The sequence below is a fragment of the Rhodococcus sp. MS16 genome, from assembly GCF_013277795.1.
Lineage (GTDB): Bacteria > Actinomycetota > Actinomycetes > Mycobacteriales > Mycobacteriaceae > Rhodococcus_F > Rhodococcus_F globerula.
In genome coordinates this window covers 57,672-173,014 of the sequence record NZ_VBTM01000005.1, presented here as the reverse complement: position 1 = coordinate 173,014, position 115,343 = coordinate 57,672, and the positions used below count along the sequence as shown (strand labels likewise).

The window sequence follows — 115,343 nt, the reverse complement described above, 5'->3', positions numbered from 1 at the left end:
CTTGCGGGAGATCGCCCGCGTCACCAAGCCAGGTGGACGCCTTGTCGTCAGTGAGTTCTCGACGCCCGTCTTCGGGCCCTTCCGCACCGTCTACATGGAGTACCTCATGAAGGCACTCCCACAGGTCGCCCGCGCCGTCAGCAGCAACCCCGACGCATACGTCTACCTCGCCGAATCCATTCGCGCCTGGCCGACGCAGGAAGAACTGGCACGCAAGATCGAGGCAGCCGGGTGGAAGAACGTCAAGTGGCGCAACCTCACCGGCGGCGTCGTGGCGCTACATCACGCGACGCGCTGACCCTGCTGTAATCAGCCGAACAGCGGACGGGAGTCGATCCTTCGGGATGCGGCTCCCGACGCTCGCCAGGCCCGCGCCGTCAGATCAGCGTCGGCGTCGGTGACGAGGTTGCCCATCACCCTGACCGCGACAGTCATCATTGCCTTCGACCGCATCGCGATCGGGCCGGACGCGGGGAGGAACCGCGGAACCGTGAGCAGCCCGGCAAGACGCCGCGCGACGGAGAACGCCTGCCCGTAATGCTCGCGTAGGACGCTCGGCCACAGTTCGGTCAGATCGCCGTCGCCGAGGTGTTCGACGATCAACCGTCCACCCTCGAGGCCGTAGTCGATGCCCTCGCCGTTGAGTGGATTCACACACGCCGCGGCATCGCCGATGATCGCCCAGTTACGGCCGGCGATGTTGGATACCGCGCCGCCCATCGGTAGCAAAGCTGAAGCAACGGAATGGATTTCACTGTTCCACTGCCATTCGCCGCGGCGCTGATCGGTGTACAGATCCAGGAGCGGGCGCAATGCTCCGGGGGCCGGCCGCTTGGCTGTCGCAAGGGTGCCGACGCCGATGTTCACCTCGCCGGTGCCCAGCGGGAAAATCCAGCCGTATCCCGCCTGTAGGGTGCCGTCGCCGTCACGCAGTTCCAGGTGCGACGTAATCCAGGGATCGGCGCTGCGGGGAGTTCCGACATAAGCGCGCGCGGCCACTCCGTACGCGGTGTCCCGATGCCACTGCCGCCCCAGCTTCTTGCCGAGCGTCGAACGAACACCGTCGGCGACGATGAGGGTCTGGCACCGCAGAGTGCTGGTTCCGGAGGGGCCGGACAGCACAACTGCACTGACCCGATCACCGTCACGTTCGACGTCGACGGCTTTGGTGCCTTCCAGCATCACCGCACCGGACTCGATCGCGCATCGTCGGATCCGATCGTCCAGCTCGGTGCGGGGGACAGCGCTGCCGATAGAGGGGAACGCTGTGGACGGCCACTCCATTTCCAGCTCTTGGCCGAAGCCTGAGAGCCGGAGCCCCTTGTTCGTCGTGTGTGATCTAACCCACTCTCCGAGGCCTAGTCGATCAAGCTCGGCGACGGCCCGCGGAGTGAGTCCATCACCACATGTCTTGTCTCGGGGGAACACGGCCGCATCGATCAGGACGACGTCGCGGCCACTGCGCGCGGCCCATGCAGCGGCCGAAGAACCCGCAGGACCTGCACCGATGACCACAATGTCAGTTTCGGTCGGCTGGGAATTCACGGCGGGGGACTGCTCTTCGGCGGACACACTCACATCTTCCCAGGCTCGTGATCGAGACCGTGGCGAGGCCGTGCCAAGTGCGAACCGCTAGGTTCACTACCGTGGGAACCGAGCCGTCACTGACGACAGGAATGGGTACTGACATCGTGAGCACCGAAAAAACTGCTGCCGACCCAACGGCAGTGAGCACCGTCGTAGCGGGCATAGACCTGGGCGACGAGAAGCTTGCTGATGTTGTCCGTAGTGGACTCGCCGATGTCGAAGAGTTGTTGGTCAGCGAGCTGTCCGACGGGGAGGACTTCCTCACCGAAGCCGCCCTGCACCTCGCGCGCGCAGGTGGCAAGCGGTTCCGGCCGCTGTTCACGATCCTGACGGCCCAACTCGGACCCAATCCGACCGATCCGTCCATCGTCACCGCTGCCACGGTCACCGAACTCGTGCACCTCGCGACGCTCTATCACGACGACGTCATGGACGAGGCGGAGATGCGCCGCGGCGCACCCAGTGCAAATGCTCGCTGGGGCAACAGTATTGCCATCCTCGCCGGTGACTACCTGTTCGCTCACGCGTCAAGACTGGTGTCGACGCTCGGGCCCGAAGCCGTTCGCATCATCGCGGAAACGTTTGCCGAGTTGGTCACCGGACAGATGCGCGAGACGATCGGTGCCAGGCAGGAACAGGATCCGATCGAGCATTACCTCAAGGTCGTGTGGGAGAAAACCGGTTCGCTGATCGCCGCTTCCGGTCGATTCGGTGGAACTTTCTCGGGATCCGACGCCACCCAGATCGAACGACTCGAGCGACTCGGCGACGCCGTCGGCACCGCATTTCAAATCGTCGACGACATCATCGACATCTCCTCCGTTTCGGAACAGTCGGGTAAAACCCCTGGCACCGACCTGCGCGAGGGAGTCCACACGCTTCCTGTGCTGTACGCCTTCGAGGAAGAGGGCGCCGATGCGGATCGCCTTCGCGAGCTGCTTGCCGGCCCGGTCACCGAGGATGCTGACGTCGAGGAGGCCCTCGCCTTGCTCGAACGTTCACCGGGAATGACCAAAGCCAAAGCAAAGCTGGGCGAATATGTCGACGCAGCCCTGGCTCAGCTGGCAGAGTTGCCGCAAGGTCCGGCCAACGACGCCCTCGTTCGCTTGATCGACTACACGGTTCGACGGGTTGGCTGACGTTTAACCGCGTACACCGTTCGCGTTGCCGCGGGAACCTGAACACCCTTGCTCTTCGTTGTGCTAACGGGTCGGCTGCAAAAGCCGCGAAGTTACACGCGAGCAGTCGAGCTCGTTACGGGTAAGGGGTTGAGCGCTGTGCACGGCTACGCAAACGGAGCCAAGACTTTCGGGCTGCTGCTGGGCATGTCTGCCCTGATCGTGTTCATCGGATCGTTGTTCGGCAACCCGACCATCTTGTGGTTATCCGTACTTTTTGCCGTCGGAATGAACGCCTACGTCTATTTCAACAGCGACAAGCTGGCGTTGCGGTCGATGCATGCCCAGCCCATCACCGAGGTCGAAGCGCCCGTGATCTATCGCATCGTGCGCGAACTGGCGACTACAGCGCATCAGCCGATGCCCAGGCTCTACATCAGCCCGACCAACGCACCGAATGCCTTCGCAACCGGCCGTAATCCGCGCCACGCTGCGGTATGTGTGACCAGCGGAATCATGGGTTTGTTGAACGAGCGAGAACTGCGAGCAGTACTCGGGCACGAACTCTCACACGTCTACAACCGGGACATCCTGATCTCTTCGGTCGCCGGGGCCATGGCTGCCGTCATTTCCGGCCTGGCGAACTTCGCGATGTACGCCAGCATGTTCGGCGGACGAGGCAACGGTCAGGGAAGCAACCCGATTGCATTGCTGCTGGTCTCGCTTCTGGGACCGATCGCCGCCACCGTGGTCAAACTGGCGGTCTCGCGCTCACGGGAGTATCAGGCCGATCAATCGGGAGCCGAGCTCACCGGTGACCCACTGGCGCTGGCGTCGGCGCTACGAAAGCTGGAGGCAGGTGTAGCGGCGGCTCCCTTGCCCCCTGAGCCTCGATTGGCGGCTCAGTCGCATCTGATGATCGCAAACCCGTTCCGGGCGGGGGAGAAGATGAGCAAGCTCTTTTCGACACATCCGCCGATGGCGGAGCGGATCGAGCGTTTGGAGAAGATGGCGGGGATGTAGGGGCCTTCGGCCCCGGTGCGCCTTTCTGGTCGTCGGAACTACCAAAAAGGCGCACAGGGGCGCAGCCCCTACTACCGGTAGTTCACGAACTGCAGGGCGATCCCGAAGTCCTCACCCTTGAGCAGGGAGATGACGCCCTGAAGGTCGTCGCGCTTCTTGCTGCTGACGCGCAGCTCCTCACCCTGGATCTGTGCTTTGACGCCCTTGGGGCCCTCGTCACGGATCTTCTTGGTGATCTTCTTTGCGTTCTCACTGGAGATGCCCTGGACCAACGTTCCGGACAGTTTGTAGATCTTTCCGGACTGTGCCGGCTCTCCCGCATCGAATGCCTTCAGGGAGATGTCCCGGCGAATCAACTTTTCCTTGAACACCTCGAGGGCCGCCAGCAAGCGCTCCTCGGTGTCGGCGTTCAACGTGATCGTTTCTTCACCCGACCACTCGATCGACGCACCGGTGTTCCGGAAGTCGAAGCGTGTGGTCAGCTCCTTGGCAGCTTGATGCAGGGCGTTGTCCACCTCTTGACGGTCTACTTTGCTCACCACGTCGAAGGACGAATCAGCCACTTCTACACTCCCGCTTTCCGGTAGTCACAACATCGAGGTCTGCCCACCTTCCGTGCCGGTGGACACCTCGACGTTATCGGGTCGGCACCGCCGCTCACCACCCGGTTTGCAAAATGGGGGTGGGTTCGTTGTATTCTTCTTTCCGCACCAAGGAAGCCGTTCTTGGCCGCTGCGCGCCGCGATATACTTGCGAGTGCATCGGATCAAGACCTGGTGCAGCACGGCAGATTGCCCGAGCGGCCAATGGGAGCGGACTGTAAATCCGTCGGCTTATGCCTACGTAGGTTCGAATCCTACATCTGCCACACCAAGTCAGCCCCGATCCTGAATCAGGATCGGGGCTGACTTTTTTTGTGTTCGGCCCCGGCTGCTCCAGCTCAGGCTGTTCCGGCTCCGATCGCGTCGAGTGGTCGGAGGCGCAGCAGTAGGTAGATACAGAGTTGTAGATACAGAGGAGCAGTGCGCTGTCGGCCGAGACGCGGGGTCGTCGTTCTCAGTGTCGTCGTTCTCAGCGTCGTCGTTCTCGGGCACGAACGGCCGTAATTAGGCACGAGTGGCCGTCATTGGGCGGATATCCGTTGCGTCAAAGGCCTCGCCATGGGCTCGGATCGGTGCAACAATGGGCTGCGGCACTGATTTTGCCCCGATGACCTGGCGATTTGGTGCTGGAGCGCGTTCGTGTGTAATCTTTCGGAGGCTTCAAGAGAGCGGCAACGCACTCCGGAAGCCACGCCCCCTTAGCTCAGTCGGTAGAGCGTTTCCATGGTAAGGAAAAGGTCAACGGTTCGATTCCGTTAGGGGGCTCGCTGGATTGTGGTGCCGCGCTTTTTGCGCGACACTCGACACCGAGGCGGTGTAGCTCAGTTGGTAGAGCAAACGACTCATAATCGTTGCGTCGCCGGTTCAAGTCCGGTCACCGCTACACAATATGCATGATCCACCCTGATTGTTCGTAATCAGATACACCCGAAAGAAGGCATCCCGTGGCCTCCTCGACCGACGTTCGGCCCAAGATCACCTTGGCCTGCGAGGTATGCAAGCACCGTAACTACATCACCAAGAAGAATCGGCGCAACGACCCCGATCGCCTGGAGCTCAAGAAGTTCTGCCCCAACTGCGGAACCCACCAGTCGCATCGCGAGTCGAAGTAGCAAGTCCTTAACGGGACGACGATTTTCGCGGAAGACCCTCTTGGGGCCTGCGTCTTCGGGTCCTAGCTAGAAGAGAGTTTCTCCGCGTGACTGATTTGCAAGAGAACAAGGCAGCGGCCGAGGTCCCTACGGACCCGGCCGCTCATGCCGTCCAGATGGTCGGTCACCACTATCGTGTCGAAGACTTCTACGAGGTCGGGCGCGAGAAGGTGCGCGAGTTCGCTCGCTCCGTCCAGGATTCACATCCTGCGCATTACGACGAAACCGCTGCAAAGGGCCTCGGATACGACGGCCTGATTGCACCGGTGACGTTTGTTGCGATCGTCGGCGGCATTGCCCAACGTCGACTCTTCGAAGAAGTTGTCACCGGCTACGACTTGAGTCAGATTCTCCATACTGATCAACGGATCGTGCTTCACGAACCGATTCAGGTGGGGGATCGACTGTTCTGCGACGTCTATCTGGATTCGTTCAGGCAGGCTGCAGGTAGTGACATCATCGTGACCAAGAACATCATCATCAACCAGCACGGTCGAGAGACCGTCACGATGTGGACAACCCTGGTTGCCCGCACCGGTGGTGAGGTGGACGAGAACATCGCCCACGCAGTCAAGGATGTGATGATGCATGTCGCTCCGTAAATTTTCCGACGTGAATGTCGGCGATCTTCTTCCTGAGAAGACCGTCACCGTCACGCGTGGAAACCTCGTCAATTACACGGGCGTATCGGGAGATCCAAACCCGATTCACTTCAGTGACGAGGTTGCTCGACTTGCCGGCCTGCCCGATGTGGTGGCGCACGGCATGCTCTCCATGGGCATGGGTGCCGGATACGTCACCGAATGGCTAGGGGACCCGGGTGCGGTAACCGAATACAATGTACGGTTTACTAGTCCGGTAATCGTGGCAGCCGACAAGGCCGCCGAGATCGAGTTCACCGCCAAGGTGAAGTCGATCGACGAAGACAGCAAGACTGCAGTACTGGCAATTGTGGCAAAATCCGAAGGTAGAAAAATCTTCGGCCGCGCCACGGCCACAGTCCGTCTGGCCTGATAGCCGGGTAGATTGTGTTTGTTCCGGGGCTTTGAAGTACACTGAGATTTCTGGGATTCCTCAGCGCTGCGCGCTGCCCTGAACGTCGCAAGATGTTCACATCGGGTAGCGCGTATGTTGTGTGATCGCAGAGCGGTTAACCGAACCAGCAGGGCATGAAAGTGCCGGGCTGCGGACGTCAACCAAAGGGGCGTAGCTCAACTGGCAGAGCAGCGGTCTCCAAAACCGCAGGTTGCAGGTTCAAGTCCTGTCGCCCCTGCCCCCGGATGCCAGCGACTGAGAGGAACGACGTGAGCGAGGATCGCGACAAGCGCGACGCCGACGCTTCGGACGCGGAGACTTCACCGTCTTCCGCTTCGAAGGCTGTCGACGACACTGCAGCTGACGCGGCCACGCGTTCCGATCTTTCGCTGGACAAGGGAGACGCCGTAGAGACGGCTTCCGCATCAAGTGGGGTTTCCAACAAGCCGACCGGCAAGCGCGCTGCACGCGGCGCCTCGGTTGCAGCGTCCACCGTGAAGACTCCGGCTCGGACGGCGTCGCCGAAGGCGACTGCAAAGAACCCCGGTAAGAACCCCAAGGCGAAGAAGGACAACCTCTTCAAACGCCTTCGCAAGTTCTTCCGCGAGGTCATCGCAGAACTCCGCAAGGTCATCTGGCCGAACCGTAAGCAGATGGTCACCTATACCAGCGTCGTGCTGGCGTTCGTGGTCTTCATGGTCGCTTTCATCAGCGGCGTCGATATCGCTGTGATCAAGGGCGTTACCTGGCTGTTCGGCTGATTGTCGAATCGTCGGGCGTCCTTGCCTGCGAGCGCGAGAAAGACCCGCACGGGTCCGAGTAACGAGAGGAAGCGAGTGCCCCAGTGAGCACCCCCGAGAACGACACGAATGAGGCCTTGGCCGAAGAGCGTGTTTCTGCCGAGGCGGCAGCCGAAGTAGACGTCGAGGCTGGCGAAGGCACCGATACCGACGCTGCCGAAGACGCTGCAGACGGCACCGAAGCCGCGCAGACCGAGGCAACCGAGGACATCATCTCCGAGGACGCCGAGAACTCCGACGACGCTGCTCCGGCAGCCGACATCGAAGTAGAAGATCCGGTTGCGGAACTGAAGGCTGCTCTGCGCCGCGCACCAGGCGACTGGTACGTCATCCACTCGTACGCCGGTTACGAGAACAAGGTCAAGACCAACCTCGAGACCCGCGTTCAGAACCTCGACGTCGGCGACTACATCTTCCAGGTGGAAGTACCCACCGAAGAGGTCACCGAGATCAAGAACGGCCAGCGCAAGCAGGTCAACCGCAAGGTTCTCCCCGGCTACATCCTGGTCCGCATGGAACTCAACGACGAATCGTGGGGCGCAGTGCGCAACACGCCTGGCGTCACCGGATTTGTCGGTGCCACCTCGCGTCCGTCGCCGCTGTCTCTCAACGACGTCGTCAAGTTCCTGCTTCCTCAGCAAGAGCAGAAGAAGCAGCAGGCTGCAGCAGCTGCCGTCGCAGCAGGCGAGGCGCCGGTCGAGTCCTTCGGTAAGCCCCTCATCGAGGTGGACTTCGAGATCGGCGAATCCGTCACGGTCATGGACGGCCCGTTCGCGACATTGCCTGCCAGCATCAGCGAGGTCAACGGAGAGCAGCAGAAGCTCAAGGTCCTCGTATCGATCTTCGGACGTGAAACTCCGGTTGAGTTGAACTTCAACCAGGTCGCGAAGATCTAACCCCCACACTTGCACTGTTAGACGCAAGACACACACCCAAGCTAGAAACTAGGAACTAGAGATGCCCCCAAAGAAGAAGAAGCTCGCCGGGCTCATCAAGCTGCAGATCCAGGCAGGTCAGGCTAACCCTGCACCTCCCGTGGGTCCCGCGCTCGGTCAGCATGGCGTGAACATCATGGAGTTCTGCAAGGCCTACAACGCGGCGACTGAGTCCCAGCGCGGCAACGTTGTGCCGGTCGAGATCTCGGTCTACGAAGACCGGACCTTCGATTTCAAGCTGAAGACCCCTCCCGCTGCTCGACTGCTCCTCAAGGCAGCCGGCGTAGCCAAGGGCTCCGGCGAACCGCACAAGACCAAGGTTGCCTCGGTAACCATGGATCAGGTGCGCGAAATCGCGAAGACCAAGGCTGAAGACCTCAATGCCAATGACATCGAGCAGGCCGCGAAGATCATCGCCGGCACCGCTCGTTCCATGGGCATCACGGTCCAGGGCTAATTCAGCAGCTCCCCAGCATCACGTGGGAGGGCCGGCCAGGCCCTGACCACAACTGAACCATTCACCACTGCATCAAGTAACTCTCTGCAGTGATAAGTAAGGACAGAAGAAATGGCAAAGCGCAGCAAGGCGTACCTCGCCGCCGCTGAGAAGATCGACGCAGACAAGCTCTACAGCCCGCTTCAGGCTGCAAAGCTCGCCAAGGAGACGTCGTCCACCAAGATGGATGCAACCGTTGAGGTTGCAGTTCGTCTGGGCGTCGACCCCCGTAAGGCTGACCAGATGGTCCGCGGAACGGTCAACCTGCCCCACGGCACCGGTAAGACCGCTCGCGTCATCGTGTTCGCCGTTGGCGAGAAAGCAGCAGAAGCTGAGGCTGCAGGCGCTGACGTAGTCGGTGCAGAAGACCTGATCGAGCGCATCCAGGGTGGATGGGTCGATTTCGACGCCGCAATCGCGACTCCTGATCAGATGGCCAAGGTCGGCCGCATCGCCCGTGTCCTCGGACCCCGTGGCCTGATGCCGAACCCCAAGACGGGCACCGTTACCGCGGATGTCACGAAGGCTGTCAACGACATCAAGGGCGGAAAGATCAACTTCCGCGTCGACAAGCAGGCCAACCTGCACTTCGTCATCGGCAAGGCATCGTTCGACGATGAGAAGCTGGTGGAGAACTACGGCGCAGCGCTGGACGAGATCCTGCGTGCGAAGCCCTCGTCGGCCAAGGGCCGCTACGTGAAGAAGATCACGGTTTCGACCACCACCGGTCCGGGCATCCCGGTGGATCCGAACCGTACCCGCAACCTCCTCGAGGATGCTGCAGACGCGTAAGCAGTCCGCTGAACTGAAGGAAGGCCGATAGGGATTACCTCCCTATCGGCCTTCTTTTTTGCATTCAGAGAGAGGGCCCAGGGCCGATTTGGTGATGTGTTGCCCGGTGAGGTAGTCTTCAACGCGGAGTTCAGTGCTGGATATGAACTTCACCCCAAAATCATGTTCTACCCAAGACCGTTGGTTATTGCGCTTAGCGATGAGTGCAGTTGAAAGTCCGGAAATGTCCGGCGACCCACGCAGGAGGACGAGGTAAGGGGGAACGCATTCTGTGGTGGTTCTTTTCGCTTCCGTTTGTCTCCTCTGTACGCCCCGTGCGCCCTGCGCCGGGGCGTTTTGCATGTCTAGGACTTGTGGCTTGTCAGGTTCTCCTGGTGAGCCACGGCGGTTCCGAAGTGGGATAACGACTGTCACGAGAGGAGGCGAAGTATGGCAAAGCCTGAGAAGGTTTCCGCAGTTGCGGAAATCACCGAGCAGTTCAAGGGTTCGACCGCTGCTGTGATCACGGAATACCGTGGTCTTTCAGTGGGCAACATCACGACACTGCGACGCGCTCTCGGAGAAGGTGCCACCTACTCCGTCGCCAAGAACACCCTGGTTAAGCGTGCCGCCGCTGAGGCTGGCATCGAGGGCCTTGATGACCTGTTCGTCGGACCGACCGCCATTGCATTCATCAAGGGCGAACCGGTCGACGCTGCGAAGGCACTGAAGAACTTCGCAAAGGAAAACAAGGCGCTCATCATCAAGGGCGGCTACATGGACGGCGCTGCGCTGTCCGTGGACGAGGTCAACAAGATCGCGGATCTCGAATCCCGCGAAATCCTGTTGGCAAAGCTTGCCGGCGCGATGAAGGGCAACTTGGCAAAGGCCGCAGGCCTGTTCAATGCTCCCGCTTCGCAGATGGCCCGTTTGGCCGCTGCACTGCAGGAGAAGAAGGCCGCAGAAGGCGGAGCTGCAGAAGCTCCGGCTGCTGCCGCAGAGGCTGCTACCGAGGCTCCGGCCGAGGCCGAAGCCGAAAGCTGATCCGCACCCGCGCATCACTGCTATATCCCCGCCCGGTCGCGGATCAGCGACATGGGACTTACAGGAAGGACCGCCACAATGGCGAAGCTCAGCACCGAAGAGTTGTTGGACCAGTTCAAGGAGCTCACCCTCCTCGAGCTCTCGGAGTTCGTTAAGGCATTCGAGGAGACCTTCGAGGTCACCGCTGCTGCTCCCGTCGCCGTCGCCGCTGCAGGCGCACCGGCTGCCGGCGCAGAAGCTGCTGAAGAGCAGGACGAGTTCGACGTCGTCCTCGAGTCGGCTGGCGACAAGAAGATCCAGGTCATCAAGGTCGTCCGTGAGGTCGTTTCCGGCCTCGGCCTGAAGGAAGCCAAGGATCTCGTCGAGAGCGCTCCGAAGGCAATCCTGGAGAAGGTTTCGAAGGAAGCAGCTGAAGCTGCAAAGGAAAAGCTCGAAGGCGCCGGCGCAAAGATCTCCGTCAAGTAAGACGGTTTTCTCCGCTGCTCACCTCGAGTAGTCGAAAGAGGGTCACTTCCTACGGGAAGTGGCCCTCTTTTTTATTGGGCGCACCCGGCGGGAATGTCCGGATCGGCGCAGGTCGGATGCGTGTCCGATTCAGGGTGCGTGTTAGTTTGTGCTTCGTACTTACTCGTTAGTAGTATTCGCAGTCACGGGTAACACTTCCATGCGATAGAGTGACCCAACCCACATCGGGTGGATGCATCGGACGGCGCGGAGGTAGTGGTGGGAGTAGAGGTAGCGGTAGACGGGCTGACTAAGTCTTTCGGGTCGCAGAGGATTTGGCAGGACGTGTCGTTGACGCTTCCCGCCGGTGAGGTGAGCGCATTGCTGGGGCCCTCGGGTACCGGTAAGTCGGTGTTCTTGAAGTCTTTGATCGGTTTGCTCCGCCCCGAGCAGGGTTCCATCGTGATCGACGGCACGGATATTTTGCAGTGTTCCTCGAAGGAGCTCTACGAGATCCGTAAGTTGTTCGGTGTGCTGTTCCAGGACGGTGCGTTGTTCGGTTCGATGAATTTGTACGACAACATCGCGTTTCCGCTCCGTGAGCATACGAAGAAGTCGGAATCCGATATCCGCAAGATCGTGATGGAGAAGCTCGATCTGACGGGTCTGGTCGGTGCGGAGGACAAGCTTCCCGGTGAGATTTCCGGTGGTATGCGTAAGCGTGCCGGTCTGGCGCGTGCACTCGTGCTCGATCCCGAGATCATTCTCGTCGACGAGCCGGACTCCGGTCTGGACCCGGTGCGTACGACGTACATCAGTCAGACGTTGATCGATATCAATGCTCAGTCCGATGCGACGATTCTCATTGTCTCGCACAACATCAACCTTGCTCGTACGGTTCCGGACAACATCGGGATGCTGTTCCGCCGTCAGTTGGTGATGTTCGGTCCTCGTGAGGTGTTGCTCACGTCCGACGAGCCCGTCGTCAAGCAATTCCTCAACGGCACGATGATCGGTCCGATCGGTATGTCGGAGGAGAAGGACGAGGCTCAGATGGCGCACGAGCAGGCGCTCGTGGATGCCGGTCACCATGCCGGTGGTGTCGACGACGTCGAGGGCATCGTGCCGCAGATGAAGGCGACGCCCGGTAATCCGGAGCGTCAGGCTGTTCGTCGTCGTCAGGAACGCGTCCGTCAGATCATGCACACACTGCCGGTGAACGCGCAGGCGGCAATCCAGGACAGCCTCAACGAGGAGGCGGGTCAGTTCAACCATGCCTACGCGGACGCGAGCGAGTACCAGGGGGAGTGGGACGGAAGCTCGCAGGATACACAGGTAATTCCAGCTTATGAGGGTGATCCCTACGGAAACACGACTCACGGACAAGGGTAGGCATAACGAATGGCGGGTACCCGCAACTCGGTTCTGAGTCCTGTACACGGGGCACTGACTCAGGCCGGCAACATCGTCGAACTCTTCGTCGAGGTCGTGAAGAATACGTTCCGGCGGCCGTTTCAGTTTCGCGAGTTCATCGAGCAAGCATGGTTCATCGCCAGCGTCACGATTTTGCCGACTGCGCTGGTCGCGATTCCGTTCGGCGCTGTCGTTTCGCTGCAGACCGGTTCGCTGATCAAGCAGTTGGGCGCTGAATCGTTCACCGGCGCTGCCAGCGTTCTTGCGGTGATTCAGCAGGGAAGTCCACTGGTGACTGCTCTGCTTGTCGCTGGTGCTGCCGGTTCGGCGGTCACCGCTGACCTCGGTTCGCGGACAATCCGTGAAGAGATCGACGCCATGGAAGTCCTTGGCATCAATCCCATTCAGCGACTTGTTGTTCCACGTGTGTTGGCGATGGTGCTCATTGCCGTATTGCTCAACGGGCTGGTATCCGTCGTTGGTATCGCGGGTGGCTACTTCTTCAACGTGATCCTGCAGGGCGGTAACCCCGGCGCCTACATCGCATCGTTCTCGGCGTTTGCGCAGCTGCCGGATATCTGGAGTGGCGAGATCAAGGCTGCGGTCTTCGGTGTCATCGCCGGGGTCATCTCGGCTTACAAGGGACTACACCCCTCTGGTGGGCCCAAAGGCGTTGGTGAGGCGGTCAACCAGGCCGTTGTCATCACGTTCCTGTTGTTGTTCTTCGCCAATCTGATTCTGACGATGGTGTACCTCCAGATCGTGCCGGCGAAGGGATCCTGACCTACATGACCATCGCACGAGGCCGCGGCGATCAGTTTCTGCTGAAGAGCCGCAAAGTAGCCAGAATGCCGCTCAACGTGCTTGATCGCGCGGGTGAGCAGATGTCGTTCTACGCGCGAGCCATTGCCTGGACACCGCGCACACTGCACCGCTACCGCAAGGAAACTCTGCGTCTACTCGCTGAAGTGACCTTCGGCAGTGGCGCATTGGCCGTCATCGGCGGAACTATCGGCGTCATCGCGATGATGTCCGGATTCACCGGCGTCGTTGTGGGATTGCAGGGGTTCGCGGCGCTGGAACAGTTGGGTAGCTCGGTCCTGACCGGCTTCCTGTCTGCCTACGTCAATACTCGCGAGATCGCGCCGATTGTTGCCGCGCTGGCCCTTTCGGCGACGGTCGGGTGTGGTTTCACCGCACAACTCGGTGCTATGCGTATCTCCGAGGAGATCGACGCGCTCGAGGTCATGGCAGTCCCGTCGGTTCCCTTCCTGGTGACGACTCGCATGATCGCCGGCTTTGTGGCCGTCATCCCGCTGTATATCGTCGGCTTGCTTGCCGCCTATCTGGCCTCGCGCGTGATCAGTACGGTATTCAACGGCCAGTCAACGGGGTCTTATGACCATTACTTCAACTTGTTCCTGCCACCGCAGGACGTGTTGTATTCGTTTGCCAAGGTTCTGGTCTTTGCTTTTGTTCTGATCTTGATCCACTGCTACTACGGATTTCACGCTTCGGGTGGCCCGGCAGGCGTCGGTGTGGCCGTCGGTCGCGCCGTTCGTGCGGCAATCGTGACGATCGCAGTGCTTGACTTCTTCCTCAGCCTTGCAATCTGGGGGACCACGACAACAGTGAGGGTGGCCGGATGATCGAGGCTCCGTCCGTTCTGCGCCGCCGTGTGCTGGGAATTGTGTTCTTCGTTGTGTTGGCGCTGTTTCTCACCTTCACGATCGGGGCGTTCAACAAGACATTCACAGACGTCGTGAAGGTCGATCTCCTGTCCGATTCCGTGGGAAATGCGTTACCGCCCAACGCGGATGTCAAGGTTCGTGGAATGTTGGTCGGTGAGGTGCGATCTGCGTCGACAACCGATGGTGTCGTCACATCGGTTCTCGCGATCGAACCGGACAAAGCCGAGTTGATTCCCTCCGACGCGACAGCTCGTTTGCTCCCGAAGACACTGTTCGGTGAGCGGTACGTCTCGCTGATCATCCCGGAGGGGACAACGGCTCCGCCTCTTTCGGCCGGAACCGTGCTTCATCAGGACAAGAGCGGCAACGCGATCGAGGTTGGCGAGGTCTTGGACGGTTTGCTCCCGTTGCTGCAGGCAATTCCGCCGCAGGATCTCGCGAACACCCTCGGTTCGCTGGCACAAGGCTTGACCGGCCGCGGCGCTGAGTTGGGGCTCACCGTTGACCGTCTCGAGGAGATTTTCCGCGAGGTCAATACCGAACTCCCCGCCGTGCAGGAGGACCTGCGCAAGTTCGCAGATTTCTCACAGACCTATTCGGAGGCCGCTCCGGATCTCGTGAATGCACTCGACACCCTGCGCACCACCGGAAACACCGTGGTGGAGAAGCAGAATCAAGTCAACACCCTGTTGGCTTCGTTGACGGCGACGTCGTCGACCACCGCTGCGTTCCTCGAGACAAACGCGCAGTCCATCATCACACTGTCCGCAGACTCACGAGAAGCGCTGCAGTTGTTGGCTCAGTACTCTCCGACGTTCGGGTGCACCTTCAAGGGATTCGCTGAAACTACGCCGAAGGCCGCCAAGATTCTCTCGGCTGACGCGCCTGATCCCGGTGTTCGGGCAAACATTCAGATTGTCAACCCGAAGGGGCGTTACATCCCCAACCAGGACGAGCCTCGACTCGTCGACAATCGTGGACCGGTTTGCTACGACAATGTCACCGAGCCCGGTCGACCCTTCCCACAGTATCCCGGCGGTTCGTACGGTGACGGCTCGTACCAGGTTCCCTCCCGCAACGGTGGCCCCGAAACGATGGAGTTCTTGCAGGCTCCGGAAGGTTCGGGACCGCAGATGTTCTCGACCAACACCACCGGTCCGGTGCAGCAAGCCGGATATGCGGGCTCGCAACTCGAAGAGGATACGTTGAAGGTCATCTACGGCCAGGCTAATGGTGTTGCACCGGAGAATGTTCCGTCGTGGACCACTATGGTCAGCGCTCCCGCATTTACCGGTGCGGAGGTGAGCTTCCAATGAGAGGTCTCGCAGCACCGCTGACAAAGCTCATCATATTTGTCGTGGTCACGATTCTGGCAACAGGATTGCTGGCGGCGAGTATCGCAAACCTCGGAGGGGGAGGCGGGACCAAGTTCAACGCCGTGTTCTCCGACGTGACCTCACTGAACGAGGGCGACGAGGTTCGGATTGCAGGTGTGCGTGTCGGTCAGGTCGAGAAAATCGCCATCGTCAACGACAACCAAGCCGAAGTGCAGTTCTCGGTCTCCGATCGAGATTGGTTGCCGGCCAGTTCCATTGCCACGATCCGTTTCCGGAACCTGGTCGGGCAGCGTTACATCTCGCTGTCTCAGGGCGAAGGCAGCCAGGGTAAGAAGCTGACCGCAGGCGAAACGCTCCCTCTCGAGCAGACCCGACCGGCCGTCAATCTCACGACCCTGTTCAACGGCTTCAAGCCGTTGTTCACGACTTTGAGTGCCGAGGATGTCAACAAGCTGTCGTACCAGATCATCCAGGTTTTCCAGGGAGAGTCGGGAACGATCAGCGAACTCGTCCGCAACACGGCCAGCCTGACAAACACGGTGGCGGACAAGGACGTTGTCATCGGCGCGGTGATCAAGAACCTCAACGAAGTGCTGTCGACAGTAAATGCGAACGACAAGAATCTGGATTCGCTCATCGTCAACACGCAGCAGTTGGTAACGGGACTTGCCAACGAGCGCGGAGTTGTCGGGTCAGCAGTCACGTCGCTCGCCGGATTGACAAATGCAACGGCGGATTTGCTGGAGCCCACGCGACCGTCTATCCAGGGATCGATCACGGCGCTGGACACTTTGGCCACAACGCTGAACCGCCGTAGCGACGACGTGAATGCAGTGCTCGAGACCTTGCCCGTGAAGCTGGACAAGTTGACCCGTGTCGCCAGTTACGGATCGTGGTTCCAGTTCTACCTGTGCGGAATCGACATCATTGCAGGTCCTGGTCAGTCGGCAACATTGAACTTGCCGACCGGGTTGCCGACGGTCAATATGCCGATCTACACCAATGCGGCCAAGCGATGCACTCAAGACGGAATGAAGGAGTTGCAGGGCCGATGAAAAAGCGTCGTAGTCCGGCAATGGCCGGCGCCATAGGCATCGTCGTGGTGCTCCTGGCAACGTTGTCTGCCTTCTTCATGGATTCACTTCCCTTTGTCGGCGCAGGGTCTTCGTACGCGGCGGAATTCTCGGAAGCTGCTGGGCTCAAGCCCGGTAACGAGGTCCGCATCGCGGGTGTGAAGGTCGGCAAGGTGACATCGGTCGACCTCGACGGTGACCGCGTTCTGGTCGACTTCAAAGTCAAGGATGCGTGGGTCGGCGATCAGACGTCGGCGTCCATCCAGATCAAGACGATTCTGGGGCAGAAGTACCTGGCTCTGGATCCGCGTGGCACCGAAAATCTGGATCCGAAGGACCGAATTCCATTGGAGCGCACGACTGCTCCGTACGACGTTGTCGAGGCTTTCTCGTCGGCCGCGGACACTGTCGGTGACATCGACACGGAGCAGTTGGCGCAGAGCATGGAAACGCTGTCGGAGGCCTTCTCCGAGACGCCAGAGGACGTCCGAGCATCATTGGACGGTGTGAGTCGGTTGTCGCAGACTATCGCGAGCCGTGATCAGGACCTGCAGAAACTATTCGAGGCAACGGGCAAGACGTCGCAAATCTTGGCGGACCGGAACAAGGAGTTCACTCAACTGATCAGCGACGGCGCTCTGCTGGTGCAGGAGTTGAACAACCGCCAGCAGGCGATCTCCCAGTTGCTCACCGGAACTCAGCGGGTGTCACAGCAACTCACCGGATTGGTCCGCGACAACGAGGCGGCAATCGGGCCTGCGTTGACCCAACTCAACGGTGTCATCGACATCCTCGAAGCCAACAACGAGAACTTGGACAAGGCTCTGAAGCTCTACGAACCCTTTATTCGCCTGTACGCCAACGTCGTCGGCAACGGCCGCTGGTTCGACCAGGTCGTTGTCAACCTCCTTCCACCTGGTCTGCCACTGATTCCGGGCCCTCGTGATCCGATTCGTACGTTGGGAGGTAACTGATGGCTGATATCACTGAAGCCGAAAGTGGCTCCAAGAAGCGAACTCTGGCGATCATTGCCGCAGCGTTGATTGGCGTGTTGGTGGTTGGCGGCGCCTTGTGGTGGGTGTTCACCCGCGCGGGCACAACAACGATCACGGCGTACTTCGACAAGTCCATCGGTATTTACGACGGTTCCGACGTGCGAGTTCTGGGCGTGAAGGTCGGCACTGTCACCTCGGTGGAACCGCAGGGCGATCAGGTCAAGGTCGACCTCCGCGTGGATCGCGGAATCGATATTCCGGTGGATGCCAATGCGGCGCAGGTGACTCCGTCAGTAGTGGCGGACCGCTACATTCAGTTGACGCCGGTGTTCACGGGCGGCGATAAGATGGCCAGCGGTTCGGTGATTCCGATCGAGCGCACCGCCACCCCGGTCGAGGTCGATCAGTTGTACGCGAGCATCAACGACCTCGCGTCGGCGCTCGGACCCGAAGGTGCGAACAAGGACGGTGCGCTGTCCAAGTTCGTCGAGACCGGTGCCGCGAACCTCGACGGCAACGGAGCAGCGTTGGGGGAGAGCATCACCCAGCTGTCCGACGCGGCTCGTACGTTGAACGACTCGAGTGACAACATCGCGGTGACCATCAAGAATCTCAATACTTTTGTCGGAGCGTTGGCGACCAACGATCAACAGGTGCGCCAGTTCAACACTCAATTGTCCGACCTCACCGGATTTCTGGCGGGCGAACGCGATGATCTGGGTGCCGCTCTGAATCAGTTGTCCTTGACTCTCGGTGATGTCGCTAAGTTCGTGGCAGACAACCGCGATCAGTTGGCAACCACCGCAGAAGGCCTGATTGCGCCGACGCAGACGCTGGCGAACAACAAGGAAGCGCTCGCCAACACCCTGACCTTGTTGCCTCTCGCCATTTCCAATCTGGTGAACTCGTATGACGCCGAATCCGGAGTTCTCGCTTCACGTCTGGCCTTCCCGGACTTGCAGAACCCGGCCGAGGTGCTGTGCAAGTTGATGGATCTCGGCAAACTGGTGCCGGGTAATCCTCAGTTCGAGGAGTTGGGACGACAGATGCAACCCGCCATCGATCAGTGTGTGGCGGTGGCCGCTATGACGGATGCGGCCGACCAGGCCAAGAACATGAATCTCCCGTTCGGAATCCTCGCCGGCCCGGAGCGTGAGATGCAGGTTGTTCCTGGCACGGTGCCGGGTGTCGTGTCACCGCGACTGAGCAGCGGGGAGGGCGAGTGAAGCGCACAGTGATTGCCGGTGCGGGACTTGTGGTTCTGCTCGGTGCGAGTGCCTGCTCGTCGGAGGGCATCTATGCGGTGCCCCTTCCGGGTGGGCCTGACGTGGGATCGAATCCCATGAATCTGACCATTGAATTCGACGACGTTCTCGATCTGGTTCCACAGTCCGCGGTCAAGGTGGACGGTGTTCCGGTCGGGCGGGTCGAGAAGATCGGAGTCGGTCCGGACGGTTGGACCGCCGACGTGCGGATCATCTTGGATTCCTCGGTAGATTTGCCGGCCAATGCCGTTGCCGCCGTGGAGCAGACCAATTTGCTCGGTGAGAAATTCATTCAGCTGTCAGCGCCTCCTAGTGGCGCGGACACTACGGCCCAGTTGTCGGACGGCGACTTGATTCCGTTGGATCGCACTCGCCACGCCACCGAGATCGAGCAGGTTCTCGGTGCATTGTCGCTGCTGCTCAACGGGGGCGGTGTCGGCCAGTTGCAGCCCATCGTCAAGGAGCTCGGCGCGGCGTTCGACGGGCGCGAGGGAACAACCAGAAGTCTTCTGGAACAGGCGAATACTCTCATCGGGGGCTTGAACGAACAGCGTGAGGACATCACTCGCGCGCTCGACGGTCTCGACGTGTTGTCCAGCCGGGTGAACGAGCAGAACGAGAAGATCGCCAAGGTCCTCGACGAACTGCCCGTGGCAATATCGGTACTCAACGAGCAGCGCCCGCAGTTGACGCAGATGCTCGCTCAGGTGGACCGTCTCGGAACCGTCGGTACCGATGTCCTGACACAGTCCAAGGACGATCTGATCGCAGATCTTCAGGCACTTCGTCCGACATTGCAGGCGCTCGCTGCATCCGGTGACGACCTCGTCGGCGCGCTCCCGCTGCTTCCGACGTTCCCGTTCCCGGACGGAGTCGAGAAGATCACGCAAGGTGGGTCGGTCAATTTGTTCCTCGCTGTCGACCTGCAAATCGGTAATACGCTCTCCGGGCTTGGTGTCGGACAGGGAGATCCCGAGTATCGCCAGCCCAAGTTCGGTGATCCCAAGCCGGTGGTGGATCCGTCCAATCCGTATTACAACGGAAACGGACCGCGACCGGGCTGGCCCACAGTGTCACTGCTCCCGATCGCGCCGATCCTTCCGCAGTTGCCGATGGCACCTGCAGCCGGTGCCCCGCTCAACCCCATTCAGGGAATGCTGGATCAGTTCGGAATCGGTGGTGGACAATGAGATCGGCTCTGGTCAAGTGGCAGCTAGTGGGCTTCGTATTGGTCGCGCTCCTAGGGCTCGTCTATGTGGGAGGCAAGTATGTGCGCCTCGACAACCTCCTGGGTTTCGGGCAGTACACGGTCAAGACGGAACTGCAGACGTCGGGCGGCATCTTCACCAATGCCGAGGTGACGTATCGCGGTGTGCCGGTGGGAAGGGTTGGTGATTTGTCACTGACGGACGACGGGATCGAGGTCGATCTGAAGATCGACAACAATGCACCGCCGATCCCGGCGTCGACGAGGGCTGTTGTGGCCAACCGTTCTGCAATCGGCGAGCAGTTCGTCGATCTGATCCCCGATACCGATCAGGGTCCGTTCCTCGAGGACGGTTCTGTGATTGCAGTGGGTGACACAGCGACGCCGGTTCCGGTCGAAGAAGTGTTGACCAGTGCGAACGGCTTGGTCCATTCGGTGCCCGTCGATGCACTGCACACCGTCGCGGTCGAACTCGGTGCAGCCTTCAACGGCAAGGGTGAGGACATCCAGGTTCTGGCCGACTCGTTGTCCGGACTCTCGCAGTCCGGCCTCGACACCTTGCCTCAGACGCTCGGATTGATCCGTGACAGCCAGACGGTGCTCACGACCCAGTCCGACCAGTCGTCGTCGATCAAGCAGTTCAGTGCCGACCTCGATGTCATTGCCGCACAACTGCGGACCAGTGACCCCGACATCAGGCGTCTGATCGACAACGGCATCCCGGCCAGCGAGCAGATCGGGGCCCTCGTCAACGAGACCGGTCCGGCACTGACCACGGACCTGACAAATCTGGCGTCGTTCGGCAGGACGTTTGCGCCTCGTGCCATTGCGCTGCAGCCGTTTCTGATCTTTCTGCCGGGGCTGGCTGCGGCGGGGCCGACAGTGGCTCCTGGTGACGGAACCGTGCATCAAGGGTTGGTGCTGGAGACAAACAATCCGTTGTCGTGCACCGTCGGGTACGAAGGCACCATGGCGATTCTCGATGACATGAAGCGTCAGGATCCCAACTTCGACGACACGCAGCAGGACTTCCCGTTGAACACAGCGGCGTCCTGTGAGGTCCCGCTGGGCAGCGAGACGGGTGTTCGCAGTGCCAACCGGGTTATCTACGCCGATCCCGGCACGATTCAACCGTGGGACTTCAAGCCGAAGGTCGATCCTGACAAGTTGAATCTCAATCCGATTGCTACCCAGTTGGCGCCGATTCTCGGAGTGACGCCGAAGTAGATGTGCCCCAGGGTGTGCTATTGGGTTGGGGCAGTTGAGGATTCGAGGCAACGGAATTGGTGCTGCCAGGATCCGGACATAACAGGTAAGTAGGGTAGTGAGCGTGATTCAGAAAAGCAGTCCGAAGGGGGTGACGGCGCCGCTTGTTGCGGTCGGCGTTCTCCTCGTAGCCGCACTAGTTGCGCTAGGTGTGTTCGGCGTCCCGTACGTGAAGGCGTTGACCACCGACCGCAACACCGCAGAGATTCGCGACGAGGCGTTGATCGGCGCCCAGCAGGTTGCGATCAATCTCAACAACGCCGACTCGGCGAATCTCGACGCGTCGATCGAGACCATGCGGTCTTCGGTTACCGGTGACGAGATGACGGTGTACCTCCAAAGTGTTCAAGATTCCATCACGGACGAACTGCGGAACTCCGGATCCAAGGCCGATGCCGAGGTGATGTCTGCTGCGCTCACCGAACTCAACACGGACGACAGGACTGCGACGGCTCTTGTGGTCGTGAAGGTCACCACTACGCAGGGCAACCAGTACGTGAAGAACCAGGTCGGTATGCGATTGGGCATGGTCGAGGTGGACGGTATCTGGAAGGCCAGTTCGGCCGAACCCGTCGGAAACCGGATCGATCTGGAGTCGGGCACATTGCCGGGCGCCGACGGCACCGGCGGTTCCGATGGGTCGACGCCGGCAACCGAATCACCAGCGCCCACCGAGGCGCCCGCACCGAGCGTAGGGGGCGATTCAGGTGGCCAGTAGTCAGCCTCGATCAGTCATCCGAAGGAGAAGCGCGTAATGCCACCGAAGCGCAGAGTCGGGATGCCGCAGGCAAACCAGAACCGTCGGCCGAAGATAGCCGGATCAGCCCGCTCGTTGAACGTCCCCGCGGGGACGCCGGCCGAGGAACCAGCGAACGTCGAGGCCGTCGAGACCGAGGTAGCCGCAACAGAGGCCGTCGAGACCGAGGCCGTCGAAACCGAGGCAGCCCCGAAGGCAAGCCTTCGGAAAGCCCCGAAGCCGAGTCTCGAGAAGGAAGCCCAGCCGAGTCCCGAGAAGGAAGCCCAGCCGAGTCCCGAGACGGCAGCCCAGCCGAGTCCCGAGACGGCAGCCGAGCCCAGCCTCGCGGAGGAACCGCCAGCACCAGAGCCTGCTCTGTCGAAGGAAGCGAGTCGCACTTCGTGGCCGCTGGTCATCGGGTTAGGCGCAGCAGCGGTGGTAGTCGCGGTGCTTGCGGGTCTGGCTTTTTTCAAGGTCGGCGCCCACATGGACGATGTGGCATGGGTCGACGAGGGGGCGACGGCTGAGGTGCTGCGGGTGACTCCACCGGCGCTCGAGGCGGTGTTCACCTTTGCGCCCGGCACCTTCGACGCCGATTTCGACAAGGGCTTGCAGGGTCTGAACCAGGCCATGCGTGATCAGCTGACCGAGTACAAGGACACACAGAAGGCCGGCGTCGAACAAACCCAGACGGCGACTACGGCGGATGTCACGGAGATCGGTGTCACCAGGCTCGAGGAGGACCGAGCGCAACTACTCGCGCAGTTGAACGTCAGTTCGACGCAGAGTGGTGTGGCTGCCGGTTCCCGTTCCGGGATGGTTGTCGTCAGCTTGGAGAAGCAGGACGGTAATTGGCTGATCTCGGAGATCCGCGACCGCTGACAAATGTGTGCGACGAGCTGGACCGGAAATAGATTCCGGTCCAGTTTTTCGTATCCGGGTCAGTGACTGGCTACACTACCGACAACGGTGTTCGAACCGAGTCGGTCGACTGTTCGAATGCCACGACTTACCTCGGCGCTCTTGACGGGGCGGTTCCGAAGGTCCAGTCTGAGCGGTGAACATGCACGGACGAGTGATCGGCAGTCTCACGTCAGCACCTGAATCAGACCCTCAGCTACACCCGACTCGACATTTCCTGAGTAAGGGTGTACTTTTGGACGTTGCGCTGGCTGCCTCCTGTCCACCCCTCGTCTCAACCGCTGCGAAGTCAAGTACTTCTTGCTTTCTGCGACGGGTTTCGTTCGGGTTGTAACCAGCGAAATTCGAAGCAGATACAGCGGCGGTCGCAACAGTACGGAGCGGCCCGCGTGAGGTGCTGGAAGGACGCATCTTGGCAGTCTCTAGCCAGACCAAGGCAGTTTCCGGAATCCCCGGAGCCCCGAAGAGGGTTTCGTTCGCGAAAGTTCGCGAACCCCTCGAAGTTCCCGGGCTTCTTGATGTTCAAACCGATTCGTTCGAGTGGTTGATCGGCGCGCAGAGTTGGCGCGAACGAGCAGCAGCTCTCGGCGACAATGCAGTGTCCGGCGGTCTCGAAGACATCCTCGCGGAGCTTTCTCCGATCGAGGATTTCTCCGGCTCTATGTCACTCTCCTTCTCTGATCCTCGATTCGACGAGGTCAAGGCCTCGACGGACGAGTGCAAAGACAAGGACATGACCTACGCGGCGCCGTTGTTCGTCACCGCGGAGTTCATCAACAACAACACTGGTGAGATCAAGAGCCAGACGGTCTTCATGGGTGATTTCCCGATGATGACCGACAAGGGCACCTTCATCATCAACGGCACGGAGCGCGTGGTTGTCTCGCAGCTCGTGCGTTCCCCCGGTGTGTACTTCGACAAGAGCGTCGACAAGAGCACCGAGAAGGATCTGCACAGCGTCAAGGTGATCCCGGGTCGCGGCGCATGGCTCGAGTTCGACGTCGACAAGCGCGACACCGTTGGTGTCCGCATCGACCGTAAGCGTCGTCAGCCCGTCACGGTCCTGCTCAAGGCACTCGGCTGGACCACGGAGCAGATCACGGAGCGCTTCGGCTTCTCCGAGATCCTCATGGCCACGCTGGAGAAGGACAACACCGCCGGTACCGACGAGGCTTTGCTCGACATCTACCGCAAGCTGCGTCCGGGCGAGCCCCCCACCAAGGAGAGCGCGCAGACCCTTCTGGAGAACCTGTTCTTCAAGGACAAGCGTTACGACCTCGCTCGCGTCGGTCGTTACAAGATCAACAAGAAGCTCGGCCTCAACGCAGGTCAGCCGATTGTTGCTTCGACGCTGACCGAAGAAGACATCGTCGCCACCGTCGAGTACCTCGTGCGTTTGCACGCTGGTGACACCTCGATGACGGCACCGGACGGCGTCGAGGTTCCCGTTGAGGTCGACGACATCGACCACTTCGGTAACCGTCGTCTGCGCACCGTTGGTGAGCTCATCCAGAACCAGATCCGCGTGGGCCTGTCCCGCATGGAGCGTGTTGTTCGTGAGCGCATGACCACGCAGGACGTCGAGGCAATTACGCCTCAGACCCTGATCAACATCCGCCCGGTCGTCGCTGCGATCAAGGAGTTCTTCGGAACGTCCCAGCTGTCGCAGTTCATGGACCAGAACAACCCGCTGTCGGGGCTGACGCACAAGCGTCGTCTGTCTGCCCTCGGCCCGGGTGGTCTGTCCCGTGAGCGCGCCGGCCTCGAGGTTCGTGACGTTCACGCGTCGCACTACGGCCGCATGTGCCCGATCGAGACCCCGGAAGGCCCGAACATCGGCCTGATCGGTTCGCTGTCGGTGTACGCACGCGTCAACCCGTTCGGCTTCATCGAGACGCCGTACCGCCGGGTTGTCGACGGCCAGGTCACCGATCAGGTTGATTACCTGACCGCTGACGAAGAGGATCGCCACGTCGTCGCACAGGCCAACTCGGCCATCGACCGTGACGGCCGCTTCACCGACGCGAAGATTCTCGTTCGTCGTAAGGGTGGCGAGGTCGAGTTCGTCTCGTCCTCCGACATCGACTACATGGACGTCTCGCCGCGCCAGATGGTGTCCGTCGCTACCGCGATGATCCCGTTCCTCGAGCACGACGACGCAAACCGCGCCCTGATGGGTGCGAACATGCAGCGTCAGGCTGTTCCGCTGGTTCGCAGCGAAGCGCCTCTCGTCGGTACCGGTATGGAGCTGCGTGCAGCCGTCGACGCCGGTGACGTCGTCATCACCGAGAAGACCGGTGTTGTCGAAGAGGTCTCAGCGGACTACATCACGGTCATGGCCGATGACGGAAGCCGCAAGACCTACCGGATGCGCAAGTTCGCGCGTTCCAACCAGGGCACGTGCGCCAACCAGCGTCCGATCGTGGACGAGGGACAGCGCGTCGATGCCGGCCAGGTCCTCGCTGACGGCCCTTGCACCGAAAACGGTGAAATGGCTCTCGGTAAGAACCTGCTCCTGGCGATCATGCCGTGGGAAGGCCACAACTACGAGGACGCGATCATTCTGTCGCAGCGCCTGGTGGAAGAGGACGTCCTGACCTCGATTCACATCGAGGAGCACGAGATCGATGCCCGCGACACCAAGCTCGGTGCCGAGGAAATCACTCGCGACATCCCGAACGTCTCCGACGAGGTCCTCGCTGACCTCGACGAGCGCGGCATCATCCGTATCGGTGCCGAGGTTCGTGACGGCGACGTGCTGGTCGGAAAGGTCACGCCGAAGGGCGAGACCGAGCTGACCCCCGAAGAGCGCCTCCTTCGCGCCATCTTCGGTGAGAAGGCCCGCGAGGTTCGTGACACGTCCCTCAAGGTTCCTCACGGTGAGACCGGCAAGGTCATCGGCATCCGCGTCTTCTCGCGCGATGACGACGACGATCTGCCTCCCGGTGTCAACGAGCTCGTTCGCGTGTACGTGGCCCAGAAGCGCAAGATCCAGGACGGCGACAAGCTCGCCGGCCGCCACGGCAACAAGGGTGTTATCGGCAAGATCCTCCCGCAGGAAGACATGCCGTTCCTTTCGGACGGCACGCCTGTCGACATCATCCTGAACACGCACGGCGTCCCGCGTCGTATGAACATCGGTCAGGTCCTGGAGACCCACCTCGGGTGGATCGGCAAGACCGGCTGGAATGTTCAGATCGCCGCTGACGGCACTCGTCCGGATTGGGCTGCGACCCTTCCGGAAGAGATGCTCGCCGCTCCTGCCGACTCGAACATCGCCACCCCGGTGTTCGACGGCGCGAAGGAAGACGAGCTCACTGGTCTCCTCGAGTCCACGTTGCCGAACCGCGACGGCGAGCAGATGGTCGGCCCCGACGGAAAGGCCACGTTGTTCGACGGCCGCTCCGGCGAGCCGTTCCCGTACCCGGTCTCGGTCGGTTACATGTACATCATCAAGCTGCACCACTTGGTCGACGACAAGATCCACGCTCGTTCGACCGGTCCGTACTCGATGATCACGCAGCAGCCTCTCGGCGGTAAGGCCCAGTTCGGTGGCCAGCGCTTCGGTGAGATGGAGTGCTGGGCTATGCAGGCCTACGGCGCGGCTTACACGCTGCAGGAACTGCTGACCATCAAGTCGGACGACGTGGTTGGTCGCGTGAAGGTGTACGAAGCCATCGTCAAGGGCGAGAACATCCCGGAACCCGGCATCCCCGAGTCGTTCAAGGTGCTCCTCAAGGAGCTCCAGTCGCTCTGCCTCAACGTGGAGGTGCTGTCCTCGGACGGCGCTGCCATCACGATGGCGGACGGCGACGACGAGGACTTGGAGCGCGCTGCGGCGAACTTGGGCATCAACCTGTCCAGGAACGAAGCGGCAACGGTCGACGACCTCGCGAACTAGGTTTCGGTCCCCGGGTTGCTCTGTGAAAGAGCGGCCCGGGGGCGTAGTTCACATTTGAATTGGCAGTCAGGTTGCCGGGTGACCGGCAACCGTAACCCCAACGGGGAAAGGAAGTTACGTGCTCGACGTCAACTTCTTCGATGAACTCCGCATTGGCTTGGCCAGCGCAGAGGACATCCGCAATTGGTCCTACGGCGAGGTCAAGAAGCCGGAGACCATCAACTACCGCACGCTCAAGCCCGAGAAGGACGGCCTCTTCTGCGAGAAGATCTTCGGCCCCACCCGGGACTGGGAGTGCTACTGCGGTAAGTACAAGCGTGTCCGCTTCAAGGGCATCATCTGTGAGCGCTGTGGCGTCGAGGTCACTCGCGCCAAGGTTCGTCGTGAGCGCATGGGTCACATCGAACTGGCCGCACCGGTCACGCACATCTGGTACTTCAAGGGTGTGCCGAGCCGCCTCGGTTACCTGCTCGACCTGGCTCCGAAGGATCTCGAAAAGATCATCTACTTCGCGGCTTACGTCATCGTCGGTGTCGACGAGGAGCTCCGTCACAACGAGCTGTCCACCCTCGAAGCCGAGATGCAGGTCGAGAAGAAGGCTGTCGCAGATCAGCGCGACGCCGATCTCGAGGCACGCGCGCAGAAGCTCGAAGCCGATATCGCCGAGCTGGAGGCAGAGGGCGCCAAGTCCGATGTCCGCCGCAAGGTCAAGGACGGCGGCGAGCGCGAAATGCGTCAGCTCCGTGACCGCGCGCAGCGTGAGCTGGATCGTCTCGACGAGATCTGGAGCACCTTCACCAAGCTGAGCGTCAAGCAGCTCATCATCGACGAGCTCCTGTACCGCGAGCTTGTCGACCGTTACGGCGAGTACTTCACGGGTGCGATGGGCGCAGAGTCCATCCAGATCCTGATGCAGAACTTCGACCTCGACGCCGAGGCGGAGTCTCTTCGCGAGACCATCCGCAGCGGCAAGGGCCAGAAGAAGCTCCGTGCTCTCAAGCGCCTCAAGGTCGTTGCGGCTTTCCAGACCAACGGCAACTCGCCGATGGGCATGGTCCTCAACGCTGTTCCGGTGATCCCGCCGGAGCTTCGCCCGATGGTTCAGCTCGACGGTGGACGTTTCGCGACGTCCGACCTCAACGATCTGTACCGCCGCGTCATCAACCGCAACAACCGCCTCAAGCGACTGATCGACCTCGGTGCTCCCGAGATCATCGTCAACAACGAGAAGCGGATGCTGCAGGAGTCTGTCGACGCCCTGTTCGACAACGGTCGTCGTGGACGTCCGGTCACCGGACCGGGTAACCGCCCGCTGAAGTCCCTGAGCGATCTGCTCAAGGGCAAGCAGGGTCGTTTCCGTCAGAACCTCCTCGGAAAGCGCGTCGACTACTCGGGTCGTTCCGTGATCGTCGTCGGTCCTCAGCTCAAGCTGCACCAGTGTGGTCTGCCGAAGCTGATGGCTCTCGAGCTGTTCAAGCCGTTCGTGATGAAGCGTCTGGTGGATCTGAACCACGCGCAGAACATCAAGTCGGCCAAGCGCATGGTCGAGCGCAAGCGCGTCCAGGTGTGGGATGTCCTCGAAGAGGTCATCGCCGAGCACCCCGTGCTGCTCAACCGTGCACCTACGCTGCACCGTCTGGGTATCCAGGCATTCGAGCCGCAGCTCGTCGAGGGCAAGGCCATTCAGCTCCACCCGCTGGTGTGTGAGGCCTTCAACGCCGACTTCGACGGTGACCAGATGGCTGTTCACCTTCCGCTGTCGGCAGAGGCTCAGGCCGAGGCACGCATCCTGATGCTGTCCTCGAACAACATCCTCTCGCCCGCTTCGGGTCGCCCGCTCGCTATGCCGCGTCTTGACATGGTGACCGGTCTGTTCCACCTGACGCGTCTCGACGACGGTGTCGTCGGTGAGCTCGCTGCAGCTACGTCCGAGGGTCCGGAGCAGGGCGTGTACTCCAGCCCCGCCGAGGCTCAGATGGCCGTGGATCGTGGCGCGCTGACGGTTCAGTCGCAGATCAAGGTGCGTCTGACCAACCAGCGTCCGCCGCGCGATCGCGAAGCGGAACTGTTCCCCGAGGGCTGGAACTACGGCGACGGCTGGACCGCTGTCACCACTTTGGGTCGCGTGCTCTTCAACGAGCTGCTTCCGGCGGACTACCCGTTCGTCAACGAGCAGATGCCGAAGAAGCGTCAGGCAACGATCATCAACGATCTTGCCGAGCGTTACCCGATGATCGTGGTCGCTCAGACCGTCGACAAGCTCAAGGATGTCGGCTTCCACTGGGCAACGCGTTCCGGTGTCACGATCTCCATCTCGGACGTTCTGGTTCCGCCGGAGAAGCCTGCCATCATCGAGGACTTCGAGGCTCAGGCCGACAAGATCGAGAAGCAGTATCAGCGTGGTGCTTTGGACAAGAAGGAGCGCAACAGCGCTCTGGTCACCATTTGGCAGGAAGCGACCGAAAAGGTCGGCAAGGCCATGGAGGCTCACTTCCCCGACAACAACCCGATCCCGATGATCGTGAAGTCCGGCGCGGCCGGCAACATGACTCAGGTTCGTTCGCTTGCCGGTATGAAGGGCCTGGTGACAAACCCGAAGGGTGAGTTCATCCCGCGTCCGATCAAGTCTTCCTTCAAGGAAGGCCTGACCGTTCTCGAGTACTTCATCAACACGCACGGTGCTCGTAAGGGTCTGGCCGATACCGCTCTGCGTACCGCCGACTCGGGTTACCTGACCCGTCGTCTGGTGGACGTGTCGCAGGACGTCATCGTTCGCGAGACCGACTGTGGCACCGAGCGCGGCATCGTCACCACGATCTCGGAGAAGCAGGCCAACGGCTCGATCATCCGCGATGCTCACGTGGAGACCAGCACGTACGCCCGCACGTTGGCTGCTGACGCAGTCGACGAGAACGGCAAGGTCATCGTCGAGCGTGGACACGATCTCGGTGACCCCGCGATCGACGCCCTGCTCGAGGCCGGTATTACGCAGGTCAAGGTCCGTTCGGTCCTGACTTGCACCACCGGCACCGGCGTTTGCGCCACTTGCTACGGCCGCTCCATGGCCACCGGCAAGCTGGTCGACATCGGTGAGGCTGTCGGTATTGTCGCCGCACAGTCGATCGGTGAGCCCGGTACCCAGCTGACCATGCGTACCTTCCACCAGGGTGGTGTGGCCGGCGCCGACATCACCGGTGGTCTGCCGCGTGTCCAGGAACTGTTCGAGGCACGTGTGCCGAAGGGCAAGGCTCCTATCGCGGACGTCACCGGTCGGGTGCAGCTCGAAGACGGCGATCGTTTCTACAAGATCACGATCGTGCCGGACGACGGCGGCGAAGAGGTTGTCTACGACAAGCTCTCCAAGCGTCAGCGTCTGCGTAGCTTCAAGCACAGCGACGGCGAAGACCGCCTTCTGGCAGACGGTGACCACGTCGAGGTCGGACAGCAGCTCATGGAAGGTGCTGCCGATCCCCACGAGGTCCTGCGAGTCATGGGTCCGCGTCAGGTTCAGATCCACTTGGTCAACGAGGTCCAGGAGGTGTACCGGAGCCAGGGTGTGTCGATCCACGACAAGCACATCGAGGTCATCGTGCGCCAGATGCTTCGTCGCGTGACGATCATCGATTCCGGTGCCACCGAGTTCCTTCCCGGTTCGCTCACCGAGCGCGCCGAGTTCGAATCGGCCAACCGCCGCGTTGTCGCTGAGGGCCGCGAGCCCGCAGCAGGCCGTCCGGTGCTCATGGGTATCACGAAGGCGTCGCTCGCGACGGATTCGTGGCTGTCCGCGGCATCGTTCCAGGAGACCACTCGTGTCTTGACCGACGCTGCAATCAACTGCCGCTCGGACAAGCTGATCGGTCTGAAGGAAAATGTCATCATCGGCAAGCTGATCCCTGCCGGTACCGGTATCAACCGTTACCGCAACATCCAGGTTCAGCCCACCGAAGAGGCCCGCGCCGCTGCGTACGCAGTGCCCGCGTACGACGACCAGTACTACAGCCCGGACGGCTTCGGCCAGAACACCGGTGCTGCAGTTCCGCTGGACGACTACGGCTTCAGCAACGACTACCGCTAGCGGTTAGTTCGTGAGAAATCCCCCGCCTCTGATGAGGCGGGGGATTTTTCGTTTCAGGAGTTACTGCCGCTGAGGTCGGGGATGACGATCTCTTGGACGGCCCACTTGTTGCCGTCGGGGTCGGCGAAGTAGATGAATCGTCCCCAAGCCTGGTCGTCGATCGGGCTGATATCGATCCCGCGGCTCTTGAACTCGCGCTCGGCCTCTTCGATGTCCTTGACTACCACCTGCATGCCGACGACCGAACCGGGTTCGGCGTCGGTGATTCCCTTGCCGATGCAGATGGAGCAGGCGGAACCGGGTGGGGTCAGCTGGACGAAACGCAGGTTCTCGTTGACGGTGTGATCGTGGTCGGCGTTGAAGCCGAGTCGGACGTAGAAGTCCTTGGCGCGGTCGATGTCGGTGACGGGAATGGCGACCAGTTCGAGCTTGATGTCCATGACGTGCCCTTCATGTGATGGTGAATTCCGGCGACAGGTCCAGTGTTGCGGGTATTGCGGTCAGAAACGGTCCTCGATTGCGAATCGGATGAAACTTTCCGAATTCCTTGTTGCTTCGAGAGTGCTTCTCTCACTGCTCGACCGATCCCGAACCCGGAGCGGATACCCCGACTCCGCCGCTCTGACTCATACCCTCGAGCGAGCCGAAGGTGCCGACGCTCTCGGCTACCACCGGTTCTGGGTCGCCGAGCATCACGCGGTTCCGGGTATCGCGAGTGGGTCGCCGGCTGTGCTTCTTGCAGCCATTGGCGCTCACACGCGCGACATTCGACTGGGCAGCGGCGGCGTCATGCTGCCGAATCATCAACCGTTGGTTGTCGCCGAACAGTTCCTGATGTTGGATGCCCTGTATCCGGGTCGGATCGATCTGGGTCTCGGCCGGTCATTGGGCTTCACGGAACCGGTTCGCCAGGCGCTACGACGGAGCAAGGACGCGCCAGACACGTTTGCCGCTGATATCGAGGAGCTGCGACGCTATCTGGACGGAACTGCCGTCGTCACGGCTCGCCCGGCGTCGCGCGGCGGGGTGCCGCTCTTTGTGCTTGCCACGCGCACCGGGTTGAAAGTGGCAGCGCAGCTGGGGCTTCCGGTAGTCGTGGGTGGGCCCATGCTCGAGATCGGTGGTACCAACAGGGTGGAGGCGCTGGACCAGTATCGCCGGACTTTCCAGCCCAGCGACGCGCACCCCGATCCTTATGTCGTGGTCTCGCTGGAAGTCATGGTTGCCGATACCACCGAGGCGGCCCGTGAGCTGTTGATTCCGGAGGCGTACGCGCTCGCGGAATCGTCACGGACAGGGGAGTTTCCGCCGCTCGTGTCGGCGGAACAGATCAGGGGCGCAGCGCTCAGCGATCGAACCACCAGGCGTATCGACTCGTTCGTGGCTTCGGCCATGTACGGGACCGCAATCGAGGTGAAGCAGCACTCGAGTGATCTGGCCGAGCGGACGGGCGCGGACGAGTTGCTGGCGTCGACATCGACCTACGACCGCGCCGCCCTGGAACACTCGGATCACGTACTGCGCGAGGTGATCTAGCGGGGAACGTGGAACTCCAGCAGCGTGGCCGCAGCGTCGTCGAGTTCGGACCACAAGACGGGCACGGACAACACGGCGATTGCCGACGTCGGAAACTTGTCTCGAATCCGTTGGGCTGCTTCGGAATTCTCGTTCGATGCCAGATCCAGTGCAGTCCAGGGAATTCCCGGTTCATGGCCGATGACCAGGAGCGTGCTGACATTGGCGGACGTGGTCCGGATTGCGTTGATGACGTCGGCCTGGGATCCGCCGTAGATCGACTTGTCGAAGCCTGTCGGGGCGTCGACGGCGGTCGCGGCCAGGGTGTCGACGGTGCGCCGCGACGTCGAGCACAATACGGCGTCGATGGGTGGGACGTTCTCGCGGATCCATTCGCCGCCGAGGCGGGCTTCGCGCAGTCCCCGTTCGGCGAGTGGCCGCTCGTGATCGCGAATGCCTTCGGGATAGCTGGACTTTCCGTGTCTCATGAGAACGAGGGTGCGGTGGTCTGCCATGCGTTCACGTTATCCGCTTTGTCGCTACCAGTGACGGTTACTCTGGATGGTCAGGACCTTGAAGGAGGCTTCCATGGCAGGCAAGAAGCTCGATCGCACGCATGCTCGAACGGCTCTCGAGGTGGTACGGGAAAGCCCTACCATTGCACTCATCACTGTGGCGCCGGCTGTAGTCGTCTTCGGTGTCGTGTGGTGGCTCTTCGGTTTCTGGGCCGCGATCCTTCTCGCTCTGGTGTTCGGCGTTGCGGCAGTAGCTACTCGCAAGCTGCGTTAGAGCGCACTCACCTGTGCAACGGCGCGCAGTGCATCGCCCACCAGGAACCAGACGGTGAGGCGCGAACCTTCGACGTGGCTCCGTAGGACCACGTCGTCGCCGGCGACAAGGGGTGAGAGGTATTCGATCACCGCCCGGTGAGGCGTGCTGCGCAGTGCAGTTCGGGTACTGATCACCTCTTCGACGGCTTGCCAGTAAACGGCGTTGTTGACGTGATCGAACGGGTCGATATCAGTCACACGCAGGGTGAACGGAGTGTCGATGACGCCCGGTGCTTCGACGTCCGGTGCGTTGTCGGCGATCACACGTTTCCATTTGAGGCGATGTTCGTCGGTGGATTCCTCGAGTGGTTTCATGAAGTCGTCACTCATCCGGGTGGGCATACCGGACTCTGCACTGATGTGGATCCAGAACCCTTCCGTCTCGATCAGCGCACCGTTGCTGCCGTCGAAGCGGACACGCATGTTCGCCCACCTCGTCGAGAATGCGGAGCACCACCGGGTCATGGTCAGATATTCGGGCCAGATCGCCGGACGGATGACGTCGATGACGGTTCGACGCACGATCCAGAACGGGTGAGTGTCGACGGCCTCGATGGCCTCGATGTTGTCGGTGGCGATGTCTTGCAGGTATCGGGCGACGCCGTCCAACCGGAGCGCTTTGGCCGCGTTGATGTCGCCGGTGCGCACCGGGCGTGTTTTCACGAAAATCGGTCCGCGATCGGGCTGCGGCGCGAGTGTGAGGTCTGAGTTCACGAAAGTGATTCCTGTTCGCCGAGGGGTTGCTTGAATTCTGCCAGGTGGTCGGTCGACGCAGAGATTCGAGCATCGGTGCCGATTTCTTGCGACAATAAGATTCTCTCCTCGCGCTTCGACTACGCACCTTCTGGTGTGGACGGGACTGTCATGACTCGAGCGGCGAGCACAACCTCTGTTACTGCGGTACGCACGACTACAGCACCCACGACTACGGCATCGGAATGTGGCTATTTCGACGCTACGTCCCGGTGCTGGTTCCTTGTTGCAACACCAGCGTCGCATCCGCGATTATGGCGCGAGTATCTAGACGGTGCGCGGGAGAACTATCGACATCACGGAGTCGAGAGTGTCGTCGAATACGACGACATAGTGGACGGGCTCTCGACAACGCTGTTCTTCGTGGCTCTCGACGACGTGGGACGTGTTGTCGGCGGCGTGCGCGTGCAGGGGCCGTACATGTGCGCGGACCAGGCACACGCTGTCCAGGAATGGACCGACCACCCCGGTATCGCACAGGTTTACGCCATGATCGACGGGCGTATCCCAAGTGGTGTGATCGAACTCAAGACTGCCTGGTGCGGGGCGCAAGCGGAGAGACGTGGTGAGCTGACGTCGGCATTGTCGCGCATCGCACCGCATGCGCTGTCGCTGCTCGGAGTCAGGTTCGCATTCGCGACGGCCGCGGGGTACGTACTCGACCGTTGGGCTACCTGTGGCGGCGTCATGGAGGATTCGATTCCCGGGGTTCCGTATCCGGACGAGCGGTATCTGACCCGCATGATGTGGTGGGACAAGCACACCTACGTGGACAAGACGCACCATACTCAGTTGCCGGCACTCCTGGCGGAGGCAGCCCAACTCGAGGGGGCGCAAGTGCCGTCTGACAGCTTCGCGGAAGATGGACTCGGCGATGGTGTCGGCCGGGAATGAGGCGCTCTGGCGAGCGAGAGTGTTCGACGAGCGAGTCGCCGCCGACGCTGCCTCGTTGGAAGAGGTGAGGCGACAACCGGATACGTTGACGCTCGACCATCGGGCTCGGTTCCGCGACGAGTTGTCGGGACTTCGCGACCTTCCTGATCGCCGGGTCGTCGACGAACCTTGTCGATGGGTGTACTACCCGTGGCGGCGCGAGCTGGTGGGAATTCTTGGTCCGCAATCATTTTCACTTCTCCGGTTGGACCGGAACCGGAACAAGATCACCCGTGACGAACAGGCGCGACTGAGACGGTTGCGTGTAGGAATCGTCGGGTTGAGTGTCGGGAATGTCATCGCGCAGGCTCTGGCGCTCGAAGGGTTGTGCGGCGAACTGAGATTGGCAGATTTCGACAGTATCGACCTCTCGAACCTGAACCGAATCCCGGTGGGAATCACTGACGTAGGTGTCAACAAGGCGGTGGTCGCAGCGCGGCGTGTTGCCGAACTCGACCCGTATCTTGCTGTGTCGGTGTTTACGGCCGGGGTGACGGACGCGAGCGTCGAGAAGATTGTCGACGGTCTGGATCTGGTTGTCGAGGAATGTGATTCGCTCGACGCCAAGATGTCGATACGACGGGTGGCGCGTGGTCGTGGAATCCCGGTGATCATGGAGACAACCGATCGTGGGCTGCTGGACATCGAGCGTTTTGATCTCGAGCCGCAGCGGCCGTTGTTTCACGGGCTTCTCGGGAATGTCGACACAGCAACCTTGGCCGGACTAACGGCCCAGGAGAAGATCCCCCATGCGTTGGCGCTCCTGTCGGCCGCAGAACTGTCGGCGAAAATGGCTGCGTCACTGGTCGAAGTCGGGTCGACACTGTCGACGTGGCCGCAGCTCGGAAGTGAATGCTTCGCGGGGGCATCCGCCGTGGCGACGGCGGTGCGCCGGTTCGGCTTGGGGGAGTCGCTGCCGTCGGGCCGGATCCGGATCGACTCGGGTGCCCGGCTGAATTGTCTGCGTGATCCACTGGTCGACGAGGATGGCTCGCAGAGCGATGTTCCTGAAACGAGTGTGGCGGCTGGCGCGGCACCGACGATGCCGGCCGACGGCGTCGAGGCTGTTCTCGAGGCGATCAGGTGGGCGCCGTCGGGCGGAAATGCCCAACCCTGGGCCGTCCAGGTCGATGGGCCGGTGATCCACGTTCATGCGGATCGTGATCGAACGTCGTTGATGGATGTAGAGGGCCGCGCAACCCATGTGGCGATCGGTGCTGCCGTCTACAACGCGAAGGTCGCAGCAGCGGCACACGGAATTCTTGGTGACACCGTTCTTCTTCCCGATCCGGATTCGGTAGATCTGGTGGCAAGTGTCAAGCTCGGAGAAACGATGAATCAGCTTCTGGCGCAGCGCTACCCGGCGATGATGGAGCGAAGTACCAATCGAGGGGTAGGGGTGCAAGCACCGATCGGCCGTGAGCTCGAGGATGCACTGCGGGGCGCCGCGCGCGATGAAGGTGGTCACCTTCATCTGTACACGGACCCGCGTGATCTTGGTGCGTTCGGGGACGTCGTGGGTGCCGCTGACCGTATCCGATACCTGACGCCGATGCTGCACGAGCAGATGATCGGCGAATTGCGTTGGCCGGGATCGGAAACAGCGAATACCGGGATCGATATCCGCACACTGGGGCTCGCCGACAGCGAGGTGGCATTCCTCGACGTCGTCAGGCGTAGTGACGTGGTGACCCGGCTGGCGCGATGGGGCGCGGGAGAAGTATTGGGGATCAGTGCTCGTGACCGCATCACGTCGAGTTCGGCATTTGGTGTGGTGACTGTGGACGGTTCCTGTCTCGACGACTATGTTCGCGGCGGTTCGGCTGCCGAAGCGGTGTGGGTGTGCGCACAGGAGCACGGATTGGGTGTGCAACCCATGTCACCAGTGTTCCTGTACGCCCGCGACGGTAGCGACTGCGCGCGATTGTCCGACCCGTTTGCGAGCGAACTCGATGCATTGCGCCTGCGCATGCGAGTGCTACTCGATCTCGGTAGCGAGGAGTCCATTGCCTTGGTGCTGCGCCTGAGTCATTGTCCACCGGAAACAGTGCGCAGTGCGCGACTGCCGGCGAACAGTATTCGACGCTGAGGCACCGTAGAGAAAGTTGCAGGAGAAATCATGGACGGACGTAGCCTCGAACAGTTGGTGACCGACGTTGCCGGTCGACTGATGCCGGCCGATTCGACGACGTCGGTCGCAGCGGCCACCGAGGTCCTTCGCGACCTGGTCGAGTACTTCGGCGTCGACGTCAGCTTCCTGCGGCGCAACGATCACACGATCGGGGCGACGGTTCTGGTGGCGGAATGGCCGCAGCGCCAGGATGTTCCCGAACCCGATCCCTTGGGAGTGGTGTATTTCCGGGACGCGGACCCGGTTTTTGCGGCCGCCGAGAATGCGCGCGAAGCAGTGATCATCCGTCCCGAACCGAGCGGGTATCAAGACAGGATCCGAAGCGGCGCAGGTGTCGTCGAGACGTCGATGGCCGCCGTGCCCTTGCTGTCCGGTCCCGTCACCACGGGGGTCCTGGGATTCATCAAGTTCGGCGACCGGGAGTGGTCAACTCGAGAAATCAATGCACTCAACGCTATTGCCACTCTGTTTGCCCAATTGCAGGCGAGGGTGGCTGCGGAGGGGCGTCTGCGCTACCTGGCGGATCACGACGAGCTGACCGGACTGTCCAATCGGAGGATGCTTCTCGGTGAACTCGAACGACGTCTGCAGCCTGGGGAGTCCGGGCCCGTTGCGCTTCTGTTCCTGGACGTCGACCGGCTGAAGGTGGTCAACGATCTACTGGGACACAATGCGGGCGATGCGTTCATTCACGAACTCGGAAACCGCCTCGAAGGCAGATTTCCGGATGACGTCGTGGTCCGGCTCGGCGGTGACGAGTTTGTCATTGTCATGTCGGAACCGATGGACGCGAATGAGGCCGAAGTGGTTGCGCGCGAAGCGCAGTTGGTTGCGTCCACGCCGATCTCGCTGGGGACCGAAGAGGTGGGCAGAAGCGTGAGTATCGGTATCGCGGTGGCAAAACCGGGAGAGTGCAGCGTTGGCGAATTGCTCAGGTGCGCCGACGAGGCCGTGCTTACCGCAAAATCCGACGGAGGAAATGCGGTAGTGGTGTGCAGCGACGAGATGCGGGCAGCCAACGACGATCATGCGGAGATGGAGATGCACCTGCGCGCGGCAATTCGCGACGGCCAGTTGGAGGTGTACTACCAACCTGTTGTCGACCTGGAATCGGGTGCGATATCGGGTGTCGAAGCGCTGGTGCGGTGGAACCACCCGGTACGTGGTGTGCTTCAACCGGATTCGTTCATCGACATCGCCGAGGCTGCCAACCTGTCAGGGGAACTCGGCCGGCAGGTTCTGCGCGAAGCCTGCCGCCAACTTGCGCAGTGGAATGCGATGATTTCAGGGACGCCACTGTTCATGTGCGTGAATGTATCACCGGCGCAGTTGATTACCAGTGACTTTGTGGATTCCGTTGCAATCGAGTTGGAAACGCATGGCCTCTTGGGTAGCAGCTTGTGTATTGAAATCACGGAGAGGGCGGTGATGCACGATCTGGCTCACGTGTTGGTGACATTGCGTGGACTGGAGGAACTCGGCGTTCGCATCGCTCTCGATGATTTCGGAACCGGGTACAGTTCTTTGGCTCAGTTGAAGGTGTTGCCGGTCGACACGGTCAAGATCGATCGGGGATTCGTTCATGAACTGGGAATCGATCACGACGATCTGGCGATAGTCCACTCGATTGTCGGACTTGCAGATTCCTTCGGGCTGGACGTGGTCGCCGAAGGCGTCGACTCCGGTCGGGCGGCGCAAATACTGCTCGATCTCGGATGCCGGTATGCGCAAGGATTTCTCTTCAGCCCACCGGTGAAATCCGACCGTATCGCGGCGATGCTGCGGGCCGGGCGCAGGTCGTCGCCGCCCCTACGAGTTACAACTCTGACGCCTTCACACCCGTAGTCCGACATCGACTATTGCGCGTGCGACGGCGGATACCGAAGCGTTGCACAACTGTGCGTGAGCTTGGATCAGCGCGTACGCCTCGTCGATTCCGGTGCGCCGCGCATCGGCAGTGATGCCTTTGGCTTGTTCGAGAATGATGCGCACTTTCAACGATTCCTGTAGCTGAGAACGAATCTGCTGCAGTTGATGGCGTTTCGACGCGTTGACGCAGTACCCCGTTGCCATGTTCGCTACCAGGTACGTGAAGACGATGTCGTCGGCGGACCACGGTCGTGGCTCGTGCGCGTACAGACTTACTACACCGATCGTTTCGCCGTTGATCGACATCGGGACACTCGCAGTAGCTGCGATGTTCAACCGTCTGGCGTTCTCGGCAAATTCAGGCCAGAGATCGTGCCGTTGGCGGATATCGGTGACAGCGATCCTCTCGCCCTTCTCGTATGCCGTCCGTCCGGGGCCGGATTGAAGTCCTTCCTGGCATCGTTCGATGTCGGCAGCGCAATCGGCAATCGACGTGATGCATCTCAGTTCGCCCCCACTGACCAGGCTGATGCTGCCACCCGACACCCCGAGGGCGTCGACGCTGTTTTCCAGCAACTCCGTCATCACGTCGTCCACCACATAGACGGTAGGCAGCAGCTGCACAAAATGTGCAAGGAGATCGGCGAATTCGAGATTCATCGTGGCTACCTACTCGTCAGCGCAGCGAGGACGAGCTGCCGGGCATCAGGGGTAGCTCTGGAGAGGGCCTGCAGCGCTGCCGGGTGTGGAAGGGCAGACTGCCGCCTAGTCGAAAGCTACACCGATCCGGGCCGGTGTGCCATGGAAGACACCTAGCCATCGACCTGGCGGTGACACCTAGCCATCGACCTGGCAGTGGAGTAACTTTCAATTCAGAGCCGTTCCACCCCTGATTCCTGGTGGCGCGGTGCGTGGAGCTACCCCTGATGCCTGGTGGCTCGTCCGATCTGATGGACGAGTAGGCAGGCCCTCATGAATCACATTCAGCGTCACCTTCACTCTCATTTACCTGACGAACATTTGCCTGACGATTCCGTGGTGCGGCAGATCGCGCGAGTTGTGGAATCCGCGCCCCGCAGCGTAGCCGTTGTCTCAGTGGAAGAAGAGCTCGACTACGGCCAACTACATTCTCGCGCAAGCGCACTCGCCGACGATCTGAAAACTGCCGGGGTGGTTCCTGGTGATCTTGTGGCTCTCTGTGTGCCGCGTTCGACGGACTGTGTCGTCGGTGCGTTGGGGATCCTCTCGGCGGGTGCCGGGTACGTGGCACTCGATCCGCGGCAGCCTGATGCGCGACTTCGGTTTGCCGTCCAGGATAGTTCTGCTCGCGCGTTAGTTGCTTTTCCGGACGTTGCTGCCAGGCTCGATTGGGTCGACCCGATCGTTCCGCCGCGCACTGGGTGCGCACCGGTCGACGGCGAGGCTGTCATTGCCGAGACCTTCAGCACCCGACCGACAGATGCCGCTTACGTCGTCTACACGTCGGGTTCGACCGGTGAGCCGAAAGGCGTTGTCGCCGAGCACGGCGGATTGCTCAACCTGATCGACTGGCACCAACGATCATTCGAGCTGACCTCGAATGATCGATGCACGTTGATCGCGAGTCCGGGTTTCGACGCAGCAGTGTGGGAACTGTGGCCGGCTTTGACGGCGGGCGCGTCGTTGCACGTAGTTCCATCGGGATTGGAAAACGATCCGGTGCGGTTGCGTGATTGGCTGGTCTCCGAACGCGTGAGCGTGTGCTTTGTGCCCACCCCCCTCGCAGAATCGTTGATTGCCATGACCTGGCCGGAAAATACCGCCCTGCGGATTCTGTTGACAGGAGGCGACGTGTTGTACCACCGTCCGCAGCCTGGCTTGCCGTTCACTCTCGTCAACAATTACGGACTGTCCGAGGCGAGTGTCGTCTCCGTGTCGGGGGTTGTCGATCCGCTCGCCGGTGACACCCCAGCAGACGCGTTGCCCGCACTCGGTCGCGCGATCGACGGTGTCGACCTCGAGGTAGTCGGTGAGGACGGTTCCCCGGTCCGTGCCGGTGAGGTCGGAGAATTGGTGATACGGGGTGTATCGGTAGCCCGCGGATATCTCGGTCTGCCGGAGTTGACCGCGCAGAAGTTCTCACAGCACGGCGACGACCCCGCACAACGCGAGTACCGGACCGGTGATCTGGTTCGGCTCAACAGATTCGGCGATGTCGAGTTCTCCAGCCGACGCGACGATCAGGTGCAGATCCGAGGTAACCGGGTCGAAGTCGGTGAGATCGCCGGGGTACTCGATCGACACCCGGCGGTGCAGGCCAGCGTGGTGATCGTTCGCGGGGATCGGCAGAATCCATCTCTGGCTGCGTTTGTCGTTCGGGATGACAAGACGGCGGACATATCGGGGCTGCAGACGTATCTCTCGGCCCACCTTCCCGATCACATGTTGCCTCGTTCCATCATCGAACTTGACGAGTTCCCCACCACCGCACACGGAAAAATTGATCGCGCGGCGTTGGAGCGCGCGGCGCACTCGACCATCAGTGTCGACCGAGGCTCCTTGATCGCGCCTCGAAACGAGGTCGAGGCAGCGCTCGCCGAGATCGTCGCCATACGACTGGATCTGCCGGCGGTGGGGATCGACGAAAACTTCTTCGTTCTCGGCGGCCATTCGATGTTGGGCGCTCAGTTGATCATTCGGATAGCGGAGATGTACGGCGTCGAAATGACGTTGCTCGAGCTTTTCGACAATCCCACGGTTCGTGACATGGCCGCCAAGGTGGAACAACTGGTCGTGGAGCAGATATCCGGCATGAGCGATCAGGAGCTTCTCGACGCAGGACGGAGTGAATGATGACCACGGCACCGACCAAGGCTCCCAGTCTGATTCGACTACTCGACCCCGAAGTGCTGGCAGATCCCTACCAGCTCTATCAATCCTTGCGCGACGAGGCGCCGGTGATGTGGGATCCGTACCTACACGCGTGGGTGGTGACTCGTTACGCGGATGTCGCCGACGTACTCACCCGGTTCAAGGCTGATCGCACGCCCACCCCGGCAAAGTTGGCTGAGTTGGGGATGGAGCAATTGGCTCCGGTGGCGCAAGTGATGGTGCGTCAGATGCTGTTCCTCGATCCACCACAACACGGCCGGGTTCGCGGATTGGCGGCTGCGGCTTTCACACCGCGCCGCATTGCGGCCCTGCGCGGTCACATCCAGGAGATCACCGATTCGCTGATCGACGCGGTCATCGACGACGGGGGCATGGAGGTGATGGACACCCTGGCCAACCCGCTGCCCGCTATCGTGACGGCGGAGATGTTGGGAGTGCCCACCGAAGACCATGAACTGCTGAAGAACTGGTCAAGTGACTTTGCCGAGATGCTCGGCAATTTCCAGCACAATCCCGGCCGCGTTGCCGGTGTCCTGCGCAGCGTGGAGCAGATGACGGAATATTTCCAGGCTGCGGTGCGGAATGAGGCCACGCACCCCACCGACGGTTTGATCGGTGCGCTGTGCGCCGCGGAGATCGACGGAGACAGTCTCAGCGAAGACGAGATAGTGGCCAACGTCGTGGTGACCATGGTCGGTGGGCAGGAGACAACCACCAATCTGATCGGCAACGGCTTGCTCACGTTGCTCCGCCACCGCGATCAGTTCGAGGAATTGATCGACGATCCCTCGGGTCTGAGCGCAGCCATCGAGGAACTGCTGCGTTTCGAGAGCCCGAGCCAACACACGGCACGGATTGCTCCGGACGCGGTGGAGATTGCCGGACAACCGATTCCGGCAGGCCAAGCGGTGATCGCCGTGATGGGGTCCGCGAATCGGGACCCCTCGAAGTTCACCGATCCTGGTCGGCTCGACTTGCATCGCGCACCCAACCGTCACCTCGCATTCGGTTGGGCGGGGCACTTCTGCTTCGGTGCGCCGTTGGCCCGGATGGAGGCGCAGGCGGCATTCGGGACGGTGCTGGCCCGGTTGCCAGGACTGGAACTGGAACCGGGACCGATCCGGTGGCGCCCCAATTTGGGATTACGTGGCCTTGCGTCGCTGAACGTGCGGTGGTCGTTATGACCACCCTCGACAACGAGCGCCGGATCGCGGCGCGGAAAGCACTGCTCGAGAATCGATTGCGGGGAGCACAAGCGAACGGCGCATCACCTTCCGTGCCGCGCAGACGGGGGAGTGAGACCGGTGTGCACTACGCGCCGCTGTCGGCCGCACAGTTGCAACTGTGGTACCTCAATCGGTTGGCGCCGAAAGCGCTTGCGTACAACGAACTTGCCATTGTGACCAAGGACGGGGCTTTCGACGTCGAAGCCCTCAGCTGGGCCTTCAACGAATTCATCCGCAGGCATGAAGCGTGGCGCACCACGTTTGCGATGGTGGGAGACGAGCCGCGGCAGGTGATCCATCCGCCGGCGGTGACGGAGCTGCCAGTCTTGGATGTGAGCCACCTACCGTTCGACGAAGCGGTCGGCGTGGCAACAGACCTTGCCGTCGAGCAGACACGTCAGCCGTACGACACGAGCGCGGGTCCACTGATCCGGCCGCAGTTGGTGCGTGTGTCCGACTCATGTCATCGGTTGTACCTCGGACTGCATCACTTGATCTTCGACGGCGTCACGCTGTACCGGATATTTCTTCCGGAGCTGGTGTCGTTGTACAACTCTCGGATCGCAGGCACTTTGCCTGCGCTTCGTGAGTCGCCCGTTCAACACGGCGACTACTCCTTCTGGGAGCGGAAGTGGGTGGAGGGCGATGAGGTGGCGAACAGGATCGAATGCTACCGACGGCACTTCGAGGGGGCGCCGGCCTTGGACCTTTCGCTCGACCGGCCGCGTCCGCCGCGTCAACGGTTTGTCGGGTCTGTTGAGCCGGTTTCGGTTGACGCCGACACGGTGGCGAGATTGCGTTCCTCGGCGGGCCTGCAAGGGGCAACGCTATTCCATGCCTTGGCCGCGGTGTACGGGTACTGGCTCCAGTGTTACACGGGCAGTAGCGATGTCACGTTCGCAACACCGACAGACCTCCGTCAAAGGTCCGAACTCGAGTCAATGGTGGGGTACTGCCTCACTCCGACCGTGTTGCGCGCGCGGCTCAGCGCGCACTGGACATTTGCCGAGGCCGTCGCCGCCATGCGCACCGAAGTACTGGATGCGCTCGGGCGTGTGGTGCCCTTCGAACGGTTGGTCCGGGGACTGGACGTGCCGCGAGATCCGCGTATGAACCCGCTCTTCCAGTCGGTCCTGGTTCTCGAACCCCCGGCGGTTCCCGTCGACGACGAGTGGTCGATGCAGCTGATGGAGAACGCCGTCGGCTCCGGAGTTGGGCAGGTGAAGTTCGATCTGAGCCTCGAGTTGGACGAGCGCGACGACGGCCGGTTGGTGGGCAGAATCAGCTACAACACAGACCTTTTCGATTCAGGAACGGTCGCGTTGATGGGGCGTCATCTGCACCTGTTGCTGCGGCGGTGTGCGGAAAACCCCACCGCCGTCCTGAGCGAGCTGTCACTCGCGGATCCCGAAGACGTGACTCGGCAGCTGAATCTCAATCCTGCCCCTGCCCCTGCCCCTGCCTCTGCCGAGTCGGGACTGATCGGACAAAGCCCTCCGCGAACGATCCACGAGGCAATCGTGAATCGGGCGATCACGTCGCCGAATGCACCAGCGGTGACGGTGGGTGCGATCTGCTTGACCTACGGCGAGCTGGTGAACCGGGCCCGTTCGATTGCCGGACGTCTTACCCGCGTGGGTATCGGTCCGGGAACTGTTGTGGCGGTGTTGATGCCACGCACGATTGATCTCGTGCCGGCGATTCTGGCCGCCTTGATGGTGGGCGCTGCCTATCTGCCGATCGAGCCTAGGCAACCGGTGCGGCGGGCCCGGTTCATGCTCGAGGACGCGCATGCGTCGGTAGTGCTGACTGCCGAATCCTTGGCGGAGGAATTGACGTGGGTCGACTGCCCAGTGGTGACGGTGGACGGCCAGGAGCCCTCTGATCCAAGCACAGAACGGTTGGTCGACGCTCGGTACACGGGGGCAGTTCGGCCTGACGATTTGGCCTACATCATCTACACGTCGGGTTCGACCGGGACGCCCAAAGGTGTTCAGGTGGAACACCGCAATGTGCTGGATCTGATGTCGGCGTTGCCGGTGGCGCTGGGTCTCGATTCCGGCGACGTTGTGCTTTCGGTGGCCTCATACACGTTCGACATGTCGGTTGGCGACTACTTCGTGACTCTCGGGATCGGGGCCGGTCTTGTGGTCGCTACCACCGAGGAGATGCACGACCCGCGCCGGCTTGCGCACGTGATCGAGCAGTGCGGCGCCACGCGGATGAGCGCAACCCCCACCAGTTGGGCAGCGCTGCTCGAATCGGGCTGGGCAGGAAGCCCCGGGTTGATCGCGGGTGCGGTTGGTGAACCGCTACCGCAGTCGGTGGCAATGTCGCTGTCCGGTCTCTGCGCCGGGGTGTGGAACGGGTGGGGCCCAACCGAGACGACAGTGTTTGCCGGCGGCGGATCGGTCTCCCCGGATGAACCGGTGACAGTGGGCCGACCGATGCCGGGAACACGTCTGTACGTCACGGATTCGAGTGGGCGGATCCTTCCGATGGGTGTGCCGGGAGAGATTGTGATCGGCGGACCAGGGGTGTCGAGAGGGTATCTCCACCGCACGGGTGAGACGGCGCAACGGTTCGTACCGGATCCGTGTGTGCCCGGAGAGCGCGCCTACCGCAGCGGTGATCGCGGGCGGTACATCGCCGACGGACGGCTGCGGCACCTCGGGAGACTCGATGGTCAGGTCAAGATCCGCGGGTTCAGGATCGAACTGGGCGAGATCGAAGCGACGCTGAGAGAACATCCGGGCGTGGCAACGGTGTCCGTCGACGTCGGCACCGACCACCGCGGACAACCGCAGTTGCTTGCCTACATCGTCCCGGCCGAGAATTACTCCCGGCAGAACCAACCGGATGACGACGCGAATCTGCGCGCGTGGACACGGCAACGACTGCCGGAGTACATGGTGCCGGCCGTGATCATTCGAGTGCCGGCGCTTCCCACCTCGGTAAGTGGGAAACTCGATCGCCGGGCGTTGCGCGACCTGGCCGCTCGAATGCAGCGCGAAGGCGCAGATGAACATCGCAGCGCGGCAATCGCTTCCGAGAGGTCTTCTGCACGGGTGCTCACGCCGACGGAGCAGAAGGTAGCCTCTCTGTGGTCGATGCTGCTCGCCACCGAGGTGTCGGATCTGGATCGGAACTTCTTCGATCTCGGCGGGCATTCGATTCTGGCCGCGAATCTTGTTGCGCAGATCGAATATCGGATGGGTGCGCAGGTGTCGCTGGTCGATTTCCTCGACAAGGGCACTACCGTTGCTGGGCTTGCGCGCCTCGTGGACGGTGCGTCGTCGCCGGCCGAATCGCACGCGCCGGCTGTGACGGACCGGCCGCCCGCCTTCTTCGTGTTTCCCGATCTCCCGAGCGCGATGAGTCTGCGGCATCTGCGTACGCTGTGGGGCGACGAGCAGGGTGTGTATCCGCTGCTGCCGCTTGCCGCGTCGATGCGCCCGGAACGCTCGGATACCGTCGAGCAGCTCGTGGAGCCCATGATGTCGGCGATGCGGGCCGTTCAACCGGAAGGGCCATATGCACTGGCCGGCTTCTCGTTCGGCGGGCTTGTGGCGTACGAGCTAGCTCGGCAGTTGGATCGCGATGGGCAGCAGGTCGCATGGCTGGGGATACTTGACACTCCGACGCCGGAAACCGCAGGGCGAGTGATGAAGCGATGGAAGTCGTCGTCGGGACGACTCGAGCGGCTGCGCCAGCCCGGCAGGATCAAGCTGGTGACCGAATATGCCCGCAACCTCAGATGGTCGGGCCGGGAGAAACTGATTGCCGCGGGAGTCATTCGGCGTTCGGCGACGGAGGATTTCGATCTCCGGGGTGTCTGGGACATCATGGCGCGCTACGAACAACGCGGGCACAGCGTGCCACTCGAACTATTTGTCACGTCGACGACGGCGGCGGAAGTGCGAACACCGATTCTGGGGTGGGATACCTTCCACGAAGGTCGGGTGCGCACGCACTTTCTGTGCGGAAGCCACGACTCGATTCTCGACAGCCCACAAATCGAAGAACTGGCAGCGATCATGCTGGCAGGTCTTCACGATGCTCTTCACGAGACAAGGGTGGACCTACCGTGATGTGGAATCGAATCGTCGCGTGTGCCTGCGCGGTTGTGCTCATGACAGGTTCGAGTTGTTGTGCGGCTGGGGCGCGAGACGACCTGGCTACTCTGCAGCAGGTCGCGTCCGGAGCTTTCTACGTCGACCCGAATTCGAGTGCGGCGCGCGCGATGGTCGACTACCCGGAAACCGCCTCGACCGTTGCCAGATTGGCCGACACACCGCAGGCATTGTGGCTCAGTGCAACATCTCCGCCGTCAGCGGTTGCCAACCAGGTGGGGCGCTACGTCGACGGCGCGGCGAGTGCGGGTGCTGTTCCGGTGTTGGTCACCTATGCGATTCCCCAGCGCGACTGCGGTTCCTTCTCTGCCGGCGGGTACAGCAACGGCGCGGACTACCGGACCTGGTCGGACAATGTCGCGGCCGGAATCGGTAGCCGCGAAGCCGTCGTGATCGTGGAACCGGACGCGCTCACCGACCGATCGTGCCTGTCTTCGGAACAGATTACGGAACGAATGGATCTACTTCGCTATTCGGTGAATGCTCTTTCTGCGGAACCGAATACGGCGGTGTACATCGACGGTGGTCATTCTCGATGGCTGGATGCACCTGAGCTGGCGAGCCGACTGGGATCGGCCGGCGTTGATCGAGCCAGGGGGTTCAGTCTCAATGTCGCCAACTTCTACACGACAGCGGAGCAGGAAGCATACGGCGAGTCCGTATCGGCGCTGACCGGCGGAAAGACCTACGTCGTCGATACGTCACGCAACGGCGCCGGACCACCGCCCGAAGGGCCGCTCAACTGGTGCAATCCTCCGGATCGCGCGCTAGGGTCGGCCCCGACAACACAAACCCAGGCAGCGCACGCGGACGCGTATTTGTGGGTCAAACATCCCGGCGAATCGGATGGCACGTGCAATCGCGGTGAGCCGCCGTCGAGTGTGTGGTGGAATGCGTATGCTGTTGCGATTGTGCAGAATTCGGGACGACGCCGAAGTATTCATACGGCACGCCGTGAAATTGCTCTAGCGTAGGCGCGTCGAACCTGCGGCAGGACTGTCGATTCGGTATAGGCGCGGGCCCTGGTCCTTCCACCGTCAGCCAAACGTGTGTGGAGGGCCTGATCGTTGAGCAGCAGTTCAAGTGCCCGGGCGAGTTCGGCGGCATTGCCGGGAGGAACAAGCAGTCCGGAGCGATTGTGGTCGATCACGTCCCGTAGCCCGCCGATGTCGGACGCGACAACCGGGGTTCCCGCACTCATCGCTTCGATGGCAACAAGTCCTTGTGGTTCCGCCCATCTCGAGGGGACGCAGACCACGCGAGCCCTTCGCATGGCAGCCATGATCTGTTGGTGTCCGGCGTTGGTGCGCACGATCACTCGGCGTTCGGAGTCGCCGGTCATCGACGGAGTATCGGGGCGTTGCATTCCGATCACGACCAGTGGAATCGGCGTGGGCATGAGCCGCTGCGCGTCCAGCAGTGTCGTGATTCCCTTGTGCGGGCCGATGGCACCGATGAAGAGGAGGTAGTCGGTGGACGGGAGGAAATCGGCTGTGCCATTCCCCAGCCCTTCGTCACCCAGCCCCTCGTCACCGAGCCCCTCGTCACCGACATCGTCGGGTACAAACGACGGTATTACGGCTACCCGATCCGGATTGACTCCCTTCAGACATGATTGCGCCACTGCTGTGCTGATCGGCAGAAAGAGCCCGACGCGATCGAGAAGATGTTGGCTCTCGGCCAGTCCGAGGACAAGTGGCACGGCCTTCGGTGCCCCGTAGAACTCGCTTGCGCACCGAAGGCACCGCTTGATTCCTGGGCCCGGGCATACGGTGTCGAGCGCGTTCGCGGGTACCAGAGTTTTCTTGGCACAGTTCAGTCCGTAGTCGTGGAGAGTGACTACCAGTGCGGTTTGCCGAGGTAAGCGCAAGCGCAGGCACGAGTGCAGGATCCATCCGTGGGCGTGCACTACATCGGGTTGTAGCCGATCGACAAGGCGCTGGAGGTGCCGTGTCAGTGCGGGATCGGGTGCGGTGGGATGAAATTGGTGGGTGGGGTCGGAGGTGAACGGTCGCAGGAATCGCGTCCAACCAGGTAGGTGGTGGACCATGACCAGGCCTTCGAGCGAATGCGAGGCTGTGCCGCCTCGGCTGAGTGTGGCGACTGTGACTTCGGTTCCGTCGCCGGCCAATCCGGTGGCCAGTGCATGCACGGCACGTTCGAGTCCCCCGGCCGCCGGTGGGTAGCTGTCGGAGACCACGAGGACCTTCACCGGCGAACCCCCTTCACCGAAGAACCCTCTGCTGTGCGGGCACGATGATGTAACGCCACCGCGCCAACGCCCAGAGTGCGCCGAGGCTCTGCGCTGCGAGCCAGCTGATTCCGACAGCAACAATCCCCATGGAGGGCAACAGGATCCAGGAGAGCGCCAGGCACATCAGCAGCATCGACACGTTGAGCGTCATTGCCTCGCGCAGCCTGCCGACTGCACGCAGAACTGCCACCGCGATGTTGGTGACGGCGTCCGGGATGGCAGAGAGGGTAAGCACGATCAGCAGCATTTTCCCGTGGGCACTGTGCGACTCGCCGAATACCCGCAAGGCCCAACCGCCGCCGATGAGGTAGACGAGGATCAGCGGGCCGAGCAGCGCGGCGATGATCCGACTGCAGCGCCGTGCGAGAGCCGGGATGTCTTCGGGATCTGTTGCGGTCTCGGCGAACAGCGACATCGCGATACACGGACTGATCATGAAGAACACCGCGCCGAGCATCCAGGTCGCATAGAAGTAGGCGCCGTCGGATTCGGACAGTCTGGCGAGCACGATGATCGGCAGCACGAATGACGTGACACTCGCAGCCACAGTCACGACGTGTTGCCCCAGAAGCGACGCGCTCATGTCCCGGACGTCGGAGACGAGGTGTCCGAACAGCGGCCGCATGCTGTGCTCACCGCGAATTCGTCTGCACCAGAACGTCGAGAACACTACCGATATCACCGCGGACGCGCTCCAGGCCGTCAGAATCTGGTTGTGAGTGCCATTGATGAGCACCGGAAAGAACAGCAACGGAATGCGTAAGCCGGTGAACAGCATGTTGCGCGCGAGGAGCAGTCCGCTGCGGCGTAGCGCAACTGCCACACAGTCGGCCAGCGTGCCGAGAGCGAAGAATGTGGCTCCCATCGTGAATGCCGCTGCGGCAACGGCGGTGCTCAGCGACGGGAGGGTGTCCAGAACGTATCCCAAGGTGAGAACCACGACTGCGGACCCGGACACCGCAGTCACGATCACGACTGTCACTGCGGCGGTGAGTATTCGCCGCCAGCGATCAACCGTGAGCGTGCGCGGTAACCACTCGACCATCGCGGTGGCAGCGCCGACGCTGGCGATCAATGCCGTCGCCTGCATGGCGCTGGTGGTGGCCGCTCCGACTCCGATGTCCGCTGTTGATGTCGTGTGAGCAACAACAAGCCAGAACACATAGCCCATGAGGGAAGTGAGAACGGTGCTCGCCATCATGTAAGAACTGTTGCGCAGCATCGAGTCTTCGGCTATTCGGGTCCGCGCGATCTGGGGGAGAGAGCCGAGTGTCACCTTCATCAGGGCGCCACGGAGAGATAGAGCACGAGGGATGTCGGTCCGACACCGACGGTGTCGGGGGTCTGGGCTATCGTGAGGTCGATCGCGACGCGGTACCGGCCGGGCTCGTTCGGTGCGAGGAACGACACCGTTCCGACCTGGGCGCTGCGGGCATTGGTGTTGGTGTCGAAGGGTGCGGTCGGTGGTGTCGTCACAAACCGCGGATCGGTTGGTGAGACGCCGCCGATGGTTGCGGACACGTCCGGCGGCAGGGTGGGAAAGAGGAATCCGTAGCTGTACGAAGTCCATTCGATGTCGACCGGAGAACCGGGTGCCACTGCGAGTTGGCCAGCGATGGCAGTGTCGGGGCCGGTGAGAATCGTGTTGACATACCGTTCGGGCTGCGTTGTCTGCATCGCGAGCGCTCCGATCAACGCGCCGACGCACAGGGCCGTCAACGCGAGCGAGACCAGTGCGGTTTTCCCGACTCGGCGCCACGTTACGTCGGGGGCTGCGCGCGATTCAGGTTTCCGCGGAGACTGCCGGATGCGAATGGCCAACAGGGATAACATCACCGCCGATACGGCAAAGAGTGCCAGTGCGATGGTTGACGTGGTCAGTTGAAATCCCAATGGGCCAAGTGCCAGAACGGTTTCGAGCAGGATGATGAGGGTAAACAGGGCTGGAAGAAGTACGCGCAGCGGTTTTTCGAGTCCGTCGAAGCGGGTGTCGGTACTACCGGGCGTCTTGCCGAGGATCAGCGCCGCGGCCGCCCACGCCGGTATGACGAGGAGTGCGGCCACTGCACACACCCGAAGTTCCACGGGAGCCCGGAGCAGTACCGCGGCGAGAGACACGGCCGCGACCACGGCGGAAACCCTCACTCCGGTAAGGAGATCGGAGGTCAGGACCACGTCCAGGACTTGGCGACTCCGAGTGGCAATGTCAGTGCGTTTCATGGCGTTCCTGTCAGATCGGTCAGTTCGGTGCCGACGCTCGCCGAATCGAGGCGGTAGACCCGGAGATGCTCGGTCGACATGATCAGCGACGCCCATGGCGCGTGGTCGAGTCGGGCGAGGTACGACGGCGGTGTCGGCAGGCCGGCCAGGGGATCTCCGCTGCCGTAGTTGTCCCCGTTGAAGGGTGGGGAATCCGCCATTCGGGTATCGACGACAAGGTAGTCGTAGGTTGCCCCGGCCAGGTCGGTAGCGAGCTTCGTATCGGGGTCGGTGTCGGTCTGGGTCAGCTCCCACACCGGAAAGTCGGATGACGGTTCGGAGACGTAGAGTTCGCCGTACGCCGCCAGCGCCAGCGTTGTGTATCGGTCGGTCACGACGCGCACGCGACCTTCTCTCAGTCGAATGTGTTCGGCCACCGTCCGAGCTTCGGAGCTCGCGGATCTGGTGTCCGAGCCCCAGAGAAACGGGCCGGGAAAGCGGTACGGATCGTTGAGGCCGGCGCCGACATTGCCGATCAGCAAGACGATCAGGACGGCGAGCGAGATCAGTTTCCGGAACCGGATCACGATGCGTGGCAACCGATCCTGGAACGCGACGACGAGGGCGCACATCACTGCCACCCCGACGTAACTGAACGCCCACGAGCGCCTGGCCCCCTCTGCGCCCGATGGGGCCAGCACAAACAGAACCGACGGGAAGTAGACGGCCCCGATGGCGATGAACGCGAGGGTTGCGGACGTGACTTTGCCCCGCACGCGCGCGATGACCAACAGGCCCAACGCAAATATCGCGGCCACCGCTGCCGGGGCGGCGGCGGTGAAGGCTCGTTCCCAGAGTGGTTGAACATTGGCGGCGAGCAGTTCGCGGCCACTCGATTGTGACGTGGCGATGCTGCTCAACTGAGTCACCGAGTTGGCGAGATACGGCGAGAGGTAGCTCACGGTCGGTGATGCGACAAAGACAAGCCAGGCGGCGCCGACGGCCGCGGTGCCGCTCAGCAGAACCCACCATGCGTATGGCCTTTGGTGTGCGCGTACAAACCCGAATGCGGTGACAGTGACGGCGATTGCACCCGAGATCAGGAGCAAGGCGATGGTGGTCAGATGGTGGGTCACGACGCATACGGCGCCGCACGTGACCGCGATCGACAGAAAAGCGATTCGACGACGACGATCGTCCGACCGTGCGGCAATCGAGGTCAAAGCCAACGCCCACATGAAGAATGTGATGGCAACACCCTCGTACGCGAATTGAGTGTCGAAATAGATGGCAGACGGATTGAGGGCGTAGATCAGCGCTGCCACGGCACCTGCACGGGCGGAGCGCAGTAGCGACGTTCCAAGGACGTATGCACCGAGAATTGTCATCACGTGGGTGACGACCATCAACACTTCGCCGGCGGACCAGGCCGAAAGTCCGGTCAGCTGAGCGATCGAGGCGGACAGGGCTGACGTACCCGGGAAGTATTCGACTATCGGGATGATCGAATTGGGTGGGAACAGTTGGCCGCTCGACATGACGTCGACGGATTCACGCCAGTGCGCATACTCGTCGTGATACGACGGACCGAAAGGGTTTCGGAGATACTTCGGGACTGCCGTGAAGAGTCCGAGCAACGCTATCGCGCCGATGCGTTGATTGACTGTTGTCCCGAAAGCCGCCAGTTTGGCTGCCAGCGGAATAACCCCGAGCAGCATACCGGCCCAGAAGGTTGCGTAGTAGACATTCGGCGGTGAACCGTCGGACGACATCCGGTACGACACACCGATCAGGAGTATTCCGAGTGCAAGGAGGATGCCTGTCGATGTCCACGACCGCAGCGCCGAGCGTGAAGTGTCGGAGAACCGATGCCGCGGAGTTTGTTCGGCATCGACCGGGACGAGTGCGATCATGATCGCGCCAACCGTTCGATCGCACGCAGGGTGGTCGACCACGACGTGTGGTCGGTGAATCGTCGATGGCGGTCCGGCGGAATCGACATCAAGGTACGACGGAGTGCGTCGACGTTGTCGGGTTCGACCAGATGGGCGCCTTCGTAGGTGCGAGTTGCTTCGACCAGTCCGCCCACCGCGTAGAGCACGACGTGTAGCCCCGAGTGCATTGCGATCTGCAGCGGACCGCTTGCCGACGCGCGCCGATAGGGAAGCACCACTACGTCTGTATCGCGGAAGAATTGGCCTGCCTCGGCGTCGCTGACGTAGCGATTCACGAAGGTAATGCGCCGACGGTGTGGACTGGCGGATATCAGTGCTGCCGGGGCCTGCCAGTTCTCCCAGGTCTCACCCACGATCGTGAGGTGAAACTGTGCTGCCTGCTCGGCGCTGAGTTGGTTGAAGGCCACCAGGAGATCGTCGAGTCCCTTGTACGGTCTGATGAGGCCGAAAAAGAGCAGTCGGGTTGGCCCACTGCGGGAATCGTGAGAAGCCGGGGAATCGGCGGGGGAATCGGCGATGTGTGTGTACGGTCCGTGGGGTGCTGTTTCGATGTCGAGCCGGTCGAACAGACGCGAGCCGAATGTTCTGCGCAGTAACTCTAAATCATGGTTGTTGTGGACGAGCGCGCCATGGGCGAGCGACAGCAGAAGGGGCATACCGCGTCGACAGTACATATCGACGCCCAAGACCAAAGCCTCACTGGTGTCCTGAGTCTCGTGAAACTCGACAACCACACGAATGCCGAGTACCCGGGCAAACAAAGCGACGAGGATATAGGTGTGGAGTGTCGCGGCAGTCCACCATTGCAGTACAACCAGATTCGGCTTTGTCGAGCGAAGCCGAGCCAGGGCCCCCAATAGGCCGGGAAACCAGTACCAGTCGAGTTCGCCGATGCGAGTGACATTGTTGCCGTAGCGAAGCGCGGTTCCGGTATTCGGTGAGCGACGAGTAGTCGGATACAACCGCCGCGGGATGACCCGGCGTAGCAGGAGCACCGACACATCGTGTTCGCGACTCAGTTCGTTCGCAAGTGTGCAGGTGTAGGCCGACAACCCACTGAGGAAGTGAAAGCCCGGACCCACGAGCACTACCTCGAGTCTGCCTTCCGCGTTCACGCTGCTCACCCCGCAGCCTTCGGCAGATGCAGAACCTTGGGCGGACTGCTGGGTGGATTGTTGGGCGGATCATTTTGTGCTGCTGCGACTACCGAGATCCGGTGCACAATGGGTGCGATGTCCGGTCGGTGCTGCACCCGAATCCGAGTCAGGACGGCAAGGCAGACAACACCATCTCGCCAGGTGATTTTCTTGCCCTCCGACACGGATCGTCCGTGATACGACACAGGCACCTCGAGAGGTCGGATACCGCACCGCAGTAATCGCGCTGTCATTTCCGTGTCGAGGCCGAAACCGCCCTCCGTCAATGTCAGGGAGCGCAGGTGATCGGTCGGGATGAGTTTGAGGCAAGTGTGCATGTCCGTCAGGCAAGCGTCGTACAACACGTTGGCAAACAAGGTTGTTGCGCGGCCTCCGATGGCAAACCGAAATGACGGAAAGCAGGCGTTGACTCCGCGGACCCTCGCGCCGAACACGTGATCGGAGTATCCGGCCAGTACCGGTGCGATCAGCGACGGAATATCGCTCGGCAGATATTCGAGATCTGCGTCGAGGATGACGAGGTGACTTCCGGCGGCGTAGTCCAACCCGGTTCGAATTGCCGCGCCCTTACCGCGATTGACCGGATGGGTCACTACGACAATGTCTTTCGATGTCCGAGCGTCTGATCGCTGAGCTTCGAGAATTCGTGCGGTGCGATCGGTGCTGCCGTCGTCGACGACTATCAGCTCCATCCGGCACGGATAACGTACAGCGAATACGCGGTCTATTGCTGCCTTCAGCGTGCGTTCCTCGTTGAAGACCGGCATCAGTATCGAGAGGCTGACCAGCGGCTGGCTGTGCGGAAACGAAGGCTGATTCATTGCGGGTGCCACCTGACTCGTCCGTGCGGGGAGGGACGAGCTACCGGGAATCAGGGGCAGCTCCGAATATCGGTGCGGAAGTACCAGGGAACAAGGGCATGCCGACTAATTCGAACTTACTCCTCGGCGACTCTCCACGCTACGGCTCCCCTCGGAGTACATGTCGGTACACCTGGGCTGTTGCGGTCGCCACGCCGGCCCAGTCAGGCAATACCACGTCGTCGCCGGTGCCGGCACTCAACTGAAGTGCGATCGCACGGGCTATGGATGTGGCGCCTGCAGTCGGTGGGATCAGGACTGCTCCGGTACCGAGGAATCTCCGAACAATCTCACGATGAGCTGGTATGTCGCTCAGGACGATTCGTGATCCTGCCGCAGCCGACTCGAGTGGGGCGATGCCAAAGGCTTCATGCTCGGACAAGGAGATGGACACGTTCGCCGTCCGGAGCCAGCGATGCATGCCGGGAGTGTCCAGCCGTCCCGTGAACCGCACCCGGTCGCCGAGTCCGAGGCGGGCGGAACTGGCGGCCAGTGCATTTCGAGCAGAACCGTCGCCGACGACAACAAGCTGGACGGTGTCGGGTAATTCGACCATGGCCTCGATGATCCGATCCACCCGCTTGTATGGTTCCAATCGCCCGTGAAACAACAGCGTGGCGGTTTCGTCGGGATACGGCGTCGCGGCGCGTACTGCAGCTGCGTCGACGCCGTTGGGAATGACAGTTGTGTAGGTTTCGAGGCCCGGGAAATACGAATGCACCAACTCGAGTTCTGCATCGGAGACACAGACAACGGCCGAGCTCGAGGTGAAGAGCGCTCGGGAGAATTTCCGGTAGAGCGAATGCAGCATGCGGGTGGATCGAGTGTGTCCGGTGCCGTGAAAATGTGGGGTGAAGACGACCGGCCGACGGAACCCGGTCAATGCGGCCAACGCGGAGGATGCGTGATAGCTGTGGACGTGGACGATGTCAAAAGTATTGTCGAGGTGCATGGTTCGCACCAAAAGTCGGGGTGAGACCGACATGGCGGTGGTTGTCCAGGCGGGGTAGCGGTGAACAATCGAATCGCGTTTTTGCGGGGTCGCCGGCGTTTCCGCTCGACGGCTACCGGTGAAAACTTCGACATCGATCCCGGTCGAGCTCAGATGTGTGGCCAACTGCGCGACGTGGTCTTCGACTCCGCCGATGGACGGCGGGAATGCCGGTGTCACCAAAGCGACGCGCATCGATCACACCTTCAGTCCCAGTTCGACAATCGCCCGCGCGACGGACAGCACGGTCGCGTTGTGGCTGCGTGCGCGTCGGCGGATGAGTTGGTATGCCGAGTCGATGGTGGTGTTGTGGTCCTTCGAGATGATCCCCTTGGCCTGTTCGACAACGATTCGGGTTTCGAGTGCATGTTGCAGCTGCGTGGATTCCCGTTCGCGCTCGTGTAGTTCGAGCGACATGAGTATGAACCCCATCGCGACGGTGGTCAGTGCCTGGGCTGCGCTCACATCGTCGTCGTCCCAGATGATCATCTCGTGCGAGAAGACGGTCAGCGTCCCGATCGAGGTTCGGGCGGGGGCCGCGGAGCCACTCGAGATTCTCGCCTCCCGGTAAAACGGAAGCGCCGCCACGGCTTTGACGCCCAGGTGGCTCGCTTGGGCAGCAAAGGCAGGCCAGGCGTATGCGGCGCTCGGCACATCGGTGATCTGCACGCTGTCGAGTCGGGGTAACCTCCCTGGCCCTATCCGAAACTCTCGTTCGCATCGATCGAATTCGGGTGAGCTGACCGACGTGATGTCCGGTTGATCGGGAAGGGTGACGGTGATGCTTGCCGCTGCGGTATCGAATATGTCGGCGATGTAGCACACGAGTTCGTGAAGTGTTTGCGTTGCCGAGTTACCTTCGCGCGGCGGCGACGCGAAATGGGTCAGGGCACAGAGGTATAGGGCGTCATCATGCATGGGTATCCCACCGTAGGTCGTTACCGGTGCCGTGAATTGTCCCCGCAGAAGTGGAGTCTGCGCAGACGTGGCAGATGTTCCGTATCTTGTTCCAGTGCACAAGGTTCGGACATATTTGAATTCAGATGCTCTGAAATCCAGTTCCGAGGACGGAACCTGAGGTCAGAAACAAACTGAAATCCCGATATGACCCAAGCGTACAGACCCAGGGAATGAATGGGAACCCATATGGCCCGTGGTCGACGGCGAATTTCCTTGCGACCCTTGCGAAGCGAGTTTCCATACCTTGCGTCCGGTTCTATCGGCCGGGATGGTCGGACGGCAGGCTAAGGTCGGGAACAGATGATGTCCGATTGCTTTCTCGATGAGGAGTTGCTGTGCGTGCGATGGTTGTTACCGAGTTGTCCGGCCCGCAAGGACTCGACCTCGAGGAGATCCCCGAGCCTGATGCGTCCGGCAAAGTTCTCATCGACGTCAAGGCCAGTGGAGTCTGTTTTCCGGACTTGTTGATCACCTACGGCAAGTATCAGATCCGGCCGGAGCCCCCGTTTGTCCCCGGTGCGGAAATCTCGGGTGTCGTGATCACGGCGCCGGAGGAATCGGGATTCACTGCGGGCGACCGGGTCCTTGCGGCGACCTATCTCGGGGGATATGCGGAACGAATAGCAGTCGACCCTTCGCAGGTGTTGCGAATCCCGGACGCTTTGGATTTCGACGAAGCCGCGTCTTTGATCATCAATTACCAGACGATGGAGTTTGCGCTGGCTCGTCGCGCCAAGATCGTGGCCGGCGAAACCGTAGTTGTTCTCGGCGCGGCCGGCGGTGTGGGCACCGCGACCATTCAGTTGGCCAAGGCGCACGGTGCTCGGGTAATCGCCGTTGTTCGACGCGCCGGCGTCGAGGAGTTCCTCCGCGAGTTGGGAGCTGACGAGGTGGTGGCACTGGCGCCGGGGTGGGGTGAGCGGGTTCGCGAGCTGACCGGCGGCAAGGGGGCGCAGATAGTGGTGGATCCCGTCGGCGGTGACGCCTTCGACGAGGCGGTCCGCGTTCTGGCCCCTGAAGGCCGCCTTGTCGTGATCGGATTTGCCGGCGGCGGGATTCCCGAGGTGAAGTTGAACCGGGTGCTGTTCCGCAACATCAGCATTGTCGGGGCGGCGTGGGGTGAGTTCACACGTTCTGATCGCGACGCAGTTGCTGAGGTGCATGCATCGCTGGTGCGCCATGTCGAAAACGGGTTGCGTCCCATCGTCAAGGCTCGATACCTTCTGGAGGATGCGGCCTTGGCGCTCACCGATTTGGAAACGGGCAAAGTTCTCGGAAAGGCCATTTTGGTGCAGGAATGAGTTTGCGAGGGTGATGTTGCTCACCGGAAATCGGGTTGCGCGTTAGTTACGGTTGGGCAATAGTTGCATCCGCACTACTATTCGCCAGGTGATCGCCTCGGATTCTGATGACCTGTTCGGAGCACTCGACGAGTTGTTCACTCGCCTGATGAGCGCCGGTGATTCGGAGTCGATCGATGCACTGATCGAGTTGGATCTCTCGTTCAGTCAGGTTCGTGTGCTGTTTGCTCTCGGCCAGTGCGATGCGCCCGTCCCGATCAACGAGGTTGCCGACGAGCTTCGGCTCTCGGTGGCGGCGACGGGTCGCAATATCGACCACCTCGTGCAGATGGGGTTGGTCGTGCGGCGTGAGGACGAACGTGACCGGCGCGTCAAACGGGTTTCCCTGTCGGAGGCCGGCGTTAAGGTCACGTCCAATCACATCGAATGCAAGCGTGGACAGCTTCGTGATTTTGCGTCGCGCGTGCCCGCGCCGGAACGGCTTCGACTTGTCGAGGCGCTAGAGCCCATTCTCGCGGGTGACTACCTGCGAGCATCTACCCAGGAGATTTCGCGATGACATCGCCGAACGCGCCGGCACCGGCGTCCGACAAGTTAGACGGTGCGGTACTCAAAATCGCATCCGTGGTGGTGCTCGGTGCCATCATGTCGATTCTCGACGTGACCGTGGTGAGCGTCGCGCTGACTACATTTGCCGAGGAATTCGATACGTCCTACGCCACAGTGGCATGGACGATGACGGCGTACACGCTTGCTCTCGCAACAGTTATCCCGGTGACGGGTTGGGCGGCGGACCGATTCGGTACCAAACGGCTGTACATGACCGCGCTCGTGCTGTTCGTGCTGGGTTCGGTTGCCTGTGCGATGGCGTGGGACATCACGTCGTTGATCGGTTTCCGAGTTCTGCAGGGTCTTGGCGGCGGCATGTTGATGCCGCTCGGTATGACGATCATGACCAAGGCTGCTGGTCCGGAACGGATCGGTCGTGTCATGGCTGTGCTCGGTATTCCGATGCTGCTCGGCCCCATCGGTGGACCGATCCTCGGTGGTTGGCTGATCGAGGTCGCAAGCTGGCACTGGATCTTCCTGATCAACTTGCCGATCGGTGCCATTGCGTTGGCGGCAGCGTTCAAGATTCTGCCTTCGGACAAGCCCCAGCCTTCGGAGTCGTTCGACTTCCTCGGCATGGTGCTGCTGTCGCCGGGCCTGGCGCTGTTCCTCTTCGGTGTGTCGTCGATCCCTGAGGTAGGGACCGTCGCGTCGGCCAGGGTCTTGGTCTCCGCCGGTATCGGCTTGGTTCTGATCATCGCGTTTGTGTTCCATGCGCTGCGTAAGGATCATCCGCTGATCGACCTGCGCTTGTTCAAGAACCGGCAGTTGTCGGTCGCCGTGATCACGACGTCACTGTTCATCGTGGCGTTCATGGGCGCGGGTCTGTTGTTCCCGAGTTTCTTCATCCAGGTGGGTGGCCACACGACCCTCGAGGCCGGCCTCCTCATGGCTCCGCAGGGGCTTGGCGCAATGCTGACCATGCCGATCGCCGGCCGACTCGTGGACAAGATGGGCGCAGGCAAGATCGTGTTGACGGGTCTGCCGTTGATCCTGATCGGCATGGGTGTCTTTACGCAGGTCGCTTCCGATTCCCCGACCTGGATGCTGATGGCTGCCCTGTTCGTGATGGGTATGGGTATGGGCTGCACGATGATGCCGCTGATGACGGCCGCGATCGTGACGCTGTCCAACGAGCAGATCGCTCGCGGTTCGACACTCATGAATATCGTTCAGCAGACCGCTGGCTCTATCGGTACCGCTGTGATGTCCGTGGTTCTCACCAACCAGTTGCTCAATCGCGATCTGACAAGCAATGAAGTCGGCATGGCGCACCTTCCGCCGCCGGTGGGACCGGATCCGTCGACGGTCGATTCGATTCTGAGTTCTGCCGCCGACGCATTCGGCAACACGTTCCTTGTTGCTACCGTCTTGATTGCTTTGACCTTCATCCCGGCATTCTTCCTGCCGCGTAGCAAGACGACGCGAGTTGTAGCCGAGGGTGATTCAGCGGCGCCGATCATGATGCACTGACACGTATTCTTTTGCGCTGAGGGCGGTAAGCACATGGTGTGCCTACCGCCCTCAGTGCTGTTCAGGGTGCGGGAATAGCCCCAGATGGTTGAATGTTAAATTATCTACATGCAGTCGTAGGGATCAACGCCCTGAACAGGAGTAGCCATGCAGTTCGGAATCTTCACAGTCGGTGACGTCACCACAGACCCCACGACAGGGGTCACGCCCACCGAGCACGAGCGCATCAAGGCGATGACCACTATCGCCAAGCATGCCGAAGACGTGGGACTCGACGTCTTCGCAACAGGCGAGCACCACAACAAGCCGTTTGTGCCGTCGTCACCCACCACGATGCTCGGCTACATCGCTGCACAGACCGAGAAGATCACGCTGTCCACGTCAACGACGCTGATCACCACCAACGATCCGGTGAAGATCGCCGAAGACTACGCGATGCTCCAGCATCTCGCGGAGGGTCGCGTCGACCTCATGATGGGGCGTGGCAACACGGCGCCCGTGTACCCGTGGTTCGGCAAGGACATTCGCGCGGGTATTCCGTTGGCCCTCGAGAACTATCAGCTCTTGCGCCGGCTTTGGGACGAGGAAGTGGTGAACTGGCAAGGGGAGTACCGCACTCCGCTGCAAGGTTTCACGTCCACACCACGTCCGCTCGACGGCATCGCACCCTTTGTGTGGCACGGCTCGATTCGCAGTCCTGAGATCGCGGAAATCGCGGCGTATCACGGTGACGGGTTCTTCGCGAACAACATCTTCTGGCCCAAGGAGCACTACATCGAGCTCATCAACCTCTACCGTCAGCGCTACGAGCATTACGGACACGGCACCGCCGATCAGGCGATCGTCGGGCTGGGCGGTCAGGTCTTCATGCGTAAGAACAGTCAGGACGCCGTCAAGGAATTCCGCCCGTACTTCGACAATGCGCCGGTGTACGGTCACGGACCGTCGCTCGAAGAGTTCACCGAGCAGACGCCGCTGACAGTCGGTTCGCCGGAGCAGGTCATCGAGAAGACCCTCGCGTTCGCGGATTTCTTCGGCGACTACCAGCGCCAGCTGTTCCTCATGGATCACGCGGGTCTTCCGCTGAAGACGGTGCTCGAGCAGCTCGATCTTCTCGGCGAGGAAGTTGTACCGGTTCTGCGTCGTGAATTCGCGGCCCGTCGTCCGGCGCATGTCCCGGACAACCCGCCCACCCACGCGTCGATGAAGGCCGCGCGTGACACAAGTGCGGTCTCGGCATAGTTCTGGGCACCCTGACGCAACCCGAGGCAGGATGAAGAGATGAGCAACCTCGACATGCATCCCGTAGAGCAGGAATGTGAAGGCAAACCTGACAACAGCGAGATTCAGATCCTCACCCCGCGGGATGTTCCGCTCGGTGGCCCACGGGCAATGCGGGTGCGGCGCACATTGCCGCAGCGCGATCGTTCGCTGATCGGGGCGTGGTGCTTCGCCGATCACTACGGGCCGGACGACGTCGGCTCGGGGCCCGGCATGCATGTGCCGCCGCATCCACACACCGGTTTGCAGACGGTCAGTTGGTTGTTCACGGGTGAGATCGAGCATCGCGACAGCATCGGCTCTCACGCGATGGTGCGCCCGGGCGAACTTAACTTGATGACGGCCGGTAGCGGTATCGCTCATTCGGAGGTCTCGACTCCGAACACGAAGGTTCTGCACGGCATGCAGCTGTGGGTGGCGCTCCCGGACGCGGCGCGCGATACCGCCCCCGCGTTTGTTCACTACCGACCGGAACCGGTGACCATTGGGGGCGCCAGGCTCAGCGTGTTCCTCGGCTCGTTGGCCGGCGAGAAATCGCCGGTATCCACCTTCACCGAATTGCTCGGTGCCGAGATAGTTCTCGATCCGGGCGCTGACATTGCGCTCGACGTCGAGCGTTCCCACGAACACGGCGTGATCGTCGATCAAGGATCGGTGGTGCTGCGTGGCACCACCGTCGGCTGGGCCGAGTTGGGTTATCAAGCACCGGGTTTCGGGAAGCTGACATTGCGCAATCCAGGTTCCGAACCGGCTCGGGTCCTGCTGCTCGGCGGCAAGCCCTTGGGCGAGCAGGTGATCATGTGGTGGAACTTCATGGGCCGCACGCACGAAGAGATCGTCGAGTATCGACGCAAGTGGCAGGCCGAACTGGCCTCTGGATTCGACGGCAGCGTCCCTGATCAACGTTTCGGCGTAGTGCCGGGATACGACGGTCCGGCGCTCCCGGCACCCGAGTTGCCGAACAGTACGTTGCGGCCCCGAGGTTAGTCGCGGCTCTTGCTGCTTCCGGCCGCAAGCGTAGTGTCGATCAGGCCTGTTCGATGTCCTGATGGGCCTTGGCGAGCATGATGTAACCGGCGCCGTTGGCGCTGATCCCGGCCTTTTCGCCTTCGGAGAGTTCACGTTTGACCTTGGCCGGTACGCCGGCGACCAGTGATCCGGGCGGGATCTGCATCCCCTGCGAGACGACGGCGCCGGCCGCGATCAGTGATCCCGAACCGATGTGTGCGCCGTTGAGCACCACTGCGCCCATGCCGACCAACACGTCGTCTTCGACGGTGCACCCGTGCAACACCGCGTTGTGGCCGACCGAGATCCGCTCGCCCAGAACCGCGGGGAACGTCGGGTCTGCATGCACCGTGCAGTTGTCCTGGATGTTGGTGTCCGCGCCGATGGAGATCGATTCGGCGTCGCCGCGAATGACCGCGCCGTACCAGATGCTGGCGCCGGCAGCGATGGTCACTGCGCCGACAACGGTGGCATTGGGTGCGATGAACGCGCTCTCGTCGATCTGCGGGGTGCGTCCGAGAACGGTGGCGATGATCGGGTTGGTCATGGTTCTCCTGTGCGTTGGAATGAACGTGCTCTGACGGTACCTGGACTATTTCGGGGTGGGCTTTCGATTCATGACAACGGTGCCGATGCCCGCCACGACCACAAGTCCGATGGCAACCAGGGTCATGGAGTCGAGTGTCTGTCCGATGATGACTACGCCGGCCAACGCTGCTGCTGCCGGTTCGAGCGCAATGAGGACGGCAAAGACCTTCTTGGCCAAGGATCGCAGCGCCCACATTTCCAGGCTGTACGGAATGACGGACGAGAGGATGGCTACGGCCGCGCCGGCGGCAAGCATCTTCGGATCGAGCAGTTCTGAACCTCCGGAGACCACACCGAACGGCAGGGTGAGGACGGCCGCCACAATCGTGGCACCGGCCAGACCGTCGGCACTCGGAAGTGTTGCGGCGAGGTGTGAACCGGCGATGATGTATCCCGCCCAGGCTGCGGCCGCAATGAGTGCGTAGATCACGCCGACGACGTCGAGTCCGGATTCCCCGTGATCACCCAATCCGAGGAGAAGTACTCCGCCGAAGGCAAGCAGCACCCAGGCACCGTCGGCCCAGCGCTTCGACAGCACCGCGGCAAGTGTGAGTGGCCCGAGAAATTCGATGGTGACGGCCGTTCCGATGGGCACCGTGTCGAGGGCCATGTAGAAGGCCCCGTTCATGACGGCCAGAGAAACGCCGAGCGCAAATATGCCCTTGCGCTGCCGGTTCGACCACCTGCTCCATCGTGGGCGGACGATGACTCCGAGGATGATCGCGGCGATCGTCAGCCGAAGCGTCGTGGCACCGGCCGGCCCGATCTGCGAGAACAGGGTCGTCGCGAATGCCGCTCCGAACTGGAGCGAAAGTATCGAGGTGAGGACTGCGCCGACCGGCAGAAGCTGACTGCCGGCCTTCATTCTCCGGTGAACTCAGGACTTCGACGCTCGAGCATCGCGGCGACGGCTTCGTGGTGATCGCGAGTGTGATGGGCGATCGACTGCATGGCGGCCGAGAGTTCGAGCAAACTCTCGAGGCTCTGGTGCTGGCCCTCGCGGAGCAGTTTCTTGGTCATGCGGAGCACCTGCGGGGGATTGGCGGCTACTCGCGCTGCCAAAGCGTGCGCTGCGGGAAGCAATTCTTCGGGCTCGGTGATCTGCGAGACCAGACCCCAGTCGAGTGCCTTGGTCGCGTCGATCGGTTCGCCGGTGAACGCCATCTCGGCGGCGCGGGCGTTGCCGATCGCGCGGGGGAGCAGCCAGGCTCCGCCGTCGCCGGGGATGAGTCCCACCTTGACGAAGCTCTCGGCGAAGACTGCGGCGGTCGAGGCGATGCGGAGGTCGCACATGAGTGAGAGGTCGCAGCCCGCTCCGATGGCCGGGCCGTTGACCGCGGCGATGGTCGGCACCTCACACGTGTACAGCGCGAGCGGAATGCGCTGGATGCCGTGCCGGTAGCCCTGGCGGATCTCGCCGGGAGCACCACCGAACATGCCTTCCTTGTCTCGCATGTGTTTGACGTTGCCGCCGGAGGAGAAAGCCGACCCGGCCCCCGTGAGGATGACTGCGCGCACACTCTGATCTCGGTTGACTGCGGTGACCGCGTCTTCGAGGGCCTCGATCATGTCGATCTCGGAGATGGCGTTGCGGGTGTCCGGGCGATTGAGGGTCCACGTGACCACATCGCCGGTTCGCGAGATCAGTACGGCGTCGCTCATGGGTGCTCCTGATAGTCGATGGCAGTTGAGCTCAGTCTCTCATCGCGAGATTTCCAAATAACAATCATTCGTGCTTGATTTTTATGGACCCGGGTGTGATGCTGGTCGCATGGCCGAACTTCAGACGTTCATCGATGACTTGCGGGCCGAAGGCGAGAGCCTCGACGCCCTGGTTGCGGATCTGCCCGAGGAGAAGTGGGCGACAATGACGCCCGCGGAAGGGTGGACCATCGCGCATCAGATCGGGCACCTGCACTGGACGGACAGTGCTGCGATCCTGGCTGTCACCGACCCGGACGGGTTCGCGGAGCAGTTGAAGGCGGCGTTCGTGAATCCGGCCGGGTTTGTCGACGACGGTGCTGCCGAGCAGGCAGCCCGCCCGCCCGCAGAGTTGCTCGCCGATTGGCGGGCGGGGCGCATTGCTCTCGTCGAGGCGCTCACCGCTGCCCCGGCCGGCACCAAGTTCCCCTGGTACGGCCCGCCCATGGGCGGTGTCTCCATGGCAACCGCGCGATTGATGGAGACGTGGGCGCACGGGCAGGACGTCGCCGACACACTCGGCGTCGAACGCGCTCCGACGGCGCGCATCAAGAACATCGCTCATCTGGGTGTGCGGACGCGGAACTTTGCGTACTCGGTCAACGAGAAGACGCCGCCCGCCGACGATTTCCGGGTGGAGTTGACGGCGCCGGACGGTTCGCTCTGGACCTGGGGGCCGGAAGATGCGCCGCAGAAGGTGACCGGGCCGGCGTTGGACTTCTGCCTGCTGGTCACCCAGCGCGCCAATCGCGCCGATCTCGATCTGGTTGCCGTTGGCGCCGACGCAGACGAGTGGTTGGGGTTTGCGCAGGCATTTGCCGGACCCGGCGGCGAGGGGCGAGCCGCCATCGGAGCGAGCGGTGAGGGACGAGAAGCGAAGGTGGACAGATGAGTTCGGTACGGATCGGTAATTGCTCCGGGTTCTACGGCGACCGCGTCTCGGCGATGCGCGAGATGCTCGAGGGCGGCGAACTCGACTACCTGACCGGCGACTATCTGGCCGAACTGACGATGCTGATCCTCGGCCGGGACCGGATGAAGGACCCGTCGCTCGGCTACGCGAAGACGTTCCTGCGACAGGTCGAGGACACCCTCGGCCTCGCGCTCGACAAGGGCGTGAAGATCGTTGCGAATGCCGGCGGCCTCAACCCGGCCGGACTGGCGGACGCGCTGCGCGAGGTCAACACCAAGCTGGGGTTGAACGCGAAGATCGCCCACGTCGAGGGTGACGATTTGATCTCTCGGGCAGACGAACTCGGACTCGGCTCCCCGCTGACGGCCAATGCGTACCTCGGCGCCTGGGGCATAGTCGAAGCCTTGTCGGCGGACGTCGATGTCGTGGTCACCGGTCGTGTCACCGATGCGTCGGTGATCGTCGGTCCAGCCGCTCATCACTTCGGTTGGAAGCGAGATGATTTCGATCAATTGGCCGGTGCTGTCGCGGCTGGCCACGTCATCGAGTGCGGAACCCAGGCCACCGGCGGCAACTACGCGTTCTTCACCGAGATTCCCAATCTGGGCCGTCCTGGCTTCCCGATCGCCGAGATCAACGCGGACGGATCCTCGGTCATCACCAAGCATTCCGGAACGGACGGCGAGGTGAGCGTCGGCACGGTGACGGCGCAGCTGTTGTACGAGATCACGGGCGGACGCTACGCAGGCCCGGATGTGACCACCCGTATCGACAACGCGGTGCTCACCCAGGAAGGCCCGGATCGGGTGCTGATCAGCGGAGTCACGGGCGAGGCTCCGCCGCCGCAGTACAAGGTCTCACTCAACACGCTGGCCGGGTTCCGCAACGAGGCCACGTTCATCCTCACGGGTCTCGACATCGAGGCCAAGGCCGATCTGGCGAAGACTCAACTCGAATCCTGGCTGACGAAGAAGCCCGCCGAACTGGTCTGGACTCTCGCTCGCACAGATCACCCGGATTCCGACACCGAGGAAACAGCGAGTGCGTTGCTGCGCTGCGTGGTTCGCGATTCCGACCCCAAGGTGATCGGTCGCCCCTTCTCCGCGGTTGCGGTGGAAATGGCACTCGCCAGTTACCCAGGCTTCTCGCTGACCGCGCCGCCGAGCAACGGACAACCGTACGGAGTGTTCACCCCCGGCTACGTCGGCGCGGGATCGGTGCCTCACGTGGCCGTACTGCCAGACGGCACTCGCGTGGACATCGCTCCGTCGACGCTGACGCAGGACCTCGAACCGGTCGACGAACCTGAGCGTCCGGAGCCGTTGCCGCCACAGTCTTCGCTTTCGGTGCCACTCGGCACGATCGCCGGTGCCCGTAGTGGCGACAAGGGTGGAAATGCCAACGTCGGCGTCTGGGTTCGCACGGACGATCAGTGGAAGTGGTTGGCGCACACTCTGACCGTCGAAATGCTCAAGGAACTACTACCGGAAGCAGCAGACCTGAACGTCACTCGCTACCAGCTTCCGCACCTTCGTGCCGTCAACTTCGTGATCGAGGGAATCCTCGGTCAGGGTGTTGCCTCGCAGGCGCGGTTCGATCCGCAGGCCAAGGGAATTGGTGAGTGGCTGCGCTCGCGCCATATCGACATCCCGATTTCGCTACTCCCCACAACTGACGAGAAAGAGGATTCACGGTGACCGTGTGGACCACACCGGAAAGGCTTGCGCTTCGCGAGACCGTACGCGGATTCGTGAACCAGGAGATTCTGCCGCACCTGACGCAGTGGGAGCGTGACGGCGAGATTCCGCGCGAATTACACCGCAAGGCAGGCGCTCTCGGGCTCCTCGGGGCCAGTGCTCCCGAATCGGCTGGCGGTGAGGGTGGCGATGCCGTCGACTCCATCGTGATCTGTGAGGAGATGCATCAGGCAGGTGCGTCGGGCGGTCTGTTCGCATCGCTCTTCACCTGCGGCATCGCGGTGCCGCACCTGATTGCGGCCGGCGACGAGGCGCAGATCGAGAAGTGGGTCAAGCCGACCCTGCGCGGCGACAAGATCGGCTCGCTCGCCATCACCGAGCCCGGCGGAGGCAGCGACGTCGGGCATCTGACAACCACAGCCAAGCGCGACGGCGATCATTACGTCGTGAACGGCGCCAAGACGTTCATCACCTCCGGCGTTCGAGCGGACTTCGTCGTCACCGCAGTGCGCACCGGTGGCCCCGGCGCGGGTGGTGTCTCACTGCTCGTGATCGAGAAGGGCACAACGGGATTCACCGTCTCGCGCAAACTCGAGAAGATGGGCTGGCGCGCGTCGGATACAGCGGAACTGTCCTTTGTCGACGCCCGGGTTCCGGTGGAGAATCTGGTCGGCGCAGAGAACAGCGGCTTCGCGCAGATCGCCCAGGCATTTGTCTCCGAGCGGGTCGCCCTCGCCGCCCAGGCGTATGCCAGTGCAGAACGTTGCCTGGAGCTGACCCTCGAATGGTGCCGCGCCCGCGAGACTTTCGGTCGACCCCTCATCAGTCGGCAGGCCGTGCAGAACACCGTCACCGAGATGGCCCGCAAGATCGACGTCGCCAAGGTGTACACGCATTCGGTGATCGAACGGCACATGGCCGGTGACGGCGATCTGATCGCCGAGGTGTGCTTCGCCAAGAACACGGCAGTCGAGACGGGCGAATGGGTTGCGAACCAAGCCGTTCAGCTGTTCGGCGGCCTCGGATACATGCAGGAAAGTGAAGTGGAGAGGCAGTACCGGGACATGCGAATTCTGGGAATCGGTGGCGGAACCACCGAAATCCTCACCGGCCTCGCGGCCAAGCGATTGGGGTATCAGTCATGAGTGTCATCCGGTCAACACTGGACACCAATTCCGAGGTGTACCAGACCGCAACATCGACCATGAACACCAAGCTCGCCGAGATCGAGGTCGAGCACGCCAAGGCGCTGGCGGGCGGCGGCGAGAAATACACCGAGCGGCACCACAAGCGAGGAAAACTCCTGGCACGCGAGCGGATCGAACTCCTGCTCGATCAGGATTCGCCGTTCCTCGAACTGTGTCCCCTCGCTGCGTGGGGGAGTGACTTCCCGGTCGGCGCCAGCACCGTGGTCGGTATCGGCGTCGTCGAAGGTGTCGAATGCCTGATCGTTGCCAACGATCCCACCGTGCGCGGCGGCACCAGCAACCCGTGGACGCTGCGTAAGGGATTCCGCGCCAACGACATCGCCATGCAGAACCGCCTTCCTGTCATCTCGCTGGTCGAGTCCGGCGGTGCAGACCTGCCGACGCAGAAGGAGGTGTTCATCCCGGGCGGGCGTATGTTCCGTGACCTCACACAGCTTTCCGCAGCCGGTATCCCCACCATTGCACTGGTCTTCGGTAACTCGACTGCCGGCGGCGCGTACATCCCGGGCATGTCCGACCACGTCGTGATGATCAAGGAACGCTCCAAGGTGTTCCTCGCAGGTCCGCCGCTGGTCAAGATGGCCACCGGTGAGGAATCAGATGACGAGGCACTCGGCGGCGCCGAAATGCACGCTCGCAAGTCCGGGTTGGCTGACTACTTCGCAGCCGACGAGCAGGACGCGATCCGCATCGGTCGCTCGATCGTCAAGCGACTCAACTGGACCAAGAAGGGGCCGGCGCCTCGCGCGGAGATCATCGAACCGCTCGAGGATCCGGAAGAGTTGCTCGGCATCGTTCCGGCCGACCTGAAGATTCCGTTCGATCCGCGTGAGGTCATCGCCCGTATCGTCGACGGTTCCGACTTCGACGAGTTCAAGCCGCTCTACGGTTCCTCCCTCGTGACGGGCTGGGCCGAGCTCAACGGCTACCCGATCGGCATCCTGGCCAACGCACGTGGAGTGCTCTTCAGCGAAGAGTCCCAGAAGGCCACGCAGTTCATCCAGCTCGCCAACCGCTCCAACACGCCGTTGCTGTTCCTGCACAACACCACCGGCTACATGGTGGGTAAGGAATACGAGGAGGGCGGCATGATCAAGCACGGATCGATGATGATCAATGCGGTAGCCAATTCCAAGGTTCCGCACATCTCGATCTTGCTCGGAGCGTCGTACGGCGCCGGTCACTACGGCATGTGCGGACGGGCGTTCGATCCGCGATTCCTCTTTGCCTGGCCCAGTTCCAAGTCCGCCGTCATGGGCGGTGCGCAGCTCGCCGGCGTCATCTCCATCGTGGGACGCGCTGCTGCCGAGGCCCGCGGCCAGGTTTTCGACGAGCAGGCTGATGCCGGCATGCGCGCGATGATCGAGAACCAGATCGAGGCCGAGTCACTTCCGATGTTCTTGTCCGGGCGTCTGTACGACGACGGCGTCATCGATCCCCGAGACACCCGCACCGTGGTGGGAATGTGCCTGTCGGCCATTGCCACCGCCCCGATCGAAGGCACCGAGAACTTCGGCGTCTTCCGTATGTGAGGCACGCCGTGACAATCACTTCAGTACTGGTCGCCAATCGTGGCGAAATCGCCCGCCGTGTCTTTGCAACCTGCCGCAAGAACGGAATCGGGACGGTCGCGGTCTTTTCCGACGCGGATGCCGACAGCCCGCACGTCGCCGAAGCCGACGCCTCGGTTCGCCTGCCGGGTAACACGCCTGCCGAGACATACCTGCGGGGCGAGCTCATCATCGCCGCAGCCAAGGCTTCGGGCGCCGACGCGATTCACCCCGGCTACGGATTCCTCTCCGAGAACGCGGAGTTCGTGCGCAGTGTCATCGATGCCGGACTGACGTGGATCGGTCCGCCCGTCGAATCCATCGAGCTCATGGGATCGAAGGTCGAGTCCAAGAAGATCATGGACGCGGCCGGAGTTCCGGTGCTGTCCGAACTCGATCCCGCTGCGGTGACCGACGCTCATCTGCCGGTGCTCATCAAGGCGTCGGCGGGCGGCGGCGGACGCGGAATGCGTGTCGTTCGTGAATTGTCGGCGCTGGAAGGCGAACTGGAAGCGGCGCGGCGTGAGGCGCAGTCCGCCTTCGGTGACCCGACTGTCTTCTGCGAGCGCTACCTCGAGACCGGTCGGCACATCGAGGTTCAGGTCATGGCCGACCGCCACGGTGGGGTGTGGGCGGTGGGGGAGCGCGAGTGCTCGATCCAGCGTCGGCATCAGAAGGTGGTCGAAGAGGCACCGTCGCCGCTCGTGCAACGCATCCCCGCCATGCGCGACAAGCTTTTCGACGCCTCGCGGCTCGCAGCCAACGCCATCGGCTACGAGGGAGCGGGAACCGTTGAATTCCTGGCAGACGAAAAGGGTGACTTCTTTTTTCTGGAGATGAACACTCGCCTGCAGGTGGAGCATCCCGTCACCGAGTGCACCACCGGACTCGATCTGGTGGAACTGCAATTGCAGGTCGCTTCAGGTGAAGTGCTTCCGGACGAGCAGCCGGAGATTCGCGGACATTCCATCGAGGTGCGCCTGTACGCCGAGGACCCCGCCAAGAACTGGCAGCCGCAGAGCGGAACCGTTCACCACATCGAGTTGCCCGGTGACCCACAAGAATTCAGTGTTCTGCGTGAGCAGGGCGTTCGCCTCGACTCCGGCGTCGTCGACGGCAGTGTTGTCGGCGTCCACTACGACCCGATGTTGGCCAAGGTCATCTCGTACGCGCCGACGCGGACCGCAGCTGCCCGGCTGCTCGCGTCGACGCTGGCGCGCACCAGGATTCACGGCCTGCGCACCAACCGCGATCTGCTCGTCAATGTCCTGGCTCACCCCGCCTTCATTGCCGGGGACACCGATACGGCATTCTTCGAGACCCATGACCTCGAGAAGTTGTCAACGCCTCTGGCCGACACCGACGCCGAAAGGCTTTCGGCGCTAGCGGCGGCACTTGCCGATGCCGCGCACAACCGGGCGTCGGCGCGCGTCATCGGCCGCTTGCCCAGCGGGTGGCGCAACCTGCCGTCGCAGCCGCAGAGCAAGAGCTACTCCACTGCGTCGGGCGACTACGACGTCCGCTACTCCCTGAGCCGAAGCGGCGTGTTGAACGCAGAAGGCTTCGACGACGTGAGCCTGGTATCGGCAACTGCTGCCCGAGTAGTGCTCGAGCAGAGCGGAGTACGGCGTTCGTTCGACGTGGCGGCATACGGGAGTGAGATTTTTGTCGACTCCTCGCTGGGGCCGGTCGCGTTGACGGCAGCACCGCGCTTCGTGGATCCGTCGGCGGAAGTCGCGGCCGGTTCGTTGCTCGCTCCGATGCCGGGATCGGTTATCCGCCTCGGCGCCGCACTCGGTGACACCGTCACTGCCGGCCAGCCGATTCTGTGGCTAGAGGCCATGAAGATGGAACACACCGTCACCGCGCCGACTGCCGGTGTCCTGGTAGAACTTCCGGTCGCCGTCGGCCAGCAGGTCGAAGTCGGATCGGTACTCGCACGTGTGGAAGAACCCGCTACAGAAGAGGAAGCATGATGAGTTTCATCGAAACCGAAGAGCAGAAGGAACTACGGGCATCCGTTTCCAAACTGGGTGAGCGCTTCAACTACGTCGACTACGTGCTGCCCAAGGCGCGCAAGGGTGAGCCGCTCACCGAATTATGGAACGAGGCGGGCAAACTCGGATTCCTGGGCGTCAACCTGCCGGAGGAATACGGCGGCGGCGGTGCCGGTATCTACGAACTCGCGCTGGTGCAGGAGGAATTGGCGGCACAGGGTGCCGGTCTGCTCCTGGTTGTCGTATCCCCGGCCATCTGCGGCACCATCATCGGCAAGTACGGCACGGCGGAGCAGAAGCAGCAGTGGCTACCCAGCCTCGCCGACGGCTCCAAGATCATGGCGTTCGGAATCACCGAGGCCGACGCGGGTTCGAACTCACACCAGATCACGACGACGGCTCGTCGCGACGGCGAAGACTGGATCCTGAGCGGCAACAAGATCTACATCTCGGGCGTCGATCAAGCTGACGCAGTGCTCATCGTCGCGCGCACCGAGGACTCCAAAACCGGCAAGCTCAAGCCCGCTCTGTTCATCGTCCCCACGGATTCTCCTGGATTCGTGAAGACGCAGATGGAGATGGACATCATCGAGCCGGACCACCAGTTCATCTTGTTCCTCGACGATGTACGGCTGCCGGCCGACGCTCTGGTCGGCGAAGCTGATGCCGCACTGATGCAGTTGTTCGCCGGTCTCAACCCCGAGCGCATCCTGGGTGCGTCGATGGCCATCGGAATGGGCCGTTACGCCCTGAACGCCGCGGTGAAGTTCGCCAACGAGCGCACGGTGTGGAAGACGCCGATCGGTGCCCACCAAGGTATTTCGCATCCCCTCGCGCAGGTGAAGATCGAACTCGAGCTCGCCAAGCTGATGATGCAGAAGGCCGCGGTCCTCTACGACAGTGGGGACGATTTCGGTGCTGCCGAAGCCGCGAACATGGCGAAGTACGCGGCTGCCGAGGCCAGCATCAAGGCACTCGATCAGGCGATCCAGACGCACGGCGGCGCAGGCCTGACGAAGGAATACGGACTGGCCGCCATGCTCGGCGCGGCTCGTATCGCCCGTGTCGCGCCGGTGAGCCGCGAGATGATCCTCAACTTCGTCTCGCAGCACTCTCTCGGTCTGCCTCGGTCTTACTAGACGGTCTCACTGGAAAGGGCGAAGCATGACGGACGAGGACAAGCCATACGTACGGTACGAAGTATCCGGTGGTGCGGCCACGATCACTCTCGACTCACCACACAACCGCAACGCGATTTCGACGCGGTTGGTCACGGAGTTGCAGGCTGGACTGACGTCGGCGGCCGCTGATCCGGCAGTTCGAGCAGTGGTGCTCACCCACACGGGTGGAACATTCTGTGCGGGAGCCGATCTCAGTGAAGCATCCGGGTCGTCCTTATCTCCGGAGGAGGCAGTCAAAGAGCGCGGGCGGGGGATGCTGACGCTCTTACGCAGCATTCTCGAGCTGCCCAAGCCCGTGATCGGGCGCATCGACGGTCACGTCCGGGCCGGGGGTATGGGTCTTGTCGGGGCGTGCGACATCGTCGTCGCCGGACCGGCGAGCACCTTCGCGGTGACGGAATCACGATTGGGGTTGGCCGCGTCCATCATCTCGCTCACTGTTCTGCCGAGGCTCGATCACCGATCTGCGAGCCGGTACCTGCTCACCGGAGAGAAGTTCGGACCGAACGAGGCCCACGCTATCGGGCTGGTGACGGAAGCGTCGCAGGGAACCGCCGAGTCGATCACTGAACTCTTGGTCACATTGCGTCAGTGCTCGCCACAGGGGCTGGCCGAATCGAAATGGCTCACGACCAGGCAGGTCCTGGCCGGATTCGACCGAGACGGCGAGGAGATGATCGCGCAGTCGGCGCGGCTGTTTTCCTCTGACGAGGCTCGTGAGGGCATGATGTCTTTCTTGCAGAAGCGTCCAGCAGCCTGGGCACAACAGAACGCACAGTAGAAGGGATGGCGGCGCGATGACTCGAGAACCCAAGCAGGACCGAAGTCGAGTCACGCGCTCCCACCTGCTCGAAGTGACGGTGGAGTGTCTCGCCGAACTCGGATGGGGTGCAACGACGATGAGTGTCGTCGCGCAGCGGGCCGGGGTATCCCGTGGTGCCATGCAGCACCACTTCCCGACGCGTGAGGACCTGATCACCGCGGCACTCGAGGTGATGTTCGACGCCCGAATGGATCAGGCACGCAAAGAGTCCACCGACCTTCCCGCGGGTGCCGGTCGAACCGAGGCGATCATCTCCCGATTGGTCGAGTACTACACCGGCACTCTGTTCAAGGCAGCACTTCAGGTGTGGACGGCGGCAGCTTCCGACCCGGACTTGCGAGCGCGAGTGTTGCCACTCGAGGAACGGTTCGGGCGCATCGCGCACCGCATGGCCGTCGAGAGTCTTGGCGCCGACGACGCAGATCCGACGACGCACCGTCTGGTGCAGGCGACCCTTGACCTTGCCCGAGGGCTGGGGTTGGCAGATGTCTTGACCGACGACTCGCGTCGACGGTCCGAGGTGGTCAGAACGTGGGCGGCGCAACTCGACTCGACTCTCGTGCGTGTGTCAGCGCCGGTGTCGTGATCGCGCAGCTCTGATCCCGGAAGTACAGTCACCTGCATGCCGCGCTGCAGAGCCCTGTCCTTCAGTACCCCGTTGGTGGTCGCTGCTGCGGTGCTGGTGTCGGCTACCGGCTGCGGGGCCGACGACGGCACAGCGGAACAGTCCACAGGTTCAGCGCCCACCGCCCAGGCAGCAACCGATCCCGGTCCGATGTTCGCAGAATGCGGATCGGTGACGGATGAGGAGGTGGTCGCGGCTTTCGGGCTCACGTTCACCGATGTCACCAGAAACGGTGTCGGCTGTGAATGGACGGTTGCCGGTTCGTTGGGACCAAGCGTCGCGTTCTCCTGGTACCGCGGCAGCCCGATCGGCCGCGAGCGCGCCGGTTCCGACCTTCTCGGTCGACCTGCTGCCGACATCACGATCGAGGGCCACTCCGGTTTCATCGCGTCGCGAGAAGGCGTTCTGTGCGAGTTGGGTATTTCCTTCGGGGGCGATTTTGTTCATTGGTCGGTGAACTACGGCTCCGCGAACTCCGGGCTTGTCGCCCCGCCTGCCGATCCGTGTGTTGTCGGGAAGAGCCTGATGGAACTCACTGTCTCGAGAGCACAGTGAGTCGCGCCCGGGCGGCGGCGCTTGGCGCGTCGTTTCTCCTGCTGACGGGGTGCGGTTCGACAGTGACGGGAACGCCGCTGGCCGAGGGCGGCTATCAGGGCAGTAGCAGCGAGAAGTTCGCCAACATCCTGCAGGAATGTGAAGCGGTGTCCGACCCGCAGATCGCGGCGGCAATCGGCGCCGACGGCGTCGACCGTGGTTTCTACGGGGCAATCTGTCGGTGGGACGGGGTTGGCGGCGCAGGTCCGGTCCATGTCACGTTCAACTGGTTCGAGACCGGCACCACCGATCACGAGGTCGCCGCATTCGAGCATCTCGGATATGTGGTCGAGAAGATCACCGTCAAGGGCAGTGACGCCTACCTCGTGCGGCAACCGGCGGATCCACAAAGCTGTGGCATCACCGCCGGCGCTCCGGCCGGGGGAGTGTTCGGTTGGTGGGTGCGCCAGCCGGCCGGCGGCATGGATGCGTGCGCGGGAGCCACTAAACTCGGAGAACTGACGCTCAACGTCAGTATTTGAACCTGCTGTCGAACCTGGTCGTTGCTGTGAGTTCCGTATCACTTCAGGCTCATTTTGACCACATAGCACGCTGGCAGGTATCGTTATGGGTCGTGTCCGGCATGCCCGGGCCGATCTGTGTGCCTAGCTAGGTATTGCCGTGCGCACGTTCGAGCAGTTATTGCTTCAGAACGAGCATCCGGCTGCCTGTGTGGGGGTATGCGACACGCCCGACCTCGGGTGCAGAGCGAGGCGCATTTGCGCAGCGCAGCAGTATCAGAGGTGGGTGAGGAGCAGCAGCTATCTTGCTCCAACTGCTAGATCCCTAATTTCAGAACAGCCAAGGTTGCTTCGAGCAGTCTGTTCCGACGTAGAAAGCCGGTAAATGCCAACCATCAACCAGCTGGTCCGCAAGGGTCGCCGCGACAAGACCGCCAAGGTCAAGACGGCAGCCCTCAAGGGCAGCCCGCAGCGTCGTGGCGTGTGCACTCGCGTGTACACCACCACCCCCAAGAAGCCGAACTCCGCTCTCCGTAAGGTCGCTCGCGTTCGCCTGACGACTTCGGTCGAGGTCACCGCGTACATCCCCGGTGAAGGCCACAACCTTCAGGAGCACTCCATGGTGCTCGTCCGTGGCGGTCGTGTGAAGGACCTCCCGGGTGTCCGTTACAAGATCATCCGCGGCTCCCTCGACACCCAGGGTGTCAAGGGTCGCAAGCAGGCACGCAGCCGCTACGGCGCCAAGAAGGAGAAGAGCTAATGCCACGTAAGGGCCCCGCTCCGAAGCGCCCGCTCATCAACGACCCGGTTTACGGTTCCCCGTTGGTGACGCAGCTCGTCAACAAGATCCTGCTGGACGGCAAGAAGTCCACCGCAGAGCGAATCGTGTACCAGGCTCTCGAGCAGGCACGCGAGAAGACCGGCACCGATCCGGTCGTCACGCTCAAGCGCGCCCTGGACAACGTCAAGCCTGCACTCGAGGTTCGTAGCCGCCGCGTTGGTGGCGCTACCTACCAGGTGCCGGTCGAGGTTCGTCCCGGTCGTTCCACCACGCTGGCACTGCGCTGGCTGGTCACCTTCTCGCGTGCACGTCGTGAGAAGACCATGGTCGAGCGTCTCGCCAACGAGCTCCTCGATGCCAGCAATGGCCTCGGTGCAGCTGTGAAGCGTCGCGAAGACACTCACAAGATGGCCGAAGCCAACAAGGCATTCGCCCACTACCGCTGGTGATGTAAGCGTCGGAGCAACTGCCATCGGGTGGGTGCTCCGACGCTGTCGCCGTTGGCGACCTGATCACATCGGCCGGTTAATTCCGGACAGAGGTGGTCGGGTTGCCGCGGCAGAGACATAATTGAAAGACCATGGCCTTGACGGTGGAACACACCGGATACGGCCGACACCCGAAAAACCAAGCAACGAGCGGGGAAGAAACCTGTGGCACAGGAAGTGCTGACTGACCTGAACAAGGTCCGCAACATCGGCATCATGGCGCACATCGATGCCGGCAAAACCACCACCACCGAGCGCATCCTGTTCTACACCGGTGTCAATTACAAGATCGGTGAGACGCACGACGGTGCGTCGACGACGGACTGGATGGAGCAGGAGAAGGAACGCGGCATCACGATCACGTCTGCCGCCGTGACTTGCTTCTGGAACAACAACCAGATCAACATCATCGATACCCCCGGCCACGTCGACTTCACGGTCGAGGTGGAGCGGTCGCTGCGCGTGCTCGACGGCGCAGTTGCTGTGTTCGACGGTAAAGAGGGTGTCGAGCCGCAGTCCGAGCAGGTGTGGCGTCAGGCTGCCAAGTACGACGTTCCGCGTATCTGCTTCGTCAACAAGATGGACAAGATGGGCGCGGATTTCTACTTCACCGTGCAGACCATCATCGACCGTCTCGGCGCGAAGCCGCTCGTTCTTCAGCTGCCCATCGGCGCTGAGGACGACTTCGACGGCGTCGTCGACCTGGTCGAGATGCGTGCCATCACGTGGCGCGGCGTAGTTCCGACCGGTGCACTGCCGACCATCGAAGAGATCCCCGCGGATCTCGTCGAGAAGGCTGCAGAGTACCGCGAGAAGCTGCTCGAAACCGTTGCCGAGTCCGACGAAGCTCTCATGGAGAAGTACTTCGGCGGCGAAGAGCTCACGGTCGAGGAAATCAAGGGCGCCATCCGCAAGATGACGGTCGCTTCCGAGCTGTACCCGGTTATCTGTGGCTCCGCGTTCAAGAACAAGGGCGTTCAGCCCATGCTCGACGCAGTCATCGACTACCTGCCCAACCCGCTGGATATCGGCGAGGTTGTCGGCCACAAGCTCAATGACGAAGAAGTAGAGATCACTCGCAAGCCGAGCAAGGAAGAGCCGTTCTCGGCTCTCGCCTTCAAGATCGCTGCTCACCCGTTCTTCGGCAAGCTGACCTTCGTCCGCGTGTACTCGGGTCGTATCGATCCGGGCGCACAGGTGCTCAACGCAACCAAGGGCAAGAAGGAGCGCATCGGAAAGCTCTTCCAGATGCACGCCAACAAGGAGAACCCGGTAGAAGAGGCCGTAGCCGGCCACATCTACGCGATGATCGGCCTCAAGGACACCACCACCGGTGACACCTTGTGCGATCAGGCGAACCCCATCGTCCTCGAGTCGATGTCGTTCCCCGCACCGGTCATCCAGGTCTCCATCGAGCCCAAGACCAAGTCCGACCAGGAAAAGCTGGGCGTCGCGATCCAGAAGCTCGCCGAAGAGGATCCGACCTTCTCGGTCGAACTCGACGACGAGACCGGTCAGACCGTCATCGGCGGCATGGGCGAGCTCCACCTCGACATCCTCGTCGACCGCATGCGTCGCGAGTTCAAGGTCGAGGCCAACGTCGGCAAGCCGCAGGTTGCGTACCGCGAGACCATCACCAAGACGGTCGAGAAGCACGACTACACCCACAAGAAGCAGACGGGTGGCTCGGGCCAGTTCGCAAAGGTCATCATCGCTCTGGAGCCTTTCGTGGGCGAAGACGGTGCTACCTACGCATTCGAGAACAAGGTCTCCGGCGGACGTATCCCGCGCGAGTACATCCCCTCCGTGGATGCAGGCGCACAGGACGCGATGCAGTACGGTGTTCTCGCCGGCTACCCGCTCGTGAACCTGAAGCTGTCGCTGCTCGATGGTGCTTACCACGACGTCGACTCCTCGGAAATGGCGTTCAAGGTTGCCGGTTCGCAGGCGCTGAAGGAAGCCGCCCGCAAGGCCGGCCCCGTCATTCTCGAACCCCTTATGGCTGTCGAGGTCACAACGCCCGAGGAGTACATGGGCGACGTGATCGGCGATATCAACTCCCGCCGTGGCCAGATTCAGGCCATGGAGGAACGCAGTGGTGCCCGTGTCGTGAAGGCGCTGGTTCCGCTCTCGGAGATGTTCGGTTACATCGGTGACCTGCGGTCCAGGACCCAGGGCCGGGCGAACTTCTCCATGGTGTTCGATTCCTACGCAGAGGTTCCCGCGAACGTCTCGAAGGAAATCATCGCCAAGGCGACGGGCGAGTAAGTAGTAAGTACTGCGAGCTCCCCAGCCCGCGCCGGTAAGTAACCTCGGTTGCTTTCGGCACGAAGCACGACCAAGTAATAACCAACCGCACTGCTGCATACGGCAAGCAATTATCAGTCCAGGAGGACAAAAGTGGCGAAGGCGAAGTTCGAGCGGACGAAGCCGCACGTGAACATCGGCACCATCGGTCACGTCGACCACGGCAAGACCACGACGACGGCGGCCATCACCAAGGTGCTTGCGGATGCTTTCCCCGACCTGAACGAGGCTTCGGCCTTCGATCAGATCGACAAGGCTCCCGAGGAAAAGGCTCGTGGCATCACGATCAACATCTCGCATGTTGAGTACCAGACGGACAAGCGCCACTACGCGCACGTCGATGCACCGGGTCACGCCGACTACATCAAGAACATGATCACCGGCGCGGCTCAGATGGACGGCGCTATCCTCGTCGTTGCAGCCACCGATGGCCCGATGCCCCAGACGCGCGAGCATGTCCTGCTCGCTCGCCAGGTTGGCGTTCCGTACATCCTCGTCGCCCTGAACAAGGCCGACATGGTTGACGACGAAGAGATCCTCGAGCTCGTCGAGATGGAGGTCCGCGAACTGCTGGCCGCTCAGGAATTCGACGAGGACGCCCCGGTCATCCCGATCTCGGCACTCAAGGCACTCGAGGGCGACGAGAAGTGGACCCAGTCCATCCTCGACCTCATGGCTGCAGTCGACGAGTCCATCCCGACTCCGGTTCGTGAGACCGAGAAGCCCTTCCTCATGCCTGTCGAGGATGTCTTCACGATCACCGGCCGTGGCACCGTTGTCACCGGTCGTATCGAGCGTGGCGTTGTCAACGTGAACGAGGAGGTGGAGATCGTCGGCATCAAGGAGACCTCCACCAAGACCACCGTCACGGGCATCGAAATGTTCCGCAAGCTGCTCGACTCGGGCCAGGCCGGCGACAACGTCGGACTGCTCGTTCGTGGCATCAAGCGCGAAGATGTCGAGCGTGGACAGGTTGTCGTCAAGCCGGGCACCACGACTCCCCACACGGAGTTCGAGGGCCAGGCATACATCCTGTCGAAGGACGAGGGCGGCCGCCACACCCCGTTCTTCAACAACTACCGCCCGCAGTTCTACTTCCGTACCACGGACGTTACGGGCGTCGTGACGCTGCCTGAGGGCACCGAGATGGTCATGCCCGGTGACAACACCGAGATGTCCGTCAAGCTCATCCAGCCTGTCGCCATGGACGAGGGCCTGCGCTTCGCAATTCGCGAAGGCGGCCGTACGGTCGGCGCCGGCAAGGTTTCCAAGATCATCAAGTGAGACTCTTGTCTTGCTAGTTGATTCATAGCTCCGCACAGAAAGGCGCTCATTCCCTTCGGGGAGTGAGCGCCTTTCTTGTTGTTGTACTTGATTTCCGATGGTGCGGTTCCGGTCGGGAAACCCGAGCCAGACCTACTGCGCGGCGTCCACTCGATCTAGGTGCAGTAGTACCTGCACCGCAACATCAGAACCGTCGAGGTTGCGGCGCGTTGTCGACGCGATGTCCTCGGCGCGGGTGGTGAAGTCGACGACGTTGATTCCGGGATCGGCGTTGACCACTACGGAGAGTGTCGGGAGCCCACGGTCTACGGTGGCTCGTCCCTTAGCGGCACGGACACCGGGCAAATGTGCGAGTTCAGCTGCAACACCATCGGCGATCGGACCGAGATCAACACTGATTTCGGTGCCGGACTGTGCATGTCGGAGTGTTATTGCTCGGGCGCGGCGCAGCCGAAGATTGAGGAATAGCAAGCCGAATCCGGCAACAACGCAGAAGACAAAAGTTCCGGTAAGAACCCAGTGCCACCACGGTTGCTCGGGAATTCCGAGGAGCGTCGGTCGATCCAGCCGTGACACCCACGTCCGGATCAGACGGACGCCGGCATCCCAGGCGATGACGTACGCACCGGCGACGACGAGAGCAATGCCGATGATCAGCACAACGATTCGGTCGAGCGCGGCTATGTAGCGGTTCACGATTCGACCTTCTGCTTTGCTGCGATTTCTCGGGCGAGAACGGTCAGACGGACGGGGCGCTGTAGGACGTCGAGGTGCGGTTGAACTGCTGTTTCGACGGCCGTGATCAGTGCGTCGCGATCCCCGCCGACGGTATCGATATGGACCTTGGCGTGTTTGCGGTCGACGGTGGTGTGGGCGCGTTCGACGCCGGGCACCGTTGCGGCTTGTCCGCTGCACATGCGGGCAATGTCGGTCGGGCGCATCCAGACGGTACCGGCATTCGGGTTCCCTAGTGGCACATGGGTTTTAGCACGTCGCTTCATCGCCGTCATGATCAGGACGACCCCGGCGACGACTGCTGCGATTGCCGTCGGTAGTAGCCACGTCTGCCAGTGCAATCGTGATGCCCATTCAACGGAGTTCGCGATCCACGGCGCAGATTCGAAGGTGCCGCGATTGATGAACCATTCACGCGAGACCACAAAAGCAAGCGCGAGTAGTCCGAACGCGATCACTACTGCCGATACCGCTGCGGCGGGTGCAGCGGCAGGCGTTCGAGGGGGAGTCCACTGCGAAACCGGTTGCTCGGCAGTGTCTTCGGGAATGCTGATGCCCGGTACGGCCCCGTCATCGGGGACCGTGGTTGCCGCGATCAGAACGTTCATTTCGTGCAGCGGGTAGCCGGTGAGGGATTCGACACTCGTGGCGACCTCGTTGTGCACGCGACCTGTCAGTTCGACAACAGAGCACGGCCAGTTGACCGCAAGAAAGAGATTGACGGATACGGCGTCGGACCCCATCGCGATGTCTGCCCGCGGCAGTTCCCGTCCGGTCAACTTGCTGAGTCCGCCGGTTTGCCGGACAACTCCGGGGACCGTGATCGCGGCGGCTGTGGCGATTTTCGACATCGCGCGGTCCTTGATGACCAGTACGCCGCGAAGGCCGGGGTCAACGGGGTCCGGTGTTGATGTGCCCGCCGTGGGGGTGGGTGTGGTGGACTCAGCCACGGCCACGGCTTCGGAGGATGGCGCCGAGGTCGAGGTGACCGTCGCGATGCGCGCCGATCGCCATACCGGCTGCTCCGAGTAGGACGGCAAAAAGGAATCCGCTGAACCCGCCCAGAATTCCGGCGAGGGCGAGGAGCAGACCGACCAGCAGGCCGACTGTCGTGCTGTTCACATCAGTTCCTTTCTTCGATGAGGGGTGCGAGCTGATCGTCAGGGTGGCTGACGTCGCCGACGGTGACGGTGATCGGTACGTCGACGACCTGCCCGACCGCGTCGCGGACGTGTTGAGCGACAGTCACGACGTTTGCCGGGTAAGCGACGGATATGTGTACGTTGCAACCGTTTTCGTCGATGACCACGCCGGTGACGCGCTTGCCCGGGAGGTAGGTTCCGACTTCGCCGAACTCGCCGCCGTGCAGTGCGGCGACACCGTGAACCGCCAGCGCGGCGTCGGCGACGGTTTCGGCTGCCAAACCGAGATCGATCCGTTCGGGACCGCTCACTGAACTCTCGGCTTCGCTTCCGCTTCGGTGCCCGGGTTCTCGGATTCGCCGAAGAGCATGACGTCGAAGACGGTGATGTTGACTTCGGTGACTTCGAGGCCGGTCATTCTTTCGACGGCCGCGATGACGTTGCGCCTGATTCCGAGCGCCAATTCGTGGAGGGCGACGCCGTATTCGGCGACGATTCCGATGTCGATCGCGGCCTGCTTCTCGCCGACCTCGACGGCCACGCCCTGCGCGTGATTGACGCGTGCACCAGGGATGCGGTCGCGGAGTGCGCCGACGGCGCGTGCGGTACCGCCGCCGACGTCGTACACGCCGTTGATCTCGCGGGTGGCTATGCCGGCGATCTTGGCGACCACGGCGTCCGCAATGATCGTTTTGCCCTGCGTGCTGTGGAGCGCGGCGCCGCCGTCCGCGCCGAACTGGACGCTGCTGCTTCCACTGGAATCGCTGGTCATGCGGTGCTCCCTGCTCGAGTTTCAGTGTGTGCGTCTCACCTGTCATTAACTCTAGTGACAACCGCTGCTTCCCAGCGGGTGCACCACACCTCCGTCCGAATTTGGTATGACAGAGTCTGACGTGAATACGTGACGGCTCTCATAGTGGGCGCCGATAGTGACGCAAGATCAGACGGGTGGGTGTGTGGTGGCACGGATAGTGATCGTGGGCGCAGGTTTGTCGGGGCTACGAGCCGCGGAGGAGCTGCGGCGCGCCGGTTTCGAGGGCGAGATAGTCCTAGCGGGCGGTGAGGCGCATCTGCCGTACGACCGTCCGCCGCTGTCGAAGGAAGTCATCCGCGGAGACAAGGACGAGACGACTCTGCGTCCGGCGGAGTTCTTCACCGAGAACGCGATCGACCTGAAGCTCGGTTCACCAGCACTCTCGGTGGATACCGCATCCAAGACCGTCGCGTTTGCCGACGGTTCGGAGCTGACGTACGACGATCTGATCATCGCCACGGGACTGACCCCAAGGCGCATCGGCGGTCTGCCTGAGCTTTCAGGCGTGCACGTCCTGCGTTCCATCGAGGAAGCACTCGCTCTGCGCGCGGACCTTGCGCCGGGCAAGCGAGCGCTGATCGTCGGTGCCGGTTTCATCGGCTGTGAGTTGGCGTCGAGCATGAAGTCGCACGGAGTTGACGTCGTTCTGCTCGAACCGCAGCCGACGCCGCTTGCATCGGTATTGGGCACGACGGTCGGTGCTCTGGTGGAGCGACTGCACCGAGACGCGGGCATCGACGTCCGGGTTGGCGTCGGGCTCGAGACTCTGTCCGGCGACGGCGTCGTCGACACCGCTGTTCTCGGTGACGGTTCCGAAATTGCCGTCGACGTGGTCGCCATCGGCGTCGGATCGTTGCCGGTGACGGATTGGCTTGCAGATTCCGGGATCGAACTCGGCAACGGAGTGCTGTGCGACGCGGTGGGCCGGACAAGTGTCGAGAACGTGTGGGCGATCGGTGACGTTGCCGCATGGACGATCGGGGAAGCGCGCAAGCGCGTCGAACACTGGAGCAACGCCGGGGATCAGGCAAAGATCCTTGCCGGTGCGTTGACCGGTACCGGTGACGCGAATGCGCCCGCGCAGGTTCCGTATTTCTGGAGCGATCAATACGACGTGAAGATTCAGGCGCTGGGAACGGTGTCGTCCACTGATCAGGTGCATATCGTCAAGGACGACGGCCGCAAGTTTGTCGCCTACTACGAGCGTGACGGAGTGTTGGCAGCCGTAGTCGGCTGTGGCAGTCCTGCGGCTGTGATGAAGATGCGCGCGAAGATCGCTGCGGGTACTCCGATCGCCGAAGTGCTGGAAGCCGCAGCAGTGTGAGTTGCCCCAGCAGTGTGAGTTGATGGACAGGCGGGCGAGCTGATGCGGCTCGGTCGGGTTCGGGACGCTAGATTTGTTCGGTGATCGTTGCGCTCATCGACTCGGGTCTAGGTTTGCTCCCGACTTCCGCTTGGCTTCGCCGCCTGCGTCCCGAATTGGATCTGGTGTTGTCCTTGGATCCTGACGGCGCACCATGGGGGCCGAAGCCTGCGCCGTGGGTGATCGACCGGGTGCTCGGTGCTGCGGCGCGAAGTCTCGACCGGGGCGCCGAGGTCATCGTGCTGCCATGCAATACGGCGAGTGTGACTGCGCTCGAGCATGTCCGCGAGCTGGTCGGGCCTGGTATTCCCGTAATCGGGACGGTACCGGCAATCAAACCAGCGGCTGCCGTGTGTGAGTCGGTGGCGATCTGGGCTACGGCGGCAACCACGGCCAGCCGCTATCAGGCAGATCTGATCGCCGAATTCGCGGATGGAACCGAGGTAGTCGGCGTCGCGTGCCACGGCCTCGCCGACGCCATCGACCGAGGCGACCGAGCGGGCGCCTTGGCCGCGATCAGCGACGCCGCGGCCCGGACACCAGACGGTGTGCAAGGTGTTGTTCTAGGCTGCACCCATTACCCGTTGTTGCGGGACGAGATTGTTGCCGCGCTGCCCGAAGGAGTCTTGCTCTTCGACAGCGCCGAGGCCGTCGCAAGGCAGACACTGCGCCGTATCGACGCAGCTGAGATGGACACTTCAGTTGGTTCCGGGACGGTCGAGGTGTTCGTGAGCGGACGCCCAGGGAGCCTTCCGTCCAGCGCCGAAGCATTCGACGCCGGACGGTTGTTGGGAGCAATCAGGGCCTGAGCCCGTCAGTGCGCGGCCACTCCGTGGTCACTGCTCTAATGGGCGGCCACTCCGTGGTCGCCGTGATGCATTCTGGCGGCCATCATCGGCATCGCACTCACTGCCACCACTACGGTGAGGACTCCGACAACCCAGGCTGTCCAGGCTGCGCCTTCGAGGGCGTGGAAGTTCATGACCCAGGGGGAGATGAACATCAGAACGCCGAAGACACCCATCGCGTAGTCGGCGACGGCCATGTCCGGTCGTGCCATGTGAGCCAGGCCGGCGAGTGCAACGAGCACACCCAGGACGATCAGTGACCACATAGCCCGGTCGTTGGTGGTCAACCAGATCGGCGACAGTGCGGCAAAGACACCGAGAACCACGGCTACGGCATCCTGCATTCGATTCCACGACTTCATGGCGAAACCTCCTCGAGCGAAAAGATTCTTTCACTCTCGAGTAGACGCCTTCCTGAGGTCGAGTTCAACTCTCCGACAATTGCATTCGGGTTGCAGTTACCCGCAGGCATGGCCGGTTTGTATCAAGATTTGTGATCAGAGGTGCGGGCCGCGACCAGGCCGCGCGGGGCGGTGGCTGCGATGTGGCCGGAGAGCGCCATCAGCGTGAGTGTGGTGAAGGCCAGTGCGGTTGTGAGCATGGTTTCAGTGTTGCCGACCAGGCTGTGCCTATCTGGGGCGTTCGATGTGAGGACGCTGTGAGTTGTGAGATCGTGTCGGCATGGGTGATCTGAGTGCTCGTGTGGTGTGCGAGGCGTTGGCCGACCTGTCCGATCCGAAGGATGCTGTTCACCTTCAGCGGTTCTTCAAGACCGGGCCGGGGGAGTACGGCGAGGGCGACGTCTTCATCGGTGTTCGGGTGCCCAAGACACGGACTGTGGTCAAGCGGTTCGGCGGTCTCGAGTTGAGCGAAGTGCGTGTGCTGCTCGACAGCGAAGTTCACGAGTATCGTCTCGCCGGCCTGTTGATTCTGGTGGCGCAGTTCGAGAAGTCAAGTAAGCAGCGGTCTTTCGACGACGAAGCCCGACGCACGATCGCCGAGTTCTACCTCGACGCGGTGGAGCGTGGGCGGGTGAACAACTGGGACCTGGTCGATTCGTCGGCCGGTCAGATTCTCGGCGGATGGTTGTTCGATCGGGACCGAAGCCTGGTGTTCGAGCTCTCGGATTCGGGCGACCTGTGGCGTCGGCGCGTGGCGCTGTTGACCACGTACGGCTTCATCACGCGGGGCGACGCGTCGACAACTCTCGAGCTCGCGGCGTCCGTCCTCGACGATCGTCGTGATCTGACGCAGAAAGCGATGGGCTGGATGCTGCGTGAGGTGGGCAAACGCGTCGACCGGGGTTTGTTGACCGGGTTCCTGGAGTTGCATGCGCACGACATGGGTCGTACCGCATTGAGCTATGCGTGTGAGCACCTCAGTGCGGAGGAGCGGACGCATTTTCGGTCGCTCCGTGCGCCGGTGTGAGACTTTGCCGTAACGGTCTGTGACACGATCGAGAGGTGCAGGCCTCCTCAGCTCGACTAGTTACAGCGACAACCATCGCGTCGATGCTCGCGGCAGCATGCGTGGTGCTGGCATATCTGGTGTACGTCGTGCGAGCCGTCGAACCTGTCGATTTCCTCGTCTATCGCTACGCTGTCGAGAAGTTTGCCAGTGGCGGTGACATCTATTCCGGGAACTTGTTCGGTCCGATGATCGAGCCTGAGGGAATGCCGTTCACCTACACGCCGTTTGCAGTGTTGTTGTTGTGGCCGACAGCGTTTTTCGACTGGTGGACTGCGTACCTTCTGTGGTCGCTTCTGTGCATTCTGCTGGTGGCGTGGACGGTTGCGCGCTTCACTCCGAGGTGGGTTCGCTTGCGGCCGTTGGTGATGGCGGCACTTCTGATCGGGGTGTCGGTGACACCGACGGTCAGCGCGCACATCTCATTCGGTCAGGTAAATCTGTTGTTGATGGCACTGGTGCTGTTCGACATCACTCGAGATGACAATTCGATTCTCGGCCGGTATTTCCCGCGTGGACTGTTGATCGGCGTTGCGACCGCGATCAAGCTGACTCCGGGGTTGTTCGTCGTCTACTTCGTGGTGACACGGCAATGGCGACTGGCGATCTGGAGTTCAGTGGGTGCGGCCGCTGCCACTGTTGCTGCCGCACTGGTTGATCCGGCGCTGAGCAGAACCTTCTGGACCGAAGTCGTGTGGAGTTTGAGTGGCCGCGTGGATCTTACGGGCGAGGCGATTGCCAGTTCGGGTAACGGCTCGCTGCAGGGCACTCTGGCTGCGCTGGGTTCCTGGACGGATGCGGTGGTGATGCCGTTGATCGTGCTGGTCGGCGCAGCGGCACTGTGGATTGCGAGGCGGATATACCTCGACGGCCGTAGCGTCGACGCGGCACTGGTGATCGGGTTGAGCGCGCCGATTCTGTCGCCGATCAGCTGGATTCATCACTGGGTGTACCTGATCCCGGCGGCGGTCACGATACTGTTCCGGCTGCGTTCGCGTCGTGGTGTCGCGGTTTTCGTTGCAGCTCTGGTGGTGGTCTATTGCGGACCGAGTATGGGACAGCAGTTGATGGACGCGTCGGCGCTGCTCGTGCCGGTCGGTGCGATCTTGCGGGAGGGTTTCATCCTGGTCAGCGCCGCGGCAATTGTTGCTTTGTGGCAGATGCGGCCACGCCCGGACACTGTGTTCGGGGAGAATTCGGTGTTCGGGGAAAACGGTTCGGCCCCCGAATCCGAAGGGAATCAGGGGCCGAACAGTATCGAAGAATCCGGTGTCAGAACTCGATCTTGAGGTTGTCGGAGACAGGCTTTGCCTGGCATCCGAGAATGTATCCGTTTGCAATGTCCTCGGCGTCGAGGATCTCGGAGTTGTCCATCTGCACTTCGCCTTCGGTGACGGTGCAGGCGCAGGAGCCGCATTCGCCTTCCTGGCAGGAGTACGGCACGTCGAGGCCCTTGGCGAGCATGATGTCGACGAGGGTCTGCTTGCGGGGCCAGACGAGTGTGTGGGTTTCGCCGTCCAGTTCGACCTCGACCGTGGCGGCGTCTGCTGCTTCTTCGTCGGTGACCTCGGCGAGTTCGACGTCCTTGAACGGGTCACCGGCGAGGGAATTGAAGACCTCGGCGTGGACCTGTGTGCGGGGCATGCCGGCTTCGGCGAGTGCGTTGTGCACGGCGTCCATGAAGGGGCCGGGGCCACACATGAAGGCTTCGTAGGCGACAAACGGCTTGGCCAGCGTTGCCAGCTGCGAAACGACCGGGAGTCCCTGGACCGATTCGATCCAGTGGATGACGGTCAGGCGACCGGCGTACTTCGTTGCGAGTTCGCGAAGCTCTGCACCGAAGATGACGGACTTCTCGTCACGGTTGGCGTACACGAGGACAACGTTGCCGCTGCCCTGGGTGAGAGCGGACTTGAGGATCGAGATCACCGGAGTGATGCCGCTGCCCGCGCCGAAGAGCAGGAAATCGTGATCGAGCGACTTGGGGGTGAACACACCGGACGGCGGCAGCACTTCGATGGTGTCGCCGACCTGAACCTTGTCGCACAGCCAATTGGAACCGTAGCCGTCGATGGTTCGCTTGACGGTCACCTTGGGGGCGTCGTCGGTGAACGGTGAACTGGCCAGGGAGTAGCACCGCGCAACGGAACCGGTCTGGTCGCTGGGGATGCGCAGAGTGAGGAACTGCCCGGGCTTGTAGTCGAACTTGCCCTTCAGGTCCTCGGGGATCTCGAATACCAGCGACCGGGCGTCCGAAGTCTCTTCCACGACTCCGGACACGGTGAGTACCGCCGATCGCGAGCTGTGCGGTACCTCGACTGTCGTCATCGCGAAGCAAGTCCTCTCGTGAAGCTGGGTAATGCGCAGGTCAGTGAAATGCTGCAGGTAGAACATGTTCTAGTTCAATGCTAGCAGTGATGAAAAGCTACTGGGGATCCTAGTCGCGCGGCAAAACGTTCCCGATCAGCGGGAATCAGACCGATCGTGATGGGGGCGCCTGGCGGGCCGGGGCGGTCACAACCTGCCCGAATGGGCGGTTCGGGGGCGGCGTCCGGGCGGTAATCGCAGCGAACTGTGGGTTCGGGCTGTCGGCCGGTCCACAGTGGAGTGCAGATGAGATGCCGATCACAAACAAGCGGCTTTCAATCACTCCCACCGTCACAGTCACGCATTCGCGAGGAGCAAAGAAGATGGCAATCGAGCTCAATCAGATCTGGGACTTCCCGATCAAGGAATTTCATCCGTTCCCCCGCGCACTCATGGGTGTGGGTGCTCACGACATCATCGGCGTCGAAGCCAAGAACCTCGGGTTCAAGCGCACCTTGTTGATGACGACGGGTCTGCGCGGCTCGGGAATCATCGAAGAACTGATCGGCAAGATCGAGTACCAGGGCGTCGAGGTGGTTCTCTACGACAAGGTGGAGTCCAACCCCAAGGACTACAACGTCATGGAGGCCGCGGCGCTCTACCAGAAGGAGAAGTGCGACTCGATCATCTCGATCGGTGGTGGCTCGAGCCACGACGCAGCCAAGGGTGCCCGCGTCGTGATCGCGCACGACGGTCGCAACATCAACGAGTTCGAGGGATTTGCCAAGTCCACGAACAAGGAGAACCCTCCGCACATCGCCGTTTCCACCACAGCCGGTACGGGTTCCGAGACGTCATGGGCGTACGTCATCACCGACACGTCTGACATGAACAACCCGCACAAGTGGGTGGGCTTCGACGAGGCGACCATCGTGACCCTCGCGGTCGACGACCCGCTGCTCTACTACACCTGCCCTCAGCACTTCACTGCGTACTGCGGCTTCGACGTACTGGCCCACGGCAGTGAGCCTTTCGTGTCTCGCCTAGATTTTGCGCCGTCGCTCGGCAACGCGATCTACTCGGTCGAGTTGGTCGCGAAGAACCTGCGCGAGGCTGTCTTCGAGCCGCGGAACCTCAAGGCCCGCGAGGGAATGATGAACGCGCAGTACATTGCCGGCCAGGCCTTCAACTCCGGCGGACTCGGAATCGTCCACTCGATCTCCCACGCGGTGAGCGCTTTCTTCGACAGCCACCACGGTCTGAACAATGCCATCGCGCTGCCTCGGGTGTGGGAGTACAACCTGCCCTCGCGTTACGAGCGTTACGCCCAGTTGGCCGGCGCTCTCGGTGTCGACACCCGCAACCTCACGACGGTGCAGGCCGCCGACGCTGCCGTCGAGGCAGCGATCCGTCTGGCCAAGGATGTCGGTATCCCTGACAACTTCGGTCAGGTGCGCACCGATTCGTACGCGAAGAACCAGATGAACACCAAGAAGTACGAAGGTCGTGGTGATGTCATCAAGGGTGACGAGAAGACTGTGCGCGCCATCTCCGAGCACATTCAGGACGACTGGTGCACCCCGGGCAACCCCCGCGAGGTCACCGTGGAGTCGATGATCCCGGTTGTCGATCACGCGATCAACAAGTCCTACTTCTAACGGGCCTTCGGCCCCGTGCGCCTTTTTGGTAGCCCGCGCTACCGGAAAGGCGCACGAGGGGCTTGCCCCCATTGAAAGGTGTTCCATGTCCAATCGCACTTTCTCCACCGGCGTCGAAGTGAAAGATGCGCTGCGCGAGCAGGACTACATCGCGGACGACGAGTTTGCGGTGGTAGTTCACCTTGCGACGGCGTTGGGGCGTCCACTCCTGCTCGAAGGACCGGCCGGGGTCGGCAAGACGGAACTCGCGAAATCGCTGGCCGCGATCGGTGGACGAAAGCTCGTGCGATTGCAGTGCTACGAGGGTTTGGATGACAATCGGGCGCTCTACGAATGGGACTACGCAAAGCAACTCCTGCACGTGCAGATGCTCCGTGACCGGATCAGCGATCAGGTGGCCGAGTTCGACAGCGTCGCTGACGCGTCGAAGTTTCTGGCAGATCAGGATTTCGGTTTGTATTCCGAGAATTTTCTGTCGGTCCGGCCATTGCTCGAGGCGATATTGTCACCGGAACCGGTCGTGCTTCTGGTCGATGAAGTGGACCGCACCGAGGAGTCCATGGAGGCGCTTCTCCTGGAAATTCTGGCCGAGCAGCAGATCACGATTCCCGAGGTCGGTACATTCGTGGCCCGGTCGCAGCCCTGGGTCATCTTGACGTCCAACGATACTCGTGAACTCTCGCCGGCGCTCAAGCGTCGGTGCCTGCACTACCATCTCGGCTACCCGACGTCCGAGCGCGAGCGTGAAATCGTCACTGCCCGTGCGCCGGAGGTTGATCAAGCCACCGCCTCCGAAGTAGTCGAACTGGCTCGAATCCTGCGTGACCTTCCGCTGCGCAAGAGCCCGTCGATCTCCGAGGTGATCGATGCGGCAAGGGCGGCAACGGTTCTTGCAGCCAGCGGCCTGGGGGTGTCGTCGGACGCCACGGTGCGCGACATCTTGCTGGCAGCGCTACTCAAGTACTCGTCGGATGTGACGCTTGCGAAGGAACGATTCGACGGGAAGGCGCTGGAGTCGCCGTCGCGCAATGGCGGGGAGTCAGTCGAACGTGCCACTGTCGCAAGCAAGCCCGCGAACACGACGACAGCGGTGTTCCGGGGGACCGGCGGGCGGGATTCGCATCAACAAGGGGTCCGCGGTGGCAGCGGACTCCGCTCGTCGCGATGACAATGCTCAGCGCTGCCGAAAAGCCGTCGTTTGTCCTCGACGTGGTGTCGGCGAGCTTCGGCCGATTGCTGAGGGCGGCCGGAGTGTCGGCATCTCCGGCCGAGGTCATCGAGGTTCGGCGGGTGCTGGCGATGGTCGGGGCGTCGGATCGTGATGTGTTGCGTGCCTGCCTACGGTCGGTGTGCGCCAAGTATTCTCACGAGCAATCGGGCTTCGATCGGGCATTCGACGCGTTGTTCCGTCCGATTCGAGACGGCAAGACGGCAGATCGCATTGCCTCCAGAGCGGAAGTGGCCGACGGTCTGCCGACCGCACTCGGTATCGACGAGGATCAGGAAGTCGGCCGCTACGCGGAGTACAACGAGCGTGCCGCCGAGGTGGGTGACTACTTCGATACTCCGGAGGCGGAGAAGGGATTCAACCCGCACAAGGACGACGACGATGTGTCGATGACGTCAAGTGATGCTGAACTGTCGGTGGATACCGGTTCCGAAACGGGGCGACGGGGGGTCAGCTACACCGTGGACGTGGACAGAGCGTCGTCGGCCGTAGTCGGTGATCTCAGTACGAGTGTTGCTGCCGCTGTGGTGGGTTCGTTGTCCTGGGACGATCCGACGTCCATTCTCGCGTGGCTCGACACGTACGATCCCAGCAAGGCCTATGCGGACGTCTCCGATGACGGACCGCTGACGCAGGCGCAGCTGAACCGCCTGGTCGAAGCTGTCGAAGCATTTGTTCAGGCGCTCTCCGCCGCTGCCCTGGCGGAGTCCGCTCCCGATGCCCCTGACAGTGAGGCGGCCGCAGGCCCCTCACATAACGACGTCGAACTTGCGTGCCACGAAGTGTTGCGCCGGATGCGAGGCCCCGCGAGACCGCGACCGCGCGAACGCTCCCGTGGGCGTTTGGACATGCGGCGGACGGTACGGTCGAGTTTGCGGACTGACGGCATTCCCTTCCATCTGGTGGTGAAAGCTCCTCGCCCCGATCGGGTTCGGTTGTTGCTGATCGCCGACGTCTCGCTGTCGGTCCGGCCCGTCACCGCATTCACCTTGAGGCTGGCCCAGGCGATGCACCGGCGCGCCGACCGCTGTGAGGTGCTGGCCTTTGTCGATCGACCCGTCGACGTCACGGACACCCTGCTCGCCAGCAGTGGTGACGGCGCTCTGGCAGCGGTCCTGGCGCATCCAGGTCTGGACCTGGAAGCCAGCAGTGATTACGGGCGAGTGCTCACCGAATTGCTGGACGAGCACGGCAACGCCTTGAACTCACGAACGTCCGTCATCATCGTCGGTGACGGGCGGTGCAACGGATTACCTCCGCAGGTGGAGAAGCTCGAGGAACTACGACGCAAGGTTCATCGATTGGCCTGGATCACGCCGGAACCACAGCGATATTGGAACCAGGCGTCGTGTGCGATGCCGGAGTACTCGAAGATCTGTGACGAGGTGGTGGTGGCTCGCGATGCCGCGCAGCTGATGGCCAAAGCGGCGGAACTGGGTCACGCACTTCGCTGAGGTGCGACAGGTAATCCGAGAGTAGTGATGTACTGATATCCATGACGGTGACGAAGGCTGAGAAGTCGGCGCTGCGCTGGAAACCGATACTGCTGCTGACGGTACTCGGTGCGGTATGCGGCCTTGTTGCTTTGGGAGTCTTCCAGTGGTGGTGGCAATCGTTGGCATCGCCGCACATCCTCACTGGCGGCGCATACTTCGATCCCGAGCCTGGGTTTACCGGACCCGGCTTTATGGACCTGTTCCCCGCAGAGCCTGCGCCGTGGTTGTATTCCGGATTGGTCCTCGGACCGACCGTGGTCGGCTTGCTCGCCGGCATCGTGTTCGTGCTGTTCGGCGGGCGGGATCGTCGTCGTCAGGAGTAAGGGTCTCCCTGGACGCACGGTCGAGGCATAAAGACAGTACCTACCCGATCGGGTAGGTACTCACCTCTCCTTGGGCGGGTGTGTGTCCGTCGATGCCCGCGTAGTCTCGGAACCGGCGCTTGTTAAGTGGATCACAGACTCGGCGCCGGGCGAGAGGAGAGTGGGAGCCGTGTCGGTGGATGTTCCGGACGCTGTTGACGCAGGTGAACACCGCCATGACACAGGTGAACACCGCCGTGGCACCGCTGCCAGATTGGTGAAGTTCCATGCTCCGGAAATTGTGTTCGGCATCGGTTCCCTGGTCGAGGCCGCTCACGCAACGCTCCGATTCGGCGGTTTTCGCCCCTTTCTCGTTACCGACCCCGGCCTGGTCGAATCGGGATGGGTCAGTGAACTCGAGGCGCACTTGGCCGAGCAGGGGCTGCTGCCGACGGTCTGGGCTGGACTGACTCCCAACCCCAAGGACTACGAGATTGCGGCCGGCTTCGAGGTGTACCAGGAGGGCGAGTGCGACGTCATCATCGCGCTCGGCGGTGGGTCTGTCATCGATGCGGCAAAGGGCGTCGCGGTTCTGGCCGCAAACGGCGGAAACATTCTCGACTACGAGGGGGTCGATCAGGCGACCAAGCCGATTCCGCCCCTGGTGATGGTCCCGACCACGTCGGGTACCGGAGCAGATGTTTCCCAGTTCTGCATAGTCACGGACACCGCTCGGGGTACGAAGATCACGATCATCGGACGAGCGTTGGTTCCCGATGTCACCGTCATCGATCCACGGTTGCTCACAACGATGCCCGAGTGGCTCAATGCGGCAACCGGATTGGATGCGTTGACGCACGGTATCGAGGCTTTCGTATCGCTTGCCCACAATCCGCTCACTGATCATCACGCACTCCGAGCGGTCGGCTTGGTCACCGAGAACCTGGTGCGCACAATTCATGAGCCGATGGAAATGGAAGCGCGATCCGTCATGGCTCAGGCGAGTCTCGAAGCCGGTCTTGCCTTCACCAACGCGATTCTCGGCGCGGCTCATGCGATGAGTCATCAAGTCGGAGGCATGCTGGATCTCCCACATGGCGTCATCAACGGGATATTGCTTCCGCACGTCATTCGTTTCAATTCCACGACCGACGCGGCGCCGTTCGTGGCAATTGCTGCGGCGCTGAACCTTCCGGAGCAACGTGGCAGTGCGCAAGAAGCCGCGTTGGCGGTGGCGGATCGCGTCGAGCGGCTTGCCCGTGAGGTCGGTGTCCCGAAGGGTTTGGCGGAGTTGGGTGTTCGGGAGCAGGACTTGAGCCGCCTGGCAAGTTTTGCACTGCGTGATGCGTGCATGTCCACCAATCCGCGTGAAGCCACTCAGGAACAGATGGTGGCCTTGTTCCGGAGCGCGCTGTGAATCGGGCGAGATCATGACCGCAGACCTGTCGAGGCTCACCGGATTACGTTCGGGGAAGAGCACTTTCTATCCGCAGTACCGCGGCGCGGCTGAACGACTCGAGCGCGTCGTGCATGCATTGGAGTTGATTTCGCGGGCGCTGGTGAGAACAGTCGACGGCCCGGAGACGTTGGTCTGTGCTGTTGCCGAGGCCGCGCGTGCACATTTGAGTGCGCAGTGGGTGGTCTTTGCGCTCGCCGACGGCACCTTGCCTGACGCGGGGCCGCGACGGTTGGTTCTCGGACCGGACGCGACTCCATTCCTGGTCGACAACGTCGAGGGTCCACCGCTGCCGGACGACGTCGTGGATTGTCTCAACGACATTCGGTGCGGCAGTATCGAATCGAATTCCGTGGTCGATCCGCACTACGCGTTTGTGCCGATCGTGCTCGGGGGTGGTGTTGTGGGCGCATTTGCGGCCTGGACTCCGCAGAATCGCACTCTTGATTCCACCGACGGCGCAGTTCTCAGCATCTTGGCCAGTCAAACGGCTGTTGCGCTGCAGAATTCGGCTCTGTATCAGCGCGGGCAACTGCTGCTGTCGCGTGCCGAAGAGGCATTTGCGGAGGCCAATCGAACTGCCGCCGATCTGGCGGTGCGAAACAGTGAGCTGGAATCGACGCAACGTCAACTCGGGGTGGCGCACCGGCACCAGGTCGTCGACGACGAACGCCATCGCATCGCCCGCGAACTCCACGACAGCGTGACCCAGGCGGTGCTGTCAGCGGGTATGCAGATCGAAGTGTGCCGCAGTGACATTCCCGACGCCGAGCGAAGTGAAAGACTGGATCTGGCAAAGGATCTGACGAGGCGGGCCGTGGAGCAACTGCGCTCGGCGATCTACGCGCTCAACCACTCGTCGGATGAAGGCCGGACCTCGCTACCGGAGATGCTCGAGCAACTCAGCGTGGTCCACATGCCCGACGAGTTGGCCGTAAGTCTTCGTGTCGGCGGCACACCGGCCGAGCTTCCCGGTGAAACCGAACATGCATTGCTGCGGATCGCGGGCGAAGCACTCTTCAACGCCGCCGTTCACGCCCACGCCACTCGGGCGGTTCTCCGGTTGACGTATCGCACCGATACCGTGGTCTTGTCCATCTCGGACGACGGTGACGGAGACCCCGCGCGGATGCGATTGATCCTCAAACTTGCGGCGAGCAACGATCTCGACGGGCGGCACAGGGGCTTGGCCAACATGCAGTCCCGGGCACGCGAATTGGGTGGCACGCTCGATGTTCGTCGCGCGAGGATCGGGGGAGTCCAAGTGTTGGTTCGGGTGCCGCTCGCCGACAAGCCTGACAGTGATACTGAGACCGGCGCCGAAGATACCTGTCCCACAACCGAGATCGAGGAATGATGACCACAGCACGCCCCGTCTCCGCCGGCCACGTCGGGCCCAGAAATCCTTTGCGGCCCACCGAGAGTCGCGTAGTTCGTATCGTGCTCGTCGACGACCACGCAATACTGCGGCAAGGACTGCGGTCGGTGCTCGAGAGGGAAAGTGATCTGCGCATTGTCGGCGAGGCATCGTCATTGCCGGAGGCATTGTCGGTTGTCGATCGGGTGAGTCCCGACATCGTCCTCATGGACCTCAAACTCTCGGCGAGTTCGGACTACGAGGGATTGACGCTGTGCTCGCAGTTGTCCGTGGCGCATCCGAAACTCGGATTGCTGGTTCTCACCACATTTCTCGACGACCAACTGGTGGTTCGCGCTGTGCACGCCGGGGCGCGTGGATACGTTGTCAAAGACGTCGACACCACCGAACTGGTCCGGGCAATCCGGGCGGTATCTCGCGGCGAGAGTGCATTCGACTCGCGCAGTGCTTCCGCTGTGGTGCGCTCGTTGAACGGCCAGTCCACAACCAAGGACCGGTTGACGGATCGCGAACTCGAGGTCCTGCGGCTGCTCGCAAATGGATTGTCCAACATCAGGATCGGTGAGAGATTGTTCATCTCACCGACGACGGTGAAGTTCCATGTCAGCAATATCATGCGCAAACTCGAGGTGAGTCGGCGTGCCGAGGCAGTCTATGCGGCCAGCAAACAGGGATTGATCTAGACGCGCGTTGCTCGCCAGTCGGCCAGCATCCGCGGCATCTCCGCGGCCATGAAGTCGAAGAAGTCGCGAAGGTCGGCCATCCGGTCGCCGCCGCTTGTGCCTTCGCCAAGGACGCGAATGCCCTCTGCTGCTACCTCCGATACCTGGTACAGCGCAGACTGTTTGGTGACAAACGCGTCGGCCCACAGGTCTACACTGACGCGGTAGTGCTGACGCCTTGATCCCGGAACGGCGTCGCGTTCGATCAGGCTGACCTGTAGCAGGTATCGCACCGCGCCGGAAATGGCTGCCGCGCTCACGCCTAGCACCTCACCGAGATCACCGGGAGTCGACGACGGCTGATTGCTGGTCATCAAAGCCGCCCAGACGCGTGCAGGCATGGGCGGGAAGCCCATGTCGATCAGCACCAGCGAGAGGCGCTCGACCAACTGCCGGCTCTTGTCGGGATGGTCGGGCGGTTCATGTCGGGCGGTCATGTCGGTCATCGGGGAGTGTCCGATCTTTACGTTTTTCTATCTTCACACATTTGTGAAATCAGCGTACGGTCGAATTCATGGGTGCCGCAGTTTCGGTGAAAGACCTGGTCAAGACGTTCGGACCAACCCGAGCGTTGGACGGCTTGGATCTCGAGGTTTCCGAAGGCGAGATTCACGGATTTCTCGGGCCGAACGGTTCAGGCAAGTCGACCACCATTCGGGTACTGCTCGGCCTGCTGCGTTCGGATTCCGGCGAAGCAACGGTCCTCGGCGGCGATCCGTGGCGTGATTCCGTCGCCCTTCATCGGCGTCTGGCATACGTGCCGGGCGAGGTGAATCTGTGGCCGAATTTGACCGGAGGTGAGGCCATCGACCTGCTCGCCGGCCTGCGAGGCGGGATCGATGTGTCCACGCGCGCAGAGTTACTCGATCGTTTCGAACTCGATCCCAGAAAGAAGGCGAGAACATACTCGAAAGGCAATCGGCAGAAAGTGGCACTCGTTGCCGCGTTCGCTTCGGACGTCGAACTCTATGTTCTCGACGAACCGACGTCCGGTCTCGATCCGTTGATGGAGGCGGTTTTCCAGGACTGCGTTCACGAGTTGGCCCATGCCGGGAAGACGGTTTTGCTGTCGAGTCACATTCTGGCAGAGGTGGAAGCGCTGTGCGATCGTGTCAGCATCATTCGTGAAGGGCAAACGGTGGAGTCCGGAACGCTGTCGGAACTGCGGCATCTGACCCGTACATCGGTATCGGTCACGACGCGCACACCGGTCGCCGGACTCGACGCCTTCGAGGGCACGTACGACGTGCTCGTCGATGGTGATCACGCGAAGTGTGAGGTCGACAGTGTTCGGCTCGGCGCACTGATGGAACACCTTGTCGGCTTCGGGATCGTGGCGCTGACGTCCACACCGCCAACTCTCGAAGAACTGTTCCTTCGTCATTACGGGGACGAACGAGCGAAGGAGAGTTCGGAGCATCTGCGAGCGGAATCGGGGGCGCGGCCGTGACTGCCACGACCAGCCCGGTCGACGTTCACCAAGGTACCCAGTTCACCGGTACATCACGGTTGGTTCGGCTTGCCTTGCGACGCGATCGAATTCAGCTCCCGGTCTGGCTGATTTCGCTGACCGTGTTTCTGATATTTGTCGCTGCCAGCGTGGGTGGACTGTACAGCACTCCGGAGGAATTGCGTTCCGTTGCAGTCGGATCCGCAGTCTCACCCGTGGCGTTGGCCACCAACGGCATCGTGTCGGGATACTCCGAGGGTGCGATTGTTGCCAGCCAGGGCGTTCTGGTGTTTGCGTTGGCAGCGGCATTGATGAGCACGCTGGCGGTGGTGCGCCACACTCGGCAGAACGAGGAGACCGGGCGCGCCGAGATGATCGGTGCGGCGGTTGTCGGTAGGCGTGCGCTACTGACGTCGGCACTTGTTGTCACGATCGGTGCGAATATCGTTCTGGCTCTTGCCAGTGCAATCGGTCTGGTGGCCATCGGGCTTCCGGCGGACGGCTCGCTGGCGCTGGGAGCGGCGATCGGCGGCACCGGTATCGCGTTTGCCGGCGTTGCGGCTGTTGCGGCTCAAATCACGGACGGTGCCCGCACGGCCAACGGTATCGCGGGCGCGGCCATCGGAATTGCGTTCATGCTACGGGCGATCGGCGACGTCGACAGCACCGTTGTCGACGACGGTACCCGCGTGGTCAGTGGGTGGATGTCGTGGCTCTCGCCGATCGGGTGGGCGCAGCAGATACGACCGTACGACGACAACGCCTGGTGGATACTGCTGCTGCTCTTCGGTTTTGCCGTAGTTCACATCGGGATTGCCTTTGTGCTCATCGGTCATCGTGACCAGGGAGCGGGACTGGTCCAGCCGAGGCCGGGGCCACCGGTTGCGGCGCGCTGGTTGCCGTCGGCGTGGGGTCTGGCGTGGCGCATGCAGAGAGTGACGATGTTCTGGTGGCTATTCTCGGTAGTCATTCTCGGATTCTCGTACGGGGCAGTCGGAAACGAGATCGACCAGTTGGTGGGTTCGTCGCAGCAGACTGCTGACCTTTTCGAGCAGCTCGGTGGGGGATCAGCCGCATTGGTCGATTCCTACCTGGCGACCGCGTTGGGTTTCCTGTCGATAGTCATTGCGGCATATGCGGTCCAGAGCATTCTCCGCATGCATGGCGAAGAATCCTCGGGAAGGTTGGAACCGCTGTTGTCCACGGCACTTCCGCGCTGGAAGTGGATGCTTTCGCACGTAAGCACCGTTGTCGGCGGGGTGGTGCTCGCGCACATTCTTGCGGGAGTGTTCACCGGGTTCGCGTTCGGTCTGGTTACCGACGATATCGCGGGCAACACTGTGCGGATGGCAGGCGCGGCGCTGGCCTATCTGCCGGCAGTGCTGGTCGTTCTTGCAGTCGTGGCTTTGGTTTTCGGACTGTTTCCGGCGATTGCGTCGTCGCTGTCCTGGGGTATTTTTGCGGCCTGCATCGTTCTCGGGCAATTCGGCGTGCTGTTCAAGCTTCCCCAAGTAGTCCTGGACCTTTCACCGTTCACTCACGTTCCCACCGCACCCGCCGAAGCCGTGACGGCTTTGCCGCTGGTTGTGTTGACCGCTCTGGCACTAGCTCTCGGTGCGTCGGCGATTGCTGCGTTTGCACGCCGAGACATCCGAATGTAGCGGCTCGGTCACGATGTCGGTCGACAGTGGAGATACGCGTCTGTGACAACCTGGAACATGCGATTACCCTGCGCATCAACCAATTCGGCGGTTGTAGTCACCAGTCCACGCGAGCGCTTGTCGAGTACTACGTCGTCAACGGTGAGCGTGCCGCTCAAGGTGTCGCCGGGACGGAGTGGGCGCAGGAACTGTACGTCGCGCATGGACTTACCGGCAATGACGTTCCATCGGTCGTAAATGCTTGCGACCACAAGTCTCTGACAAATTGCCAAAGTGTGTACTCCGCTGCCGATCAAGCCGCCGAACACGCCGGATTCGGCGGCCTCTTTGTCGGTGTGGAACCACTGAGGGTCCCATTGCGTCGCAAAGTCGACAATTTCCTGCTCCGAGACCGTGTATGAACTCAACTCCATGATCTGGCCGATCCGAAGATCTTCGGCGTAGACGGAGCGATGGTGAAGGGCGGCAGAATCGTTCATGTTCTTCTGGATCTCCTGCGGGTAGGCCTGTACTCGGAACATACGCCACCTACCGAGCCACTAGAATCGGGAGATGGTCAACGACAGGCACCTCGATCCAAACGCACTGGTAGGGGAGTGGAACTTCGAACGAAGGATCGTCGACCGCCGTGCAGAAGTTACAAAACGCGTCACGGGAACAACCACCATCGAAGATGCCGGTGACGGCCGACTGCGCTGGTTCGAAAGCGGGACATTGTTCGACGGCGACCTGGAGTTGCCGGTTTTCCGCACTCTGTTCATCGAGCAGCATGACGGCGAGTGGGCAGTCACCTTCGAGGACGGTCGAGAGTTTCACGACTGGGCGCCGGGAGACGACGTCGAGCATCTGTGCGGCGCAGATACATACCGGGGCCGCATCGACATCGATGTCGAGGAAGCCGCAACAGACTCGCAGGCTGCGTGGTCGGTCGAGTGGACGGTGACCGGGCCGAGCAAGGACTACACGATGACGACGCACCTCGCGAGATCGTCGTAAATGACGCGCGACGCATGCATGGCGGCTGTAGATTCCGGGTCATGACTGAACCGGTGAAAGGCCCAGCGTCGTATTTTCCGTCGATCGAGAAGAAATACGGACGACCGATCAGCGAGTGGCAGGAGCTGATTCGCAGTTCCGACCTGACAAAGCACATGGAACTGGTCACCTGGCTGAAGTCCGAGCACGGGCTGGGGCACGGACATGCCAATGCTCTAGTGGCGCATACCCTGAAGGAAGATGCCGGCTAGCACTTACCGCGCATCGAGTATCAGCCATCCACCGTGATGTTCGAACACCTCGAAAGGCAAGCCGGTCTTCTCGCCAACGGCGCGCAGTGATTCGAGGTCGAAGGTCCGGATGTGCCCGTGGCATGCAGTTGCCTCGTCCTCGAACGGGACGGCGATGACAACACGCTCTCGGGCGATCCGCAGGGCCTGCGCGATCACCTTCTCTCCCACGGCATTGTCGACATGTTCGAGCAGATGAATTGCCGTGACGGTATCCGCACTCTTGTCGGGTGTTGGTACCTCACCGGCGTCGCAGATCAGTGTGTTGATCGTGATACCCAGTTCTGGGGCAACCGCGTCGAGCAGGATCATGGTTCCGGGCAGGATATCCGTCGCAGTGACGTCCATTCCGGCGTCGGCAAGTCGCAACGGCAGGAATCCGAAACACGACCCGAGGTCGAGGACGGAGCCGCGCACGAGTTCGTGTGCTTTCTCGTGGATGGGCGCAAAATCGGCGCTGCCGTCCAGGAGTTCGCGCAGTGAGTTCCGGTAGTAGGTGGTCCATGATTCGAGGGCTCCGTCGACGGTGGAGCGAACCAGTCCCACCATCGTGAGTTCGAATTCGTCCTGCCCGAAGTCGGCGTCCTGGATCGAGGCGGTCACGCCAGCGACGAGCCGTTCGCTGAGGTCGTCCGCAGTCAGGGAATGCCGCACCAGCAGCGTGCCGTCACTGCGATCGAGAGTGAGGGGACCTGACGCCACCCGCTCGACCGTGACGTGGCCGAACGACCATCGCCCGGGTGTCGAGGGCGCAAGTGAATCCATGACCGGTGCGGCGGGTGCTGACATGGTGGGCCTTCCTAGATGCTGATACCGGTGCGCAAGGACTGTGTTCCGGTTCGCAGAAGTTCGGGTAGTTCAAGTGCGTCGTCGGTGAGCCACTGTTCGTAGGCGGCCATCGCGACACCGAGCAGAAGGTAGCCCACAGTCCGCGGACCGTGATCGGTCGGTTCGAGGTTCATTCGCTTGGCAGCGTACTCGGCGACAACCTGGCGCCAGCCTTCGTACATCACCACCGAGTATGCCTGAAGCGTGGGCACGGTGAGGATGAGTTCCATCCGGTTACGGTGCACAGCAGTCTCTTCCGGGGGAAACGTGTTGAACGTCAGTAGTGCGGATTCGAGGGCGTCGACAAGCGGCATGTCCTCGGGCAGCGAATTGAAGTGTTCACGCATCTGAGCCAGATGACCGTCGAAGTCGCCCCATGGCACAGCGTTCTTGGACGGAAAGTAGCGGAAGAACGTCCGGCGAGCGATTCCGGCGGCGTCGGCGATCTGATCGACACTGACCTCGTTGAAGCCGAGCGTGGAAAAGAGTTCGATGCCGACCGTGCTGATTCCCTCCCTGGTAGTGGAGGGGCGACGACCTATCCGAGCGGACGGGTTTTTGCGGCTTCGCATACTTTTTCTGCTCCCAGTCTGTCATTCTGCACTCGATGCCATTACAGTGGTGAACCGAGTCACAGTGAAGTCCCACTCGTGACCACAGATTCAGGAGGAATCCATGTCCGATCGTGACAATAAGGCACTCGACAACGACCTCATCGAAGAATCGCTGGTCGAAGAGGTTTCGATCGACGGCATGTGCGGCGTGTACTGACCGTGCCTGCTTTGAATCTCGATGCGGGGTGGAAACTCCACCCGCAGGTAGCGCTTCGCCCCGAACCTTTCGGGGCGTTGCTCTACCACTTCGGAACGCGCAAGCTCTCGTTCCTGAAGAACACGACCATCGTTGCGGTGGTCAAGGCGTTGCCAGACCATCCTGATGTCCGGTCCGCACTACGTGCGCAAGGCATCGAAGATGACGCGGCTCCCCAATATGCCCGCGCGCTGAGCACTCTCGCCGACTCGCACATGATTGTGCCTGTCTGAGTCGCTCGCTCGCTCCCACGTGCGGAACAGCCCTCTGCACGTTCGCCCGCTTCATTTCTTTGCGAGGACACAGCCATGACCTCAGTTCTTGAACATCCCTCCACACCGGCACCGGTGGGTCGCCTCGTCGATCAGTTCGAACTCGGACTCGACGCCCCCATCTGCCTGACGTGGGAACTTACCTACGCCTGCAACCTGTCCTGCGTGCACTGCCTGTCGTCGTCGGGTCGCCGCGACCCCAACGAGCTGAGCACCGAGCAGTGCAAGGCCATCATCGACGAGCTGCAGCGTATGCAGGTTTTCTACGTCAACATCGGTGGCGGTGAGCCGACCGTGCGTTCCGATTTCTGGGAGCTCGTCGACTACGCGACGGACCACCAGGTCGGCGTGAAGTTCTCCACCAACGGCGTGAAGATCGACAAGAAGGTTGCTGCGCGCCTTGCGGCCAGTGACTACGTCGACGTGCAGATTTCCATCGACGGCGCCACCGCTGAGGTCAATGATGCTGTGCGCGGGCCTGGTTCGTTCGCGATGGCCGAGCGTGCGCTTGCCAACCTGAAGGAAGCCGGCTTCAAGGACGCCAAGATCTCCGTAGTCGTCACGCGGCACAACGTCAGCCAGCTCGACGAGTTCAAGGCTCTCGCGGACAAGTACGACGCGACCCTGCGCATCACTCGCCTGCGTCCTTCGGGCCGCGGCGCCGACGTGTGGGATGATCTGCATCCGCGTCCCGAACAGCAGCGTGAGCTCTACAACTGGCTGGTCGCCAACGGTGAGGGCGTCCTGACGGGCGACTCCTTCTTCCATCTCTCTGCGTTCGGCGATGCACTGCCCGGTTTGAACCTGTGCGGCGCGGGCCGAGTTGTGTGCCTGATCGACCCGGTCGGCGACGTCTACGCATGCCCGTTCGCGATTCACGATCAGTTCCTCGCCGGCAACATCGTGAAAGACGGTGGCTTCCAGCATGTCTGGCAGCACTCGGACCTGTTCCAGGAACTGCGTTCGCCGCAGACCGGTGGCGCGTGCAGCAAGTGCAACCACTACGACTCCTGCCGCGGCGGCTGCATGGCAGCCAAGTTCTTCACCGGCCTGCCGATGGACGGACCCGATCCCGAATGCGTCATCGGAAACGGTGAAATGGCGTTGGCCGGCGCGGGAGAGATCCCCAAGTCCAGCGTCGACCACTCACGATCCGGTCAACGTAAGACCCCGCGCGCATCGGTGCCCTTGACACTGATGATGCGTCCCCCCGCCAAGATTTGTGACGAAAACCCGCTAGCGGGAATGTAAGTAGCTTTCCGGGCTACTTGCGATACGAGAGGTTTGATTGATGGCAAAGAACGCATTCTTCGAGACCGTCGCTGAAGCACAGCGACGTGCGCAGAAGAGGCTGCCCAAGTCCGTGTATGCGGCGCTGGTGGCCGGATCCGAAAAGGGTCTGACCGTCGACGACAATGTCGCGGCATACAGCGAACTGGGTTTCGCTCCGCATGCGGCCGGATTGCCGAACGAGCGGAACATGGCCACCACCATTATGGGGCAGGACATTTCGCTTCCGGTGATGATCTCGCCGACCGGTGTGCAGGCAGTGCACCCCGACGGTGAGGTGGCGGTTGCACGGGCCGCTGCGGCGCGGGGAACGGCCATCGGCCTGAGTTCTTTTGCCAGCAAGTCCATCGAAGAGGTCGCTGCGGCCAACCCGCAGGTGTTCTTCCAGATGTACTGGGTCGGTAGCCGCGACGTGCTCCTACAGCGTATGGAGCGCGCTCGCGCTGCCGGCGCCAAGGGCCTGATCATCACCACCGACTGGTCCTTCTCGTACGGCCGCGACTGGGGCAGCCCGTCCATCCCCGAAAAGATGGACCTCAAAGCCATGTTCCAGTTCGCGCCCGAAGGCATCATGCGCCCGAAGTGGTTGTTGGAGTTCGCCAAGACCGGCAAGATCCCGGATCTGACAACACCCAATCTCGCGGCTCCCGGCCAGCCGGCACCGACGTTCTTCGGCGCGTACGGCGAGTGGATGCAGACTCCGCTTCCGACGTGGGAAGACATCGCCTGGCTGCGTGAGCAGTGGGGTGGCCCGTTCATGCTCAAGGGCATCATGCGTATCGACGACGCCAAGCGTGCAGTCGACGCCGGTGTCTCCGCGATCTCCGTCTCCAACCACGGTGGCAACAACCTCGACGGCACCCCGGCGCCGATCCGTGTGCTCCCGGGTATCGCCGAAGCTGTTGGCGATCAGGTGGAAGTTGTTCTCGACGGCGGCATCCGACGCGGCGGCGATGTCGTCAAGGCTCTTGCGCTCGGCGCCAAGGCAGTCATGCTCGGCCGCGCGTACCTGTGGGGCCTCTCGGCAAACGGCCAGGCCGGTGTCGAGAACGTACTCGACCTCATGCGTATGGGCATCGACTCGGGCCTCATGGGTCTCGGCCATTCGTCCATCACCGAGCTCAGCAAGGATGACCTGGTCATTCCGGAAGGCTTCACCCGCACGCTGGGCGCGAGCTGAACCTCTGGCTCTGATCGAGCTGTGAGTTGAGCCTTCACGAACACACAACCCTGGCCGGACACCATGTCCGGTCCAGGGTTGTTTTCGGTCCGCACGAGACCAATCTTGCTGTGGGAAGAGTTTTCTCGGATCGGCACCGCGCGTACTACCAGCGCCGCGCCGAGGGCGGAGCCGGGATCGTAGTCACCGAAACGGCGTCGGTTCTGGAGAACGACTGGCCATACGAGCGTGCGCCGCTGGCATCTCGGTGTGGGCCGGGTTGGCGAGCGATCTCATCGGCATGCGCGGCGCACGGCTCCCTGGTCCTCGCGAGCCTGGGGCACACCGGGATGCAGGGATCGAGCGCCTACTCGCAGTCGGTTCTGTGGGGGCCGTCGAGGGTCGCTGATCCGGTGACACGCGAGCTGCCGATGATGATGGAACAGAACGACATCGACGCTGTGGTCGAGGGTTTCCGTACATCGGCAGCGCTTGCGGTGAACTCCGGGATGGACGGCATCGAGATAGATGCCGGCCCGCGAAGCATTCTGCGGCAGTTCCTTTCGGGGTTGACCAATACGCGCGGGGACAGGTACGGACGTGATCGGCTGACGCTGCTGCGGGAAGTCCTGCACGCAGTTCGCGGCTCTGTCGGTGCGAACCGTGTGGTTTCCCTCCGGATGTCGTGCGACGAGCAGGCGCCGTGGGCGGGCGTCACGCCGGAGCTCGCGGTCGGGTATGCCAGTGAACTGGAACGGTATCTCGATCTGCTGGTTGTGGTGCGCGGCGGTCTCTACTCGACCGCGGGGTATCGCCCGGACTTTCACGCAGAACCGAACTTCAATCGTGAACTGTGCCGATCCGTCAAGGCCGCAGTTTCGATTCCGGTTGTGTTGCAGGGGAGCGTCGTCGACATCGCGGACGCCCATGACGCGCTCGAGCATGTGGATTTTGTGGAAATGACCCGAGCGCAGATCGCCGACCCGGACCTGGTGGTGAAGTCAGCCCGCGGAGATCAGCCGCGTCCGTGCGTTCTGTGCAATCAAACGTGCCTCGTGCGCGATCCGCGTAATCCGGTGGTGACGTGCGTCGGAAATCCGACTGCCGGATTCGAGACGATCGATCCTGATGAGCGCGAGCAGGATTCGATTACCGGCCCGGTGCTTGTGGTCGGGGGCGGACCTGCGGGATTGGAAGCTGCACGAATCCTGGCCGGGCGCGGCGCTGCCGTCACCGTTGCAGAACAATCGTCACGGTTCGGCGGGATGATCCGAACCTTTGCGCAGGGGAAGGGGCGCAGTCGATTTTCCTTGCTTGCACAGTGGCTCGAAGACGAATGCCGTCGCAGCGGCGTCACCATGCTGACCGAGCACACAGTCAGCCCACCGGAGATCGACGACGCACGAGGCCGTGGAGGCGTGGTGATCGCGTCGGGCAGTATTCCCAGGCCGCCGACGTACTCCGTCGACACATCCGTTCTCTGGATGGACGCGGCGCAGGCGCAGAGGCTTGGCGGCGATTCGATCAAAGGCCCTGTTGTTCTTGTGGATCCGTTGGGTGGGCCGGTAGCCGTTGCGCTTGCGGAGGAGTTGGCAGAGTGCGGACTCGACGTCTCGATCGTCACACCTGACACAATCGTCGGTTCGCGGTTGGGTATGAGTGGCGACCTTGTCGGAGCGAACACCAGACTTCAGCAGGCTGGGGTGAACCGAGTGTGTTCCTCGCGGGTACGTGCGGTTGTCGACGGCTGTGTGCACGTCGAGAACGTCTACACGGATGTTGCTGCAGGAATCCGGTGCGCGACCGTGATCGACTGCTCGCCTCGATTGCCTGACAACTCCCTGCAGTATTCGGCAGGCGATTATTCGGTGTGGGCCGGCGTCGGCGACACGATTGCTCCGAGAACTGTTCTCGAATCCATCCACGAAGGGCGCCGCGCAGGGTTTACTACTGGAACAGGTTTCAATTCCGTGGAGAGGATCGATTCATGACCCAGGTACGTTCACTCGAAGGCCGTGTTGCATTCATTACGGGCGCGGCGCGTGGTCAGGGCCGCTCACACGCAATTCGCTTGGCCAGGGAGGGTGCGTCGATCATTGCGATCGACGTCTGCAGTGCTGTTGCCGAGCACAACACCTACGACGCGGCGACCCCGGAAGATTTCACTGAGACCGTCCGCCTGGTCGAGGCCGAGGGTGGCAAGATCCTCGCGCGTGAGGCTGACGTTCGAGACAGTGCCGCGCTCGCTGCTGTGGTGAAGGACGGTGTCGAGCAGTTCGGTCGACTCGACATCGTGGTGGCCAATGCGGGCGTCTGCAACTGGAATCGATTCTGGGAGATGTCGGACGAGCAGTGGGAAACCCTCATCGACATCAACCTCACCGGTGTGTGGAAAACGCTCAAAGCGGCGGTGCCGTCCATCATCGAGGGTGGCCGTGGTGGTTCGATCGTCGTGATCAGTTCGGTTGCCGGACTCAAGGCGATGCCCGGTCAGGCGCACTACGGAAGCGCAAAGTTCGGTTTGGTCGGTCTCACTCAGGCGGCGGCAAAGGAACTGGGGGAGTACAGGATCCGCGTCAACTCCATCCATCCGTACGGGGTCAATACCCCGATGGGTGTTGATCAGGGCGCTCTCGCCGTGTTCCAGAACTACCCGCAATACCTCCCGAACTTCACTCCCATTCTCACGGAGACGGCTTTTGCCGAGCCCGACGAGATCTCCGATACCGTCGTGTGGTTGGCCGGTGACGGTTCACGCACCGTGACGGCAAGCCACATCGCTCTTGATCAAGGTAACTCCAAGGTCTGATGACGTCATATCCTCGTCTCTTCGAGCCGCTGCGCCTGCGCGATTTCACCCTGCGTAATCGGGTGGTGTTCTCTGCGCACCTGACCAACTATGCAGAGAACGGGTTGCCGACGGCGCAGCATGCCGCGTATTACGAGGCGAGGGCGCGAGGTGGCGCCGGGTTGATCATCAGTGAGGAACATTCGACTCATCCGTCGGATCGACCGTACGAGAAGATGATCGCCGGATACAGGCCCGAGGTGGTCGAGGGCTATCGCCGGATCACCGATGCCGTGCACGCGCACGGGTCGGTGATCCTCGCTCAGATCAATCACAATGGAGGACAGGGCGCCGGAACGTATTCGAGGCTCCCGCTCTGGGCGCCCAGTGCTATAGCCGATCCACTGTTCCGGGAAGTCCCCAAGGCTGTTGACGACGGCGATATCGCGGAGATCCTCGACGGTTTTTCGCTGGTCGCGCGCAACTGTATCTCCGGCGGGTTCGACGGCGTGGAATTGCAGGCGTCGCAGTCGTCGATTGTCCGAGCATTTCTGGCGCGGTCGACAAACCAGCGAACGGATCGGTACGGCGGTGCTACTGAGAACCGTGCCCAGTTCCTCCAGGAAGTATTGCGAGTTCTTCGCCGTGCCATCGGCCCTGATCGAATTCTCGGAGTTCGGCTGAGCGGTTACGAAGGAACCCGGGGTGGTATCGAGTTGCCTGACGCGGTCCTGACTGCGCAGCTGGTGGAAGCCGACGGTCAGGTCGACTACATCAACACCGCTATCGGCATGGCCACAGAGACTTTGCATTTGATCGAGGCATCGATGGCGGTGCCGAAAGGTTACGCGAACTTCATTCCATCGGCGATCAAGGAAGTGGTGTCACTTCCCGTGATCGGTGTCGGCCGATTCAAGTCACCGGAACAGGCTGAGCAGGCGTTGGACGAAGGTCTGTGCGATCTAGTGGGGGTAGTGCGCGGCCAGATCGCAGACCCGGATTTTGTGAACAAGGCACACGCAGGCAAGCCCTCTCAGGTGCGAACCTGCCTGTCCTGCAACCAGGAATGCGTCGGACGGATGGGGCTCAACCGTTGGTTGGGTTGCACGGAGAACCCGCGGGCCGGACGAGAGTCCGTTGCTTTGCCCCGGCCGCGGTTGCAGGGCCGCAGCGTAGTTGTTGTCGGCGGCGGGCCGGCTGGTCTGCAGGCAGCGGCTACCGCCGCGCAGCGTGGGCATCGGGTGACGCTGTTCGAGCGCGACGCCGTTCTTGGTGGGCAGATCCGTACTGCCTGCGTGATGCCTGCTCGCCGGGAACTGGGTGATCTGATCCGAAACCTCGAATCCGAATGCCGCAGAGACGGAGTCGCCATCGAACTCGATACTGAAGTGACAGCGGAGAGGCTGATCGAGTTGGCCCCGGATGTGGTGGTGGTGGCGACGGGAGCAAAGCCGGTGCGCCCGGTGTGGGCGGGCGACCTGCGCAGAGTTGTGGGTGTTCGCGACGTGCTCGACGGGAAGGTGCTGCCGAGCGGTTCCGTATTGGTGTTTGACGAACTGGGATTCCACCAGGGCGCGTCGGTGGCGGAGTTCCTCGCAGATCGCGGGTGCGCCGTCACGATCGCCACCAACGGGATGGTTGTGGCCCAAGATTTGAGTATCACTTTGGATTTCGAAGGCTGGAACCGTCGGGCGCATGAGAAGTCGATAGTTCAGCGTACGGATCTGATGGTGACCGCGGTGCACGGCGAAGGTCCAGTGAGTGTCGAACTGGTGCACCATCCGACAGGAGTGTCCGAGTCTATTGCTGCGGACTGGGTGGTGTTTGCGACGCAGCAGGAGCCGGTGGATGAACTGTGGAATGCGCTGCATGGCAGTTCCTTCGAGGTCTACCGAATTGGTGATGCTCTGTCGCCGAGGCGTTCGCACAGTGCCGTCATTGAAGGTCACAGGGTTGCAGTGAGCCTCTAATCGCACGCAGGCGTGTGCACCGGGGCGTGTTTGATCCCCGGTGCACATGGTGGTTGCTCAGGCTGCTGTTGGTGGTGTGTTCCCGGGAACGGGAACTTGGTACGGATCCACGGACATCGGTGGATAGAACCGGGTTTTTCGGTCGTCTCCGATGTCGACTCGCCACTCGGTGTGATGCATCATCCGATGGTGGTGACCGCATAACAAGATCAAATTATCGAGATCCGTGGGGCCGTCATCGAGCCAGTGGATCAGATGGTGGGCGTCGCACCAGCCCGGTGGAGTGCCGCAACCGGGGAAGGCGCATCCGCCGTCTCGCACCGTCAGGGCCCGCCGCTGCGGGACGCTGGCAAGGCGTGCCTTCATGCCGTGATTGAGCGGAACACCGTTGCTATCGAGAAGGATTCGGGTGACCTCGCAGTCGCAGGCCAGCATGCGGGCGGTGTCGAGGCTGATGGGGCCGGCCCAGTTGGTGATCGCGTACCCGAGTTCCTCGGTGGAAGGCAACATGTCTTTGAGGGCCTGAAGATCGGTCATGTCTTTTGCGGTGGCGGTGATCGTCAGGTGGGGTTTCACGCCGCCTTCGACGGGACCGAGACCCGCGGCTTCGTAGCGGCGCAGCATTTCACAGAACCCATCGGCGCGTCGAAGTGCCGGGGTGCGTTCGTCTTTCACACCGTTCTTCTCCGGCGTGGGCGCCGAGAGGGCAGACAGTAATGCGATGAGACGGGCACCGTTGACGGCGTCGAGGTCACCTTTCACGCAAACTCGCCCGTACAGTCCGCGGGAGGCGTAGAACTCGTTGAGCTCGGAGTCTTCACCGGCCGGCACTCCGTCGGTGCGGTTGCCGTACTGCTTCTGGATCCGCCGGATCGCGGCGCGGACGGAATCGCAGTCGGTGACCTTTTTCGAGGCGAGGGTGAGGAGGATGTCGCGGGCTTTCTCGACGTCGGCGAGGTTCATGTTCTTGGGCGGGTGCTGGCAGAAGTGGGCGACCTGACGCGCTTTCAACGCGTCGATATCACCGTCGTGAAAGGATTGTCCGACAACAGGTTCGAGCATGAACAACCGCGCCAGGCCCACCAACTGGCTGCATTCACCGATCTCGAGGTTGGTGGACAGGTGCAGCCACTGTGCGATAGCGCGGAATCCTTTGCCGCCGAGGGTGTCGCGGGTGAACATTTCCGTGATCATCACAACCATGCGGGACTGCATCTCGTGTCGGGCGCGAGCGAGGTCGAGTACCTCGGTCTTGAGGCCCTCGCCGTCGTATTGCCACGCTTCCCGACTGTCCATGGGCCAATTCTAATCGAACAGGATTTCGATTCCTAGGGACATATCGGACAGATTCCCGTCAATATTCTCTCGAGACATGTTGACTTGCAATAATATTCGATACATTGATACAAATCGGCCATGTGCGCTGCCCACGCTCGAACGGCCGACGAATATGATCTCATCATGACCGAAACCCGTGAACTGTCCGCTATCCCGAGCCCAGGGCTCGAGGGGTCTGCGCACACCGTCGTGGTTCCGGTCGGTTCTTTCGAGCAGCATGGCCCGCACTTGCCGCTGGACACCGATACCCGAATTGCGAGAGCGGTGTCGAACGAGCTTCCCGGCGCCGTGGTTGCCCCGGCCCTCGAGTACGGAGCGAGCGGGGAGCACGAGGGTTTTGCCGGGACGATTTCCATCGGCGCCGAGGTCATGGAAATGGTGGTTGTCGAGTACGGACGGTCGGCATTCCGGTGGGCGAAGCGGGTGCTGTTCGTCAACGGTCATGGTGGAAACGGTCCGGCGTTGGCAAAGGCTGTGGCGCTGTTGCGATACGAAGGCCGGGATGCAGCTTGGGTGCCTTGTGCGGTTCCGGGGGCGGACGCCCATGCGGGCAAGACAGAAACCAGCCTCTTACTGCACCTTTCGCCGGAATGTGTGGATATGAACCTGGCGGAGGTAGGAAATATTTCTCCTATCTCAGACCTGATGCCAGGATTGCGTTCGGGCGGTATGGTCGCTGTGTCGGATAACGGTGTTCTGGGTGATCCAGTTCAGGCAAGTGCCGTGGACGGCGCGCACATTTTCGACGAGTTGGTGCAACGTGTGACGGATGGACTGGCCCGGTGGAGTCCGGGCCCGGATGGGAGGCTTCGGTGATGGTTGTTACCGATGGGGGGCGGGCGATCTACCCGAACCGATTCGCGGTGTTTTCCCTGACGATCGCCTGATGCGACCCGCACGACTCCCCGACGGCTTCGGCATTCGGTTGGATCCCAAAGTTCGCACGTACTCGGGTGGCCGCGTGCTCATCGGCGGTTCGCCGACGCGCATGCTCAAACTGGCTCCGACAGCAGCGGCGATGATCGGCGACGGCTTCCTCGAGGTTGTCGACCACCAGAGCGCCGCGGTGGCGCGCCATTTGCTCGATTCGGGCGTCGCGAATCCTCGGCCCATGTCGACGCCGTCGGCGGCTGACGTCACTGTCGTGATTCCGGTCAAGGACAACGTTGCCGGCATCGAGCGGTTGTTGCCGGTGCTCAAGGATCTGGCGGTGATCGTTGTCGACGACGGGTCCGACGTTCCTCTCGATCCGCGGCGGGACTACCCGGGTACGGGAACTGTCACTGTTGTCCGGCACGAGTACGCGCGTGGTCCCTCGTCGGCCCGTAATACGGGATTGCGTTCGGCACAAACATGTTTCGTGGCGTTCCTCGACTCCGACGTCATTCCGCGAGCAGGCTGGCTCGAGCTGATGCTAGGGCACTTCAGTGATCCTGGTGTGGCGCTGGTAGCGCCGCGAATTGTGGCCCTCGATCCTTACGGGACGTCACTGGCTCGGTATGAAAGTATGCGTTCCTCCCTGGATCTCGGGCGGAAGGAAGCCGCCGTCAAGTCCGGCAGTCCGGTGTCGTACGTACCCAGTGCGGCCATGATCGTGCGGCGCGACGTGGCTCTGGACTGCGAGGGATTCGACGAAAACCTCGAGGTGGCCGAGGACGTCGATTTCTGTTGGCGCCTGCAGTCAGCCGGTTGGCGACTGCGCTACGAACCGGTTGCCAATGTCGCCCATGACCATCGGGTTCAGTTCGGCAAATGGTTCAGCAGACGAGCTTTCTACGGAACCGGCGCTGCGCCGTTGGCTGCACGCCATCCGGGTTCGGTGCCGCCCATGGCGATGTCGGTCTCGACGCTGTTCGCGTGTGTTGCGGCAGCAACGCTCACCAAGTCGGGGTTGGCCGGAGCGCTCGGCGCTTTGCTGTTCACCGTGTTCCGGTTGCGGAAGATGTTCACTGGTCTGACGCAGCCGACGCGCATCGCGGCGATTCTCACTGCCCAAGGATTTGTGGGCGGGTTCTGGCAATTGGCGTCGGCGATGTGCCGTCACTATTGGCCGGTGACGCTGTTGGCGGTGATCAGCTCACGCAAGATCCGGCGATTGGCGATTGCCGCGGCCGTCAGTGAAGGGCTGGTGGACTGGTATCGGCACCGCGAGTCAGGTGGTTTGGGTCCGGTTCGGTACGTG

The 115,343-nt window shown here is 61.9% G+C and carries 106 protein-coding genes and 4 tRNA genes (2 of these 110 cut by a window edge); 81 read left to right on the top strand and 29 right to left on the bottom strand.

What is annotated here, in order from left to right:
* Positions 1-298: the end of a demethylmenaquinone methyltransferase gene (locus FEZ60_RS13595; RefSeq protein WP_033236474.1), read on the top strand. It extends 401 nt beyond the left edge of the window; 298 of the gene's 699 nt are visible here — the last part of the coding sequence; its start codon lies beyond the left edge, outside the window; it ends in the stop codon at positions 296-298.
* A gap of 11 nt (positions 299-309) precedes the next feature.
* Here the strand turns inward: FEZ60_RS13595 and FEZ60_RS13590 are convergent, their stop codons facing one another.
* Entirely contained in the window at positions 310-1,572 is a 1,263-nt protein-coding gene (locus FEZ60_RS13590; protein WP_172936634.1) for a geranylgeranyl reductase family protein, read from the bottom strand.
* A 104-nt stretch (positions 1,573-1,676) separates the two neighbouring features.
* Here FEZ60_RS13590 and FEZ60_RS13585 point away from each other — a divergent pair, with 104 nt between their 5' ends.
* Together FEZ60_RS13585 and htpX are read left to right on the top strand one after the other, a co-directional pair.
* On the top strand, positions 1,677-2,726 hold the full coding sequence (locus FEZ60_RS13585) for a polyprenyl synthetase family protein (protein WP_172936633.1): 1,050 nt from the start codon (positions 1,677-1,679) through the stop codon (positions 2,724-2,726).
* A gap of 138 nt (positions 2,727-2,864) precedes the next feature.
* Positions 2,865-3,728 (top strand): zinc metalloprotease HtpX, encoded by an 864-nt coding sequence (gene htpX, locus FEZ60_RS13580; RefSeq protein WP_172936288.1) that lies wholly within the window; start codon positions 2,865-2,867, stop codon positions 3,726-3,728.
* A 71-nt stretch (positions 3,729-3,799) separates the two neighbouring features.
* On the opposite strand, the gene FEZ60_RS13575 is transcribed toward htpX, so the two are convergent.
* Positions 3,800-4,291 (bottom strand): YajQ family cyclic di-GMP-binding protein, encoded by a 492-nt coding sequence (locus tag FEZ60_RS13575; RefSeq protein WP_033236471.1) that lies wholly within the window; start codon positions 4,289-4,291, stop codon positions 3,800-3,802.
* A 222-nt stretch (positions 4,292-4,513) separates the two neighbouring features.
* Between FEZ60_RS13575 and FEZ60_RS13570 the strand changes: the two genes are divergently transcribed.
* The 26 genes from FEZ60_RS13570 (at position 4,514) to FEZ60_RS13445 (ending at position 30,886) form a co-directional block, all read left to right on the top strand.
* Positions 4,514-4,596, top strand: a tRNA-Tyr gene (locus FEZ60_RS13570).
* Positions 4,597-5,022: 426 nt separating this feature from the next.
* A tRNA-Thr gene (locus tag FEZ60_RS13565) sits at positions 5,023-5,095 on the top strand.
* A 45-nt stretch (positions 5,096-5,140) separates the two neighbouring features.
* A tRNA-Met gene (locus FEZ60_RS13560) sits at positions 5,141-5,213 on the top strand.
* Positions 5,214-5,274: 61 nt separating this feature from the next.
* Entirely contained in the window at positions 5,275-5,442 is a 168-nt protein-coding gene (rpmG, locus tag FEZ60_RS13555) for a 50S ribosomal protein L33 (protein WP_003941903.1), read from the top strand.
* An 86-nt stretch (positions 5,443-5,528) separates the two neighbouring features.
* Positions 5,529-6,083 (top strand): (3R)-hydroxyacyl-ACP dehydratase subunit HadA, encoded by a 555-nt coding sequence (hadA, locus tag FEZ60_RS13550; protein WP_033236470.1) that lies wholly within the window; start codon positions 5,529-5,531, stop codon positions 6,081-6,083.
* Complete coding sequence (gene hadB, locus FEZ60_RS13545; protein WP_033236469.1) at positions 6,070-6,495, top strand: (3R)-hydroxyacyl-ACP dehydratase subunit HadB; 426 nt, start codon at positions 6,070-6,072, stop codon at positions 6,493-6,495. The genes hadA and hadB overlap by 14 nt, the downstream gene beginning before the upstream one ends.
* A 186-nt stretch (positions 6,496-6,681) precedes the next feature.
* Positions 6,682-6,754: transfer RNA gene (locus FEZ60_RS13540), tRNA-Trp, on the top strand.
* A 31-nt stretch (positions 6,755-6,785) separates the two neighbouring features.
* Positions 6,786-7,277, top strand: a complete 492-nt coding sequence (gene secE / locus FEZ60_RS13535; protein ID WP_172936287.1) for a preprotein translocase subunit SecE — start codon at positions 6,786-6,788, stop codon at positions 7,275-7,277.
* Positions 7,278-7,360: 83 nt separating this feature from the next.
* Positions 7,361-8,212, top strand: coding sequence for a transcription termination/antitermination protein NusG (nusG, locus tag FEZ60_RS13530; protein ID WP_033236467.1), 852 nt, complete (start codon positions 7,361-7,363; stop codon positions 8,210-8,212).
* Between the two features lie 61 nt (positions 8,213-8,273).
* Entirely contained in the window at positions 8,274-8,708 is a 435-nt protein-coding gene (gene rplK, locus FEZ60_RS13525; RefSeq protein ID WP_033236466.1) for a 50S ribosomal protein L11, read from the top strand.
* A gap of 111 nt (positions 8,709-8,819) precedes the next feature.
* On the top strand, positions 8,820-9,539 hold the full coding sequence (gene rplA / locus FEZ60_RS13520) for a 50S ribosomal protein L1 (protein ID WP_003941982.1): 720 nt from the start codon (positions 8,820-8,822) through the stop codon (positions 9,537-9,539).
* A 429-nt stretch (positions 9,540-9,968) separates the two neighbouring features.
* The gene (gene rplJ / locus FEZ60_RS13515; RefSeq protein WP_033236465.1) at positions 9,969-10,562 is read left to right on the top strand and encodes a 50S ribosomal protein L10; all 594 of its coding nucleotides are present in this window, start codon (positions 9,969-9,971) and stop codon (positions 10,560-10,562) included.
* Between the two features lie 78 nt (positions 10,563-10,640).
* Positions 10,641-11,027 (top strand): 50S ribosomal protein L7/L12, encoded by a 387-nt coding sequence (gene rplL / locus FEZ60_RS13510; RefSeq protein WP_033236464.1) that lies wholly within the window; start codon positions 10,641-10,643, stop codon positions 11,025-11,027.
* Positions 11,028-11,282: 255 nt separating this feature from the next.
* Positions 11,283-12,398, top strand: a complete 1,116-nt coding sequence (locus FEZ60_RS13505; RefSeq protein ID WP_275586646.1) for an ABC transporter ATP-binding protein — start codon at positions 11,283-11,285, stop codon at positions 12,396-12,398.
* Between the two features lie 9 nt (positions 12,399-12,407).
* Entirely contained in the window at positions 12,408-13,202 is a 795-nt protein-coding gene (locus FEZ60_RS13500) for an ABC transporter permease (protein WP_033236462.1), read from the top strand.
* Between the two features lie 5 nt (positions 13,203-13,207).
* A complete protein-coding gene (locus FEZ60_RS13495) occupies positions 13,208-14,068 on the top strand; it encodes an ABC transporter permease (RefSeq protein ID WP_033236461.1) in 861 nt (286 codons plus the stop codon).
* On the top strand, positions 14,065-15,426 hold the full coding sequence (locus tag FEZ60_RS13490) for an MCE family protein (protein ID WP_172936286.1): 1,362 nt from the start codon (positions 14,065-14,067) through the stop codon (positions 15,424-15,426). The genes FEZ60_RS13495 and FEZ60_RS13490 overlap by 4 nt, the downstream gene beginning before the upstream one ends.
* Positions 15,423-16,502 carry an MlaD family protein gene (locus tag FEZ60_RS13485; protein ID WP_033236459.1) on the top strand — a complete coding sequence of 360 codons (1,080 nt, stop codon included), beginning with the start codon at positions 15,423-15,425 and terminating at the stop codon, positions 16,500-16,502. Before FEZ60_RS13490 ends, FEZ60_RS13485 begins: the two co-directional genes overlap by 4 nt.
* Complete coding sequence (locus tag FEZ60_RS13480) at positions 16,499-17,494, top strand: MCE family protein (RefSeq protein WP_045070990.1); 996 nt, start codon at positions 16,499-16,501, stop codon at positions 17,492-17,494. The genes FEZ60_RS13485 and FEZ60_RS13480 overlap by 4 nt, the downstream gene beginning before the upstream one ends.
* On the top strand, positions 17,494-18,741 hold the full coding sequence (locus FEZ60_RS13475) for an MCE family protein (protein ID WP_033236457.1): 1,248 nt from the start codon (positions 17,494-17,496) through the stop codon (positions 18,739-18,741). Before FEZ60_RS13480 ends, FEZ60_RS13475 begins: the two co-directional genes overlap by 1 nt.
* Positions 18,738-19,970 carry an MCE family protein gene (locus FEZ60_RS13470; protein WP_141484741.1) on the top strand — a complete coding sequence of 411 codons (1,233 nt, stop codon included), beginning with the start codon at positions 18,738-18,740 and terminating at the stop codon, positions 19,968-19,970. The genes FEZ60_RS13475 and FEZ60_RS13470 overlap by 4 nt, the downstream gene beginning before the upstream one ends.
* The gene (locus FEZ60_RS13465) at positions 19,967-21,214 is read left to right on the top strand and encodes an MCE family protein (protein ID WP_033236455.1); all 1,248 of its coding nucleotides are present in this window, start codon (positions 19,967-19,969) and stop codon (positions 21,212-21,214) included. The genes FEZ60_RS13470 and FEZ60_RS13465 overlap by 4 nt, the downstream gene beginning before the upstream one ends.
* Positions 21,215-21,317: 103 nt before the next feature.
* Positions 21,318-21,971, top strand: coding sequence for a hypothetical protein (locus tag FEZ60_RS13460; protein ID WP_242484599.1), 654 nt, complete (start codon positions 21,318-21,320; stop codon positions 21,969-21,971).
* 36 nt (positions 21,972-22,007) lie between these two features.
* Entirely contained in the window at positions 22,008-22,871 is an 864-nt protein-coding gene (locus FEZ60_RS13455) for a hypothetical protein (protein WP_172936284.1), read from the top strand.
* A gap of 433 nt (positions 22,872-23,304) precedes the next feature.
* Positions 23,305-26,811 carry a DNA-directed RNA polymerase subunit beta gene (rpoB, locus tag FEZ60_RS13450; RefSeq protein WP_033236452.1) on the top strand — a complete coding sequence of 1,169 codons (3,507 nt, stop codon included), beginning with the start codon at positions 23,305-23,307 and terminating at the stop codon, positions 26,809-26,811.
* A gap of 118 nt (positions 26,812-26,929) precedes the next feature.
* A complete protein-coding gene (locus tag FEZ60_RS13445; protein WP_045070980.1) occupies positions 26,930-30,886 on the top strand; it encodes a DNA-directed RNA polymerase subunit beta' in 3,957 nt (1,318 codons plus the stop codon).
* Between the two features lie 53 nt (positions 30,887-30,939).
* On the opposite strand, the gene FEZ60_RS13440 is transcribed toward FEZ60_RS13445, so the two are convergent.
* Positions 30,940-31,326: a glyoxalase superfamily protein gene (locus FEZ60_RS13440; RefSeq protein ID WP_033236450.1), complete on the bottom strand. Its 387-nt coding sequence runs from the start codon at positions 31,324-31,326 to the stop codon at positions 30,940-30,942.
* An 88-nt stretch (positions 31,327-31,414) separates the two neighbouring features.
* On the opposite strand from FEZ60_RS13440, the gene FEZ60_RS13435 reads away from it, so the two are divergent.
* Positions 31,415-32,422, top strand: a complete 1,008-nt coding sequence (locus FEZ60_RS13435) for an MsnO8 family LLM class oxidoreductase (RefSeq protein ID WP_172936283.1) — start codon at positions 31,415-31,417, stop codon at positions 32,420-32,422.
* Here the strand turns inward: FEZ60_RS13435 and FEZ60_RS13430 are convergent.
* Entirely contained in the window at positions 32,419-32,916 is a 498-nt protein-coding gene (locus tag FEZ60_RS13430) for a histidine phosphatase family protein (protein WP_172936282.1), read from the bottom strand. The two genes, FEZ60_RS13435 and FEZ60_RS13430, sit on opposite strands and share 4 nt — an antisense overlap.
* Before the next feature lie 73 nt (positions 32,917-32,989).
* Between FEZ60_RS13430 and FEZ60_RS13425 the strand changes: the two genes are divergently transcribed.
* A complete protein-coding gene (locus FEZ60_RS13425; RefSeq protein WP_033236447.1) occupies positions 32,990-33,190 on the top strand; it encodes a hypothetical protein in 201 nt (66 codons plus the stop codon).
* On the opposite strand, the gene FEZ60_RS13420 is transcribed toward FEZ60_RS13425, so the two are convergent.
* A complete protein-coding gene (locus FEZ60_RS13420) occupies positions 33,187-33,945 on the bottom strand; it encodes an acyl-ACP thioesterase domain-containing protein (RefSeq protein WP_033236446.1) in 759 nt (252 codons plus the stop codon). The two genes, FEZ60_RS13425 and FEZ60_RS13420, sit on opposite strands and share 4 nt — an antisense overlap.
* Positions 33,946-34,095: 150 nt before the next feature.
* On the opposite strand from FEZ60_RS13420, the gene FEZ60_RS13415 reads away from it, so the two are divergent.
* Genes FEZ60_RS13415 through FEZ60_RS13405 form a run of 3 tightly spaced genes read left to right on the top strand, consistent with a single transcriptional unit; the run spans position 34,096 to position 38,893 of the window.
* Positions 34,096-34,878, top strand: coding sequence for a hypothetical protein (locus tag FEZ60_RS13415; protein WP_141484738.1), 783 nt, complete (start codon positions 34,096-34,098; stop codon positions 34,876-34,878).
* Positions 34,847-37,006: an Rv1355c family protein gene (locus tag FEZ60_RS13410; protein WP_242484598.1), complete on the top strand. Its 2,160-nt coding sequence runs from the start codon at positions 34,847-34,849 to the stop codon at positions 37,004-37,006. Before FEZ60_RS13415 ends, FEZ60_RS13410 begins: the two co-directional genes overlap by 32 nt.
* Before the next feature lie 30 nt (positions 37,007-37,036).
* A complete protein-coding gene (locus FEZ60_RS13405; protein ID WP_045070974.1) occupies positions 37,037-38,893 on the top strand; it encodes a bifunctional diguanylate cyclase/phosphodiesterase in 1,857 nt (618 codons plus the stop codon).
* Here FEZ60_RS13405 and FEZ60_RS13400 read toward each other — a convergent pair.
* Entirely contained in the window at positions 38,882-39,577 is a 696-nt protein-coding gene (locus FEZ60_RS13400) for a GAF and ANTAR domain-containing protein (RefSeq protein WP_172936281.1), read from the bottom strand. The two genes, FEZ60_RS13405 and FEZ60_RS13400, sit on opposite strands and share 12 nt — an antisense overlap.
* A gap of 312 nt (positions 39,578-39,889) precedes the next feature.
* Between FEZ60_RS13400 and FEZ60_RS13395 the strand changes: the two genes are divergently transcribed.
* From FEZ60_RS13395 to FEZ60_RS13380, 4 genes are read left to right on the top strand one after another with little or no spacing between them, the layout of a single operon-like run.
* Entirely contained in the window at positions 39,890-41,749 is a 1,860-nt protein-coding gene (locus FEZ60_RS13395; protein WP_207185752.1) for a non-ribosomal peptide synthetase, read from the top strand.
* Positions 41,749-42,972 (top strand): cytochrome P450, encoded by a 1,224-nt coding sequence (locus FEZ60_RS13390; RefSeq protein WP_045070969.1) that lies wholly within the window; start codon positions 41,749-41,751, stop codon positions 42,970-42,972. The genes FEZ60_RS13395 and FEZ60_RS13390 overlap by 1 nt, the downstream gene beginning before the upstream one ends.
* Positions 42,969-47,105, top strand: a complete 4,137-nt coding sequence (locus FEZ60_RS13385; protein WP_172936279.1) for a non-ribosomal peptide synthetase — start codon at positions 42,969-42,971, stop codon at positions 47,103-47,105. Before FEZ60_RS13390 ends, FEZ60_RS13385 begins: the two co-directional genes overlap by 4 nt.
* A 41-nt stretch (positions 47,106-47,146) precedes the next feature.
* Positions 47,147-48,121 carry a glycoside hydrolase family 6 protein gene (locus FEZ60_RS13380; protein WP_242484597.1) on the top strand — a complete coding sequence of 325 codons (975 nt, stop codon included), beginning with the start codon at positions 47,147-47,149 and terminating at the stop codon, positions 48,119-48,121.
* Here the strand turns inward: FEZ60_RS13380 and FEZ60_RS13375 are convergent.
* The 8 genes from FEZ60_RS13375 to FEZ60_RS13340 all read right to left on the bottom strand — a co-directional run bounded on the left by FEZ60_RS13375 (position 48,088) and on the right by FEZ60_RS13340 (position 57,481).
* The gene (locus tag FEZ60_RS13375) at positions 48,088-49,359 is read right to left on the bottom strand and encodes a glycosyltransferase (protein ID WP_172936277.1); all 1,272 of its coding nucleotides are present in this window, start codon (positions 49,357-49,359) and stop codon (positions 48,088-48,090) included. The genes FEZ60_RS13380 and FEZ60_RS13375 overlap by 34 nt on opposite strands.
* Positions 49,360-49,372: 13 nt before the next feature.
* On the bottom strand, positions 49,373-50,683 hold the full coding sequence (locus FEZ60_RS13370) for a hypothetical protein (protein ID WP_172936276.1): 1,311 nt from the start codon (positions 50,681-50,683) through the stop codon (positions 49,373-49,375).
* The gene (locus FEZ60_RS13365) at positions 50,683-51,621 is read right to left on the bottom strand and encodes a hypothetical protein (protein WP_172936275.1); all 939 of its coding nucleotides are present in this window, start codon (positions 51,619-51,621) and stop codon (positions 50,683-50,685) included. Before FEZ60_RS13365 ends, FEZ60_RS13370 begins: the two co-directional genes overlap by 1 nt.
* Positions 51,618-53,513: a hypothetical protein gene (locus FEZ60_RS13360; RefSeq protein ID WP_172936274.1), complete on the bottom strand. Its 1,896-nt coding sequence runs from the start codon at positions 53,511-53,513 to the stop codon at positions 51,618-51,620. The genes FEZ60_RS13365 and FEZ60_RS13360 overlap by 4 nt, the downstream gene beginning before the upstream one ends.
* Entirely contained in the window at positions 53,510-54,679 is a 1,170-nt protein-coding gene (locus FEZ60_RS33125; protein WP_172936273.1) for a glycosyltransferase, read from the bottom strand. Before FEZ60_RS33125 ends, FEZ60_RS13360 begins: the two co-directional genes overlap by 4 nt.
* Entirely contained in the window at positions 54,676-55,533 is an 858-nt protein-coding gene (locus tag FEZ60_RS13350; RefSeq protein WP_172936272.1) for a glycosyltransferase family 2 protein, read from the bottom strand. Before FEZ60_RS13350 ends, FEZ60_RS33125 begins: the two co-directional genes overlap by 4 nt.
* 139 nt (positions 55,534-55,672) lie before the next feature.
* Positions 55,673-56,758, bottom strand: a complete 1,086-nt coding sequence (locus FEZ60_RS13345) for a glycosyltransferase family 4 protein (protein ID WP_172936271.1) — start codon at positions 56,756-56,758, stop codon at positions 55,673-55,675.
* A gap of 3 nt (positions 56,759-56,761) precedes the next feature.
* Positions 56,762-57,481: an ANTAR domain-containing protein gene (locus FEZ60_RS13340; RefSeq protein WP_052683643.1), complete on the bottom strand. Its 720-nt coding sequence runs from the start codon at positions 57,479-57,481 to the stop codon at positions 56,762-56,764.
* Between the two features lie 377 nt (positions 57,482-57,858).
* Between FEZ60_RS13340 and FEZ60_RS13335 the strand changes: the two genes are divergently transcribed.
* The 5 genes from FEZ60_RS13335 (at position 57,859) to FEZ60_RS13315 (ending at position 63,174) form a co-directional block, all read left to right on the top strand.
* Positions 57,859-58,824: an NADPH:quinone oxidoreductase family protein gene (locus FEZ60_RS13335; RefSeq protein ID WP_033236436.1), complete on the top strand. Its 966-nt coding sequence runs from the start codon at positions 57,859-57,861 to the stop codon at positions 58,822-58,824.
* A gap of 88 nt (positions 58,825-58,912) precedes the next feature.
* Complete coding sequence (locus tag FEZ60_RS13330) at positions 58,913-59,383, top strand: MarR family winged helix-turn-helix transcriptional regulator (RefSeq protein WP_346343357.1); 471 nt, start codon at positions 58,913-58,915, stop codon at positions 59,381-59,383.
* A complete protein-coding gene (locus tag FEZ60_RS13325; RefSeq protein ID WP_033236434.1) occupies positions 59,380-60,906 on the top strand; it encodes a DHA2 family efflux MFS transporter permease subunit in 1,527 nt (508 codons plus the stop codon). The genes FEZ60_RS13330 and FEZ60_RS13325 overlap by 4 nt, the downstream gene beginning before the upstream one ends.
* A gap of 147 nt (positions 60,907-61,053) precedes the next feature.
* Entirely contained in the window at positions 61,054-62,148 is a 1,095-nt protein-coding gene (locus FEZ60_RS13320; protein WP_033236433.1) for an LLM class flavin-dependent oxidoreductase, read from the top strand.
* A gap of 39 nt (positions 62,149-62,187) precedes the next feature.
* Positions 62,188-63,174 carry a pirin family protein gene (locus FEZ60_RS13315; protein WP_172936270.1) on the top strand — a complete coding sequence of 329 codons (987 nt, stop codon included), beginning with the start codon at positions 62,188-62,190 and terminating at the stop codon, positions 63,172-63,174.
* 40 nt (positions 63,175-63,214) lie between these two features.
* Here the strand turns inward: FEZ60_RS13315 and FEZ60_RS13310 are convergent, their stop codons facing one another.
* From FEZ60_RS13310 to FEZ60_RS13300, 3 genes are read right to left on the bottom strand one after another with little or no spacing between them, the layout of a single operon-like run.
* Entirely contained in the window at positions 63,215-63,742 is a 528-nt protein-coding gene (locus FEZ60_RS13310) for a gamma carbonic anhydrase family protein (RefSeq protein ID WP_033236431.1), read from the bottom strand.
* Between the two features lie 45 nt (positions 63,743-63,787).
* Entirely contained in the window at positions 63,788-64,648 is an 861-nt protein-coding gene (locus tag FEZ60_RS13305) for an EamA family transporter (RefSeq protein WP_033236430.1), read from the bottom strand.
* Complete coding sequence (locus FEZ60_RS13300) at positions 64,645-65,445, bottom strand: crotonase/enoyl-CoA hydratase family protein (RefSeq protein ID WP_033236429.1); 801 nt, start codon at positions 65,443-65,445, stop codon at positions 64,645-64,647. The genes FEZ60_RS13305 and FEZ60_RS13300 overlap by 4 nt, the downstream gene beginning before the upstream one ends.
* A 109-nt stretch (positions 65,446-65,554) precedes the next feature.
* Between FEZ60_RS13300 and FEZ60_RS13295 the strand changes: the two genes are divergently transcribed.
* The 14 genes from FEZ60_RS13295 (at position 65,555) to tuf (ending at position 81,393) form a co-directional block, all read left to right on the top strand.
* A complete protein-coding gene (locus FEZ60_RS13295) occupies positions 65,555-66,376 on the top strand; it encodes a TIGR03084 family metal-binding protein (protein WP_172936269.1) in 822 nt (273 codons plus the stop codon).
* The gene (locus FEZ60_RS13290) at positions 66,373-68,094 is read left to right on the top strand and encodes an acyclic terpene utilization AtuA family protein (protein WP_141484719.1); all 1,722 of its coding nucleotides are present in this window, start codon (positions 66,373-66,375) and stop codon (positions 68,092-68,094) included. The genes FEZ60_RS13295 and FEZ60_RS13290 overlap by 4 nt, the downstream gene beginning before the upstream one ends.
* The gene (locus tag FEZ60_RS13285) at positions 68,091-69,239 is read left to right on the top strand and encodes an acyl-CoA dehydrogenase family protein (protein WP_141484718.1); all 1,149 of its coding nucleotides are present in this window, start codon (positions 68,091-68,093) and stop codon (positions 69,237-69,239) included. Before FEZ60_RS13290 ends, FEZ60_RS13285 begins: the two co-directional genes overlap by 4 nt.
* Positions 69,236-70,834, top strand: a complete 1,599-nt coding sequence (locus FEZ60_RS13280; protein WP_019744291.1) for a carboxyl transferase domain-containing protein — start codon at positions 69,236-69,238, stop codon at positions 70,832-70,834. The genes FEZ60_RS13285 and FEZ60_RS13280 overlap by 4 nt, the downstream gene beginning before the upstream one ends.
* Before the next feature lie 8 nt (positions 70,835-70,842).
* Positions 70,843-72,828, top strand: a complete 1,986-nt coding sequence (locus tag FEZ60_RS13275) for a biotin carboxylase N-terminal domain-containing protein (protein ID WP_172936268.1) — start codon at positions 70,843-70,845, stop codon at positions 72,826-72,828.
* Positions 72,828-73,988 carry an acyl-CoA dehydrogenase family protein gene (locus FEZ60_RS13270; RefSeq protein WP_033236424.1) on the top strand — a complete coding sequence of 387 codons (1,161 nt, stop codon included), beginning with the start codon at positions 72,828-72,830 and terminating at the stop codon, positions 73,986-73,988. Before FEZ60_RS13275 ends, FEZ60_RS13270 begins: the two co-directional genes overlap by 1 nt.
* Positions 73,989-74,013: 25 nt before the next feature.
* Positions 74,014-74,811 carry an enoyl-CoA hydratase family protein gene (locus tag FEZ60_RS13265; protein WP_172936267.1) on the top strand — a complete coding sequence of 266 codons (798 nt, stop codon included), beginning with the start codon at positions 74,014-74,016 and terminating at the stop codon, positions 74,809-74,811.
* A gap of 16 nt (positions 74,812-74,827) precedes the next feature.
* Positions 74,828-75,439, top strand: coding sequence for a TetR/AcrR family transcriptional regulator (locus tag FEZ60_RS13260; RefSeq protein ID WP_033236422.1), 612 nt, complete (start codon positions 74,828-74,830; stop codon positions 75,437-75,439).
* A 36-nt stretch (positions 75,440-75,475) separates the two neighbouring features.
* Positions 75,476-76,033, top strand: a complete 558-nt coding sequence (locus FEZ60_RS13255; protein ID WP_172936266.1) for a DUF3558 domain-containing protein — start codon at positions 75,476-75,478, stop codon at positions 76,031-76,033.
* A complete protein-coding gene (locus FEZ60_RS13250) occupies positions 76,030-76,554 on the top strand; it encodes a DUF3558 family protein (RefSeq protein ID WP_172936265.1) in 525 nt (174 codons plus the stop codon). The genes FEZ60_RS13255 and FEZ60_RS13250 overlap by 4 nt, the downstream gene beginning before the upstream one ends.
* A 364-nt stretch (positions 76,555-76,918) precedes the next feature.
* Complete coding sequence (rpsL, locus tag FEZ60_RS13245) at positions 76,919-77,293, top strand: 30S ribosomal protein S12 (RefSeq protein ID WP_003941908.1); 375 nt, start codon at positions 76,919-76,921, stop codon at positions 77,291-77,293.
* Positions 77,293-77,763, top strand: coding sequence for a 30S ribosomal protein S7 (gene rpsG / locus FEZ60_RS13240; RefSeq protein ID WP_003941856.1), 471 nt, complete (start codon positions 77,293-77,295; stop codon positions 77,761-77,763). The genes rpsL and rpsG overlap by 1 nt, the downstream gene beginning before the upstream one ends.
* Before the next feature lie 204 nt (positions 77,764-77,967).
* Positions 77,968-80,070, top strand: coding sequence for an elongation factor G (gene fusA, locus FEZ60_RS13235; protein ID WP_033236420.1), 2,103 nt, complete (start codon positions 77,968-77,970; stop codon positions 80,068-80,070).
* Between the two features lie 132 nt (positions 80,071-80,202).
* The gene (gene tuf / locus FEZ60_RS13230) at positions 80,203-81,393 is read left to right on the top strand and encodes an elongation factor Tu (RefSeq protein ID WP_033236419.1); all 1,191 of its coding nucleotides are present in this window, start codon (positions 80,203-80,205) and stop codon (positions 81,391-81,393) included.
* Between the two features lie 132 nt (positions 81,394-81,525).
* On the opposite strand, the gene FEZ60_RS13225 is transcribed toward tuf, so the two are convergent.
* Genes FEZ60_RS13225 through FEZ60_RS13205 form a run of 5 tightly spaced genes read right to left on the bottom strand, consistent with a single transcriptional unit; the run spans position 81,526 to position 84,042 of the window.
* Positions 81,526-82,089, bottom strand: a complete 564-nt coding sequence (locus FEZ60_RS13225; protein ID WP_045070916.1) for a hypothetical protein — start codon at positions 82,087-82,089, stop codon at positions 81,526-81,528.
* Positions 82,086-83,084, bottom strand: a complete 999-nt coding sequence (locus tag FEZ60_RS13220) for a DUF6286 domain-containing Asp23/Gls24 family envelope stress response protein (protein ID WP_045070914.1) — start codon at positions 83,082-83,084, stop codon at positions 82,086-82,088. Before FEZ60_RS13220 ends, FEZ60_RS13225 begins: the two co-directional genes overlap by 4 nt.
* Positions 83,071-83,250 carry a hypothetical protein gene (locus tag FEZ60_RS13215; RefSeq protein ID WP_033236416.1) on the bottom strand — a complete coding sequence of 60 codons (180 nt, stop codon included), beginning with the start codon at positions 83,248-83,250 and terminating at the stop codon, positions 83,071-83,073. The genes FEZ60_RS13220 and FEZ60_RS13215 overlap by 14 nt, the downstream gene beginning before the upstream one ends.
* A gap of 1 nt (position 83,251) precedes the next feature.
* Positions 83,252-83,581 carry an Asp23/Gls24 family envelope stress response protein gene (locus FEZ60_RS13210; RefSeq protein ID WP_239654810.1) on the bottom strand — a complete coding sequence of 110 codons (330 nt, stop codon included), beginning with the start codon at positions 83,579-83,581 and terminating at the stop codon, positions 83,252-83,254.
* Entirely contained in the window at positions 83,578-84,042 is a 465-nt protein-coding gene (locus FEZ60_RS13205; protein WP_045070913.1) for an Asp23/Gls24 family envelope stress response protein, read from the bottom strand. Before FEZ60_RS13205 ends, FEZ60_RS13210 begins: the two co-directional genes overlap by 4 nt.
* 199 nt (positions 84,043-84,241) lie before the next feature.
* Between FEZ60_RS13205 and FEZ60_RS13200 the strand changes: the two genes are divergently transcribed.
* Both FEZ60_RS13200 and FEZ60_RS13195 read left to right on the top strand, forming a co-directional pair.
* Entirely contained in the window at positions 84,242-85,408 is a 1,167-nt protein-coding gene (locus FEZ60_RS13200) for an FAD-dependent oxidoreductase (protein ID WP_095887935.1), read from the top strand.
* Positions 85,409-85,488: 80 nt separating this feature from the next.
* Complete coding sequence (locus tag FEZ60_RS13195) at positions 85,489-86,256, top strand: aspartate/glutamate racemase family protein (protein WP_033236414.1); 768 nt, start codon at positions 85,489-85,491, stop codon at positions 86,254-86,256.
* Positions 86,257-86,291: 35 nt separating this feature from the next.
* On the opposite strand, the gene FEZ60_RS13190 is transcribed toward FEZ60_RS13195, so the two are convergent.
* Complete coding sequence (locus FEZ60_RS13190; RefSeq protein WP_033236413.1) at positions 86,292-86,657, bottom strand: SPW repeat protein; 366 nt, start codon at positions 86,655-86,657, stop codon at positions 86,292-86,294.
* 319 nt (positions 86,658-86,976) lie between these two features.
* Between FEZ60_RS13190 and FEZ60_RS13185 the strand changes: the two genes are divergently transcribed.
* Positions 86,977-87,723 (top strand): DNA alkylation repair protein, encoded by a 747-nt coding sequence (locus FEZ60_RS13185; RefSeq protein WP_172936264.1) that lies wholly within the window; start codon positions 86,977-86,979, stop codon positions 87,721-87,723.
* A gap of 83 nt (positions 87,724-87,806) precedes the next feature.
* A complete protein-coding gene (locus tag FEZ60_RS13180) occupies positions 87,807-89,051 on the top strand; it encodes a glycosyltransferase family 87 protein (RefSeq protein WP_172936263.1) in 1,245 nt (414 codons plus the stop codon).
* Here FEZ60_RS13180 and FEZ60_RS13175 read toward each other — a convergent pair.
* A complete protein-coding gene (locus FEZ60_RS13175) occupies positions 89,035-90,090 on the bottom strand; it encodes a ferredoxin--NADP reductase (RefSeq protein WP_116101684.1) in 1,056 nt (351 codons plus the stop codon). The genes FEZ60_RS13180 and FEZ60_RS13175 overlap by 17 nt on opposite strands.
* 362 nt (positions 90,091-90,452) lie before the next feature.
* Here FEZ60_RS13175 and mdo point away from each other — a divergent pair, with 362 nt between their 5' ends.
* From mdo to FEZ60_RS13140, 7 genes are all read left to right on the top strand, one after another.
* A complete protein-coding gene (mdo, locus tag FEZ60_RS13170) occupies positions 90,453-91,727 on the top strand; it encodes an NDMA-dependent methanol dehydrogenase (protein ID WP_033236488.1) in 1,275 nt (424 codons plus the stop codon).
* 85 nt (positions 91,728-91,812) lie between these two features.
* Complete coding sequence (locus FEZ60_RS13165) at positions 91,813-92,895, top strand: MoxR family ATPase (protein ID WP_172936262.1); 1,083 nt, start codon at positions 91,813-91,815, stop codon at positions 92,893-92,895.
* A complete protein-coding gene (locus FEZ60_RS13160; RefSeq protein ID WP_172936261.1) occupies positions 92,892-94,409 on the top strand; it encodes a VWA domain-containing protein in 1,518 nt (505 codons plus the stop codon). Before FEZ60_RS13165 ends, FEZ60_RS13160 begins: the two co-directional genes overlap by 4 nt.
* Positions 94,410-94,450: 41 nt before the next feature.
* The gene (locus FEZ60_RS13155; protein ID WP_172936260.1) at positions 94,451-94,774 is read left to right on the top strand and encodes a hypothetical protein; all 324 of its coding nucleotides are present in this window, start codon (positions 94,451-94,453) and stop codon (positions 94,772-94,774) included.
* Between the two features lie 253 nt (positions 94,775-95,027).
* Positions 95,028-96,170, top strand: coding sequence for an iron-containing alcohol dehydrogenase (locus FEZ60_RS13150; RefSeq protein WP_202026135.1), 1,143 nt, complete (start codon positions 95,028-95,030; stop codon positions 96,168-96,170).
* Between the two features lie 10 nt (positions 96,171-96,180).
* Positions 96,181-97,566, top strand: a complete 1,386-nt coding sequence (locus FEZ60_RS13145; protein ID WP_245006155.1) for a GAF domain-containing sensor histidine kinase — start codon at positions 96,181-96,183, stop codon at positions 97,564-97,566.
* A complete protein-coding gene (locus tag FEZ60_RS13140; RefSeq protein WP_233366464.1) occupies positions 97,566-98,270 on the top strand; it encodes a response regulator transcription factor in 705 nt (234 codons plus the stop codon). Before FEZ60_RS13145 ends, FEZ60_RS13140 begins: the two co-directional genes overlap by 1 nt.
* Here FEZ60_RS13140 and FEZ60_RS13135 read toward each other — a convergent pair.
* Positions 98,267-98,755 carry a helix-turn-helix domain-containing protein gene (locus tag FEZ60_RS13135; protein WP_233366466.1) on the bottom strand — a complete coding sequence of 163 codons (489 nt, stop codon included), beginning with the start codon at positions 98,753-98,755 and terminating at the stop codon, positions 98,267-98,269. The two genes, FEZ60_RS13140 and FEZ60_RS13135, sit on opposite strands and share 4 nt — an antisense overlap.
* A gap of 68 nt (positions 98,756-98,823) precedes the next feature.
* Between FEZ60_RS13135 and FEZ60_RS13130 the strand changes: the two genes are divergently transcribed.
* Both FEZ60_RS13130 and FEZ60_RS13125 read left to right on the top strand, forming a co-directional pair.
* Positions 98,824-99,759, top strand: a complete 936-nt coding sequence (locus tag FEZ60_RS13130; RefSeq protein ID WP_033236405.1) for an ABC transporter ATP-binding protein — start codon at positions 98,824-98,826, stop codon at positions 99,757-99,759.
* Positions 99,756-101,420 carry an anibiotic ABC transporter gene (locus FEZ60_RS13125; RefSeq protein ID WP_172936258.1) on the top strand — a complete coding sequence of 555 codons (1,665 nt, stop codon included), beginning with the start codon at positions 99,756-99,758 and terminating at the stop codon, positions 101,418-101,420. The genes FEZ60_RS13130 and FEZ60_RS13125 overlap by 4 nt, the downstream gene beginning before the upstream one ends.
* Positions 101,421-101,428: 8 nt before the next feature.
* On the opposite strand, the gene FEZ60_RS13120 is transcribed toward FEZ60_RS13125, so the two are convergent.
* A complete protein-coding gene (locus FEZ60_RS13120) occupies positions 101,429-101,899 on the bottom strand; it encodes a MaoC/PaaZ C-terminal domain-containing protein (protein WP_141485537.1) in 471 nt (156 codons plus the stop codon).
* Between the two features lie 73 nt (positions 101,900-101,972).
* Here FEZ60_RS13120 and FEZ60_RS13115 point away from each other — a divergent pair, with 73 nt between their 5' ends.
* Both FEZ60_RS13115 and FEZ60_RS13110 read left to right on the top strand, forming a co-directional pair.
* Positions 101,973-102,416, top strand: coding sequence for a DUF6314 family protein (locus FEZ60_RS13115; protein ID WP_141484705.1), 444 nt, complete (start codon positions 101,973-101,975; stop codon positions 102,414-102,416).
* A gap of 41 nt (positions 102,417-102,457) precedes the next feature.
* On the top strand, positions 102,458-102,667 hold the full coding sequence (locus FEZ60_RS13110; RefSeq protein ID WP_033236403.1) for a DUF4287 domain-containing protein: 210 nt from the start codon (positions 102,458-102,460) through the stop codon (positions 102,665-102,667).
* Between the two features lie 3 nt (positions 102,668-102,670).
* Here FEZ60_RS13110 and mftM read toward each other — a convergent pair whose 3' ends face one another.
* Positions 102,671-103,495 (bottom strand): mycofactocin oligosaccharide methyltransferase MftM, encoded by an 825-nt coding sequence (gene mftM / locus FEZ60_RS13105; RefSeq protein ID WP_172936257.1) that lies wholly within the window; start codon positions 103,493-103,495, stop codon positions 102,671-102,673.
* An 11-nt stretch (positions 103,496-103,506) separates the two neighbouring features.
* On the bottom strand, positions 103,507-104,106 hold the full coding sequence (gene mftR, locus FEZ60_RS13100) for a mycofactocin system transcriptional regulator (RefSeq protein ID WP_033236401.1): 600 nt from the start codon (positions 104,104-104,106) through the stop codon (positions 103,507-103,509).
* Positions 104,107-104,209: 103 nt separating this feature from the next.
* Here mftR and mftA point away from each other — a divergent pair, with 103 nt between their 5' ends.
* The 7 genes from mftA to FEZ60_RS13065 all read left to right on the top strand — a co-directional run bounded on the left by mftA (position 104,210) and on the right by FEZ60_RS13065 (position 111,823).
* Entirely contained in the window at positions 104,210-104,305 is a 96-nt protein-coding gene (gene mftA / locus FEZ60_RS13095) for a mycofactocin precursor MftA (protein WP_072782308.1), read from the top strand.
* Positions 104,290-104,577, top strand: a complete 288-nt coding sequence (gene mftB, locus FEZ60_RS13090; RefSeq protein ID WP_033236400.1) for a mycofactocin biosynthesis chaperone MftB — start codon at positions 104,290-104,292, stop codon at positions 104,575-104,577. Before mftA ends, mftB begins: the two co-directional genes overlap by 16 nt.
* A gap of 75 nt (positions 104,578-104,652) precedes the next feature.
* Complete coding sequence (mftC, locus tag FEZ60_RS13085; protein WP_033236399.1) at positions 104,653-105,867, top strand: mycofactocin radical SAM maturase; 1,215 nt, start codon at positions 104,653-104,655, stop codon at positions 105,865-105,867.
* A 40-nt stretch (positions 105,868-105,907) separates the two neighbouring features.
* Positions 105,908-107,086 carry a pre-mycofactocin synthase MftD gene (gene mftD, locus FEZ60_RS13080; RefSeq protein ID WP_045070891.1) on the top strand — a complete coding sequence of 393 codons (1,179 nt, stop codon included), beginning with the start codon at positions 105,908-105,910 and terminating at the stop codon, positions 107,084-107,086.
* 26 nt (positions 107,087-107,112) lie between these two features.
* Positions 107,113-109,056, top strand: a complete 1,944-nt coding sequence (locus FEZ60_RS13075) for a mycofactocin system FadH/OYE family oxidoreductase 1 (protein WP_172936256.1) — start codon at positions 107,113-107,115, stop codon at positions 109,054-109,056.
* Positions 109,053-109,874, top strand: a complete 822-nt coding sequence (locus FEZ60_RS13070) for a mycofactocin-coupled SDR family oxidoreductase (RefSeq protein ID WP_045070887.1) — start codon at positions 109,053-109,055, stop codon at positions 109,872-109,874. The genes FEZ60_RS13075 and FEZ60_RS13070 overlap by 4 nt, the downstream gene beginning before the upstream one ends.
* Complete coding sequence (locus tag FEZ60_RS13065; RefSeq protein WP_172936255.1) at positions 109,874-111,823, top strand: mycofactocin system FadH/OYE family oxidoreductase 2; 1,950 nt, start codon at positions 109,874-109,876, stop codon at positions 111,821-111,823. The genes FEZ60_RS13070 and FEZ60_RS13065 overlap by 1 nt, the downstream gene beginning before the upstream one ends.
* A 57-nt stretch (positions 111,824-111,880) precedes the next feature.
* Here FEZ60_RS13065 and FEZ60_RS13060 read toward each other — a convergent pair whose 3' ends face one another.
* A complete protein-coding gene (locus FEZ60_RS13060; protein WP_095886675.1) occupies positions 111,881-113,119 on the bottom strand; it encodes an HNH endonuclease signature motif containing protein in 1,239 nt (412 codons plus the stop codon).
* 165 nt (positions 113,120-113,284) lie between these two features.
* Between FEZ60_RS13060 and mftE the strand changes: the two genes are divergently transcribed.
* Both mftE and mftF read left to right on the top strand, forming a co-directional pair.
* The gene (gene mftE, locus FEZ60_RS13055) at positions 113,285-113,977 is read left to right on the top strand and encodes a mycofactocin biosynthesis peptidyl-dipeptidase MftE (protein ID WP_095887929.1); all 693 of its coding nucleotides are present in this window, start codon (positions 113,285-113,287) and stop codon (positions 113,975-113,977) included.
* 70 nt (positions 113,978-114,047) lie between these two features.
* A protein-coding gene (gene mftF / locus FEZ60_RS13050) for a mycofactocin biosynthesis glycosyltransferase MftF (protein ID WP_095887928.1) crosses the window boundary here: on the top strand, positions 114,048-115,343 show its 5' portion. It continues 102 nt past the right edge of the window; the window shows 1,296 of its 1,398 coding nt (coding positions 1-1,296); the start codon lies at positions 114,048-114,050; its stop codon lies off the right edge, out of view.

Coding starts and splice junctions, on each gene's coding strand:
- FEZ60_RS13135 (WP_233366466.1), bottom strand. CDS start 98,755: ATGACCGACATGACCGCCCGACATGAACCGCCCGACCATCCCGACAAG.
- FEZ60_RS13290 (WP_141484719.1), top strand. CDS start 66,373: ATGAGTTCGGTACGGATCGGTAATTGCTCCGGGTTCTACGGCGACCGC.
- FEZ60_RS13485 (WP_033236459.1), top strand. CDS start 15,423: ATGAGAGGTCTCGCAGCACCGCTGACAAAGCTCATCATATTTGTCGTG.
- rplL (WP_033236464.1), top strand. CDS start 10,641: ATGGCGAAGCTCAGCACCGAAGAGTTGTTGGACCAGTTCAAGGAGCTC.
- FEZ60_RS13490 (WP_172936286.1), top strand. CDS start 14,065: ATGATCGAGGCTCCGTCCGTTCTGCGCCGCCGTGTGCTGGGAATTGTG.
- FEZ60_RS13340 (WP_052683643.1), bottom strand. CDS start 57,481: ATGCATGATGACGCCCTATACCTCTGTGCCCTGACCCATTTCGCGTCG.
- FEZ60_RS13160 (WP_172936261.1), top strand. CDS start 92,892: ATGACAATGCTCAGCGCTGCCGAAAAGCCGTCGTTTGTCCTCGACGTG.
- mdo (WP_033236488.1), top strand. CDS start 90,453: ATGGCAATCGAGCTCAATCAGATCTGGGACTTCCCGATCAAGGAATTT.
- rplA (WP_003941982.1), top strand. CDS start 8,820: ATGGCAAAGCGCAGCAAGGCGTACCTCGCCGCCGCTGAGAAGATCGAC.
- FEZ60_RS13400 (WP_172936281.1), bottom strand. CDS start 39,577: ATGAATCTCGAATTCGCCGATCTCCTTGCACATTTTGTGCAGCTGCTG.
- FEZ60_RS13265 (WP_172936267.1), top strand. CDS start 74,014: ATGACGGACGAGGACAAGCCATACGTACGGTACGAAGTATCCGGTGGT.
- FEZ60_RS13435 (WP_172936283.1), top strand. CDS start 31,415: ATGAAACTTTCCGAATTCCTTGTTGCTTCGAGAGTGCTTCTCTCACTG.
- FEZ60_RS13415 (WP_141484738.1), top strand. CDS start 34,096: ATGACTCGAGCGGCGAGCACAACCTCTGTTACTGCGGTACGCACGACT.
- FEZ60_RS13295 (WP_172936269.1), top strand. CDS start 65,555: ATGGCCGAACTTCAGACGTTCATCGATGACTTGCGGGCCGAAGGCGAG.
- FEZ60_RS13140 (WP_233366464.1), top strand. CDS start 97,566: ATGACCACAGCACGCCCCGTCTCCGCCGGCCACGTCGGGCCCAGAAAT.
- FEZ60_RS13300 (WP_033236429.1), bottom strand. CDS start 65,445: ATGAGCGACGCCGTACTGATCTCGCGAACCGGCGATGTGGTCACGTGG.
- FEZ60_RS13280 (WP_019744291.1), top strand. CDS start 69,236: ATGAGTGTCATCCGGTCAACACTGGACACCAATTCCGAGGTGTACCAG.
- FEZ60_RS13310 (WP_033236431.1), bottom strand. CDS start 63,742: ATGACCAACCCGATCATCGCCACCGTTCTCGGACGCACCCCGCAGATC.
- FEZ60_RS13175 (WP_116101684.1), bottom strand. CDS start 90,090: ATGACGACAGTCGAGGTACCGCACAGCTCGCGATCGGCGGTACTCACC.
- FEZ60_RS13305 (WP_033236430.1), bottom strand. CDS start 64,648: ATGAAGGCCGGCAGTCAGCTTCTGCCGGTCGGCGCAGTCCTCACCTCG.
- FEZ60_RS13180 (WP_172936263.1), top strand. CDS start 87,807: ATGCTCGCGGCAGCATGCGTGGTGCTGGCATATCTGGTGTACGTCGTG.
- FEZ60_RS13395 (WP_207185752.1), top strand. CDS start 39,890: ATGAATCACATTCAGCGTCACCTTCACTCTCATTTACCTGACGAACAT.
- FEZ60_RS13270 (WP_033236424.1), top strand. CDS start 72,828: ATGAGTTTCATCGAAACCGAAGAGCAGAAGGAACTACGGGCATCCGTT.
- FEZ60_RS13155 (WP_172936260.1), top strand. CDS start 94,451: ATGACGGTGACGAAGGCTGAGAAGTCGGCGCTGCGCTGGAAACCGATA.
- rpsG (WP_003941856.1), top strand. CDS start 77,293: ATGCCACGTAAGGGCCCCGCTCCGAAGCGCCCGCTCATCAACGACCCG.
- FEZ60_RS13495 (WP_033236461.1), top strand. CDS start 13,208: ATGACCATCGCACGAGGCCGCGGCGATCAGTTTCTGCTGAAGAGCCGC.
- FEZ60_RS13350 (WP_172936272.1), bottom strand. CDS start 55,533: ATGAATCAGCCTTCGTTTCCGCACAGCCAGCCGCTGGTCAGCCTCTCG.
- FEZ60_RS13425 (WP_033236447.1), top strand. CDS start 32,990: ATGGCAGGCAAGAAGCTCGATCGCACGCATGCTCGAACGGCTCTCGAG.
- mftA (WP_072782308.1), top strand. CDS start 104,210: ATGTCCGATCGTGACAATAAGGCACTCGACAACGACCTCATCGAAGAA.
- hadB (WP_033236469.1), top strand. CDS start 6,070: ATGTCGCTCCGTAAATTTTCCGACGTGAATGTCGGCGATCTTCTTCCT.
- mftR (WP_033236401.1), bottom strand. CDS start 104,106: ATGCGAAGCCGCAAAAACCCGTCCGCTCGGATAGGTCGTCGCCCCTCC.
- FEZ60_RS13370 (WP_172936276.1), bottom strand. CDS start 50,683: ATGAAGGTGACACTCGGCTCTCTCCCCCAGATCGCGCGGACCCGAATA.
- FEZ60_RS13260 (WP_033236422.1), top strand. CDS start 74,828: ATGACTCGAGAACCCAAGCAGGACCGAAGTCGAGTCACGCGCTCCCAC.
- FEZ60_RS13585 (WP_172936633.1), top strand. CDS start 1,677: ATGGGTACTGACATCGTGAGCACCGAAAAAACTGCTGCCGACCCAACG.
- rplK (WP_033236466.1), top strand. CDS start 8,274: ATGCCCCCAAAGAAGAAGAAGCTCGCCGGGCTCATCAAGCTGCAGATC.
- FEZ60_RS13110 (WP_033236403.1), top strand. CDS start 102,458: ATGACTGAACCGGTGAAAGGCCCAGCGTCGTATTTTCCGTCGATCGAG.
- FEZ60_RS13405 (WP_045070974.1), top strand. CDS start 37,037: ATGGACGGACGTAGCCTCGAACAGTTGGTGACCGACGTTGCCGGTCGA.
- FEZ60_RS13440 (WP_033236450.1), bottom strand. CDS start 31,326: ATGGACATCAAGCTCGAACTGGTCGCCATTCCCGTCACCGACATCGAC.
- mftM (WP_172936257.1), bottom strand. CDS start 103,495: ATGTCAGCACCCGCCGCACCGGTCATGGATTCACTTGCGCCCTCGACA.
- FEZ60_RS13130 (WP_033236405.1), top strand. CDS start 98,824: ATGGGTGCCGCAGTTTCGGTGAAAGACCTGGTCAAGACGTTCGGACCA.
- FEZ60_RS13500 (WP_033236462.1), top strand. CDS start 12,408: ATGGCGGGTACCCGCAACTCGGTTCTGAGTCCTGTACACGGGGCACTG.
- FEZ60_RS13385 (WP_172936279.1), top strand. CDS start 42,969: ATGACCACCCTCGACAACGAGCGCCGGATCGCGGCGCGGAAAGCACTG.
- FEZ60_RS13320 (WP_033236433.1), top strand. CDS start 61,054: ATGCAGTTCGGAATCTTCACAGTCGGTGACGTCACCACAGACCCCACG.
- FEZ60_RS13120 (WP_141485537.1), bottom strand. CDS start 101,899: ATGAACGATTCTGCCGCCCTTCACCATCGCTCCGTCTACGCCGAAGAT.
- FEZ60_RS13060 (WP_095886675.1), bottom strand. CDS start 113,119: ATGGACAGTCGGGAAGCGTGGCAATACGACGGCGAGGGCCTCAAGACC.
- mftD (WP_045070891.1), top strand. CDS start 105,908: ATGGCAAAGAACGCATTCTTCGAGACCGTCGCTGAAGCACAGCGACGT.
- FEZ60_RS13255 (WP_172936266.1), top strand. CDS start 75,476: ATGCCGCGCTGCAGAGCCCTGTCCTTCAGTACCCCGTTGGTGGTCGCT.
- mftC (WP_033236399.1), top strand. CDS start 104,653: ATGACCTCAGTTCTTGAACATCCCTCCACACCGGCACCGGTGGGTCGC.
- FEZ60_RS13205 (WP_045070913.1), bottom strand. CDS start 84,042: ATGACCAGCGATTCCAGTGGAAGCAGCAGCGTCCAGTTCGGCGCGGAC.
- FEZ60_RS13070 (WP_045070887.1), top strand. CDS start 109,053: ATGACCCAGGTACGTTCACTCGAAGGCCGTGTTGCATTCATTACGGGC.
- FEZ60_RS13065 (WP_172936255.1), top strand. CDS start 109,874: ATGACGTCATATCCTCGTCTCTTCGAGCCGCTGCGCCTGCGCGATTTC.
- FEZ60_RS13190 (WP_033236413.1), bottom strand. CDS start 86,657: ATGAAGTCGTGGAATCGAATGCAGGATGCCGTAGCCGTGGTTCTCGGT.
- FEZ60_RS13115 (WP_141484705.1), top strand. CDS start 101,973: ATGGTCAACGACAGGCACCTCGATCCAAACGCACTGGTAGGGGAGTGG.
- FEZ60_RS13465 (WP_033236455.1), top strand. CDS start 19,967: ATGAGATCGGCTCTGGTCAAGTGGCAGCTAGTGGGCTTCGTATTGGTC.
- FEZ60_RS13365 (WP_172936275.1), bottom strand. CDS start 51,621: ATGAAACGCACTGACATTGCCACTCGGAGTCGCCAAGTCCTGGACGTG.
- FEZ60_RS13360 (WP_172936274.1), bottom strand. CDS start 53,513: ATGATCGCACTCGTCCCGGTCGATGCCGAACAAACTCCGCGGCATCGG.
- rpsL (WP_003941908.1), top strand. CDS start 76,919: ATGCCAACCATCAACCAGCTGGTCCGCAAGGGTCGCCGCGACAAGACC.
- FEZ60_RS13165 (WP_172936262.1), top strand. CDS start 91,813: ATGTCCAATCGCACTTTCTCCACCGGCGTCGAAGTGAAAGATGCGCTG.
- FEZ60_RS13315 (WP_172936270.1), top strand. CDS start 62,188: ATGAGCAACCTCGACATGCATCCCGTAGAGCAGGAATGTGAAGGCAAA.
- mftE (WP_095887929.1), top strand. CDS start 113,285: ATGACCGAAACCCGTGAACTGTCCGCTATCCCGAGCCCAGGGCTCGAG.
- FEZ60_RS13480 (WP_045070990.1), top strand. CDS start 16,499: ATGAAAAAGCGTCGTAGTCCGGCAATGGCCGGCGCCATAGGCATCGTC.
- rplJ (WP_033236465.1), top strand. CDS start 9,969: ATGGCAAAGCCTGAGAAGGTTTCCGCAGTTGCGGAAATCACCGAGCAG.
- FEZ60_RS13410 (WP_242484598.1), top strand. CDS start 34,847: ATGGACTCGGCGATGGTGTCGGCCGGGAATGAGGCGCTCTGGCGAGCG.
- FEZ60_RS13345 (WP_172936271.1), bottom strand. CDS start 56,758: ATGCGCGTCGCTTTGGTGACACCGGCATTCCCGCCGTCCATCGGCGGA.
- FEZ60_RS13455 (WP_172936284.1), top strand. CDS start 22,008: ATGCCACCGAAGCGCAGAGTCGGGATGCCGCAGGCAAACCAGAACCGT.
- FEZ60_RS13325 (WP_033236434.1), top strand. CDS start 59,380: ATGACATCGCCGAACGCGCCGGCACCGGCGTCCGACAAGTTAGACGGT.
- FEZ60_RS13390 (WP_045070969.1), top strand. CDS start 41,749: ATGACCACGGCACCGACCAAGGCTCCCAGTCTGATTCGACTACTCGAC.
- FEZ60_RS13185 (WP_172936264.1), top strand. CDS start 86,977: ATGGGTGATCTGAGTGCTCGTGTGGTGTGCGAGGCGTTGGCCGACCTG.
- FEZ60_RS13475 (WP_033236457.1), top strand. CDS start 17,494: ATGGCTGATATCACTGAAGCCGAAAGTGGCTCCAAGAAGCGAACTCTG.
- FEZ60_RS13380 (WP_242484597.1), top strand. CDS start 47,147: ATGACAGGTTCGAGTTGTTGTGCGGCTGGGGCGCGAGACGACCTGGCT.
- FEZ60_RS13430 (WP_172936282.1), bottom strand. CDS start 32,916: ATGGCAGACCACCGCACCCTCGTTCTCATGAGACACGGAAAGTCCAGC.